The sequence below is a fragment of the Advenella faeciporci genome (assembly GCF_014652395.1).
Taxonomy (GTDB): Bacteria; Pseudomonadota; Gammaproteobacteria; order Burkholderiales; family Burkholderiaceae_B; genus Advenella; species Advenella faeciporci.
Genome location: NZ_BMYS01000003.1, coordinates 57,672 through 173,014, shown reverse-complemented (window position 1 = coordinate 173,014; position 115,343 = coordinate 57,672). Strand labels below are relative to the sequence as shown.

Annotated in this window: 104 protein-coding genes, 4 tRNA genes and 1 pseudogene (1 of these 109 only partly in view); 69 read left to right on the top strand and 40 right to left on the bottom strand. The window is 49.0% G+C overall.

Annotated features, from left to right (window positions below; genetic code table 11):
• Positions 1 to 8: 8 nt before the first annotated feature.
• Positions 9 to 1,283: an aspartate kinase gene (locus IE074_RS03945; RefSeq protein WP_189384151.1), complete on the bottom strand. Its 1,275-nt coding sequence runs from the start codon at positions 1,281 to 1,283 to the stop codon at positions 9 to 11.
• Between the two features lie 88 nt (positions 1,284 to 1,371).
• Here IE074_RS03945 and IE074_RS03940 point away from each other — a divergent pair, with 88 nt between their 5' ends.
• The 7 genes from IE074_RS03940 to IE074_RS03910 all read left to right on the top strand — a co-directional run bounded on the left by IE074_RS03940 (position 1,372) and on the right by IE074_RS03910 (position 8,192).
• Positions 1,372 to 1,986, top strand: a complete 615-nt coding sequence (locus IE074_RS03940; RefSeq protein ID WP_189384150.1) for a trimeric intracellular cation channel family protein — start codon at positions 1,372 to 1,374, stop codon at positions 1,984 to 1,986.
• A 24-nt stretch (positions 1,987 to 2,010) separates the two neighbouring features.
• Positions 2,011 to 2,952 carry a 2-hydroxyacid dehydrogenase gene (locus tag IE074_RS03935; protein WP_189384149.1) on the top strand — a complete coding sequence of 314 codons (942 nt, stop codon included), beginning with the start codon at positions 2,011 to 2,013 and terminating at the stop codon, positions 2,950 to 2,952.
• A gap of 154 nt (positions 2,953 to 3,106) precedes the next feature.
• Positions 3,107 to 3,994 carry a 3-hydroxyisobutyrate dehydrogenase gene (mmsB, locus tag IE074_RS03930; RefSeq protein WP_189384148.1) on the top strand — a complete coding sequence of 296 codons (888 nt, stop codon included), beginning with the start codon at positions 3,107 to 3,109 and terminating at the stop codon, positions 3,992 to 3,994.
• Between the two features lie 66 nt (positions 3,995 to 4,060).
• Positions 4,061 to 5,212: an acyl-CoA dehydrogenase family protein gene (locus IE074_RS03925; protein WP_189384147.1), complete on the top strand. Its 1,152-nt coding sequence runs from the start codon at positions 4,061 to 4,063 to the stop codon at positions 5,210 to 5,212.
• A gap of 49 nt (positions 5,213 to 5,261) precedes the next feature.
• The gene (locus IE074_RS03920; protein WP_189384146.1) at positions 5,262 to 6,353 is read left to right on the top strand and encodes a magnesium and cobalt transport protein CorA; all 1,092 of its coding nucleotides are present in this window, start codon (positions 5,262 to 5,264) and stop codon (positions 6,351 to 6,353) included.
• A gap of 118 nt (positions 6,354 to 6,471) precedes the next feature.
• The gene (locus IE074_RS03915) at positions 6,472 to 6,951 is read left to right on the top strand and encodes a DUF1178 family protein (RefSeq protein ID WP_189384145.1); all 480 of its coding nucleotides are present in this window, start codon (positions 6,472 to 6,474) and stop codon (positions 6,949 to 6,951) included.
• 101 nt (positions 6,952 to 7,052) lie between these two features.
• Positions 7,053 to 8,192, top strand: coding sequence for an NAD(P)/FAD-dependent oxidoreductase (locus IE074_RS03910; RefSeq protein ID WP_189384144.1), 1,140 nt, complete (start codon positions 7,053 to 7,055; stop codon positions 8,190 to 8,192).
• Between the two features lie 8 nt (positions 8,193 to 8,200).
• Here the strand turns inward: IE074_RS03910 and IE074_RS03905 are convergent, their stop codons facing one another.
• Entirely contained in the window at positions 8,201 to 8,890 is a 690-nt protein-coding gene (locus IE074_RS03905; RefSeq protein WP_189384143.1) for a tellurite resistance TerB family protein, read from the bottom strand.
• A gap of 302 nt (positions 8,891 to 9,192) precedes the next feature.
• On the opposite strand from IE074_RS03905, the gene IE074_RS03900 reads away from it, so the two are divergent.
• Both IE074_RS03900 and IE074_RS03895 read left to right on the top strand, forming a co-directional pair.
• A complete protein-coding gene (locus IE074_RS03900; protein WP_189384142.1) occupies positions 9,193 to 9,678 on the top strand; it encodes a YajQ family cyclic di-GMP-binding protein in 486 nt (161 codons plus the stop codon).
• 3 nt (positions 9,679 to 9,681) lie between these two features.
• Complete coding sequence (locus IE074_RS03895; protein ID WP_229793872.1) at positions 9,682 to 10,092, top strand: PaaI family thioesterase; 411 nt, start codon at positions 9,682 to 9,684, stop codon at positions 10,090 to 10,092.
• A gap of 125 nt (positions 10,093 to 10,217) precedes the next feature.
• Here IE074_RS03895 and efp read toward each other — a convergent pair whose 3' ends face one another.
• From efp to acnB, 5 genes are all read right to left on the bottom strand, one after another.
• Positions 10,218 to 10,775 (bottom strand): elongation factor P, encoded by a 558-nt coding sequence (gene efp, locus IE074_RS03890; protein ID WP_189384141.1) that lies wholly within the window; start codon positions 10,773 to 10,775, stop codon positions 10,218 to 10,220.
• Between the two features lie 76 nt (positions 10,776 to 10,851).
• Positions 10,852 to 12,018: an elongation factor P maturation arginine rhamnosyltransferase EarP gene (gene earP, locus IE074_RS03885; protein ID WP_189384140.1), complete on the bottom strand. Its 1,167-nt coding sequence runs from the start codon at positions 12,016 to 12,018 to the stop codon at positions 10,852 to 10,854.
• Positions 12,002 to 13,213: a DUF2863 family protein gene (locus IE074_RS03880; protein WP_189384139.1), complete on the bottom strand. Its 1,212-nt coding sequence runs from the start codon at positions 13,211 to 13,213 to the stop codon at positions 12,002 to 12,004. The genes earP and IE074_RS03880 overlap by 17 nt, the downstream gene beginning before the upstream one ends.
• Before the next feature lie 49 nt (positions 13,214 to 13,262).
• The gene (gene acnA, locus IE074_RS03875; protein ID WP_189384138.1) at positions 13,263 to 15,956 is read right to left on the bottom strand and encodes an aconitate hydratase AcnA; all 2,694 of its coding nucleotides are present in this window, start codon (positions 15,954 to 15,956) and stop codon (positions 13,263 to 13,265) included.
• 249 nt (positions 15,957 to 16,205) lie between these two features.
• On the bottom strand, positions 16,206 to 18,797 hold the full coding sequence (acnB, locus tag IE074_RS03870) for a bifunctional aconitate hydratase 2/2-methylisocitrate dehydratase (protein WP_189384137.1): 2,592 nt from the start codon (positions 18,795 to 18,797) through the stop codon (positions 16,206 to 16,208).
• Positions 18,798 to 19,216: 419 nt separating this feature from the next.
• On the opposite strand from acnB, the gene IE074_RS03865 reads away from it, so the two are divergent.
• Positions 19,217 to 20,185, top strand: a complete 969-nt coding sequence (locus tag IE074_RS03865; protein WP_189384136.1) for an aq_1923 C-terminal domain — start codon at positions 19,217 to 19,219, stop codon at positions 20,183 to 20,185.
• 93 nt (positions 20,186 to 20,278) lie between these two features.
• Here IE074_RS03865 and IE074_RS03860 read toward each other — a convergent pair whose 3' ends face one another.
• Both IE074_RS03860 and IE074_RS03855 read right to left on the bottom strand, forming a co-directional pair.
• On the bottom strand, positions 20,279 to 20,551 hold the full coding sequence (locus IE074_RS03860; protein WP_189384135.1) for a GNAT family N-acetyltransferase: 273 nt from the start codon (positions 20,549 to 20,551) through the stop codon (positions 20,279 to 20,281).
• Positions 20,552 to 20,648: 97 nt separating this feature from the next.
• Positions 20,649 to 21,026, bottom strand: a complete 378-nt coding sequence (locus IE074_RS03855; RefSeq protein WP_189384134.1) for a hypothetical protein — start codon at positions 21,024 to 21,026, stop codon at positions 20,649 to 20,651.
• A 263-nt stretch (positions 21,027 to 21,289) separates the two neighbouring features.
• Between IE074_RS03855 and IE074_RS03850 the strand changes: the two genes are divergently transcribed.
• From IE074_RS03850 to IE074_RS03830, 5 genes are all read left to right on the top strand, one after another.
• Complete coding sequence (locus IE074_RS03850; protein ID WP_189384133.1) at positions 21,290 to 21,748, top strand: MaoC family dehydratase; 459 nt, start codon at positions 21,290 to 21,292, stop codon at positions 21,746 to 21,748.
• Positions 21,749 to 21,800: 52 nt separating this feature from the next.
• Positions 21,801 to 22,952 (top strand): acyl-CoA dehydrogenase family protein, encoded by a 1,152-nt coding sequence (locus tag IE074_RS03845; protein WP_189384132.1) that lies wholly within the window; start codon positions 21,801 to 21,803, stop codon positions 22,950 to 22,952.
• A gap of 12 nt (positions 22,953 to 22,964) precedes the next feature.
• Positions 22,965 to 23,996 carry an acyl-CoA dehydrogenase family protein gene (locus IE074_RS03840; protein ID WP_189384131.1) on the top strand — a complete coding sequence of 344 codons (1,032 nt, stop codon included), beginning with the start codon at positions 22,965 to 22,967 and terminating at the stop codon, positions 23,994 to 23,996.
• Positions 23,997 to 24,112: 116 nt separating this feature from the next.
• A complete protein-coding gene (locus IE074_RS03835; protein WP_189384130.1) occupies positions 24,113 to 25,003 on the top strand; it encodes a LysR family transcriptional regulator in 891 nt (296 codons plus the stop codon).
• A gap of 44 nt (positions 25,004 to 25,047) precedes the next feature.
• Complete coding sequence (locus IE074_RS03830) at positions 25,048 to 25,425, top strand: tripartite tricarboxylate transporter substrate-binding protein (protein ID WP_189384129.1); 378 nt, start codon at positions 25,048 to 25,050, stop codon at positions 25,423 to 25,425.
• A 92-nt stretch (positions 25,426 to 25,517) separates the two neighbouring features.
• Here the strand turns inward: IE074_RS03830 and IE074_RS03825 are convergent, their stop codons facing one another.
• The 3 genes from IE074_RS03825 to IE074_RS03815 form a co-directional block, all read right to left on the bottom strand.
• Positions 25,518 to 26,969, bottom strand: a complete 1,452-nt coding sequence (locus IE074_RS03825; RefSeq protein WP_189384128.1) for a bifunctional 2-methylcitrate dehydratase/aconitate hydratase — start codon at positions 26,967 to 26,969, stop codon at positions 25,518 to 25,520.
• Between the two features lie 5 nt (positions 26,970 to 26,974).
• Complete coding sequence (locus tag IE074_RS03820) at positions 26,975 to 27,241, bottom strand: hypothetical protein (RefSeq protein ID WP_189384196.1); 267 nt, start codon at positions 27,239 to 27,241, stop codon at positions 26,975 to 26,977.
• Between the two features lie 112 nt (positions 27,242 to 27,353).
• Positions 27,354 to 28,343 (bottom strand): malate dehydrogenase, encoded by a 990-nt coding sequence (locus IE074_RS03815; protein WP_189384127.1) that lies wholly within the window; start codon positions 28,341 to 28,343, stop codon positions 27,354 to 27,356.
• 242 nt (positions 28,344 to 28,585) lie between these two features.
• Between IE074_RS03815 and IE074_RS03810 the strand changes: the two genes are divergently transcribed.
• From IE074_RS03810 to IE074_RS03780, 7 genes are all read left to right on the top strand, one after another.
• Positions 28,586 to 29,350, top strand: coding sequence for a GntR family transcriptional regulator (locus IE074_RS03810; RefSeq protein ID WP_189384126.1), 765 nt, complete (start codon positions 28,586 to 28,588; stop codon positions 29,348 to 29,350).
• 91 nt (positions 29,351 to 29,441) lie between these two features.
• Positions 29,442 to 29,858 (top strand): succinate dehydrogenase, cytochrome b556 subunit, encoded by a 417-nt coding sequence (gene sdhC, locus IE074_RS03805; protein ID WP_189384125.1) that lies wholly within the window; start codon positions 29,442 to 29,444, stop codon positions 29,856 to 29,858.
• On the top strand, positions 29,858 to 30,238 hold the full coding sequence (sdhD, locus tag IE074_RS03800; protein WP_189384124.1) for a succinate dehydrogenase, hydrophobic membrane anchor protein: 381 nt from the start codon (positions 29,858 to 29,860) through the stop codon (positions 30,236 to 30,238). Before sdhC ends, sdhD begins: the two co-directional genes overlap by 1 nt.
• A 3-nt stretch (positions 30,239 to 30,241) precedes the next feature.
• A complete protein-coding gene (sdhA, locus tag IE074_RS03795; protein ID WP_189384123.1) occupies positions 30,242 to 32,020 on the top strand; it encodes a succinate dehydrogenase flavoprotein subunit in 1,779 nt (592 codons plus the stop codon).
• 10 nt (positions 32,021 to 32,030) lie between these two features.
• Positions 32,031 to 32,747, top strand: a complete 717-nt coding sequence (locus IE074_RS03790; RefSeq protein WP_189384122.1) for a succinate dehydrogenase iron-sulfur subunit — start codon at positions 32,031 to 32,033, stop codon at positions 32,745 to 32,747.
• An 11-nt stretch (positions 32,748 to 32,758) separates the two neighbouring features.
• The gene (locus IE074_RS03785) at positions 32,759 to 33,019 is read left to right on the top strand and encodes a succinate dehydrogenase assembly factor 2 (RefSeq protein ID WP_169295144.1); all 261 of its coding nucleotides are present in this window, start codon (positions 32,759 to 32,761) and stop codon (positions 33,017 to 33,019) included.
• Between the two features lie 48 nt (positions 33,020 to 33,067).
• Positions 33,068 to 34,378, top strand: a complete 1,311-nt coding sequence (locus IE074_RS03780) for a citrate synthase (RefSeq protein ID WP_189384121.1) — start codon at positions 33,068 to 33,070, stop codon at positions 34,376 to 34,378.
• A 90-nt stretch (positions 34,379 to 34,468) separates the two neighbouring features.
• Here the strand turns inward: IE074_RS03780 and IE074_RS03775 are convergent, their stop codons facing one another.
• Complete coding sequence (locus tag IE074_RS03775; RefSeq protein ID WP_189384120.1) at positions 34,469 to 34,867, bottom strand: DoxX family protein; 399 nt, start codon at positions 34,865 to 34,867, stop codon at positions 34,469 to 34,471.
• Positions 34,868 to 34,870: 3 nt separating this feature from the next.
• Positions 34,871 to 37,153, bottom strand: coding sequence for an NADP-dependent malic enzyme (locus IE074_RS03770; protein WP_189384119.1), 2,283 nt, complete (start codon positions 37,151 to 37,153; stop codon positions 34,871 to 34,873).
• Positions 37,154 to 37,441: 288 nt separating this feature from the next.
• Here IE074_RS03770 and IE074_RS03765 point away from each other — a divergent pair, with 288 nt between their 5' ends.
• The 12 genes from IE074_RS03765 (at position 37,442) to IE074_RS03710 (ending at position 53,636) form a co-directional block, all read left to right on the top strand.
• On the top strand, positions 37,442 to 40,312 hold the full coding sequence (locus IE074_RS03765; protein WP_189384118.1) for a 2-oxoglutarate dehydrogenase E1 component: 2,871 nt from the start codon (positions 37,442 to 37,444) through the stop codon (positions 40,310 to 40,312).
• Between the two features lie 30 nt (positions 40,313 to 40,342).
• On the top strand, positions 40,343 to 41,551 hold the full coding sequence (odhB, locus tag IE074_RS03760; protein WP_189384117.1) for a 2-oxoglutarate dehydrogenase complex dihydrolipoyllysine-residue succinyltransferase: 1,209 nt from the start codon (positions 40,343 to 40,345) through the stop codon (positions 41,549 to 41,551).
• A 91-nt stretch (positions 41,552 to 41,642) separates the two neighbouring features.
• Positions 41,643 to 43,073, top strand: coding sequence for a dihydrolipoyl dehydrogenase (gene lpdA / locus IE074_RS03755; RefSeq protein WP_189384116.1), 1,431 nt, complete (start codon positions 41,643 to 41,645; stop codon positions 43,071 to 43,073).
• Between the two features lie 129 nt (positions 43,074 to 43,202).
• A complete protein-coding gene (gene zapE / locus IE074_RS03750) occupies positions 43,203 to 44,294 on the top strand; it encodes a cell division protein ZapE (protein WP_189384115.1) in 1,092 nt (363 codons plus the stop codon).
• Between the two features lie 17 nt (positions 44,295 to 44,311).
• Complete coding sequence (locus IE074_RS03745) at positions 44,312 to 45,676, top strand: tryptophan--tRNA ligase (RefSeq protein WP_189384114.1); 1,365 nt, start codon at positions 44,312 to 44,314, stop codon at positions 45,674 to 45,676.
• A 25-nt stretch (positions 45,677 to 45,701) separates the two neighbouring features.
• Complete coding sequence (ddpX, locus tag IE074_RS03740; RefSeq protein ID WP_229793871.1) at positions 45,702 to 46,238, top strand: D-alanyl-D-alanine dipeptidase; 537 nt, start codon at positions 45,702 to 45,704, stop codon at positions 46,236 to 46,238.
• A 130-nt stretch (positions 46,239 to 46,368) separates the two neighbouring features.
• Positions 46,369 to 47,916 (top strand): ABC transporter substrate-binding protein, encoded by a 1,548-nt coding sequence (locus tag IE074_RS03735; protein ID WP_189384112.1) that lies wholly within the window; start codon positions 46,369 to 46,371, stop codon positions 47,914 to 47,916.
• Between the two features lie 74 nt (positions 47,917 to 47,990).
• Entirely contained in the window at positions 47,991 to 49,007 is a 1,017-nt protein-coding gene (locus IE074_RS03730) for an ABC transporter permease (protein ID WP_189384111.1), read from the top strand.
• Positions 49,007 to 49,873, top strand: a complete 867-nt coding sequence (gene ddpC / locus IE074_RS03725; RefSeq protein ID WP_189384110.1) for a D,D-dipeptide ABC transporter permease — start codon at positions 49,007 to 49,009, stop codon at positions 49,871 to 49,873. Before IE074_RS03730 ends, ddpC begins: the two co-directional genes overlap by 1 nt.
• The gene (locus IE074_RS03720; RefSeq protein ID WP_189384109.1) at positions 49,873 to 50,892 is read left to right on the top strand and encodes an ABC transporter ATP-binding protein; all 1,020 of its coding nucleotides are present in this window, start codon (positions 49,873 to 49,875) and stop codon (positions 50,890 to 50,892) included. The genes ddpC and IE074_RS03720 overlap by 1 nt, the downstream gene beginning before the upstream one ends.
• Complete coding sequence (locus tag IE074_RS03715; protein WP_189384108.1) at positions 50,882 to 51,871, top strand: oligopeptide/dipeptide ABC transporter ATP-binding protein; 990 nt, start codon at positions 50,882 to 50,884, stop codon at positions 51,869 to 51,871. The genes IE074_RS03720 and IE074_RS03715 overlap by 11 nt, the downstream gene beginning before the upstream one ends.
• Positions 51,828 to 53,636: an ABCB family ABC transporter ATP-binding protein/permease gene (locus IE074_RS03710; RefSeq protein ID WP_189384107.1), complete on the top strand. Its 1,809-nt coding sequence runs from the start codon at positions 51,828 to 51,830 to the stop codon at positions 53,634 to 53,636. The genes IE074_RS03715 and IE074_RS03710 overlap by 44 nt, the downstream gene beginning before the upstream one ends.
• A gap of 193 nt (positions 53,637 to 53,829) precedes the next feature.
• Here the strand turns inward: IE074_RS03710 and IE074_RS03705 are convergent, their stop codons facing one another.
• Positions 53,830 to 56,190 (bottom strand): Tex family protein, encoded by a 2,361-nt coding sequence (locus tag IE074_RS03705; protein ID WP_189384106.1) that lies wholly within the window; start codon positions 56,188 to 56,190, stop codon positions 53,830 to 53,832.
• A 217-nt stretch (positions 56,191 to 56,407) separates the two neighbouring features.
• On the opposite strand from IE074_RS03705, the gene yoaA reads away from it, so the two are divergent.
• The gene (gene yoaA / locus IE074_RS03700) at positions 56,408 to 58,450 is read left to right on the top strand and encodes a DNA repair helicase YoaA (RefSeq protein WP_189384105.1); all 2,043 of its coding nucleotides are present in this window, start codon (positions 56,408 to 56,410) and stop codon (positions 58,448 to 58,450) included.
• 96 nt (positions 58,451 to 58,546) lie between these two features.
• Here the strand turns inward: yoaA and IE074_RS03695 are convergent, their stop codons facing one another.
• Positions 58,547 to 59,374: an outer membrane protein assembly factor BamD gene (locus IE074_RS03695; protein ID WP_189384104.1), complete on the bottom strand. Its 828-nt coding sequence runs from the start codon at positions 59,372 to 59,374 to the stop codon at positions 58,547 to 58,549.
• Between the two features lie 85 nt (positions 59,375 to 59,459).
• Between IE074_RS03695 and IE074_RS03690 the strand changes: the two genes are divergently transcribed.
• The 5 genes from IE074_RS03690 to phaR all read left to right on the top strand — a co-directional run bounded on the left by IE074_RS03690 (position 59,460) and on the right by phaR (position 64,376).
• The gene (locus IE074_RS03690; protein WP_189384103.1) at positions 59,460 to 60,431 is read left to right on the top strand and encodes an RluA family pseudouridine synthase; all 972 of its coding nucleotides are present in this window, start codon (positions 59,460 to 59,462) and stop codon (positions 60,429 to 60,431) included.
• Positions 60,428 to 61,222 (top strand): peptidoglycan editing factor PgeF, encoded by a 795-nt coding sequence (pgeF, locus tag IE074_RS03685; protein ID WP_189384102.1) that lies wholly within the window; start codon positions 60,428 to 60,430, stop codon positions 61,220 to 61,222. Before IE074_RS03690 ends, pgeF begins: the two co-directional genes overlap by 4 nt.
• Before the next feature lie 169 nt (positions 61,223 to 61,391).
• Complete coding sequence (locus tag IE074_RS03680; protein WP_229793870.1) at positions 61,392 to 62,981, top strand: PHA/PHB synthase family protein; 1,590 nt, start codon at positions 61,392 to 61,394, stop codon at positions 62,979 to 62,981.
• Positions 62,982 to 63,024: 43 nt separating this feature from the next.
• Entirely contained in the window at positions 63,025 to 63,762 is a 738-nt protein-coding gene (gene phbB, locus IE074_RS03675; protein WP_189384101.1) for an acetoacetyl-CoA reductase, read from the top strand.
• 53 nt (positions 63,763 to 63,815) lie between these two features.
• The gene (phaR, locus tag IE074_RS03670) at positions 63,816 to 64,376 is read left to right on the top strand and encodes a polyhydroxyalkanoate synthesis repressor PhaR (RefSeq protein ID WP_189384100.1); all 561 of its coding nucleotides are present in this window, start codon (positions 63,816 to 63,818) and stop codon (positions 64,374 to 64,376) included.
• 23 nt (positions 64,377 to 64,399) lie between these two features.
• Here the strand turns inward: phaR and IE074_RS03665 are convergent, their stop codons facing one another.
• Entirely contained in the window at positions 64,400 to 65,536 is a 1,137-nt protein-coding gene (locus IE074_RS03665; RefSeq protein ID WP_189384099.1) for a GNAT family N-acetyltransferase, read from the bottom strand.
• Position 65,537: 1 nt separating this feature from the next.
• Here IE074_RS03665 and IE074_RS03660 point away from each other — a divergent pair, with 1 nt between their 5' ends.
• Both IE074_RS03660 and IE074_RS14955 read left to right on the top strand, forming a co-directional pair.
• Positions 65,538 to 66,554, top strand: a complete 1,017-nt coding sequence (locus IE074_RS03660) for a CobW family GTP-binding protein (protein ID WP_189384098.1) — start codon at positions 65,538 to 65,540, stop codon at positions 66,552 to 66,554.
• 92 nt (positions 66,555 to 66,646) lie between these two features.
• On the top strand, positions 66,647 to 66,769 hold the full coding sequence (locus tag IE074_RS14955; RefSeq protein ID WP_268247303.1) for a hypothetical protein: 123 nt from the start codon (positions 66,647 to 66,649) through the stop codon (positions 66,767 to 66,769).
• A 181-nt stretch (positions 66,770 to 66,950) separates the two neighbouring features.
• On the opposite strand, the gene IE074_RS03655 is transcribed toward IE074_RS14955, so the two are convergent.
• Positions 66,951 to 67,027, bottom strand: a tRNA-Met gene (locus tag IE074_RS03655).
• A 252-nt stretch (positions 67,028 to 67,279) separates the two neighbouring features.
• A tRNA-Met gene (locus IE074_RS03650) sits at positions 67,280 to 67,356 on the bottom strand.
• An 82-nt stretch (positions 67,357 to 67,438) separates the two neighbouring features.
• On the opposite strand from IE074_RS03650, the pseudogene scpB reads away from it, so the two are divergent.
• The 13 genes and pseudogenes from scpB to IE074_RS03585 form a co-directional block, all read left to right on the top strand.
• Positions 67,439 to 68,095: pseudogene (gene scpB, locus IE074_RS03645) on the top strand (SMC-Scp complex subunit ScpB); the annotation flags it as partial.
• Between the two features lie 148 nt (positions 68,096 to 68,243).
• Entirely contained in the window at positions 68,244 to 69,782 is a 1,539-nt protein-coding gene (gene rluB / locus IE074_RS03640) for a 23S rRNA pseudouridine(2605) synthase RluB (RefSeq protein ID WP_189384096.1), read from the top strand.
• A gap of 207 nt (positions 69,783 to 69,989) precedes the next feature.
• On the top strand, positions 69,990 to 70,472 hold the full coding sequence (rimP, locus tag IE074_RS03635) for a ribosome maturation factor RimP (RefSeq protein ID WP_189384095.1): 483 nt from the start codon (positions 69,990 to 69,992) through the stop codon (positions 70,470 to 70,472).
• Positions 70,469 to 71,953, top strand: a complete 1,485-nt coding sequence (gene nusA, locus IE074_RS03630) for a transcription termination factor NusA (protein ID WP_189384094.1) — start codon at positions 70,469 to 70,471, stop codon at positions 71,951 to 71,953. Before rimP ends, nusA begins: the two co-directional genes overlap by 4 nt.
• Before the next feature lie 75 nt (positions 71,954 to 72,028).
• Positions 72,029 to 75,127: a translation initiation factor IF-2 gene (gene infB, locus IE074_RS03625; protein WP_189384093.1), complete on the top strand. Its 3,099-nt coding sequence runs from the start codon at positions 72,029 to 72,031 to the stop codon at positions 75,125 to 75,127.
• An 8-nt stretch (positions 75,128 to 75,135) separates the two neighbouring features.
• Positions 75,136 to 75,549 carry a 30S ribosome-binding factor RbfA gene (gene rbfA / locus IE074_RS03620; protein ID WP_189384092.1) on the top strand — a complete coding sequence of 138 codons (414 nt, stop codon included), beginning with the start codon at positions 75,136 to 75,138 and terminating at the stop codon, positions 75,547 to 75,549.
• Between the two features lie 23 nt (positions 75,550 to 75,572).
• On the top strand, positions 75,573 to 76,325 hold the full coding sequence (gene truB, locus IE074_RS03615; protein WP_189384091.1) for a tRNA pseudouridine(55) synthase TruB: 753 nt from the start codon (positions 75,573 to 75,575) through the stop codon (positions 76,323 to 76,325).
• The gene (gene typA, locus IE074_RS03610; protein ID WP_189384090.1) at positions 76,322 to 78,148 is read left to right on the top strand and encodes a translational GTPase TypA; all 1,827 of its coding nucleotides are present in this window, start codon (positions 76,322 to 76,324) and stop codon (positions 78,146 to 78,148) included. The genes truB and typA overlap by 4 nt, the downstream gene beginning before the upstream one ends.
• A 330-nt stretch (positions 78,149 to 78,478) precedes the next feature.
• Entirely contained in the window at positions 78,479 to 78,793 is a 315-nt protein-coding gene (locus tag IE074_RS03605) for a hypothetical protein (RefSeq protein ID WP_189384089.1), read from the top strand.
• A 234-nt stretch (positions 78,794 to 79,027) separates the two neighbouring features.
• Positions 79,028 to 79,621: an SCO family protein gene (locus IE074_RS03600; RefSeq protein WP_189384088.1), complete on the top strand. Its 594-nt coding sequence runs from the start codon at positions 79,028 to 79,030 to the stop codon at positions 79,619 to 79,621.
• A 34-nt stretch (positions 79,622 to 79,655) separates the two neighbouring features.
• Positions 79,656 to 80,162, top strand: coding sequence for a copper chaperone PCu(A)C (locus IE074_RS03595; protein ID WP_189384087.1), 507 nt, complete (start codon positions 79,656 to 79,658; stop codon positions 80,160 to 80,162).
• A gap of 42 nt (positions 80,163 to 80,204) precedes the next feature.
• Positions 80,205 to 80,849 carry a copper chaperone PCu(A)C gene (locus tag IE074_RS03590; protein ID WP_189384086.1) on the top strand — a complete coding sequence of 215 codons (645 nt, stop codon included), beginning with the start codon at positions 80,205 to 80,207 and terminating at the stop codon, positions 80,847 to 80,849.
• Between the two features lie 215 nt (positions 80,850 to 81,064).
• Positions 81,065 to 81,277: a hypothetical protein gene (locus IE074_RS03585; protein ID WP_189384085.1), complete on the top strand. Its 213-nt coding sequence runs from the start codon at positions 81,065 to 81,067 to the stop codon at positions 81,275 to 81,277.
• Positions 81,278 to 81,434: 157 nt separating this feature from the next.
• On the opposite strand, the gene IE074_RS03580 is transcribed toward IE074_RS03585, so the two are convergent.
• Entirely contained in the window at positions 81,435 to 81,641 is a 207-nt protein-coding gene (locus IE074_RS03580; protein ID WP_189384084.1) for a hypothetical protein, read from the bottom strand.
• A gap of 169 nt (positions 81,642 to 81,810) precedes the next feature.
• Between IE074_RS03580 and IE074_RS03575 the strand changes: the two genes are divergently transcribed.
• The 4 genes from IE074_RS03575 (at position 81,811) to IE074_RS03560 (ending at position 86,238) form a co-directional block, all read left to right on the top strand.
• Positions 81,811 to 82,719, top strand: coding sequence for a polyphosphate kinase 2 family protein (locus tag IE074_RS03575; protein WP_189384083.1), 909 nt, complete (start codon positions 81,811 to 81,813; stop codon positions 82,717 to 82,719).
• A 160-nt stretch (positions 82,720 to 82,879) separates the two neighbouring features.
• Positions 82,880 to 82,955 (top strand) — tRNA-Asn (locus IE074_RS03570).
• A gap of 124 nt (positions 82,956 to 83,079) precedes the next feature.
• Positions 83,080 to 83,155: transfer RNA gene (locus IE074_RS03565), tRNA-Asn, on the top strand.
• A 782-nt stretch (positions 83,156 to 83,937) separates the two neighbouring features.
• Positions 83,938 to 86,238: a nitric-oxide reductase large subunit gene (locus IE074_RS03560; protein WP_189384082.1), complete on the top strand. Its 2,301-nt coding sequence runs from the start codon at positions 83,938 to 83,940 to the stop codon at positions 86,236 to 86,238.
• Positions 86,239 to 86,372: 134 nt separating this feature from the next.
• On the opposite strand, the gene IE074_RS03555 is transcribed toward IE074_RS03560, so the two are convergent.
• On the bottom strand, positions 86,373 to 86,732 hold the full coding sequence (locus IE074_RS03555; protein WP_189384081.1) for a DUF4870 family protein: 360 nt from the start codon (positions 86,730 to 86,732) through the stop codon (positions 86,373 to 86,375).
• A gap of 291 nt (positions 86,733 to 87,023) precedes the next feature.
• Here IE074_RS03555 and IE074_RS03550 point away from each other — a divergent pair, with 291 nt between their 5' ends.
• Positions 87,024 to 87,515, top strand: a complete 492-nt coding sequence (locus tag IE074_RS03550; protein ID WP_189384080.1) for a YciI family protein — start codon at positions 87,024 to 87,026, stop codon at positions 87,513 to 87,515.
• Here the strand turns inward: IE074_RS03550 and IE074_RS03545 are convergent.
• Both IE074_RS03545 and IE074_RS03540 read right to left on the bottom strand, forming a co-directional pair.
• Positions 87,512 to 87,703, bottom strand: a complete 192-nt coding sequence (locus IE074_RS03545; protein ID WP_229793869.1) for an oxidoreductase-like domain-containing protein — start codon at positions 87,701 to 87,703, stop codon at positions 87,512 to 87,514. The genes IE074_RS03550 and IE074_RS03545 overlap by 4 nt on opposite strands.
• Before the next feature lie 72 nt (positions 87,704 to 87,775).
• On the bottom strand, positions 87,776 to 88,189 hold the full coding sequence (locus tag IE074_RS03540) for an Hsp20/alpha crystallin family protein (protein WP_189384078.1): 414 nt from the start codon (positions 88,187 to 88,189) through the stop codon (positions 87,776 to 87,778).
• A gap of 235 nt (positions 88,190 to 88,424) precedes the next feature.
• Here IE074_RS03540 and IE074_RS03535 point away from each other — a divergent pair, with 235 nt between their 5' ends.
• The 7 genes from IE074_RS03535 (at position 88,425) to ftsB (ending at position 95,664) form a co-directional block, all read left to right on the top strand.
• Positions 88,425 to 88,814, top strand: a complete 390-nt coding sequence (locus IE074_RS03535) for a cupin domain-containing protein (RefSeq protein WP_189384077.1) — start codon at positions 88,425 to 88,427, stop codon at positions 88,812 to 88,814.
• A 456-nt stretch (positions 88,815 to 89,270) separates the two neighbouring features.
• Complete coding sequence (pyrG, locus tag IE074_RS03530) at positions 89,271 to 90,929, top strand: CTP synthase (RefSeq protein WP_189384076.1); 1,659 nt, start codon at positions 89,271 to 89,273, stop codon at positions 90,927 to 90,929.
• Complete coding sequence (gene kdsA, locus IE074_RS03525) at positions 90,926 to 91,777, top strand: 3-deoxy-8-phosphooctulonate synthase (RefSeq protein WP_189384075.1); 852 nt, start codon at positions 90,926 to 90,928, stop codon at positions 91,775 to 91,777. Before pyrG ends, kdsA begins: the two co-directional genes overlap by 4 nt.
• Positions 91,778 to 91,925: 148 nt before the next feature.
• The gene (locus IE074_RS03520; RefSeq protein ID WP_189384074.1) at positions 91,926 to 93,533 is read left to right on the top strand and encodes an MFS transporter; all 1,608 of its coding nucleotides are present in this window, start codon (positions 91,926 to 91,928) and stop codon (positions 93,531 to 93,533) included.
• Positions 93,534 to 93,959: a MarR family winged helix-turn-helix transcriptional regulator gene (locus tag IE074_RS03515; protein WP_189384073.1), complete on the top strand. Its 426-nt coding sequence runs from the start codon at positions 93,534 to 93,536 to the stop codon at positions 93,957 to 93,959. It abuts the gene before it with no gap.
• Between the two features lie 43 nt (positions 93,960 to 94,002).
• Positions 94,003 to 95,295, top strand: coding sequence for a phosphopyruvate hydratase (eno, locus tag IE074_RS03510; protein ID WP_189384072.1), 1,293 nt, complete (start codon positions 94,003 to 94,005; stop codon positions 95,293 to 95,295).
• 15 nt (positions 95,296 to 95,310) lie between these two features.
• On the top strand, positions 95,311 to 95,664 hold the full coding sequence (ftsB, locus tag IE074_RS03505) for a cell division protein FtsB (protein ID WP_189384071.1): 354 nt from the start codon (positions 95,311 to 95,313) through the stop codon (positions 95,662 to 95,664).
• A gap of 22 nt (positions 95,665 to 95,686) precedes the next feature.
• Here the strand turns inward: ftsB and IE074_RS03500 are convergent, their stop codons facing one another.
• From IE074_RS03500 to IE074_RS03425, 16 genes are all read right to left on the bottom strand, one after another.
• Positions 95,687 to 96,718, bottom strand: a complete 1,032-nt coding sequence (locus IE074_RS03500; RefSeq protein ID WP_189384070.1) for a TadE family protein — start codon at positions 96,716 to 96,718, stop codon at positions 95,687 to 95,689.
• 83 nt (positions 96,719 to 96,801) lie between these two features.
• Complete coding sequence (gene hslO, locus IE074_RS03495) at positions 96,802 to 97,722, bottom strand: Hsp33 family molecular chaperone HslO (protein ID WP_189384069.1); 921 nt, start codon at positions 97,720 to 97,722, stop codon at positions 96,802 to 96,804.
• A 29-nt stretch (positions 97,723 to 97,751) separates the two neighbouring features.
• A complete protein-coding gene (locus tag IE074_RS03490; protein ID WP_189384068.1) occupies positions 97,752 to 98,273 on the bottom strand; it encodes a gamma carbonic anhydrase family protein in 522 nt (173 codons plus the stop codon).
• Between the two features lie 11 nt (positions 98,274 to 98,284).
• Positions 98,285 to 99,646, bottom strand: coding sequence for an AMP-binding protein (locus tag IE074_RS03485; protein ID WP_189384067.1), 1,362 nt, complete (start codon positions 99,644 to 99,646; stop codon positions 98,285 to 98,287).
• 207 nt (positions 99,647 to 99,853) lie between these two features.
• On the bottom strand, positions 99,854 to 101,383 hold the full coding sequence (locus IE074_RS03480; RefSeq protein WP_189384066.1) for a hypothetical protein: 1,530 nt from the start codon (positions 101,381 to 101,383) through the stop codon (positions 99,854 to 99,856).
• On the bottom strand, positions 101,380 to 102,363 hold the full coding sequence (locus IE074_RS03475; RefSeq protein WP_189384065.1) for a hypothetical protein: 984 nt from the start codon (positions 102,361 to 102,363) through the stop codon (positions 101,380 to 101,382). The genes IE074_RS03480 and IE074_RS03475 overlap by 4 nt, the downstream gene beginning before the upstream one ends.
• A gap of 75 nt (positions 102,364 to 102,438) precedes the next feature.
• Complete coding sequence (locus IE074_RS03470; protein WP_189384064.1) at positions 102,439 to 103,881, bottom strand: hypothetical protein; 1,443 nt, start codon at positions 103,879 to 103,881, stop codon at positions 102,439 to 102,441.
• A complete protein-coding gene (locus tag IE074_RS03465; protein ID WP_189384063.1) occupies positions 103,878 to 104,870 on the bottom strand; it encodes a hypothetical protein in 993 nt (330 codons plus the stop codon). The genes IE074_RS03470 and IE074_RS03465 overlap by 4 nt, the downstream gene beginning before the upstream one ends.
• A 145-nt stretch (positions 104,871 to 105,015) precedes the next feature.
• On the bottom strand, positions 105,016 to 105,507 hold the full coding sequence (locus IE074_RS03460) for an RDD family protein (RefSeq protein WP_169295075.1): 492 nt from the start codon (positions 105,505 to 105,507) through the stop codon (positions 105,016 to 105,018).
• 2 nt (positions 105,508 to 105,509) lie between these two features.
• A complete protein-coding gene (locus IE074_RS03455) occupies positions 105,510 to 107,054 on the bottom strand; it encodes a THUMP domain-containing class I SAM-dependent RNA methyltransferase (protein WP_189384062.1) in 1,545 nt (514 codons plus the stop codon).
• A gap of 12 nt (positions 107,055 to 107,066) precedes the next feature.
• Positions 107,067 to 107,489 carry a CopD family protein gene (locus tag IE074_RS03450; RefSeq protein WP_189384061.1) on the bottom strand — a complete coding sequence of 141 codons (423 nt, stop codon included), beginning with the start codon at positions 107,487 to 107,489 and terminating at the stop codon, positions 107,067 to 107,069.
• A gap of 9 nt (positions 107,490 to 107,498) precedes the next feature.
• Positions 107,499 to 108,761 (bottom strand): glutamate-5-semialdehyde dehydrogenase, encoded by a 1,263-nt coding sequence (locus IE074_RS03445; protein WP_189384060.1) that lies wholly within the window; start codon positions 108,759 to 108,761, stop codon positions 107,499 to 107,501.
• 22 nt (positions 108,762 to 108,783) lie between these two features.
• Positions 108,784 to 109,836 (bottom strand): DNA polymerase III subunit delta, encoded by a 1,053-nt coding sequence (holA, locus tag IE074_RS03440; RefSeq protein WP_189384059.1) that lies wholly within the window; start codon positions 109,834 to 109,836, stop codon positions 108,784 to 108,786.
• Position 109,837: 1 nt separating this feature from the next.
• Complete coding sequence (locus IE074_RS03435) at positions 109,838 to 110,419, bottom strand: LPS-assembly lipoprotein LptE (protein ID WP_189384058.1); 582 nt, start codon at positions 110,417 to 110,419, stop codon at positions 109,838 to 109,840.
• Positions 110,420 to 110,426: 7 nt separating this feature from the next.
• Positions 110,427 to 113,084: a leucine--tRNA ligase gene (leuS, locus tag IE074_RS03430; RefSeq protein WP_189384057.1), complete on the bottom strand. Its 2,658-nt coding sequence runs from the start codon at positions 113,082 to 113,084 to the stop codon at positions 110,427 to 110,429.
• A gap of 158 nt (positions 113,085 to 113,242) precedes the next feature.
• Positions 113,243 to 113,968 carry a helix-turn-helix transcriptional regulator gene (locus tag IE074_RS03425; protein WP_189384056.1) on the bottom strand — a complete coding sequence of 242 codons (726 nt, stop codon included), beginning with the start codon at positions 113,966 to 113,968 and terminating at the stop codon, positions 113,243 to 113,245.
• Between the two features lie 190 nt (positions 113,969 to 114,158).
• Here IE074_RS03425 and IE074_RS03420 point away from each other — a divergent pair, with 190 nt between their 5' ends.
• A complete protein-coding gene (locus IE074_RS03420) occupies positions 114,159 to 114,437 on the top strand; it encodes a hypothetical protein (protein WP_189384055.1) in 279 nt (92 codons plus the stop codon).
• Positions 114,438 to 114,488: 51 nt separating this feature from the next.
• On the opposite strand, the gene IE074_RS03415 is transcribed toward IE074_RS03420, so the two are convergent.
• Complete coding sequence (locus IE074_RS03415) at positions 114,489 to 115,157, bottom strand: LOG family protein (protein WP_189384054.1); 669 nt, start codon at positions 115,155 to 115,157, stop codon at positions 114,489 to 114,491.
• On the opposite strand from IE074_RS03415, the gene polA reads away from it, so the two are divergent.
• A protein-coding gene (gene polA / locus IE074_RS03410) for a DNA polymerase I (protein ID WP_189384053.1) crosses the window boundary here: on the top strand, positions 115,156 to 115,343 show its 5' portion. The gene runs 2,533 nt beyond the window's last position; only the first 188 of its 2,721 coding nucleotides appear in the window; it begins with the start codon at positions 115,156 to 115,158; its stop codon lies beyond the right edge, outside the window. The two genes, IE074_RS03415 and polA, sit on opposite strands and share 2 nt — an antisense overlap.

Here is a 115,343-nt window from a genome sequence, read left to right as displayed (position 1 = left end):
TTTCTCACTTACTCTTCAATAGCGGTTTCAGCTGGGTTGCCATCCAGGCCAAACGCCTTGTGCAGGGCACGAACGGCCAGTTCCATGTATTTGTCTTCAATCAGGACGGAAGTCTTGATTTCACTGGTGCTGATCATCTGGATGTTAACGCCTTCATCAGCCAGGGTGCGGAACATCAGGCTGGCAACACCTGCATGTGAACGCATGCCAATACCTACGATGGATACTTTGCAGACTTTTTCGTCGGTAATGACTTCGCGGGCACCGGTGGCGGGAACGATGGTTTTCTTGATGATATCAAGTGTACGTTTGTAATCGTTGCGGTTAACCGTAAAAGAGAAGTCTGTGGTGCCATCAACAGACTGGTTCTGGATGATCATGTCGATGTCGATGTTGGCATCGGCTACAGGGCCCAGAATGGCAAAGGCAACACCGGGTTTGTCGGGTACGCCCAAGAGCGTGATTTTTGCTTCATCGCGGCTGAAGGCAATACCAGAAACTAAAGCGGCTTCCATTTTTGAGTCTTCCTCGAAAGTAATAAGGGTTCCCGAATTTTTTTCTTCTTCGAGCGAAATTAAGGGGTCGGTTAACGATGACAGGACACGTACTGGAACTTTATATTTGCCAGCAAACTCGACAGAGCGGATCTGGAGTACTTTTGAGCCCAGTGATGCCATTTCAAGCATTTCTTCGAATGACACCACATTCATGCGGCGCGCTTCGGGAACAACACGCGGGTCTGTTGTATAAACACCATCCACGTCTGTGAAAATCAGACATTCATCAGCTTTAAGGGCAGCAGCCATGGCGACAGCAGAAGTATCTGAACCACCACGTCCCAGCGTTGTAATATGGCCTTCAGGGTCTATACCCTGAAAACCGGTCACGATAACCACTTTGCCGGCGTCCAGGTCTGCGCGAACGCGCTGGTCATCGATAGAGGTAATACGGGCCTTGCCGAAGGCGCTGTCTGTTTTTACGGCAACCTGCCAGCCGGTATAGCTGCGTGCGGGTACTCCCTGTGCCTGCAGTGCCATGGCCAGCAAGGCGCTGCTGGCCTGCTCGCCTGTAGAGGCAAGCATATCCACTTCACGAGGATCGGGGGTTTCTGACAGTTCCTTGGCCAGGCCAAGCAAACGGTTGGTTTCGCCCGACATGGCTGAAGGAACCACAACTACCTGATGGCCTTCTGCATGCCATTTGGCGACACGTTTCGCAACATTTTGAATGCGTTCGATGGAACCCATAGAGGTGCCACCGTATTTATGGACGAATAGAGACATCTTGATGATTGAAGTAAGTTTGCCCTGAATTGGGCCTAAAACCTGATATTCTACAACGAGTTACCTGAATTGTTATATTTTTTTTAAAATGAATGATTTATTATTGCCCACACTGGATGTTTTAGGTACGTTTGCTTTCGCTGTAAGCGGAGTGATTGCGGCCCGTCATCGAAACCTGGATTTGTTCGGGGTTATTTTTATTGCTTTTATTACGGCATGCGGTGGGGGTATTATCAGGGATCTTTGCTTGGGGATAACGCCACCGGCCAGTCTTTCCAGCTGGCGTTATTTATTCATTGCACTGCTGGCTGTGTTTTTTACCCTGGTGTTTAAAAACTGGATTAAAAAACTGGAATATCCTATTTTCCTGTTTGATGCCATCGGTCTGGGTATTTTTGCGGTAACCGGTGCGAGCAAGGCCCTGCATTATACCGGAGCATACGAGACCGCGATTATTATGGGGGTTACTACAGCCGTTGGCGGCGGCTTGCTGCGCGATGTGTTTTTAAACCGCGCTCCCATTGTGCTTGAAAAAGAAATTTATGCTTCGGCAGCCATTGTGGGTACCTGTATTGTGGTAGCAGGCAATTATTTGGGTCTACAGGAATTTTTTGTGATGCTGGCGGGTGCTACAGTGACATTCCTGATCCGGTATTTTTCATATAGAAATAATTGGAATTTGCCCCGTTTTATGGGGGATTAGCAAGATAAACAGGAGACAGGAAAAATGACAAAACATCGCGTGTTACAGGTTGGACCAGCGCCAGAGCTGGTTAGCCGGCATCTTGAGAATAATTATGATGTCTTCAGGTTGTGGGAGCAGGAAAGCGCCCTTGAAGCCCTGAAAGCGCACGGGCTGGGCTGCGTGGCTGCCGTAACCTCTGCCAAGTATGGGTTCAGGAATGAGTGGCTGGATTACTTGCCGCAATTAAAAGTGCTTAGCAGTTTTGGGGTGGGTTACGACTCGATTGATGCCGCCGAGCTGCAACGCCGTGGCATTCAATTGGGCAATACCCCTGATGTCCTGAATGATTGTGTGGCCGACACCGCCATGACCCTGTTACTGGGAGCTGCACGCGGGCTGGTTCGGGCCGATCGTTTTGTGCGTGAGGGGCAATGGCCACGAGCCGAATTTCCTTTAATGCGCAGTATTACAGGGAAAAAAGCAGGCATTCTCGGGTTGGGTAATATCGGGCAAGCGATAGCCAAAAGACTAACCGGATTTGATTGCGAAATACGCTACCACAATCGTTCAGAGAAGAAAGGCGTACCTTATCGTTATGTGTCTACTTTAAAGGAGCTGGCACAATGGAGCGATTTTCTGTTTGTTATGTGCGTTGGCGGGCCTGCCACTTATCATTTAATCAATGATGAAATTATGACGGCACTTGGACCTGATGGTTTGCTGATTAACGTATCGCGTGGCACGGTTGTTGATGAAGAGGCCATGATTAAGGCGCTGCGGGAAGGACGACTGGGCGGTGCTGCACTTGATGTGTTTGAGCGTGAACCTTATGTGCCTGAAGCGCTAATGGAAATGGATAATGTTGTCCTGATGCCGCACTTAGGCAGTGCGACCGTAGAAACCCGCCAGCGCATGTCGCAACGGGTGATTGATAACCTGGACGCCTTTTTCCGCGAAGGCAGTGTGCTGAGCAGGGTGGTGTGAGTGGGTCTGGGCAAGCCTGACCAGGCGCTGGCTGTCGGGTTTTTCGAAATGATTGAAAAACGTCTTTAAAATGACAGTCTGTAAAGCATATTCTCAGTATGGTTGACATACTTCATTTTATTCAAAAATAAAACAGTAATACACGGAGACTTACATGAATATCGGATTTATTGGTCTGGGCAATATGGGTGCCCCCATGGCGCTTAATTTGCTGAAAGCGGGTCATCATGTTTATGTCTATGACCTGGTCGAATCGACAGTGCAAATGCTGGAAGCGTCCGGGGCGGTTCGGGCAGCTTCACCTGCAAAAGTGGCCAGTGCTGACATTGACATGTTAATAACCATGTTGCCGGCTTCGGTTCATGTAAAACAGGTTTATCTGGGTGATGACGGGGTGCTGGCTGCCGTTGGCAAACAGGTGTTGCTCATAGACTCTTCCACCATAGATCCTCAAACCGCCCGTGAAGTGGCTGCCCAGGCGGCAGCCCAAGGCAATGACATGCTGGATGCCCCGGTGTCCGGTGGCACTGGAGGTGCGCAGGCTGGCACCTTGACTTTCATGGTCGGCGGTGATGAAGCTGTGTTTGAAAGGGCGCTGCCGGTGTTGCAGGCCATGGGGAAAAATATTGTCTATTGCGGTGGTGCAGGCAATGGCCAGGTTGCCAAGGTGGCCAATAACATGTTGTTGGGTATTTCCATGATTGGTGCGGCCGAAGCCATGAATCTGGGGGTTTCTTTGGGGATGGATCCTAAAGTGCTGGCTGGCATTATCAATACTTCTTCGGGCCGTTGCTGGAGCACCGAGGTTTACAACCCTTATCCGGGCGTAGTGGAAACAGCTCCGGCCTCAAGGGGATATGCGGGCGGGTTTGGTGCTGATTTAATGCTGAAGGACCTGGGGCTTGCCACCGAGGCGGCCCGGGCGGCCAAAGTGCCCGTGGTTATGGGGGCTGCTGCCCAGCAGTTGTATCAAACATTCAGCTCCCAGGGTCATGGGAAACTGGATTTTTCAGGCATTATCAAACTTTTTTCCGATAAGTAAACAGAACAGGTGTCAGGATTTGATCAGAAATGGTGACGGCAATATAACAGTAAGGAATAAGTGGCAATGTTTAATACTGCATTAAGCGAAGAACAAAGAATGATTCGTGACATGGCTCGCGATTTTGCACAAAATGAAATTGCACCCAGGGCAGAACAATGGGAAAAAGAGGGCTGGATAGACGATGCCATGATTGAGAAAATGGGTGAGTTGGGCCTGATGGGGATGGTGGTACCCGAAGAGTGGGGTGGTTCATTTTCCGATTACGTTTCTTATGCTCTGGCGATTGAGGAAATTTCTGCGGCAGATGCGGCAACCGGTACCATGATGAGCGTGCATAATTCGGTGGGTTGTGGCACCTTGTTGAATGCGGGTAATAATGAGCAGAAAAAGCAATGGCTGCCAGAAATGGCATCGGGACGTGCAATCGGCAGTTTTTGCCTTACCGAACCACAGGCCGGTTCCGAAGCCCATAACCTGAAAACCCGTGCCATACTGCAAGATGGAAAATGGGTCCTGAATGGTGCCAAGCAATTTGTTACCAACGGAAAGCGCGCCAAGATAGCCATTATTTTTGCCGTGACTGATCCTGATCTGGGCAAGAAAGGGCTTTCCGCCTTTCTGGTGCCCACCCATACCCCCGGCTTCATCGTCAGCCGGGTGGAACATAAAATGGGTATCCGGGCTTCAGACACCTGTGCCATTACCCTTGAAAATTGCACCATTCCAGAAAGTCATTTGTTGGGCGAAAGGGGCAAAGGTCTGTCTATTGCCCTGTCCAATCTTGAAAATGGCCGGATTGGGATAGGGGCTCAGGCCGTGGGCATTGCCCGTGCCGCTTTTGAGGCTGCCCTTAAATATGCGCAGGAACGGGAGCAGTTTGGCAAAAACCTGCTGGCACACCAAAGTATTGCCAATATGCTGGCAGATATGCATACCCAAATCAATGCTGCCCGCTTAATGGTTCTTAATGCGGCCTCTCTTAAAGATCACGGTATTCCCTGCCTTAATGAGGCGGCCCAGGCCAAATTGATGGCTTCTGAAATGGCAGAGAAAGTCTGTTCAATGGCCATTCAGGTGCATGGTGGCTATGGCTATCTGGAAGATTACCCGGTGCAGCGTTATTACCGTGATGCACGTATCACGCAAATTTATGAAGGCACCAGTGAGATCCAGCGTATGCTGATTGCCCGCAGCCTGGTCAATTACCAGGGGTAAGGGGCTGGGCTAATGGTATGATCCCTTCTGAATGTCACGGGAGGGAATCATGACGGTTGAAGAAAAAGTGAAGGGGTCGGCAAAACTTGTTTCAGGCGTTGAAGGCGATAAAACTGATTCGAAATCTGCTGCAAAAGCTGATTCAACGCCTGCCGGGAAATCAGCGTCTGCTTCTGTAATTGCCTCGGTTGAGTATGTGCATGGCAGGCGACGTGGGGAAATGACGATAGATCAGATTTCGGGTTATAAGAAAGAGTCCACCCGCCTGTTGTGGGTTGGCCTTAAAGACCCCACCAAGGCCGAATTGCAGCATATTTGCAGCCAGCTGTCGCTTAGTACAGATGCTACTGAAGAGATTGTAAAAAAACATGGCCGCCCCAAAGTGATTGATTACGGGGAATATATCCAGATTGTGGCCATGACTGTTAGTAAAGAAAACAGTAAAAAACCGGTTTTTGGGGAAATCCAGATTATTTTCGGGATTGGTTTTCTGTTAACCGTCAGGCGTGGAGACGCCTTGTCCAACAGTTCCCTTCGGGAAAGACTGGAAGGATGGCCCGACCTGATTGCCCGGGGAAGTGATTATGTGGCGGCCGAAATTCTGGATGTGCTGGCCGATAGCTATACTAATTTAACTGCCAGGCTGGAATATGAAGTTGACCAGTCAGAGCACCAAATGTTGCTGCAAGGGCTTAAGGAAAGCGATATTCGCAAGCTCTATAAACAGCGGCGTGATTTGCTAAGGGTACATACAGCTATTGCGCCCATGATAGAAATTTGCCGCAAACTGTCGCTGGTACGGATAGATGTGGTGGAAATGGATTCCCGTTCAAATTTCAGTATCGTGTCAGATCGGGTGGCCCGTTTGGTGGAGCAGATCAACTCCTTGCGCGAGGCCCTGGCGTTTGCCTTTGAAGCTGGCATGATGATTGGACAAAATCACCAAACTGACATTGCCAAAAGGTTGGCTGCCTGGGCAGCGATTCTGGCGGTGCCCACGGCGATTGCAGGTATTTATGGTATGAACTTCAAGGACATGCCAGAGCTGGACTGGGCTTTTGGTTATCCTTTTGTGCTGGTGCTGATGTTTGGTGTCTGCGCTTACCTGTACTGGCGCTTTAAAAAAGCCGGCTGGCTATAGGAAAAACGGGTTTGGCCTAATGGCAGTGCATGGCTTCAGGCCCCGGATAGATACGTGTTTTCAGAATAAGCGTTATCATGTCAGGTATGCAGGCAAGACTATTTTTAATCGGGTAATTATGGCTTTGAAAGTTTTTGACCTTCAATGTGAGGCACATCATATATTCGAGGGCTGGTTCTCATCCCACGAGGATTATGATTCACAACAGGAAAGAGGGCTTTTAACCTGCCCCATCTGCGGTAACAACAAGATCAGTAAAATGCTTTCGGCTCCACATCTGAATGTTTCCCATCTTAAAAAACAAAAGCAACCGCAGCCGATATCACCGGTTCCTGTGGCAGAAGCGATGGCAAGCCTCAACGATAAAGAACTGGCTAAAATACAGGCGGCGGTCATGCAACAGTTGCGCGCTTATGTCAAACAAACCGAAGATATGGGCGATCAATTCACCTCAGAGGCAAGACGCATTCATTATGGCGAGGCAGAGGAAAGAGCGATTCGTGGCAATGCCACTCCTGCGCAACGACAAGCCTTGCAGGAAGAAGGAATTGAAGTACTGCCCATTCCCGACTTTCTGGATGAAAATCAGCTTCAATAAGTGTTTTTCCTATACGGTATAAAATTTCGTATAGGTATAATGAAAAACAGAATCAATAAACCAACATTAAAAATAACCCTTCCTGTTCTGGAGCTCAAAGCATGAGTAGTGCAAATGAATTTGATGTAATCGTTATCGGTGCCGGTATAGCCGGTGCTTCAGTTGCGTATCGTCTGTCCACACAAGTGCGCGTACTGGTGCTTGAGCGGGAATCGCAGCCGGGTTACCATTCAACAGGCCGTTCTGCCGCGATGTTTATGGAAACCTATGGGACGCCCCAAATACAGGCCCTGACCCGTGCCGGACGAGGGTTTTTTGAGCAGGCCCAGTCAAGCGGGTTTACCGATCAGCCGGTTTTGCATCCTCGTGGTTGTATTTACGTGGCACGGCCTGATCAAAAAGAAGAGCTGGAGAGTATGTATACCCAAGCGCTGGCCCTGTCTCCCAATGTCGAGTTTATTGATCCGGACAAAATTGTTGAAATGGCGCCCTGCATGAAAAAAGAGCTGCTGTATGGTGGGGTCCTTGAACGTAATGCAGAAGATATTGATGTTGATGTCTTGCACCAGGGTTATCTTAAGGGTATGAGAAAAAACGGTGCAGTACTGAAAAACAATGCCGAAGTGGTTCAATGCCAACGCATTGAAGACAAATGGCAGGTGAGTTTGGCTAATGGTGAAAGCTTTCGGTGCACAACATTGGTTAACGCAGCCGGTGCCTGGGCTGATCACATTGCCCGTTTAAGTCAGGTTGCACCGGTAGGGTTGCAACCATGCCGTCGTACCGCTTTCACTTTTGATGCACCTGAAGGGCTGGATCTGCTTACCTTACCTATGGTTGTGGATATTGGCGAACAATATTATTTCAAACCCGATGCCGGACAGGTGCTGGGTTCACCCGCCAATGCCGATCCTGTAGATGCACAGGATGTGGTGGCCGAAGAACTGGACGTGGCCACCGGGATTTACTATATTGAAGAGGCCACTACCTTCAAGATTCGCCGTCCCAATCATGTTTGGGCAGGTTTGCGTTCATTCGTCAAGGATGGGGATTTGGTGGTGGGTTTTGACCGGACCGCGGAAGGATTTTTCTGGTTGGCCGGGCAGGGCGGTTACGGTATTCAATCATCTGCCGGTGTTTCCGAGTTGGCCAGCGCATTAATCCTGAACCAGCCCCTGTCAGAGACTTTGCTTAAAGAAAAAGTCGATCCGACGCTGGTTTCCCCCAACCGGTTCAGGTAAAACAACAGTTATACCCGTTGCTTGACCTGGGTTTCCAGTTCGTGTTTCAGACTGTGGTCCAGGTTTAGTTGTTTTGCCAGCTCATCCAGATATGAGCGTTCCATGAAATTGGCGTCATCAACCATGGCCACGCTAAGTGCATAAATTTGCGATGCCAGGTGAGGGTCATACACAGCCAGACTTGCCACGGCAGCCGGGTCTACGGGTTTGTTCATTTCCGCTTGTAGCCAGGCCCTTTCCTGGGGGGTGGAAATTTTGGCAAAATGGGCATCCAGTTGGGCTTTTTCTTCTTCATGGATATGCCCGTCCGCTTTGGCAGCGGTCATCATGGCCACCAGCAGTGCCCGGCTGGTGGCCTCTGTTTTTTCTGCGGACATTTGGTTGATGGGTTGTGGCATGGGAATGTCCGCAGCGATATTGGCGCCTTGGGCAGCCAATTCTGCCTGGCTTTCCTGCCAGCGCTTGAAGGCTTTGTAGGCAACCGTGCCTAAAGCGGCCAGTCCACCGTAAGTAGCCAGACTGGAGTCGGTTTTTTTGCCCAGTAACACAGCCAATGCCCCTGCCCCAAGGGTGGTTTTGTCTTTATCGGTAATGAGTGGATGACTGCCTGTTGTTGCATTTCTTGCCGTATTGCCGGCTTGTGTGATCAGGTCTTTGCCAGCGCCCAGCAATGTTTCAAGAATATTGAGTGCACTCATGGTGTTCTCCAGATTGAATGAGTTGTCCGTTACCTGTAAAGCGGCCACCTATCTTGTTTGTTTTTCTGTACGGTTACCATTTGGCGCAATACCCAACGATTTTAATGAAATCAATGGTGGGTTGCATGAATGAATTGCTAACAATTGTGAATGGCCGGAGATGGCTTGTGTTTGCCTTAAATTTGCCTTAAGTTTGTCTTGACAAAAGACAGGCCCGATGACACTTAGCCTACCAGCCAGAGCGGTTAAAATATGCTAATCTTTATGCAGATTATTAATGTGATAAGTAAAAGGAAAGAAAAATGCCATCATTTGATGTCGTGAGTGAAGCGGACATGATTGAAGTCAGGAACGCGGTTGAGCAGGCCAACAAAGAAATTTCAACCCGTTTTGACTTTAAGGGTTCGGACGCCCGGATCGAACAAAAAGAACAGGAACTGACTATCTTTGCCGATGATGAGTTCAAGGTGGGGCAGGTTCAGGATGTGCTGATTAATAAACTGGCCAAGCGCGGAGTGGATTTGCGTTTCCTTGAATACGGTAAAAAAGAAAAGATGTCTGGCGACAAACTTAAGCAATATGCCACTATTCGAAAAGGGATTACCGGTGACCTGGCCAAAAAAATCGTTAAAACCATTAAAGACAGCAAGCTTAAGGTGCAGGCCAGCATACAGGGCGACACTGTGCGGGTTAGTGGGGCAAAACGGGATACATTGCAGGATGTCATTGCCTTGCTGAAAAAAGAGGTGGCAGACGCACCGCTGGCTTTTAATAATTTCAGGGACTGAATTGTGGATGCTTGTGTATCGGTTCATCCCATCAATAATCCGTTCCTGGAATGGATGGGCATTACGTTAAGTGACTGGTCAGAAGGGTATGCACAAATGCATTTGCCCATGGGACCCAACCTGGGCAACCGTACGGGCCGTGTGCAAGGAGGTGTGTTGTGTACCTTGCTTGATTCGGTTGCCGGTTACAGCGGCATTTATTCCGCACCCGGCGATCCTGAATTAAAGGCGCTTACCCTGTCATTAACCACCAATTTCATTGGCGCGGGTGATGGCACCATGTTAAAGGCCAGGGGTTTTGTGGAAAAAAAAGGACGCAGCATATTTTTTGCCCGTTCAGAGGTATGGCTTGATGATGATTTGCTGCTGGCAACAGCGGTAGGGACGTTTAAATATTCCCTGGTTAACAAGTAAGGTCTTGATACCCTCTGAAGGGCGAGATTTGCCTCGCATCTGATCATACAAAACCAGCGCCCTAAAAAAAACCTGACGCGATAGCATCAGGTTTTTTTGTTTTCTATGGTTGGATTCCATTGGAATTACATGACACGGCTACGGTATTCGTTAGTGCGTGTGTCAATTTCAATGTTGTCGCCAATGTTGCAGAACAGGGGAACTGAAATTTCAAAACCGGTGTTGATTTTAGCTGGTTTCAGCACTTTACCGGAGGTATCGCCTTTAACAGCGGGTTCGGTATAGGTAATTTCACGAACAATGATGGTTGGCAGTTCGACGGAAATGGCGCGGCCTTCGTAGAAAACCACTTCAACCGTCATGCCTTCTTCCAGGTAGTTCAGTGAGTCACCCATGCTGTCGGCTTCAACTTCATGCTGGTTGTATTCTTCGTCCATGAACACATACATGGGGTCGGCAAAGTAAGAGTAGGTGCATTCTTTTTTGTCGAGCATGACCACTTCAAATTTTTCGTCGGCTTTGTAAACCAATTCACTGCCGGAGCCTGTTAACAGGTTTTTGAATTTCAGTTTGACAACAGCAGAGTTTCGGCCAGATTTATTGTAATCAGCTTTTTGTACAACCAAAGGTTCTGAGCCAACCATGACTACATTGCCTACGCGCAGTTCTTGTGCGGTCTTCATTAATAATAACTCCAGGAATAAATAGGTAGTGTATTTCTACAGTAATATAAACCGATAAAATCGGAAAACGCTTATTTTATACTTTTTGCGCCATTTTATGATGAATATCTAAAATAGATAAGGATAAAGTCTTGTTTTTAGATAGATTTTGGCAGTATTGGTTCGCCTCTTGTATCCATTGCTTACGATTGGCCGGCTGGAAGAAAAGATCCTGAAAAAGCGTGGTAAACGAGCCCGGCACGGCCGCATTGTTCCAGGCTCGCATTATGTTGGCTACGGGTGGGCTGGTTTTGCTGCTGGCAAGCCATGCATCCAGTTTAACCAAGTGTGCATTTTCCTGTTGCTCATAAATTTGCCAGATAAATGGCCTGGCGGCCCAGATCGCCCTGACAAAGCTGTCTTCACCACGAACAAAATTAAGTGAGCCCAGCCAAAGCAAGCGGTCATAGTCGCGCTGGTCTATAAAAGGCAAACGGATAATGTGCAGCCAGGACGGGCTGGAAGCGAAAGCACCAAGCCTGGCCACGCCTGCCTCTAGTGAAGGTGCCACACCTTCGGGAACCAGTAACAGAACTGCCTGATTGGCCTTGACAAGGGCTTGGGCCAGTTCATGTACTGGGGCGCTGGCATAGCAAAATAAATTAATGATGGGCGCACCCTGTTGCCAAAGCGCCAGTTGCCGGGTGTTTAAAAACGGGGCCAGGAATTTTTCTTGTGCCTGCCGGTCATTTTGCCACTGGTCACGGTCTTGCAGCAGGTTTTTTTCACGCAGCAAACCGCCTGTTTTGTCGGTAAAGCCAGGAAAGAAGAAATGCTTGACCAAACCGTTAGGCTGCGGTGACGGTTGGGCATGAAAACTTTCCACCCAGGGTTCGGCAGACAGGTATTCCAGGTTCAGCCACAAGCGCGTATGGCCTTTCATTGTCTTTACGCAGGAGGCCGGTGGATCACAGGCAAAGGCTTCAATCACAATTTCTGCCGGTGGTTCGGTGAAAGCGTTATCGCTGGTCCAATGATGCACATGAATGCCCTGAACGATTTGCCTGTCAAGGGTAGGGTCCAGCTCAGGGGCGATTTTTCCAAAGCTGCGCAGTTCATCAACCCACAGGCGAATGGTAGCCTGGCTTTGTGTTTTTAAATCACGTGCCAGGCGCCAGCACACGCCAATATCCCCGTAATTGTCAATCACCTTGCAGAAAATATCTATGCTTTTTGGGTAGTCACTTTTAATGGAACTGTTCACTGGAAATGTCTACATCATCAAAATCATCTGGAGCGCTAATATAAGTCAGTTCTCCGGCAGGGTTGGGGAAAAGTGGCTCATCGGTTTCTTCGTGCAGGCCAGGCTTGAGCATTTCATTGATACAAATGATGTGTTTGATGCCATTGGCCTGCAGCTGCTCAATCATGTTAAGAACCTGTACCGATTCGGTAATGGTTTCAGGGATTGTTTCTTCCTGTTCCTCACTGAAGAGTGGCCACATGCAGCCATAAATAACCTGATGGGAATCCAGGAAGGTAAAGCCAATACGGTATTCCTTGATTTGGTCTTCTCCGATGCCGGCAATGGTGGCGCGGAAGGATTCGGCAGGGATGTTAAGGGTGTTTTGCAACCATTGTACGGAAGCGCTCAGGGCGGCGAAACGGATTCGTTTGTCAGCTTCGCGATTGCCGATATAAAAAGCATCGGGCAGGGGCAGTTCCAGGCCACAGGCGGGTAACAGTTCCCTGAACAAGGGAAGGGCTTCCTCTTGCCAGTGTTGCAGACAGCGTTGCCGTTGTTCGGCAAAGTGCTCACTGGCCTGTTGCCATTTGAAAATAGGCTGGTTTTGTGCCACACAAAAAGCGGCCATGACGTAGCGGGTATCGGCCAGCATGTGGACATCTTCAGCAGGCGGTTTGGGACTGGAAAGCGGGTTAACGGGCAGATTCAGTGCCTGCCTGGCCAGCGCATCGCACCACAGATGGGTTTGATCAAAGGATTTTGGCATTTGTTCTACCGAACACAGTTGCGGATGGATGGCTATTTCCACCGAAGTGGCACTGATATGTTTTTTTAGCAGAGTGACAAGCGTGGTTTGTGTTTTCAGGTTGAGGGCGGGTGATGGGATTTGGAACCGGGTCCAGGCTACCACAGGAATCACGATGAACAGGCAGTCAAAATACACACCGTCTTTTTCAAGCGTACAGGATTCGGACATGGTTTCCGCATGTTCCAGCAAGATATCATGGGTTTCGGTGTCGGTGGAAGCCAGGAAATCAAGCGCATGGTCCACCTGGTTTTTTTTATTGCTGTTAAAGATATCGACGACTTTGTGATCAATCAGGTTTTCCCAGTAACGGTCTTCAATAATGCAGCCGGACTGTTTTAAGGCTTTGCAAGCGTCCACAAGGACTTGGCTTGCCTTGCTTAATTTTGTGAATGCGGTTTTGCTCATATTTCGTTTGGCTCCTTTCATGGACGATAATGAAAGGAGCCGGGTTTAATTAAGATAAAAGTTGTCGAAGAACGAAGGGAAGAATACCACCGTGCTGGTAGTATTCCACTTCGACCGGTGTATCAATGCGCAGCAGAACAGGAATGTCCTGTTTACTGCCATCAGGGCGATGCACGGTGAGCACTACATCCTGTTGTGGCTTGATGCCTTCTTCCAGTCCGCTGATGTCATAGGTTTCATCTCCGGTAATACCCAGGGACTGGGCTGAGTCATTGCCCTTGAATTGCAGGGGCAAGACACCCATGCCCACCAGATTGCTTCGGTGAATGCGCTCAAAGCTGCGGGCAATAACCGCTTTTACCCCTAACAGCTGGGTGCCTTTGGCTGCCCAGTCACGGGAAGAGCCTGTGCCATATTCCTCACCTCCAAAGACGACCGTTGGTGTACCACTGGCAATATATTGCATGGCTGCATCGTAAATAGGCAGTTGCTCTTGACTGGGTTTGTGAATGGTTTCACCCCCTTCAAAGCGGCTGCCATTAGGCAGGGCAGGAATCATGAGGTTCTTGATGCGAACGTTGGCAAAGGTACCACGCATCATGATCTCATGATTGCCACGGCGTGAACCATAGCTGTTGAAATCGGGTTTCATGACATCATGGGCCAGCAGCCATTTGCCTGCCGGTGAGGTTTCCTTGATGGAGCCGGCCGGTGAAATATGGTCAGTGGTGACCGAGTCACCAAAAATACCCAGCGCGCGAGCCTGTTTGATGGGCTGGATGGCGGCCGGTGTCATGCTGAAGTCTTCAAAGAAAGGCGGCTCGGCAATATAGGTGGAGGTTGGCCAGTTGTAAACGTCACCTGATACACCCTTGATTTTTTTCCACAAATCGCCAGGATTGGATTTGACCTGGGCATAGTTGTTGCGGTAAGCCTTCGGGTTCATGGCTTTGCCCAGCAGTTTTTGAACCTCTTCATCGCTTGGCCAGATATCGCCCAGCCAGACGTCTCCTTTTTTGCCTTTGCCAACCGGTTGGGTCATTAAATCAATATTCAAGGTGCCCGCCAGGGCATAGGCCACCACCAAGGGTGGCGAGGCCAGGTAGTTGGCTTTGATGTTGGGGTGAATGCGTGCTTCGAAGTTGCGGTTACCTGACAGGACAGCAGCGCAGATCAAATCGTTTTTGATAATCGCTTCATTGAACTCGGGCAGCAAGTCACCGGCATTGCCGATACAGGTGGTGCAGCCGTAGGCTGCCACATCAAAGCCCAGTTGCTCAAGGTAGGGCAGCAAGCCTGTTTTGGCCAGATACTCGGTTACGACCCTGGAGCCGGGTGCCAATGAGGTTTTGATATGCTTTTGCACGGTTAAACCTGCCTTGACCGCTTTTTTGGCTAACAAGCCGGCTGCCAGCAGGACACTTGGATTTGAGGTGTTGGTGCAAGAGGTGATCGCGGCGATCAGGATGTCTCCGTTTTTAAGTGTGACGCCACTGGGTGTTTCGTAAGCAGTATTGAATTTTTCTGCCGGCTGATTGAAGCCGTTTTTCTCGGGGGGTGCGGTAAACAGATTGGCAAAAGTTCTTTTGACATTACCCAGCTCAACCCGGTCCTGGGGACGTTTGGGGCCAGCCAGGGAGGGGGAAACGGTTTTCAGATCCAGCTTCAGGACTTTGGTGTAGTTGATGTCTTTGGCTTTGGGAATGCCAAACATTTTCTGGGCCTTGAAATAGGTTTCCAGGGCCTCAATTTCTTCTTCGGTACGGCCGGTGCCCCTGAAGTAATCAAGGGTGTGTTCATCAACCGGGAAAAAGCCCATGGTGGCTCCGTATTCGGGCGCCATGTTGGAAATGGTGGCACGGTCGGTCACGCTCAAGCTTGACGTGCCCGGACCGCAAAATTCCACAAATTTGCCGACCACTTTTTCCTTGCGCAGCATTTCGGTAATGGTCAGTACCAGATCGGTGGCGGTGACGCCACCGCGCAATTGGCCGGTCAGCTCAACTCCGATCACATCAGGGGTAAGCATGTAATAGGGCTGGCCCAGCATGGCCGCTTCGGCTTCAATGCCGCCCACACCCCAGCCAACCACGCCAATACCGTTAATCATGGTGGTGTGACTGTCGGTGCCTACCAAGGTGTCGGGGTAGTAAACATCATTGGCGTCTTTGTGAACACCACGTGCCAGATATTCAAGGTTAACCTGGTGAACAATACCAAATCCGGGAGGAACCACACCAAAGGTGTCAAAAGCCTGCATGCCCCATTTCATGAACTGGTAGCGTTCTTTGTTGCGTTGGAATTCAACCTTCATGTTCAGGTCAAGCGCATCCTCAGTACCAAAGTAGTCAATCATGACAGAGTGGTCAACCACCAGGTCAACGGGTACCAGCGGCTCGATGGCTTTGGGGTTTTTACCCATTTTATTTGCTACTGAGCGCATGGCCGCCAGGTCGGCCAATAAAGGAACGCCGGTAAAGTCTTGCAAGACCACGCGAGCCACCACAAAAGGGATTTCCTCTTCTCGTTTGGCGTTGGGTTGCCAGTTGGCCAGCTGACGCACATGCGCTTCGGTAACTTTATTGCCATCACAGTTACGCAAGACCGATTCAAGTACGATTCGGATGGAAACGGGCAATTTGTTAATTTTGACATCCAGTTTTTTACCCAGGGCAGGCAGGGAATAGTATTTCCTGGTTTTATTATTGACCGTGAGTGTTTTTACAGTGCTGGAAAAAGGCATGGCAACCTCGCTGTTTGAATTGATCGGCAAAAGAATATTGGGGTTGATGGGGTGGATTTTGATTGTTTGTTTCCAATGATAGCATTAGGTGGAAGGTGTTTGCTTGCCGGATTTAAGCAAATTTGTAATACATTGACGGTTTTTGCATTGGCAGCAACGACAAATTAAAAAAAAACAGGCCTTTTTCAAGACCTGTTTTAACATTGAACCAAGCCGTTCCGTTTGGAACGGCATTGACCTCATTTGTTTTTAGATACCAACGGTATCTGCAATTTCCTTGAAGTCTTCGATTTGGTCAAAGTTCATGTAGCGATAGATCTGGTCGCTGTTTTGGTCGATGATACCGATGTCAGCCATGTACTCTTCGCGTGTTGGGATGCGACCCAGGCGAGAGCAGATGGCAGCCAGTTCTGCAGAACCCAGGTAAACATTGGTGTTTTTACCCAAACGGTTCGGGAAGTTGCGGGTGCTGGTTGACATGACGGTAGCGCCTTCGCGAACCTGTGCCTGGTTACCCATGCACAATGAACAGCCAGGCATTTCCATACGGGCACCGGCTACGCCCAGAACGCCATAGTGGCCTTCTTCGGTGAGTTGCTTTTGATCCATTTTGGTTGGAGGAGCAACCCACAGTTTGACCGGGATGTCGCGTTTGCCTTCCAGCAGCTTGGAGGCGGCGCGGAAGTGGCCAATGTTGGTCATGCAGCTACCGATAAACACTTCATCAATTTTTTCACCGGCAACATCAGACAGGGTTTTGACATCGTCAGGGTCGTTCGGGCATGCCACGATAGGTTCGTGGATGTCGGCCAGGTCAATTTCGATGATGCTTGCATATTCGGCATCGGCATCGGGCTCAAGCAGCTGTGGATTGGCCAGCCAGGCTTCCATGGCTTTGATGCGGCGGGCCAGTGAGCGTTCGTCTTCGTAGCCGTTGGCAATCATCCATTTCAACAGGGTGATGTTGCTGTTGAGGTATTCGATGATGGGCTCTTTGTTCAGGCGGACGGTACAACCGGCAGCAGAACGTTCGGCAGAAGCGTCAGACAGTTCGAATGCCTGTTCCACTTTCAGGTCTGGCAAGCCTTCAATTTCAAGGATGCGACCTGAGAACACGTTTTTCTTGCCTTGTTTGGCAACGGTCAGTTCACCGCTCTTGATGGCGTATAGCGGAATGGCATTGACCAGGTCACGCAAGGTAACGCCTGGCTGCATTTTGCCTTTGAAACGAACCAGAACGGATTCTGGCATGTCAAGGGGCATTACACCGGTTGCAGCTGCAAAAGCAACCAGGCCGGAGCCGGCAGGGAAGCTGATGCCGATTGGGAAACGGGTGTGCGAGTCACCACCGGTGCCAACGGTATCGGGCAGCAACATACGGTTTAACCATGAGTGAATAACACCGTCACCAGGACGCAGGGCAATACCGCCACGAGTGCTGATGAAGTCTGGCAGCTCGTGGTGTGTTTTGACATCTACGGGTTTTGGATAGGCGGCAGTGTGGCAGAAAGACTGCATGACCAGATCTGCAGAGAAGCCCAGGCAGGCAAGGTCTTTCAGTTCGTCGCGGGTCATTGGGCCAGTGGTATCCTGGCTGCCAACAGAGGTCATTTTGGGTTCGCAGTAAGTACCTGGGCGAACGCCTTTGCCTTCGGGCAATCCACAGGCACGACCAACCATTTTTTGTGCCAGTGTGTAGCCTTTGCCTGAGTCGACAGGCTCACTGGGCAGACGGAACAGGGTGGATGCAGGCAGACCCAGTGCTTCACGGGCTTTGGCGGTAAGGCCACGACCAATAATCAGGGGGATACGGCCACCGGCACGGACTTCGTCAAACAGGACATCTGATTTGACCTGGAATTCGGCAATGACTTCACCGTTTTTAAGGGCTTTGCCTTCATAGGGGCGCAGTTCAACCACATCGCCCATGTCCATTTGGGAAACGTCCAGCTCAATCGGCAATGCGCCGGCGTCTTCCATGGTGTTATAGAAAATGGGCGCAATTTTGCCACCCAGGCAAACACCACCGAAGCGTTTGTTGGGTACGAAAGGAATGTCTTCACCCGTGAACCACAATACGGAGTTGGTGGCGGATTTGCGTGAAGAGCCGGTACCGACAACGTCACCCACGTAGGCAACCAGATTGCCTTTTTCTTTCAGGGATTCAATGAATTTAACCGGACCGCGCTTGCCATCTTCTTCAGGTTCGAAGGCGGCGCCTTCACGTTTGTTTTTCAGCATTGCCAACGCGTGCAGGGGAATATCCGGACGTGTTGTGGCGTCGGGGGCGGGCGACAGGTCGTCGGTATTGGTTTCGCCACTGACCTTGAAAACCGTGACAGTGAGGCTTTCCGGTACTTCAGGGCGGCTGGTGAACCATTCGGCGTCGGCCCAGCTTTGAATAACGGCTTTGGCGTTTTCATTGCCTTTGTCTGCTTTTTCCTTCACATCATGGAAGGCGTCAAACATGAGCAGGGTTTTTTTCAGGGCATCGGCAGCGATGGAACCCAGTGTCGGGTTGTCGAGCAAGTCGATGAGCGGGCTGATGTTGAAACCGCCCAGCATGGTGCCCAGCAACTCGGTGGCTTTTTCAGGGGTGATCAGGGGGCATTTTTCGGTGCCGAAAGCAACGGCGGCCAGGTAAGAAGCCTTGACTTTGGCGGCATCATCCACACCTGCGGGTACACGGTGGGTAATCAGATCTACCAGATAGTTTTCTTCTCCGGCGGGAGGTGCTTTGAGCAATTCGATTAATTCAGCCGTTTGTTTGGCTGATAAAGGCAGAGGAGGGATGCCCAGCGCAGCGCGCTCGGCAACGTGTTGACGATATGATTCCAACATGACGTGACCTTAAAAAATATTAGAGACAACATGACCATTATAAGGCTTTTTCGCAAAAAAGTCTTATGTCTTATATAAGAGTTGACTGTTTGCAGCAACATATTTTCCAAAAACAGGAGTAACATTTTGTATCTTCAGGGGTTAAGGTTCATTTTTGGAAAATGAAGGCAATGCAGGCTCAGGCTGAATTTTACACGCCTGCGTGTTTTTTTGTTTCTTTCCGGTACATGAAAGTTCCAATAGCAGCAGGGACAGGAACTTTGTTACAGCGCTCATCGGGTTATAATTGGTCCTTCTGTTTTATTGTTTTTTTACGGCTTTATTTATGACTTTTATAGTCAATTATATTTGCACTGTCGCGAACGTCATGTATAGTGTTGCCGTTACATTTTCAATTAATTACAAGCAAAAGGAAACGTATGTCTTCTAAGAAGAAGCTTGCCATTGCGACGGCAGGGGTTCTGGTTGTTGCTGCGGGTGCAGCCTGGTATGGTGGTAATAAACTGGCTCAAGGCAAGGTAGAGGAAGAGCTGAAGGCTTTTTTGGTAAAAAACAATTTGCAGGATAATGTGTTTTGGGAAAGTCTTGATGCCAATGTGAGTGGCACAGGTTCCATGAGCAATGTCAAAATTGTCGATAAACAAAACCCCGCGCATTATTTCACTTTTCGCAAAGTGATTCTGAATGACCTTGAGAACACTGAAAAAATCCAGAAAATAGATATTTCTTTTCAGGGTTTTGCTGATGAAACCGGTAAAAGCCCCATAGGCAAAGTTACAGATAGCCGATTGGCTGATCTGGGCTATACAGAGTTGCCCGAAGTCAATGGCAGCCTGAAGGTCAGTATTGACAGCAGCACAGACCGTTCTTCCTATGAAATCAGTATCGATCAACCCGAAGTGGCCAATTTTGGCGTCAAACTTGATGCCAATAAAATTGCCGGTTTACTTGAACAAGTGCGTACCAATGCTGAAACGGTACAGCAAAACCCCATGGCTGTGCTGCCGTTTCTGGCGCCAGTCAGCATTAATTCCCTGTCATTTAATATTGATGACAAAGGTCTTGTAAAAAGGGTTATTGCCAAAGAGAAAGGAGTAGCTTTCGGCGAGCAGCCTACGCCAGCACAAGACGCTACCTATGAAGCAAAAATGCTTCAGCAAAAAGAGGCCTGCCTGAAACAGGGGGCGGTTGTTTTTGGTGAAAACAAGACAGAGGCTTCTTGTGATGCGGTTTATAAGTACGTGACCAACCAGAAAAACAGTCTTTCATTTGCGATGAATCCAACTCCTCCTTTTGAGATCATGTCGGTTGTTCAGTTGTTGTCTGGCAGGGGGAGCGCTAATCTCAATCAGCTTTTTCAAAACCTGAATATTGAATTGAAGAATTAAGAAATAGTACGATCAAATAGTACGATCTTAAGCCCGCATGAAAAAAGCGTTCAACCCTGAACGCTTTTTTCTTTGCTGCCACAGGAACAGTGTTTAAAGGACATGAGTGTATTCAGGATGCCGTTTAAGATAGGCAACGGTATACGAGCAGACAGGGTGAACTTTCCAGTTATTGTTACTGGCGGTTTCCAGGGCAAAACGGGTCATTTCCGCAGCAATACCGCGTCCGCCCACCTCTTGGGGGACCAAGGTGTGCAAAACATGCATGACTTTGTCATCAAGCCGGTAATCAATCAGGCAGATATGGCCATCAATAACCGCCTGGAAACGGGACAGTTCGGGAAGGTGCTGGATAGATAAACTCATTGGCTTGCCTTGGGTGAAGATAAGAATATCATTATGATAATACTTTACGCAGTGGCAAGCCAAGAAGTGCTTAGTGCCGCAAGGGTTTATACAGTTTTTAGCGGGTAAGCAAAATACCCCACACCACGCACATGCAAAGAATGCCAATAAAACAACAGCCCCACAGCCCAAGCAAGGGCCATTTAATTTTAACGGGGACTTGTGATGGAATGACATGAGGCAAAATGCGGTTGGCGTGACCAATCAGCCAGAACTGTACATTGGGGAAAAACAGCCTGAAAAAATAGTCCAGTAAGATCGAGCAGCGAATGGACAGGGAAAACCGATTGAACGGCTGCATGCTTAAATAAGGATGCTTAAGCATGTCATTGGTGGGTTTCAGGGAAAAGAAAATCAGGTAGAGGCCCGAAAATGAAGCAATCAGAAAACAGGCCATTAGTACTGCAATGGCGTAGGTCAGTATTAATTCAATCATAAGGAAAAGAGTAAGTCTCGGGTTGGCTTGTAAGTAATAAATCAACGAGGGATTTTAACCGAAGTTGAGCAACATGTTTTTTGGTGATATCAATTCAGTATCATTTGATTTTTAATTAATATTAGACGGGTATCGCAATTGATATTACCCTTTATTTTTTATTTGATACAGGCAAAGCTAGGATAGGCACAGTAGCTATAAATATTATCAAGAACGCATCAGTACAATTACTGGTGAAAAATACTTAAAACAGGAGAGAGACAATGACACAGGAAGCAAAATTATTGGGCGAAGGTTTTTACTGGCAAGACTTGGTAGTGGGACAAAAATTCAAAACTTTCAAACGTACCATTACAGAAACCGATATCGTCAATTTTATTAGTGTCACTGGGATGCTTGAAACCATTTTCATTGATAAAACGTTTAATGCGGGTGCCATCAAGGGGCGTCCGGTGCCTGGGGCACTAACTTACAGCATTATTGAAGGTTTGTTGATGCAAACCATGGTGCAGGGCACTGGTTTGGCTTTGCTGGAGGTTCATAAAAAAATGCTGGCGCCGGTAGTGGCCGGCGATACCGTTTGGGCCGAAGTGGAAGTAACCCAGGTGCGTCCAACGTCCAAACTGAACCGTGCAGTGGTATCAACGCGGGTGGATATTAAAAATCAGGATGATGTGATTGTGATTACTTATGACGTCACCCGCATGCTGTCGGGACGTTAATTGATAACAGTGTAAGTAATAATTTTGGATTGAATCAAACAGGTTGTTAATTATGCTTGATGTTCTTGACCTGGCTTATCTGCCCGAAGAAGAAAACCAATTCCGAAACGAACTGCGGGCTTTTGTTAAAGAGGCCACGCAAGGTATGGATGCCTATGCCCGGGCCCGCTCATGGATGGGTTTTGATGCCGGTTTCAGTAAGAAGCTGGCATCAAAAGGTTGGCTTGGGCTAACCTTGCCTAAAAAGTATGGGGGTGCCGAGCGTGGTTACTTTTCACGATTCGTGTTGTCTGAAGAACTGTTGGGGGCGGGGGCACCGGTATCCGCTCACTGGATTGCCGACCGTCAAAGTGGGCCATTAATCTTGCGCTATGGGACTGAGGCACATAAGCAGTTTTATCTGCCTAAAATTTGCAAGGGTGACGCATTTTTCTGTATTGGCATGAGCGAGCCCAATTCGGGTTCTGATTTGGCCAGTATCAAATCAAGGGCGGACAGGAATGATAAAGGCTGGCTGCTGAATGGCAGCAAAATCTGGACGACCAATGCGCATAAATCACACTATATGATTGCTTTGGTGCGCACCTCCGGAGAATCTTCAGACCGGCATAAAGGATTGTCTCAGGTAATAATTGATTTGAGCTTGCCTGGCGTAACCGTTCGTCCTATTGTTGATGTAGCTGGTGATGCGCACTTTTCAGAGGTGTTTTTTACGGATGTTCAGCTGGACGATGAAGCCCTGATTGGCAATGAAGGCGATGGCTGGGAACAGGTCAATGCCGAATTGGCCTTTGAGCGCAGTGGTCCAGAGCGTATTTATTCCAGTATGGCCCTGGTGGAGTGTTTCCTGAAAGAATGCCGGCAGCAAGGCTGGGAGTCCGAGCATGTGCAGGTAACTCTGGGTGGTATTGTTGCCCGGCTTGCTGTATTGAGAACCATGTCTTTGGCGATTACCAGCAAACTGGCCAAGGGTGAAAATCCTTCGGTAGAGGCATCGCTGGTTAAGGATTATGGTACTGGACTTGAACAGGAAATTCCCAAGTTGATCGCTGATTGCATGGGTCAACATCCCGAATGGACTCCTTCGGTGGAGCTGATCAAGACCCTGGCCTTGGTGGATCAGGTATGTCCTTCCTATTCCTTGCGTGGTGGTACTCGCGAGATATTGCGTGGCATTATTGCCCGGGGTTTGGGCTTACGGTAAGAAGAGACAATAATGGACAATTCAAGTATGGATAATCTTTTTGATGAGGCTGTGGGCCGGTTGTTTGCCGATATTTCTGAAAAGTATGGCAACAGCCTGGATTTGTCGAGCGCTGATTATGAAGCGATCTGGTCAGAAATAGCGGCTTCCGGTTTTCTGGATGTGATGCTGACTGAAGAAAAAGGAGGGGCAGGGCTGAGTCTGAAAGAAGCGGGAAATCTGTTTAAGCTGGAAGGATATTTTAACCTGCCTGTTCCTTTTGCCAGTACTCTGCTAGCCAGGGGATGGCTGGATAACAATCGGCTGACTGTGCCCGATGGATCTATTGCAATTGCCACAATGGGGGTGAAAGTCTCCGAAGGGCAAGGGCGGATAGTGATTAATAAATTGCCTTTTGGTCACCAGGCAGCCAGTTTTTTGGTGTTGGCCAACCAGAGATGCTATTTGCTGACCCAGGAAAAGGCAGTGGTTAATGAGGTTTATCACGCAGGGTTGTTTGCCAGTGTAAGCTGGCGTCTGGAAGAGACGATTGAGCTGGATGTGTCTGCGCGGGCTTTGGATGAATTGCTTAACCTGGCTTCCTTGGCGACACTGCTGCCCAGTGTGGGTGCCATGGAAAAAATATTTGAAATGACGCTGGAATATGCCAATCAACGGCAGCAATTTGGCAGGCCTTTAAGCAAGTTCCAGGCTATTCAACATCAAATCAGTGTGCTGGCAGAGCACGTATGGGCAGCGCGCATGGCAGCTCAAATTGCATGTAATAGTAACAATAATCGGTCAGATCCCAATTTGTTGGCCATAGCCAAATATCAGGTCAGTTTTGTGTCCGATCAGGTGGCCGATATTGCCCATGCGGTTCATGGGGCAATTGGTATTACCGAAGAGTACGCCTTGCATTTTTATACCCGACGTGTACGGGAGTTCAGGAGTGAGGCAGGAACCCAATCCTGCTGGGCTAAAAAGTTGGGCCATCACGTATTGGGGCAAGAGGGTGAAACGGTTTTTTCAATGTTAACTGGAGAGCTGTGCCCGGGATGGTGATTTTTTTCAGGAGGCAAAATGTCAGATGATTCAGCGGCGCTGGCAGTATTACTTATTTAGGTTCTTTTTTAATATTCTTTAGATATCATTAAAAATATTACATTACAGGAATTAATATGGACCTGCGTCGGATCCGTCATTTTTTGGTGCTGGCTGAAACCTTGAATTTTCATAAGGCCGCTGAAAAATTGCATATTGCCCAGCCCCCTTTATCGGTATCCATTCAAAAACTGGAGGCCGAGTTGGGATTGCGTTTGTTTGAGCGAACGCCCAAAGGAGTTTCCTTGACGCAGGAAGGAAAACAAATCCATGCGGATGCCATGCGCTTGCTTCATTTTGCAGAACAATTGCAGCACACGGCAGATGAAATCAAGGAAGGAACTAGAGGGGTTTTGCATATTGGTTTTGTGGGGTCAGTCACCCAAGGATTGCTGCAAAACCTGGTTCAGGCCTTCAGGCAGAAATATGAAAATGTCGAACTGAATTTTACTGAGGGGATTTCCAGCCGGATTGTTCAGGATGTGGAAGCTGGCAAGCTCGATGTAGGCCTGATTCGTACGCCTGTGCTGGATGACACGGCCGTGGATATGATTCAGCTGGAAAAAGACAATTTCGTTTTGGCTGTACCCAAGAGGCATGAACTGGAGGGCCGCTCTGTTTGTTTGAAGGAACTGGCCGATTACCCATTTATCGTGTATTCCCCGGATTATGCCCGAGGTCTGCATCATGCTGTTATGTCTGCTTGTCAGGGGGCTGGCTTTATTCCACGGGTAGTCCAAATAGCTATTCAGGTAGATACCGTACTGGCCTTGGTTGAAAGTGGAGTAGGCATCGCATTGGTACCATCTGTAGTTATGCAAACAAAGCTTAAAAAGAACTTGGCTTATCTTAAGTTGCTGGATGAGTCTGACATTAGGCGAATTGGTTTTGCTCTGATACACAAAAAAAACACCGCCACTATTGCCACAATAAAATTTCTGGATTTGGCAATAAGCTTGTATTCGTAGTTTGAATGTGGAATTTGTCGAATGAGTGATAATGTGTCCAATGAGTGATACTCAATATTAGCCGTTCTATTGCTCATGGTTTGGAAAAGCAAATAAAGCAGGTTGTAGTAGTTGAAAATAAACCTGGTGCAAAGACTGCCTTGAGGGCGAAACAGGTTACCACTTCTAAGCCTGATGGATACACCATTTTGATGGCAACGGGTTCAACATTATTATTGAACCCAATGCTTTATAAAAAATTGTCTTATGATGCTTCTGATTTGGTGCCCATCGCATTGGTAGCTGAAACACCGCTTATTTTTACCGTAAACAACAAGATCCAGGTTGATAGCATAGAGTCATTCATAAAACTGGCTTCTTCAAAAAAAGCCAATATGTTCACCTATGCCTCTACGGGAACGGGAACATCAACATTTGAATAAATTCCAGTTTTGGGAGGCCAGCCAAAAGAGGTTTTTTTGTGTCCTGTAAGCCCGCTAATAAAACAATTTTATCAGCGGGTTAAAACAGGCTGTTAGATGACGTACAAATCAATGTATTCGTGGACAGGCATTGCTTCCAGTGCTTTTTGATCCAGAGAAACCTCAAGGATGCGGTTTTGCTGCCTGCCTGGGAATACACGAGCCAGATTCGTGCGGAATTTGTCCTCTAGCAGCGGGATGCCATCGGTCCGACGACGTTTGTGACCGATTGGGTACTCGCAAACAATCTCTTCCAGTTTGCTGCCATCGTTGAATTCAACAGTTAGGGCGTTAGCGATGGAGCGTTTTTCCGGATCGTGGTAGTCGGCCGTGAAGGCGGGGTCTTCTACGCAGACAATCTTGTCGCGAAGGGCGTCAATGCGTGGGTCTGCAGCAATGCCGTCTTCGTAGTCTGCGGCGGTCAGGCGACCAAACAAAACAGGTACGGCAACCATGTACTGGATGCAGTGGTCGCGGTCGGCCGGGTTGTTAAGCGGACCTTTTTTGTCGATGATGCGAATGCACGCCTCGTGGGTACGAATGGTGATTTGCTTGATGTCTTCTGCGGTTTTGCCAGCTGCGTTTAACTTCTGATGAATATCCATGGCACACTCAACGGCAGTTTGTGAGTGAAATTCTGCAGGGAAAGAAATCTTGAATAAGACGTTTTCCATGACGTAGCTGCCGTAAGGACGCTGGAATTTAAAAGGCTGACCGTTAAACAGCACATCGTAAAAGCCCCATGTTTTGGTGGTTAACACGGATGGATAGCCCATTTCACCGGTTTTTGCGATTAATGCAAGGCGAACGGCACGGCTGGTGGCATCACCGGCTGCCCATGATTTGCGGCTACCTGTGTTGGGGGCATGACGATAGGTGCGCAGGCTTTGGCCATCAACCCATGCCAGTGACACGGCATTGATGACTTCTTCGCGATCAAGGCCCAGCATTTTTGCGACTACAGCGGTGGATGCCACTTTTACCAGTACAACGTGGTCAAGACCCACTTTGTTGAAAGAGTTTTCAAGGGCAATACAACCCTGGATTTCGTGTGCCTTGATCATGCCGGTCAGCACGTCATGCATGGTGAGCGGCGCTTTACCAACGGCGACAGCGTTACGTGACAGCCAGTCGGCGGTAGCCAGAATGCCACCCAGATTGTCGGATGGGTGACCCCATTCAGCAGCCAGCCAGGTGTCGTTGAAATCTAGCCAGCGGATCATGGTGCCAATATTGAAGGCGGCCTGGACAGGGTCAAGCTGGAATTGTGTGCCGGGAATCTTGGCGCCATTGGGTACAACAGTGCCAGGAATGATAGGGCCCAGCAGTTTGCGGCAGGCGGGGTATTCCAGGGCTTCAAGACCACAACCCAGGGTATCGATCAGACAGTTACGTGCGGTTTCATAGGCAACGGTACTTTCGATGTTGTAATTCAGGACGTAATCGACAATATCAACCAGAACCTGATCTGGCTCGGGATGTACATTTGAAATATGACTGGACATATAGCTTACTCTTTAAAAATGGGTGGGTTCATAAAAGGACCCGCCCGTGATAAGGATATGAGCAATGAGCGTATATTGATGACAACGGATTGTTGATCATCGGGGCCAATATAATTGGCGGTTGGACAAATGATCTTGTTGTCGATGTGTTGCTCGATAATACGGGCATTGTCCGAGCCCTGGATGACAGTCTGAAACGCTGGGTGGCCCTGACCTGAACGGCTACGATCCGTATGCCTGTTTGAAAGATGGCTTGATGCGTCTGCCGACATCGGTGAGAACGTCCTCAAGGATATTGATGCAAAAGAAGCTAACTGTTGTATTTAATCAATAAGGTAAAGCCTAAAAAAATAGCCACTTGATAGTGGCTATTTTTTCACTGCATTATTTAAGCAGGTCGGCTACCCCGTCACGCTCTTCAAGCAATTCATTGAGGGTGAAATCCATGCGCTCACGAGAGAATGCATCAATTTCCAGGCCTTCAACACGTTTGTACTCGCCGTTTTCGGTAGTGACTGGCACACCATAGATGATGCCTTCAGGGATGCCATAAGAACCATCTGATGGAATACCCATGGTGACCCATTTGCCGTTTGAACCCAGCATCCAGTCGCGGATGTGGTCAATGGCGGCATTGGCTGCCGATGCGGCTGAAGACAGGCCACGTGCTTCGATAATCGCTGCGCCACGTTTACCCACTGTAGGAATGAAGGTTTCACGGTTCCAGGTTTCGTCGTTGATGAGCTTATCCAGAGACTCGCCATTGACCGTGGCAAAACGGGTGTCAGGGTACATGGTGGGAGAGTGGTTGCCCCATACGATGAGGTTTTCGATGTCTTTAACCGCTTTGCCAGATTTCTGGGCCAGCTGGGTAAGCGCACGGTTGTGATCCAGACGCAACATGGCGGTGAAGTTTTTGGCAGGCAGGTCTGGGGCAGACTTCATGGCAATATAGGCGTTGGTGTTGGCGGGGTTACCAACAACCAGCACTTTTACATCGCGGCTTGCCACGGCGTTAAGGGCTTTACCTTGAGCGGTAAAGATTTGCGCATTGACTTGCAACAGGTCTTTACGCTCCATGCCTGGGCCGCGGGGGCGTGCACCCACCAGCAAGGCAACGTCAGCATCTTTGAATGCAGTCATGGGGTCGCTGTGAGCGGTCATTTCCTGCAATAGAGGGAATGCACAATCGTCCAGTTCCATCATAACGCCTTTAAGTGCTTTTTGTGCTTTTTCGTCTGGGATTTCAAGCAGTTGCAAAATGACCGGCTGGTCTTTTCCTAACATTTCGCCTGAGGCAATACGAAATAGCAATGCGTAACCGATTTGACCGGCAGCACCAGTAACAGCAACGCGCAGGGCTGGCTTGGACATAAATGTTTCTCCAAAATAGGTATGAACGTAAAGAGATAAGAGCCTTAAGAGCGTATGCGGCAAACCAATAGCGGTACCGGATTATTCATGAAAACTCTTATTGATAATTGCCAATAATCTTAGAATAAAATCCGCTTTTCGTCAAATTGTCTTATAACTTATATCTTATATAAGAATAGACATAAACCCTTAGGTGTGAAATAATGTTGCACGTTAATTCAGGTTTTCATTATTCTGTAAATATGTCAGTTTCATCATCCTCCACCGGCAAGGGGGCAGCCATTAGTGGCGCCGCTTTCAGTCCTTTGTACAAGCAAATCAAAGCATTGCTTGTACAAAGTTTGCATGCCGGTGAATGGAAGCCCGGTGAAAGCATTCCCAGTGAACTTGACCTTGCCTCACGGTTTCAGGTCAGTCAGGGAACCGTGCGCAAGGCTATTGATGAGCTGGCTGCCGAGAATCTGTTGATCAGGCGTCAAGGCAAAGGTACTTTTGTTGCCACCCACCATGAAGCCCAGGTTCGTTACCGTTTTTTGCGGCTTACTCCAGACAATCCCGAAAATACCCAACGTGCGCAAAGTACAATACTTGAATGCAGCCGGCAAAAGGCAACGCAGGAAATGGCCCGCATGCTTGAGATTCGCTCTGGAGATGCGCTTATATATATAAAGCGCCTTATGAATCTGGGTAACCGGCCAAGTGTTATTGATGAGATCTGGCTCCCCGCTGATGTTTTCAAAGGGCTTACCAGCGAGATATTGACTCATAACAAGGGGCCGCTTTATGGATTGTTTGAAACAAAATTTGGTGTCAGCATGATTCGGGCGGAAGAGAAAATCAGGGCTATTGCAGCAAGTTCGCAAATGGCTGATTTTCTTAATGTTTCTGAGGGTTTTCCTTTGTTGCAGGTGGATCGGGTCTCATACACTTATGGAGATCGCCCCATGGAAATTCGCAGGGGAATTTACCTGACTGATCAATATCATTACAGAAATAGTTTAAACTAGAGGCCGTTTTGGTTAGTGCCGGTTCAAATGAAGTAATATTGGCCGGGTTTGTTTTTTTTGTTATATATCGTTTCATTATTTTGAGGCCGTTATGTCAGACTCTACGTCAAAGCCACGTCGGGAATTTCGCAATCTCGATTTAGAGCTTATTGCAGTTAAATACCGCCTGCCCACTGCCGGGAAAGTGTCAATTTTGCATCGTATCAGTGGCGCAATCCTGTTTTTAAGCCTACCTATCATTCTGATTCCTCTTTTTGCTGCCAGTGTGGCATCACCTGAAAGCTTTGAGGCTTTGGGAAGCGGGTTTGGTGGCTTTTTGCTGAAACTTGTTTTGCTGGTGATTTTGTGGGGCTTCATGCATCACCTGTGTGCGGGTATCAGGTACCTGACCCTTGATTTGCATATCGGAATGGATAAAGTATCTGCCCAGAAAAGTGCAGCGATTGTTTTGGGCACAAGCATTGCCCTTACCCTGATTTTTGCAATTAAACTGTTTGGAGTTATGTAATGGCAACTCATGAACAAATCGGTAGGAAACGCCTGGTTGTGGGTGCACACTATGGCTCATTCGATTTTCTCGTCCAGCGTATGACCGCGATCATACTGGCCGTTTATTCTGTTTTATTCCTGATCTGTGCCCTGTTCACTTCCATCAACTATGAGTCATGGAAAGGTTTCTTTACCTTTACCTGTTTTGGCTTGCCGTTGGGTCAAATTTCAGCCACGCTGGCTTTTTTCTCTCTGGCCTGGCATGCCTGGATCGGTGTGCGTGACATCTGGATGGATTATGTGAAACCGGCAGGCCTTCGTGTGGGCTTGCATGTATTAACCGTATTGTGGTTAATTGGTTCAGTCTTGTTTTTCGCGAATATTGTTTGGAGTCTATAAGCCGTGGTCGCAATTAATTCTTCATTGCCACGCCGCCAGTTTGATGCGGTGGTCGTAGGCGCCGGCGGTGCCGGTATGCGTTGTTCCTTGCAGCTTGCGCAGGCTGGTCTTAAAGTCGCTGTTTTGTCCAAAGTGTTTCCAACCCGTTCGCATACTGTAGCGGCTCAGGGTGGTATTGGTGCATCACTGGGTAACATGAGCGAAGATAACTGGTACTGGCACATGTACGATACCATCAAAGGTTCCGACTGGCTCGGTGACCAGGATGCCATCGAATTCATGTGTCGTCAGGCTCCCGAAGCGGTTTATGAGCTTGAGCACTTTGGTATGCCATTCGACCGTAATCCTGATGGCACTATTTACCAACGACCATTTGGTGGCCACACCGCCAACTTCGGTGAAAAACCCGTACAGCGTGCCTGTGCCGCCGCTGACCGTACCGGTCATGCTTTGCTGCATACACTGTATCAGCGTAACGTTGCTGCCAAAACCCACTTCTTTGTCGAGTGGATGGCGCTTGACCTGATTCGCAACGATGCGGGGGATGTCCTGGGTGTAACTGCCCTGGAAATGGAAACGGGTGATATTTATATCCTTGAGGCCAAGAAAACCGTTCTGGCAACAGGTGGCGCAGGCCGTATCTGGGCTGCTTCAACCAATGCATTCATTAATACGGGTGACGGTCTTGGCATGGCAGCACGCGCTGGTATATGCCTGCAAGATATGGAATTCTGGCAATTCCACCCAACCGGTGTTGCCGGTGCGGGCGTGCTCATTACCGAAGGTGTTCGAGGCGAGGGCGGTATCCTTCTTAATAAAGACGGCGAGCGTTTCATGGAACGTTATGCGCCAACCCTGAAAGACCTGGCTCCTCGTGACTTTGTTTCCCGTTCAATGGACCAGGAAATCAAAGAGGGCCGGGGTTGTGGACCTGATGGCAACTATGTTGTCCTGAAGCTGGATCACCTGGGCGCAGATGTCATTAACAAGCGTTTGCCATCCATTCGTGAGATTGCGATCAAGTTCGGTAACGTTGATCCAATTAAAGAACCTATTCCTGTCGTGCCAACCATTCACTATCAAATGGGTGGTATTCCTGCCAACTATCATGGGCAGGTTGTTACCTGGGATAATGGCGAAGAAAAAGTGGTTAACGGCCTGTACGCCATTGGTGAATGTGCGGCTGTGTCCGTACACGGTGCCAACCGCCTGGGTACCAACTCCTTGCTTGACCTGGTTATTTTCGGCCGTGCGGCAGGTAACCATATTGTTGACTCTCATCCTGAGAAACAGCGTGAACACCAGCCTCTGGCGAAAGAATCGGTTGAGGCTTCCCTTGCTCGAGTTAATGCCATTGAATCCCGCACTTCCGGCGAGAAAGTGCAAGATGTTGCCAACAGCATTCGTGTTTCAATGCAGCAGCATTGTGGCGTATTCCGTACACTGAAATTGCTGAACGAAGGTGTTGGTCAAATCGACGAACTGGCAGAACAGGTCAAACACATCAACTTCAAAGATAAATCAAAAGTGTTCAATACAGCACGTGTTGAGGCGCTGGAAGTTGAGAACATGATTGAAGTAGCGCGTGCAACCATCAAATCAGCTGCCAATCGCACTGAAAGCCGTGGCGCCCATGCATTGGATGATCACCCTGAGCGTGATGATGAAAACTGGTTGAAACACACCTTGTGGCATTCTTCAGATGGCCGCCTGGAATACAAGCCGGTTCATATGAAGCCACTGACTGTTGAATCATTCCCACCTAAAGCACGCACTTTCTAAGCAGGATATTATGAGTACTAAACGTATCGTCAAATTTGAGATTTACCGCTACGATCCTGATAAGGACGAGCGTCCATACATGCAGAAGCTTGAAGTTGAGCTTCAGCCAACTGACAAAATGTTGCTTGATGCAATTGTCCGCATCAAGAATGACGTTGATGACAGCCTTGCAATACGTCGTTCTTGCCGTGAAGGCGTTTGTGGTTCAGATGCCATGAATATCAACGGTAAAAACGGTCTGGCTTGCACCACCAATCTGCGTGACCTGAAAGAGCCTATCGTTCTTCGTCCGCTGCCAGGTTTGCCGGTTATTCGTGACCTGATTGTAGACATGACTCATTTCTTCAATCAGTATCACTCAATTCGTCCCTATCTGATCAACGATACACCGCCACCTGAAAAAGAGCGTCTGCAAACACCCGAGGCCCGTGAAGAGCTTGATGGTTTGTATGAGTGTATTCTTTGTGCATGTTGCTCTACGTCCTGTCCGTCTTTCTGGTGGAATCCAGATAAATACGTTGGGCCTGCTGGTTTGCTGAACGCCTATCGCTTTATTGCCGACAGTCGTGACCAGGCTACCGCAGAACGTCTGGATGATCTTGAGGATCCGTACCGTTTATTCCGTTGTCACACAATCATGAACTGTGTAGACGTTTGTCCTAAAGGATTGAATCCAGCAAAAGCAATCGGCAAGATCAAGGAAATGCTGGTTCGCCGTTCAATCTAAGTAGTTCGTTTATGGACAAACTAACGGAATTGGAACGTGCCCGTCTTCGCTGGCGGGCTCGTCGGGGGCTTTTGGAAAACGATTTGATTATTACCAAATTTTTGGATCGTTATGAATCCTCGTTAACCAACGAGGATGTAAAGTCCCTGACTCAACTTTTTGAGCTGGATGATAACAATTTACTTGACCTTTTGCTGGCGCGTTCAGAGCCGGAAGGTGACTATGATACGCCTAATATAAACCGTCTGATCGGTCTGATGCGTGCAGGGTAAGGTGAGTAAAAAGTTATTGTGTTGTATAAAACTAAGTAAGGAATATAGATGAAATTGTCTGAAAAAAAAGCTACGCTCAGCTTTTCCGATGGTAGTAATCCCGTTGAATTTCCAGTGTACCAAGGTACAGTGGGTCCAGATGTTGTAGATATTCGCAAGTTGTACGGTCAGACAGGCATGTTTACCTATGACCCGGGATTCATGTCTACCGCTTCATGTGAGTCTGCAATTACCTATATCGATGGCGATAAAGGTCAATTGTTGTATCGTGGTTATCCTATCGAGCAGCTGGCTGTTAATTGTGACTTCATGGAAACCAGCTACCTGCTGTTGAATGGCGAATTGCCAAACGCAGCACAAAAAGCGGATTTCAACCATCAGGTTACCTACCACACGATGGTTAACGAGCAAATGCAGTTTTTCCTGCGCGGCTTCCGTCGTGATGCGCACCCCATGGCGATCATGACGGGCCTGGTGGGTGCAATGGCTGCCTTCTACCACGACTCTACTGATATCACCAATCCAGAGCATCGTCACATTTCAGCCATCAGGCTGATTGCCAAAATGCCTACACTGGTGGCAATGACCTATAAGTATTCTCAAGGCCAGCCTTTCATCTATCCTCAGAATGATTTGTCATATACAGGCAACTTCCTGCGCATGATGTTTGCAACCCCTTGCGAAGATTACAAAGTCAATGACGTTGTAGAGCGTGCGCTTGATCGCATCTTTATCTTGCATGCCGATCACGAACAAAATGCATCCACCTCTACCGTGCGTCTGTGTGGTTCTTCAGGTACCAACCCGTTTGCAGCGATTGCCGCTGGTGTTGCTTGCCTGTGGGGGCCTGCTCACGGTGGCGCCAATGAAGCTTGCCTGAATATGCTTGAGCAAATTCAAGCCAATGGTGGCATCGCCAAAGTAGGCGAATTCATGGAGCAGGTCAAAGACAAAGAATCAGGTGTTCGCCTGATGGGCTTTGGTCACCGTGTGTACAAAAACTATGATCCACGTGCCAAACTAATGCAGGAAACATGTAAAGAAGTCCTGACTGCATTAGGTCTCGAGAATGATCCTTTGTTCAAGCTTGCCATGGAACTGGAGCGTATCGCCCTTGAAGATCCATACTTCGTAGAACGTAAACTGTATCCTAACGTTGACTTCTACTCCGGTATTGTTCAGCGCGCGATTGGTATACCAACTTCTCTGTTCACGGCAATTTTTGCGCTTGCCCGTACAGTAGGCTGGGTTGCACAGTGGAACGAAATGATCTCTGATCCTGCGTACAAGATCGGTCGTCCCCGTCAGTTGTTTACGGGTGATACTGCCCGTGACGTAGTGGAAATTGCCAAGCGTTAATTTTCTGCCGGATCTTTATCGGTAGTTCAAAAAAGCCCTTCAGGATAATCCCTGAAGGGCTTTTTTTAGGAAAGCTGAAGTAAAAGAAGATTAGTTGTTATAAGGCGTGCCAAGACAGTATTTACCTGCGCCACCCAGGAAAATAGCCAGTGCGCCCACAAGAAAAAGGGCAGGCAGTTCTGGAACCCAGCCACCCGAGCGGCTGAATGAAGACAGTTGCCCCATGTGTACAAGGAAAAAGGCAAACAGCATATTCACCGCAATAACAAGGGCGGCAGGGCGGGTATAAAGGCCAATAATGACCATGATTGGCGCAATGACCTCGCCTGCATAAACGCCGTAGGCGACAAATGCGGGCAAGCCTTTGGCGGTTAACATGCCCATCACCGGATCTATCCCGTTTGTGATTTTGGTCAAACCATGAAACAGGATCAGGAAGCCCACGCCAAGCCTTAGCAACAGTTTGGCCAGATCATCGCTTTTCAACAAAATTTAGTTTCCTTGTGATTGCTGCGCATCAACAACAGCCAGTGCGGTCATGTTGACAATACGGCGTGTTGTTGCGCTGGTGGTAAGAATATGCACCGGTCTTGCTGCGCCCAGCAGGACAGGACCCATCGCAATGCCATTGCTGCCTGTCATTTTCAACATGTTGTAGGTAATATTGCCAGTGTCCAGGTTTGGCATGATTAACAGATTGGCGCGTCCTTTGAGGGTTGAATCCGGGAAAGCATTAAGCCGGATTTTTTCTGACAGGGCCGAGTCGGCATGCATTTCACCGTCAACTTCCAGTAGTGGCGCGCGTTCGGCAATAATTTCGCGGGCACGGGCCATTTTTCGGGATGATTCGGTTGGGCGGCTGCCAAAGTTCGAATGGGACAACAGGGCGATTTTAGGGGTGATGCCAAAGCGAATCATTTCCTCGGCCGCCTGTATGGTAATGTCAGCGATTTGCTCGGCATTCGGGTTTTCATTAACGTGTGTATCACAAATGAACAGGGTTTCATCGGGCAGCATAAGTACGTTCATGGCGGCAAAAGTCTGGGCACCGGGTTTCAGGCCAATCACTTCCTCGACATATTTAAGCTGGTTGTCAAACTTGCTTGAAACGCCACAAATCATGGCATCGGCATCACCGCGTTCCATAAGCATGACGCCGATAAGCGTATTGTGTTTGCGAACCATGGCCTTGGCAATGTTCGGGGTAACGCCATCGCGTGCTTTCAGTTTATAGTAGGCCTGCCAGGTTTCATTGAAACGGTCGTCATCCTCTGGGTTGACAATCTCGATGTTTTTACCGTTAATCAGGCGCAGCCCCAGTTTTTCAACGCGCATGTTGATAACAGCAGGGCGGCCGACCAGTATAGGGTTGGCCAATTTTTCATCGATAACGGTTTGGGCTGCGTGCAGGACACGTTCGTCTTCACCATCGGCAAATATAACCCGTTTGGGGTCTGATTTTGCCTGTTTGTACAACGGCCGCATTAACTGCCCGGAGCGGTAAATAAAGCTCATCAGCTGGCTGCGGTAGGCATCCAGGTCTTCAATGGGACGCGTGGCCACGCCAGAGTCCATGGCGGCCTGTGCAATCGCGGGAGCGATTTGTACAATAAGACGGGGATCAAATGGTTTTGGAATGATGTATTCAGGGCCGAAATTCAGATCCTGGTCCTGGTAAACCGAGGCGACCTCATCATTTTGCTCGGCTTGCGCCAGTTCTGCAATGGCTGTAACGCAAGCCAGTTTCATTTCCTCGGTAATCCGGGTGGCGCCAACATCAAGGGCACCGCGGAAAATGAACGGGAAGCACAGTACGTTGTTGACTTGGTTGGGGTAGTCGGAGCGGCCGGTGGCAATAATGCAATCGGGGCGGGCCGCTTTGGCATCTTCAGGAAGAATTTCGGGGTCAGGGTTGGCAAGGGCTAAAATCAGCGGTTGATTAGCCATGGACTTGACCATTTCTTTGGTAAGAACGCCTGCTGTGGAGCAACCCAGGAAAACATCGGCATCCTTAATGACGTCGGCCAAGGTGCGTGCGTCGGTGTCCTGGGCATAGCGAGCCTTGTTTTCTTCCATGCTTTCATCGCGGCCTTTCCAGATTACGCCACGGGAGTCGCATACATAAATGTTTTCCCGGCTGATACCAACTTTAGTGAGCAAATCAAGGCAGGCAATGGCGGCGGCGCCAGCGCCTGAGCAGACCAGTTTGACCTCTGCGGGATTCTTGTGAACGATTTTAAGTCCGTTCAGGACGGCAGCTGAAGAAATAATGGCCGTACCGTGCTGATCATCATGAAACACGGGAATGCGCATGCGTTCACGCAGTTTTTTTTCAATGTAGAAGCACTCGGGGGCTTTGATGTCTTCCAGGTTAACACCGCCCAAGGTGGGTTCGAGCGCGGCAATAATATCTACCAGTTTGTCAGGATCCCGTTCGGCAAGTTCTATGTCAAAAACGTCTACACCGGCAAATTTCTTGAACAGGCATCCTTTCCCTTCCATGACCGGTTTGGCGGCAAGCGGTCCGATATTGCCAAGGCCAAGTACGGCGGTCCCGTTGGTAATCACGCCAACCAGATTGGAGCGGGAGGTATATTTGGCGGCCGCTTCGTCCCCATCATTAAAGATGGCCATACAGGCTGCTGCCACGCCGGGAGAGTAAGCCAGGGAAAGATCGTCCTGGTTGGCCAGCGGCTTGGTGGGTGTCACTGATATCTTACCGGGGGTAGGATGGGCGTGGTAGTCTAGCGCCAGTTTAGTGAAATCGTGATTCATAGTAGAGAGGACCCTATTGTATTTTTAGTTTGATAAATTAAAACTAATCGTGTTTATAAAGCAACGAATTATACAAATATACCAATTTGCCAGTGAGTAAGCATTAATAATCTTTTGTTTTTGAAAACTTTATAGCGAAAAGCTTGTTAAATGGGGGTATACTTTTATGCTATTGGCTTTTAAGGCTAGTACGTGCCTTCTGCCCCGCTATCCGCAATTCGGTCTAGCCGTAACGCGGAAGGTATTCCTGCATCCAAAGGGTGAAACACTCATACCGGTGAAGCGTTTATGACTACGGAAATTGAAAAGAAATCCACATCTTATTTATTCGGCAGCAATGCCCCATATGTCGAAGAGCTCTATGAAGCTTACTTAGACAATCCTGATTCAGCACCAGAAGAATGGCGTGCTTATTTTGATCAGTTACAGCATTTGCCTGCGACCGATGGCTCCACAGGAACCCGTGATCAAAACCACAGCTCAGTCATTACTTCATTTGCCCAGCGTGCCAAAGCCAACGCTTTTGTCGTCCAGCAAATTGCGCCACCCAACCTTGAAGTAGCCGGCAAGCAACTGCATGTGCAGTCTCTTATTGCCGCCTATCGTTCGCTAGGTGTGCGTCTGGCAACCCTGGATCCCCTGAAACGTCGTGAACGCCCCGAAATTCCCGAGCTCGATCCAGCCTTTTACGGCCTGACCGAAGCCGATCTTGATGATGTGTATTCTGCTACGAATACTTACTTCACCAAAAAAACAACCATGACCCTGCGTGAAATTCTCAATGCCTTGCGCGATACTTATTGCCGCAGCATTGGTGCCGAGTTCATGCATATGTCCGATCCCGCCGCCAAGCGCTGGGTTCAAGAGCGCCTGGAGTCCATCCAAAGCAATCCCAATTTTGATGCCGAGCAGAAAAAACGCATTCTGCAGCAGCTGACCGAAGCCGAAGGCCTTGAGCGTTTCCTGCATACCAAGTATGTTGGACAGAAACGTTTCTCTCTTGAAGGCGGAGAAAGCTTTATTGCCTCCATGGATGAAATCGTTAATCATTCAGCCGACCGTGGCGTGCATGAAATTGTAGTTGGTATGGCTCACCGTGGCCGTCTGAACATGTTGGTTAACATCATGGGCAAAATGCCTGGCGACCTGTTTGCCGAATTTGAAGGCAAGCATGCTGAAGGCCTGACCGATGGTGACGTGAAATACCACAACGGTTTCTCCAGCGATCTGTCCACACGCAGTGGCCCGGTTCACCTGTCTTTGGCCTTTAACCCGTCCCACCTTGAAATCGTTAACCCTGTTGTAGAGGGTAGTGCACGTGCTCGCCAGGAACGTCGTGAAAATGGCAAGCAGCAGGTTCTGCCCGTACTGGTACACGGTGATTCGGCTTTTGCCGGTCAGGGTGTGGTTATGGAAACCCTTAACCTTGCGCAAACCCGTGGTTATGGTACTGGTGGTACGGTTCATATCGTTATCAATAACCAAATCGGTTTCACCACTTCTGATCCACGCGACGTACGTTCAACCCTGTATTGTACTGACGTTGTCAAAATGATCGAGGCGCCCGTTTTCCACGTAAACGGTGATGATCCCGAAGCGGTTGCTTTTGTTTCCCAACTTGCGGTTGACTATCGTATGGAGTTTGGTCACGATGTCGTGATCGATATCATCTGCTTCCGCAAACTGGGTCACAACGAACAGGATACACCTGCATTAACACAGCCATTAATGTACAAAAGCATCAGTGTTCATCCGGGTACACGTAAACTGTATGCAGACAAACTGGTTGCGCAGGGCGTACTTGACGCAGACGGCCCAGACCAAATGGTCAGGGAGTACCGTCAGTTAATGGAAGATGGCCAGAAAACCGTTGAGCCTGTATTGACAGACTACAAAAACAAATACGCGATTGACTGGACACCGTTCCTGGGTGCCAAGTGGACAGATCAGGCTGACACTGCCGTTCCATTGGCAGAGCTTAAGCGTATCGGTGAAAAAATCACGACGGTACCGGAAAACTTTACGCCGCATAATCTGGTTAAAAAGTTGCTGAATGACCGTCGCAACATGGCGGCAGGCGAGCAAAACCTGGACTGGGGTATGGGTGAGCACCTGGCATTTGCAACCCTGGTTGCCTCTGGTTATGCCGTGCGCATTACCGGTCAGGATTCCGGTCGTGGCACGTTTACACACCGTCACGCCGTATTGCACGATCAAAAACGTGAGCGCTGGGACGACGGTACATATATTCCCTTGCAGAACGTTGCCGAGAATCAGGCACCTTTTACGGTGATCGACTCCGTGCTTTCTGAGGAAGCGGTGCTGGGCTTTGAATATGGCTATGCATGTTCAGAACCCAATACACTAACGATCTGGGAAGCCCAGTTTGGCGACTTCGTCAACGGTGCCCAGGTTGTGATTGACCAGTTCATTTCCTCCGGTGAGGCAAAATGGGGTCGCCAGTGCGGTCTGACCATGATGCTGCCACACGGTTACGAAGGCCAGGGTCCCGAGCACTCATCTGCCCGTATCGAGCGCTTCCTGCAATTGTGTGCCGACAACAACATGCAAGTGGTTCAGCCAACTAATGCTGCCCAGATTTTCCACCTGCTGCGTCGTCAGATGATCCGTCAGTTCCGCAAGCCTTTGGTAATCTTTACGCCAAAATCACTGCTGCGTAACAAAGATGCAACTTCTCCGTTAACCGATCTGGCTACGGGTGAATTCCAGCCGGTCATCCCTGAAGTCAACACAGACATCGAGGCTGATAAAGTCAAGCGCATTCTGGCTTGTTCCGGTAAGGTTTATTACGATTTGGTGAATGCCCGTACCGAACGCGAAGCCAATGATGTGGCCATTATTCGTGTTGAACAGTTGTATCCGTTTGCCCATAAGGCATTCGATGCGGAAATCAAGAAATATCCTAACGCCACAGAAGTTATCTGGGTTCAGGATGAGCCTCAGAACCAAGGACCTTGGTTCTATATTCAGCACCATCTGTATGAGAACATGACTGCAGGTCAGAAACTGTCTTATGCGGGTCGCAATGCTTCTTCCTCTCCGGCTGTTGGCTATCTGGCTAAACACGTTGAACAGCAAAAGGCACTTATTGAACAGGCATTTGCGCCGAAATTAAAAGGTTTTATCCTAACCAAGTAATTGGACTAACATATTTTACGGATTAAAAAAATGGCTATTATTGACGTTATCGTTCCCCAATTATCAGAATCAATTTCTGAAGCGACCCTGCTTGAATGGAAAAAGAAAGTAGGTGAAGCGGTTACCCAAGACGAAACCCTGATCGAAGTTGAAACAGATAAAGTGGTTCTTGAGGTTCCTGCGCCCGCATCAGGCGTGATTGTTGAAATTGTTGAAGGCGACGGCAGCACCGTGACTGCAGAACAGTTACTGGCTAAAATCGACACCGAAGCAACGGTAGGCGCAACAGCCGCTCCCGCTCCGGCAGCCGAGGCTGCTCCGGCTGCCGCTGCAGCACCTGTTGCGGCAGAAAGCAAAGTGGTTAGTGGTGTGGCTTCTCCTGCCGCCAGCAAAATCCTGTCTGAAAAAGGTATCAGTGCTGGCGATGTGGCCGGTTCAGGCCGTGACGGTCGTGTCACAAAAGCAGACGCTGTTGCCGCTTCTGCACCTGCCAAATCAGTCGCTGCGCCTGCCGCTCCCCTGTCTGTGTCCCTGGATGGCCGTCCAGAGCAGCGTGTTCCCATGACACGTCTGCGTGCACGCGTTGCCGAACGACTGTTGCAATCGCAGTCTGAAAATGCAATCCTGACCACTTTCAACGAAGTCAACATGAAAGCGGTTATCGATCTGCGTAACAAATACAAAGAGAAATTCGAGAAAGAGCACGGCATCAAGCTGGGCTTCATGTCTTTCTTTGTCAAGGCAGCAGTTGCCGCCCTGAAAAAATACCCTGTTCTTAACGCTTCTGTTGATGGCAAGGATATTATTTACCACGGTTACTTTGATATCGGTATCGCGGTTGGCAGCCCACGTGGTCTGGTTGTGCCTATCTTGCGTAATGCCGATCAAATGTCTATTGCCGACATCGAGAAAAAAATCGCTGAATTCGGTGCCAAGGCACGTGATGGCAAGCTGACCCTCGACGAACTGACTGGTGGTACCTTCTCCATTTCCAACGGTGGTACTTTTGGTTCCATGCTGTCCACACCTATTATCAACCCGCCTCAGTCAGCCATTCTGGGTATTCACGCCACTAAAGACCGTGCTGTGGTAGAGAACGGTCAAGTTGTTATCCGCCCAATCAACTTCTTTGCCATGTCTTACGATCACCGTATTATCGATGGTCGTGAAGCCGTGCTTGGCCTGGTTGCCATGAAAGAAGCGCTGGAAGATCCACAACGCCTGTTGCTTGATCTGTAATTAACACATGGTATGCACGCCCCCTTACGGGGCGTGGTTCTTTATATGCACCCGGTGTGCATGCTAATGAATTAAATAAAAGAGAATTGTTATGTCTACTCAATTTGATGTAGTTGTTATTGGTGCCGGACCTGGTGGATATATTGCCGCTATCCGTGCTGCGCAGTTGGGCAAAAAAGTGGCATGTATCGATGCCTGGACTGACGAAGCCGGCAATCCAAAACCCGGTGGTACATGTACCAACGTGGGTTGTATTCCTTCCAAAGCCCTGTTGCAGTCATCCGAGCATTTCGAGCAGGCTAATCATCACTTTGCCGAGCACGGTATTGAAGTGGGTAATGTCAAGCTCAAGCTTGATACCCTGATCGGTCGTAAAGACACCGTTGTCAAGCAAAACAACGACGGGATCCAGTTCCTGTTCAAAAAGAACAAAGTCACCTTCTTTTCTGGCAAAGGCGAATTTTCCGGTAAAGCCGCAGATGGCAGCTACAGCATTAAAGTGAGCGGCAAAAAAGAAGAAACCATTACCGCGTCACATGTTATTGTGGCAACTGGTTCACAGCCCCGTGCATTGCCGGGCCTTGCCTTCGACGAAAAACAGGTTCTGTCTAACGATGGCGCCTTAAGCATTCCAGCCGTCCCTAAAAAACTGGGTGTGATTGGCGCAGGTGTTATTGGTCTTGAGCTGGGCAGCGTATGGCGTCGTCTGGGTGCTGAAGTCGTCGTGCTTGAAGCCGCTCCCGATTTCCTGGCCGTGTGTGATACCCAGGTTGCCAAAGAGGCACAAAAAGCCTTTACCAAACAAGGCCTGGTTGTTGAAACAGGCGTGAAAATTGGTGAAATCAAACAAACTGCCAAGGCAATCACTATTCCTTACACCACCGCCAAGGGTGAAGAACAGTCACTGGTGGTAGACAAGCTGATTGTTTCCATTGGCCGTGTTCCTTACACTACCGGTTTGAATACTGAAGCGGTTGGCCTGCAACTCGATGACCGCGGTTTCATCGTGGTTGATGATAATTGCAAAACCAATTTGCCAAACGTATGGGCAGTGGGTGATGTGGTACGTGGCCCCATGCTTGCACACAAGGCTGAAGAAGAAGGTGTGGCGGTTGCCGAGCGTATTGCCGGTCAGCACGGTCATGTCAATTTTGACACGATTCCTTCCGTTATTTACACCTCTCCTGAAATTGCCTGGGTTGGCAAAACAGAGCAGGCACTTAAAGCTGAAAAACGTGAAATCAAAGTGGGTAGTTTCCCATTCCTGGCCAATGGCCGTGCACGTGCGCTGGGTGATACAACCGGTTTTGTGAAAATCATTGCCGATGCCAAGAGTGATGAAGTCCTGGGCGTTCATATTATCGGCCCATCGGCCTCAGAGCTTATTGCAGAAGCAGTCACGATCATGGAATTTAAAGGTGCGGCCGAAGATATTGCCCGTATCTGCCACGCGCACCCAACCTTGTCTGAAGCAATGAAAGAAGCAGCCCTTGCGGTTGATAAGCGTGCATTGAACTTTTAATCAAGTTGGTACTGTTTTAAGTTTTGCTTGAAATAGCAGGCCTGCGGCTCGTGGTTGGTGTTCCCTGAACAGCCAGCCAGGCTGCAGGCCTTTTTAATATAATGAATTTTTAAACTTGAATTTATCGTCATGAATGTTTTGCAGTATTATGAAAAAGCGCTGGGTGAACGTGGTTACAAGGCAGATGCGGCACAACAGCAGGCAATCCGTCGCTTGCAGAAGTATTATGATGATTGGATTGCCTTCAAGGAGCAGCGCTCAAACAAGCTGAAAAAACTGTTCAGCCGGCCAGCTATCCCCAAGGGTGTATACATGTGGGGTGGGGTAGGGCGAGGTAAAAGTTTTTTAATGGACTCTTTTTACCTGACTGTACCGGTAAAGCGTAAAACCCGGATTCATTTTCATGAGTTCATGCGCGGTGTGCACCTGCAGCTGCAACAAATCAAGGGTACACAGGATCCGCTCGATGAAGTGGCGCGCCGCATTGCCAAAAAATACCGCCTGATCTGCTTCGATGAATTCCATGTTTCGGATATTGCCGATGCAATGATTTTGTATCGTTTGCTGCTTAAACTGTTTGAATATGGCACATCATTTGTGATGACCTCCAATTACGAGCCATCTATGCTGTACCCGGATGGCCTGCACCGTGACCGTATCTTGCCGGCCATCAAGCTTATCCAGGAACGGATGGATGTGCTGAACGTGGATACCGGGGTGGATTACCGCCTGCGTACGCTGGAACAGGTAAAAATGTATCATACGCCCCTGAGCGAACAAACCCGTCATGAATTGCAGCAGGCGTTTGATCAGCTCTCGGATACGGCCGTTCAGGATCCGGTCTTGCATATCGAGAACCGTGCAATCCGTGCCGAAGCCGTGGGTGGGTCTGTGGTGTGGTTTTCATTTGCCACCTTGTGTGGCGGGCCACGTTCGCAAAATGATTACCTTGAGCTGGCCAGCCGTTTTCACACGATTATTTTATCTGACGTACCCAGAATGCGTCCCAAACATGCCTCCGAGGCCCGTCGTTTTACCTGGCTGATTGATGTTTTATATGACCATAAAGTCAAACTCATCATGTCTGCCGAATGTGAACCGGATGAGTTATATACCGAAGGCACGTTGTCCAATGAGTTCCATCGAACGGTTTCCCGTATCATGGAAATGCAATCAAAAGAATATATTGAGTCTGAACGAAGGGAATCGGTCAGTCTGTAAATTGGGAATTGAAATTCATGAGTAAAAACACAAGAGTGCTAACCGGAATCACGACTTCCGGTACACCGCATCTGGGCAATTATGCCGGGGCCATCCGGCCTGCCATTAATGCGAGTCGTGAAGATAATGTTGATGCCTTCTTTTTTCTGGCCGACTATCACGCCCTGATCAAATGTGATGATCCCATGCGTGTGGCCCGTTCACGTCTGGAAATTGCCGCCACCTGGCTGGCTGCAGGTCTTGATACCAGCAGAGTTACTTTTTACCGCCAGTCGGATATTCCTGAAATACCCGAGCTCAGCTGGATCCTCACTTGTCTTACCCCCAAAGGCTTAATGAACCGGGCGCATGCTTACAAAGCCTCGGTAGACCAGAATGTGGCCAAGAACGTGGAGCCTGATGATGGCGTCAATATGGGCTTGTTTTCATATCCGATCCTGATGGCGGCAGATATTCTCATGTTCAATGCCAATAAGGTACCGGTTGGCCGTGACCAGATCCAGCACCTTGAAATGGCCCGTGATATTGCCCAGCGCTTTAACCATCAATACGGGGCAGGGCGAGATTATTTCACATTGCCCGAGGTTCATATTGAAGAGGAAGTGGCTACCTTGCCGGGGCTTGATGGCCGCAAAATGTCCAAAAGCTACAACAACACCATTCCCCTGTTTGAAGGCTGCAGCAAGCTGCTGAAAGCGGCCATTGCCCGTATCCAGACCGACTCTCGCCTGCCCGGCGAACCCAAAGATCCCGATGAGTCCCACTTGTTCACGATTTACCGGGCTTTTGCGGGCCAGGAAGAGGTGGCGGCGTTCAGGCAGCAGCTTCTTGATGGCATGGGCTGGGGCGATGCCAAGCAGGCGCTGGGTGAGTTGCTGGAAAACACCCTGGCGCCCATGCGTGAACGTTACAACGAGCTAATGTCCAAGCCTGACCGGATTGAAGAAATCCTGCAGGAAGGTGCCAAAAAAGCGCGCCGTGAAGCCACTCCGTTTATTAACGAAATTCGCCAGGCGGTTGGCTTGCGCAATGCGGTGGCGGTAAAAGCCGCAGCCAAAGAGCAAAAGAAACAGGCCAAGACTGCCCGTTTTGTCAGCTTCCGCGATGAAGAGGGTCGATTCCGTTTTCGCCTGATTGCGGCAGGTGGGCAAGAATTGTTGTTATCCGTTCCATTTGATAACCCGAAAGATGCCGGCTTGGTGACCAGGCGTCTTCAAACTGAACATATCATTGAGCTGATTACTAAAAACGAACAGGATGGCTGTCTTGAGGTCAACCTTGACGGACAACGGGTGGCCAAGGGTTTTCCCGTGTCCAGCCCGGTGGAACTTGATGCTAACATCACGCTTTTGAATGAAGCCATTGAATCAATGAAAGCCTAAAGAGGAAAACGTGGGACAAACAGCATTGACAATAATTACGGAAGAAGATCATGGCGTGGTGATTGACCTGGTATATGCAACGCCCGATAATCTGGCCGGAAAAGTGGTGTACCAGGAAGCTGTTTGTGCCCTGCATCCCGACGCGGAAGCCTGTTTGCGCAAGGCGGCCGGTTATGCCTTGCAGGCAGGCTTTACGCTTAAGGTTTTTGATGCTTATCGTCCTGGAAAAGCTCAGGAAATTTTCTGGTCGGTTCTGTCCGATGCGCAGTATGTCTCTGATCCGTCACAGGGCTCCAACCATTCCCGAGGGGTGGCGGTTGATGTAACGTTGTTAAATGAAAGTGGCCAGGCCCTGGATATGGGTACCGGCTTTGATGATATGCGGGAACTGTCTCATCATGACCGCAAAGACTTGCCATCCGAAGTGCAAAAAAACCGTCTGTTGCTACTTGGAATCATGCTGCATGCCGGGTTTATCTCTATTCCTTCGGAATGGTGGCACTATGAGCTGCCCAATAGCTGTGCTTACCCCATGATAGAAAGCGATCTTGTAAAAGTATGACGAACTCCTTGACCGGCTTTCCGAAAGGAAATTATTTTTACAATAATCGGGTAAATAACTATTTCTGGTTTTAATTTGTTTTGCTAAGATAGCCTGTGTTCCGGTCGATATTCATTGGGAGAAATCGCATATGTCAGGACATCGCATTTACAGAAAATTACTGCTCACGGTCTTTGCTTCGGCGCTTGGATTTTCCATTGCCATGCCTGGTGCAATGGCGGCAACACCCAAAGACACGCTGGTGATTGCCAAATCATCCGATCCGCAAACCCTTGATCCGGCCGTTACCATCGATAATAACGACTGGACAGTGACTTACCCCAGTTACCAGCATCTGGTTAAATACAAAAAAGGTTCTACCGAGGTGGAAGGTGATCTTGCCGAAAGCTGGACCGCTTCCGATGATAACCTGACATGGACATTCAAGCTTAAACCGGGGCACAAGTTTGCTGATGGCAGCGATGTCAATGCCGATGCGGTCAAATATACCTTTGACCGTCTTTTACGTATCAAGCAGGGGCCTTCCGAGCCTTTTCCGGCCATGCAAGCCAGTGTGAAAGATCCGCTAACGGTTGAGTTCAAGCTTGAAACGCCGTTTGCACCTTTCCTTTATATTCTGGCCAATAACGGGGCAGGCATTATTAACCCGGCCGTTGAAAAGGCCGAGGGCGGGGCAGACAATTTCCTGGCAGGCAATACAGCCGGTTCAGGTCCTTACCAAATGACAAAGTGGGATAAAGGCCAATCCATCCAGCTCGAACGCAATCCGCATTATGGGGGTGAAAAGCCGGCACTGGATAAGGTCCTGTTGAAAATCATTCCCGATGCCTCAGCCCAGCGCCTGCAATTGCAGAATGGTGACCTGGATATCGTGGCCAAATTGCCCGTTGACCAGATTGAGTCTTTGAAAAGCAAACCCGGTGTCCATTTTGAGAAAGTGCCTTCCTTGCTGGTTACCTACCTGTACTTGAACAATAAAACCGGACCGCTTGCCAACCTGGATGCCCGCAAGGGAGTTTCTGCAGCGATTGATTACCAGGGGATTGTTGAAGGTGTATTGAACAATCAGGGTAAACAGCTTAAAGGTCCCATTCCTGATGGCATGTGGGCTTATGACGACTCCAACCCTGATTTCAAACAGGACCTTGATGCTGCCAAGGCCAGTTTTGCCAAGGCCAAGTTGGGCAAACAAGACCTGACGCTGCTTTACTCAAACCGTGATGCCAATTGGGAGCCCATTGCCCTGACGGTACAGGCAAACCTGGCCGCCCTTGGGGTGAATGTCAAACTCGAAAAGCTGGCTAACGCCACCATGCGTGATCGCCTGGGAAAAGGGGAGTTTGATATTGCCATTGGTAACTGGAGCCCCGATTTTGCCGACCCGTACATGTTCATGAACTATTGGTTCGACTCTGAAAAAGCAGGTTTGCCGGGTAACCGTTCTTTCTACTCAAACCCCGAAGTCGACAAGCTGGTTCGCAAGGCGGCTGAAATCAGTGACCAGGAAGAACGCACCAAGCTGTACCAGCAGGCCCAGAAAATGGTGCTGGATGATTTCGCCTATGTCTATCTGTTCCAGAAAAGTGAGGAAATCGGTTTGCGTGATAATGTGAAAGGTTTTGCGTATAATCCCATGCTTGATGACGTTTATAACGTGCAAGATATCAGCAAGGAATAATCGGATTGTCAAGGAACACTAACTAACAGGCAAAACGCTCGTTTAACGGGCGTTTTTGCTAATGGACAGCGGGTATGCCGGTTTTTCAAATTATTGCCAAACGTCTCATGGGTCTTGTTTTTGTCGTACTGGGCGTTTCGGTCATTACATTTATTGTCTCCCATCTGATCCCGGGTGATCCGGCACGTCTCATTGCGGGCGACCGGGCCAGCGAAGCCATGGTTGACGCAATCCGTGAAAAACTGGGCCTGAACCTTCCGCTGTATGAACAGTACTGGTTATACCTGAAGGGCTTGCTGCAGGGTGATCTGGGTACTTCCATCCGTACGGGTCGTCCTGTGTTACAGGATTTACTGGCATTTTTTCCGGCCACCATGGAACTGGCCCTGGTCTCCCTGATACTGGCCATTTTGATTGGAGTACCACTTGGGGTGTTATCTGCGGTTTATAAAAACAAGTGGATTGACCAAATGGCCAGAACCATTTCGGTCATGGGTATTTCCATGCCGGCCTTTTGGCTTGGCCTGGGGCTGATTATTATTTTTTATGGCCATCTTTCCTGGTTCCCCGCCGGGGGCCGGCTAAGCCAGGGGGTACCCATTCCTCCGTTTGTCACCGGTTTTTATCTGGTTGATTCGCTGCTGGCCGGGGAAATGCAGACTTTTTACAGTGCGTTCAAGCATATTGTGCTGCCTGCCGTTACCTTAAGTTTTGTGCATCTTGGGGTGGTTTCACGGCAGATCCGTTCTTCCATGCTGGAACAGTTAAGCGAAGACTATATCCGTACCGCCAAGGCTTATGGCTTGCCTAAATGGCAGGTCATACTCCGCCATGCCTTGCCCAATGCCCTGATTCCTTCGATAACCGTGTTGGGCCTGGCGCTGGGCGATCTGTTATACGGCGCCGTGCTCACGGAAACCGTGTTCAGCTGGCCTGGCATGGGGCTGTATGTGGTCAATTCCATTCAGGCACTGGACTTTCCGGCAGTCATGGGCTTTGCCGTGATGGTTTCTTTTGTATATGTGTTGTTGAACCTGTTGGTGGATTTGCTGTATTTGCTGATTGATCCACGTATCAAAGAGGTGGGTTAATGATGGTGATGGTTGCTGGCCTTAAACACAGGGGTTCCTATTTCTGGTATCAATTGCGGCGCAGCCCCATGACCATGGTGGGACTGGGCATTATTGTTTTCATGTGCCTGGCGGCTTTGCTGGCGCCTGTATTGGCCCCTTATAACCCCGACGTCATTAATTTGCGTGCCCGTTTGCAGGCACCATCAATGACCCATTTTTTTGGCACCGATGAAGTCGGACGGGATATTTTCAGCCGGGTTCTGTATGGTGGTCAACAATCCATTGGTGTGGGATTGTTTGTGGCCTTTGTGGCCAGTTTCATCGGGACCATTATTGGCTGTTTTTCGGGTATTTTTGGCAAATGGGTTGACACCGTCATTATGCGCATCATGGATGTGATGTTGTCGGTGCCGTCTTTGGTGTTAACCATGGCGCTGGCCGCAGCATTGGGACCCAGCCTGTTCAATGCCATGCTGGCTATTACCCTGGTGCGAATTCCCTATTACGTGCGGCTTGCCCGGGGGCAAACACTGGGTATTCGCGAAATGGTGTACGTGAAAGCCGCGCAAACTTTTGGTGCCAGTCGTCGCCATATTGTGCAATGGCACGTAATCAGAAACGCCTTGCCCCCCATTATTGTCCAAACCACCCTGGATATTGGCAATGCCATTTTAATGGCCGCGGCCCTGGGCTTTATTGGTTTGGGGGCCCAGCAACCCACGGCCGAATGGGGCGCCATGGTTTCTGCCGGTCGTAATTTTCTGATAGACCAGTGGTGGTATTCCACTTTTCCCGGCCTGGCCATTTTAATCACGGCGATTGGTTTTAACTTGTTGGGTGACGGGGTGCGCGATATGCTGGATCCCAAACAGAAGGTGAAGTAATGCAAGACAATCATGCTGGCCAGACAGATGAATGGGTTCTTAGTGTGGAAAACCTGCATGTCGAGTTTCCCATTTACAAAGGGGCGGTCAAAGCCCTGAACGGGGTTAACCTGCAGGTGGCTGCCGGCGAGATTGTTGGCCTGGTGGGTGAGTCAGGCTCGGGGAAATCGGTGTGTGCCATGATGGGGATGCGATTGATTCCTTCCGGGAGCTACCGGGTAACGCGGGGCACCATACGCCAGTCCGGCAAAGATGTCCTGGCGCTAAGTGAAAAAGCAATGCGCGCCATCCGGGGCAGCGAAGTCTCCATGATTTTTCAGGAGCCCATGACGGCCCTGAACCCGGTCATGAAAGTGGGCAAGCAAATCATTAATGTGATTTTGCAGCATCAATCCATCAGCCGGGCCAGGGCGAAAGAAAAAACTTTGGCTTTGCTACGGGACATGTATATTGCCGACCCCGGGCGGGTTTTTGACAGTTATCCGTTTGAACTGTCGGGCGGCATGCGCCAACGCATCATGATTGCCCTGGCGTTTTCCTGTGAACCCAAACTGTTGATTGCCGATGAGCCGACCACGGCGCTGGATGTGACCGTGCAAAAGCAGGTTTTGCTTTTGCTCAGGGAGCGGGCCCGTAAAACCGGCACCGCCATTTTGCTGATTACCCACGATATGGCGGTGGTCTCCCAGTTTTGTGAGCGGGTATATGTCATGTATGCCGGGGCGGTGGTTGAAGACGGCCTGACCCGTGATGTCATGAAACAGCCCAGACACCCTTACACGCAAGGTTTGCTGGCCGGTTTACCTGAAAATGTAAAGCCGGGTACGCCTTTGAAAACAATTGGCGGACAGGTGCCTGACCTGGCACAATTGCCGGCCTGCTGTGCATTCATGAACCGTTGCGAGCGCAAGGAATATATTTGTCGCAATGCGCCCGATTTATTGCCTTTAATGTCAGATCCGTCTCACAAAGTTGCCTGTTGGATTGTGCAGGAAGAGGATGAACGAAATGCCCGATAAGCACCTTGTTTCCCTGAACGATATTCATGTTCATTTTCCCGTACAAAAAAACTGGTTGGGACAGGTCAAGTCAACCGCGCATGTCCTGAATGGCATAGACCTGCATGCCAGCGCAGGTGAAACCCTGGGTATCGTGGGTGAGTCGGGTTGTGGCAAAAGCACGCTTGCCCAGGTGTTGATGGGGTTGCTGCAGCCTACCCGTGGCAAGGTAAGCTGGCATACTGCCAGCGCTAAACCCAATATCCAGATTGTGTTCCAGGACCCGCAGTCTTCACTGGACCCGCGTTTGCCTGTCTGGAAAGTGATTACCGAGCCCATTCATATCCAGGGTGGGCATTCACGGGTGCAGTTGCGTCAAATAGCCGCTGACCTGGCGGTTCAGGTGGGATTGCGTGAAGAATATCTGGATCGTTACCCGCACGAGTTTTCTGGTGGACAGCGTCAGCGCATTGCGATTGCACGCGCGCTTGCCCCAAATCCTGATATTATTGTGCTGGATGAGCCCACCTCGGCGCTGGATATTTCGGTACAGGCGCAAATTCTGAATTTGCTTAATGATTTGCAAAAAGCCAGAAATTTAAGTTATATCCTGATTTCCCATAATGTTTCGGTTATAAAACATATGAGCAAAAGGATTGCAGTCATGTATTTGGGGCAAATTGTCGAGTTGGGCCCCACATCTGAAGTATTGCAAAAACCGGCACATCCCTATACCGAACTTTTGCTGGATGCTGTTCCCGACATGACAGGTGCCCAAACCATGACAGGGCCCATTGATTTACCCGAATTGCCGGGTAACCGTCACTTGCCCAGTGGTTGTTTTTTTTATGACCGTTGTCGTTACCGGGATGAAAAGGGTTGTCATCTTGCCCAGCCTTTGCGTAGCCTTGGTGCGGCGCAGGCAATAAGATGGGTCCGTTGTTACAAGAATATATATGAGAATCCAATCAGAGCAGAATCCACAGAAACCAGCCTCTAAAAAAGTCAGTTTTGGCGTTATATTATCCCTGTTGCCTTATGTGTGGCAATTCAAATGGCGTGTTGGCCTTGCATTGTTGTGCCTGGTGTTGGCCAAAGTGGCCAGCGTGGTTTTACCCATTTTCCTGAAAGATATTGTTGATCAGCTGAGTATGCCAGGTAATGCGCTGGTTTTGCCCGTGGCCGCGTTGCTGGCCTATGGTTTTGCCCGTATTTCCAGCAGTCTTTTCGGTGAACTCAGGGATGCCCTGTTTGCCAAGGTAACGCAGGGTTCTATCCGTAAAATTGCCAAACGCATCTTCGAACACCTTTTTGGCCTGTCCATGCGGTTTCACCTGCAGCGTCAAACGGGCGGCCTTAGCAGGGATATAGAACGGGGTACCAAGGGCATTGGCTTTGTATTGAATTTCACCCTGTTCAATATTTTGCCTACCCTGCTTGAATTGTTGATGGTAATGGGCATCTTGTTATGGCGCTATGACTTTTGGTTTGCAGCGGTAACCATGCTAACCATTATTGCCTATATCCTGTTCACCTTTACCGTGACCGAAAAACGCATGGTCATGCGCCGACGGATGAACAGTCTGGACAGCATGGCCAATACGCAGGCGATTGATGCCCTCATCAACTATGAAACCGTTAAATATTTTAATAATGAAGCCTATGAAATCAACCGTTATGACGAGAACCTGGGCAAGTGGGTGGACTCGTCCGTCAAGAACCAGGTCTCACTGAATTTTCTGAATGCGGGCCAGGGTGTCATTATTACCACCGGGATTACTGTTTTGCTGTGGATGGCGGCAGACCGGGTTGTACAAGGCAGTATGACGGTGGGTGATGTGGTGCTGGTCTCGGCTTACCTGACGCAACTGTATGCACCCCTGAATTTTTTGGGTTTTATCTATCGTGAAATCAAGAACTCCTTGTCTGATATGGAACGAATGTTCGGGCTCATGGATGAGCAGCAGGAGGTCAAGGATAACAAAGAGGCCGTCGTTTTAAATACCCGTCAGGCCGATATCGAGTTTCGCGATGTCTGTTTTTCTTATGAAAGCGAACGGCAGATTTTGCACCATGTGTCTTTCAAGGTAGGGGCAGGAGAAACGGTGGCCGTGGTAGGCACATCAGGGGCTGGCAAGTCTACCCTGTCGCGGCTGTTGTTCCGTTTTTATGATGTCAGTTCGGGAAGCATCCTGATTAATGGCAGGGATATCCGTTCTTACACCCAGTTAAGCCTGCGCCAGCATATTGGCATCGTGCCTCAGGATACGGTGCTGTTCAACAATTCCATTTACTACAATATTGCTTACGGCCGTCCTTCGGCCACGCACGAAGAGGTGATGGAAGCCGCTAAGTCAGCCAGTATTCACCAGTTCGTGACCAGCTTGCCCGAGGGGTATGAGTCACAGGTAGGTGAGCGGGGCCTGAAGTTGTCCGGGGGTGAAAAGCAAAGGGTGGCCATTGCCCGCACCATTCTGAAAGATCCGCCCATTCTGGTGCTGGATGAAGCCACCAGTGCGCTGGACACCCGAACCGAGCGCAAGATTCAGGATGAACTGTTCCAGATTGCCAAAAACCGTACCACACTGATTATTGCCCACCGGCTTTCCACCATTGTGGATGCCGACCGGATTATCGTGATGGATCAGGGCAGAATCATGGAGCAGGGCACCCATAGCGAATTGCTGGAGAAAAATGCCATTTATGCCCGCATGTGGACCATGCAGTTTCAGGCTTCCAAAGCTTTGGAAGCATCCGAAGCCTGATTTTTGCTTTTTGGTTTTGTATGGTCATATGAAAATGCCCCGAATCGCTTCGGGGCATTTTTGTGCTGCGTTCAGTTTGCCGATAATGACCGGAACATGACTCGTTCCCACGCTCCTGCGTGGGAATGCCTGGCTCCAGTCTTGTTTCCCACGCAGTCGAATGGGAACCAGGCTTTGTTCTTGTTATACCCGCCTATTTCTTAAGCTTGGCAAAGGCAGCGGCCATGGCGTTGTTGGCAGGCGGTTTGTTATCGGCCTGTTGCTGGCGGCCCTGTCCGCGGGGACGGTTGCCCGCCGGGGCGCTGGCGTTGCCACGGCTAACCGGCAGGCTCTCGTCATTCAGCCGCATGGTCAAGGCAATCCGTTTGCGTTGCGCGTCTACTTCCTGAACCTTGACCTGAACCGTTTGCCCAACCCGGACCACATCGCGCGGGTCTTTGACAAACTTGTCCGCAAGGGCGGAAATATGCACCAGCCCATCCTGGTGCACACCAATATCCACAAAGGCCCCAAAGTTGGCCACGTTGGTGACTACACCTTCCAGGATCATGCCGGGCAGCAAGTCGTTAATGGTTTCAATGCCTTCCTTGAAAGTGGCGGTTTTGAATTCGGGACGCGGGTCACGGCCCGGTTTTTCAAGTTCACTGAAAATATCCCTGACCGTTGGCAAGCCGAAACGCTCATCAATGAAATCGGCAGGCGAAACCCCCTTGAGGGCATCTTTTTTGCCAATGATGGTTTTGACATTTGCCTGTATTTTATCCAGGATACGCGCTACCACCGGGTAGGCTTCAGGGTGAACTGAAGAGGCGTCCAGTGGATTGTCTCCGTTGGGGATACGCAGGAAACCGGCTGCCTGTTCAAAGGCTTTGGCACCAAAACGGGAGACGTTCATGAGGGCGGCGCGGTTGGGGAAGGCGCCATTCTGGTCACGCCACTCTACAATATTTTTGGCTAATGTGGTGTTCAGGCCTGAAACGCGGGTTAGCAGGGGGGCAGAGGCGGTATTCACATCAACGCCTACCGCGTTCACGCAATCCTCGATGACCGCATCCAGTGAGCGGGCCAGTTCACGCTGGTTGACATCGTGCTGGTACTGGCCAACGCCAATTGCCTTGGGTTCAATTTTGACCAGTTCGGCCAGCGGGTCTTGCAGGCGACGGGCAATGGAAACGGCACCACGCAGGCTGACATCCAGGTCGGGAAACTCTTTGGCCGCCAGTTCAGAGGCCGAGTAAACCGATGCGCCAGCTTCGGAAACCACGATTTTCTTGACATCGGGGTTGGGGAAAGCCTGCAGCATGTCAGCCACCAGTTTTTCGGTTTCGCGCGAAGCGGTTCCGTTGCCAATGGCAATTAACTGGATCTTGTGGCGGGCAATCAAAGCGGCCAGGCTACGGATGGAACCTTCGCGGTCACGGCGTGGCTCAAACGGATAGATGGTGGCGGTCTCCAGCAGCTTTCCGGTTGGGTCAATGGCGGCAACCTTCACACCGGTACGAATGCCCGGGTCCAGTCCCAGCACCGATTTTGGTCCGGCTGGGGCGGCCAGCAACAGGTCTTTCAGGTTGGCGGCAAACACCTTGATCGCCTCTTCTTCGGCCTGTTCGCGCAGTTTGCCAATCATTTCAGATTCAAAGGCGGTTAACAGTTTAACCCGCCATGTCCAGCGGGAAACCTCGGCCAGCCATTTGCCACGCGTATCGGCATCAAGGGTATAATCGGCATCCAGCTGCAGGAAATCGCTAATGCGAACCACACAGGGGTGGGGCACCAGGGCATCCTGTTCTTCATTCAGGCCGATGCGCAAATCAAGCATTCCCTGCTGGCGTCCACGCAGTAACGCCAGAATGCGATGCGAAGGCAGGGTTTTGACCGGCTCCTTGAAATCAAACCAGTCACGGAAATTGTCGCCTTCGGTTTCCTTGCCTTCCACAACCTTGGAATATAGCCAACCCTGGTTCCATAAGTGCTCGCGCATGTCGGCCAGCAAGTCGGCGTTTTCGGCAAAACGTTCAGCCAGAATGTCGCGGGCACCGTCAAGGGCAGCTTTGGCATCCTTGATGTTCAATTCAGGGTTGATGTATTGTTCGGCCAGCTCGGCTGGCACCGCATTTTTATTAGTCAGGATTTCATCGGCCAGGGGCTCGAGGCCTGCCTCTTTGGCAATTTGGGCCCGGGTGCGGCGCTTGGGCTTGAATGGGGCGTACAGGTCTTCAAGGCGCTGCTTGGTATCGGCCGTGCCGATGGCGGCTTCCAGTTCGGGAGTCAGTTTGCCCTGCTGGCTGATGGATTCAATAATGGCCAGACGACGGGTTTCAAGCTCCCGCACATATGAAAGGCGGACTTCAAGATTACGCAATACGGTGTCGTCAAGGCCACCGGTTACTTCTTTGCGGTAACGGGCGATAAAGGGAACGGTTGCACCTTCATCAAGCAGGGAAACCGTAGCGGCAATTTGTGCCGGACGTACGTTCAGCTCCTGGGCCAGTAGCGTAATAATGCGTTGTTCATCAATGCCTGTGGCAGTTTCGGTACTTGGTGTTTCGGACATGTTTGCTTAAGAATAATTAAAAACGAACTGTAAATTGTGCCATAAGCGACGTGCTTGTAGTGAGGGGGTTACCGATATTCGTTAATTTGTAGGCATGGTTGTCGCCTGAGGCCGGATTATTTCGTCCTCTTTGCGTGGATAAGTGCTGCAGCTTCGTTACTATCATTAAAATGGAGTCTGGGCAGGTTGCCTTTATTTTTTGTTGTTTGGAAAGCGTGTGCGAGTTCTTGATTTTGATATATCCGATTGGTTCCTGCAAGAGGGGCCTTTTTCCGGTGCCATTCCGGGTTACAAGGTGCGGGATGCGCAAATCCAGCTTGCACAGGCCATTGATGAAACCATTCAGGCCAAATCGGTCCTGGTTGCTGAAGCCGGTACCGGTACCGGTAAAACCTGGGCCTATCTGGTGCCCGCTTTTTTGTCGGGTGGCAAGGTTATTGTGTCAACCGGTACCCGTACCTTGCAAGACCAACTGTATACCAAAGATGTGCCACGCCTGAAAAAAGTCATGGCGGTACCGGTTCATGTTGCCCTGCTTAAGGGGCGAAGCAATTATGTCTGCCATTATCACTTAAGCCGGATGGAGCAGGACGACCGTTCCCTGCGTTCAAAAGAAGAGGTCGTGCAGCTTCGGTATATCCGGCAATTTGCCGACCGCAGCCATACGGGTGACAAAACCGATTGCGCCCAGGTGCCCGAAGATGCCGATATCTGGGGCAGGGCCACTTCCACCCGTGAGAACTGCCTGAATCAGGATTGTCCCTTTGTTAAAGACTGCTTTTTGCTTAAAGCACGGCGCAATGCTCAGGAAGCCGATGTCGTGGTGATTAACCATGCCCTGTTTTTTGCCGACCTGGTATTAAAAGAAGAGGGCATTGCCGATTTGCTGCCGGCCGCTGATACCGTCATTTTTGATGAGGCGCACCAGTTGCCCGATACGGCCACCCGCTTCATGGGTGATACGGTTTCCACCTCGCAAATCATGGATTTCCTGAAAACCACCGAGGTGGCCTGTCTGGCCCAGGCACGTGATTCGGCACGCTGGAGCGAGGCCTGCAAAAAAGTGGAATACTATGTGAAGGATTTGCGTCTGGTGGCTGCCGGCATAGACAAAATGCCGGGTAAAAGGGCCACCTACGAACAAATACCCGAAGCGGAAAAATTCAACGAGGCACTGGCCAATATGGAAGACGAGCTGGATAAGCTGGTTCGCATGCTGGTGGCGGTGCAAGAGCGGCACCCGGACTTGATGACAGCCGCCAAAAGTGGTGCAGAGCTAAGGGCAAAAATTTATCGCTGGACCCACAGTGCCTTGCCCGAGGTAGAGCCTGACTCTGATGAAAAAAATGAAAAAACAGCGGTTGTCAATAAGAAACCCCGTCAGCAGGAAGTGCTGGTAAGGTGGGTGGAATTTGGCTTGCATCATTTGCGACTGAATTCGGCTCCCTTGTCGGTGCATACATTTGCCCGATATAAAAAACCGGACCAGGCCTGGGTTTTTACCTCGGCCACGCTTTCCGTTTATAAAGATTTTTCCCATTTCACCAGGCAGCTGGGTTTGTACAATGCCCGCACCGAACGCTGGGAATCGCCTTTCAATTACAAAGACAAGGCCTTGCTATATGTGCCCAACCATCTGCCTGAAACCCAATCCCCCGAGTTTGCCCAGGCCTTTGTGGATACATTGCTGCCCCTGATCAAGGCAACGGCTGGTGGCGTCCTGGTGTTGTGCACCACGCTCAGGGCGGTTGATTATTTTGCTCATCTGCTGATCAAGGCGTTTGACAAGGAAGATATTGACCGTCCTGTGATGAGGCAAGGGGAAAGCACCCGCGGGCAACTTATCCAGCGATTCAGGCAACATGCCAATGCCGTGCTGGTTGGCAGTGCCAGTTTTTGGGAAGGTGTGGATTTTCCGGGGGATATCCTTACCCTTGTGGCTATCGACAAACTTCCTTTTGCCCCACCCGATGATCCCGTGCTGGAAGCGCGTATCAAGGCGTGTCGTGAGGAAGGGGGGAACCCGTTTTTTGAATACCAGATACCTGGCGCGGCGATTGCCCTGAAGCAGGGAGCTGGACGTCTTATTCGTACTGAAAGTGACTGGGGGGTATTAATGGTGGGTGACCGCAGGCTGGTAGAGAAGCCTTATGGAAAATTGCTCTGGCGCGGGTTGCCTTCCTTTAGCCGGACCCGCTATTTGGAAGAGGCCGTTGACTTTTTTGCCAAACCCAAACCACCGGCCGATGAGGCCAGTTAAATTTAAAAACCCCGGCAAACTGGCCATAAAAGCCAATTTGCCGGGGTTTTGCCAATCTGGTTGGAAAGCTTGTATTGAATTTACCCGTTTCCCTGATTAGTTATCAAACCATGACGCAGGCTTGAACATGTCGGTCCAGTGTTTGTCGCCGTCAAGACCTTGCGCATAAAATTTGCTTTCGGGAAAGTTTTGATCAAGCACGCGTTTGGCGTCATTGGCCTGTTCGTTCATACCCAGCTTTTCATACGACTTCATCATGATGTACAGGGCACGCTCGGCTGCCTGAACGCCCGAGAAATCACGAATGACCGCCTGGCTGCGATTAATGGCCGCTACGTAGGCATCCCGTTTGTAATAGTACTCGGCAACGTTAACTTCATTTTCGGCAATGGTGCTAACCAGCCAGGTAAGGCGGGAACGCGCGTCATGGGCGTAACGACTGTCGGGATAGCGGCTGATCAGCTCATTGAATGCCTGGTAGGACTGGCGCAGGCCTTTGGGGTCCCGTTCGCTGGGATCCTGACCGGTATAGCTGCTTAAGAATGCACTGGGCGGTGTAAAGGTAACCAGGCCTTTAAGGTACAGCATGTAATCGGTGCCGGGATGGTTGGGGTACAATGCAAGGAAACGGTTAATGGCCGCCGTTGCCTGTTCGGGTTCGTCATCTTTCCAGTATACATACGCCTGGTCAATAAGTGCCTGTTGGGCCTGGCTGCTATAAGGGAAGCGGGTTTCCACGGCTTTCAGGTGCTGGCTGGCACTTTTCCACTCAGACGCCCGTACGTTTTCCCGGGCTTCCTGGTAAAGCTGATCTGCTGTCCAACCTTGTGTTTTGTCTTCCTGGCTCTTGAACACACCACTGCACCCGGCCAAGGCCAGGGAACACAGCACCAATAATGAGTGACGAAGAATACTTTTTTGCATAATTAGATGGGTTACAGTAAGTTAAAGGCCAAAACGGTTCACACAATGTTAGCATTGCGACACAACATTATATGATTATTAATCCATGTCTGATACCACAATTTCCCAACAAGATGAATTTATTGACACAGAACCACGCATTTTCAGGGTGCCGGTTTCGGTAAAGGGTGATCGCCTTGACAAGATACTGGCACAATTGATTCCCGAGCATTCAAGAAGCCGGCTGCAATCCTGGATAGAATCGGGATATGTAACTGTAAACGAAAAACAGGGTAAAGTCAGGCAGATTGTAGGAGCCAGTGACATTATCACTGTCTGGGAGCCCATTGCCGAAGAAAGCCTGGCGTTCACGCCAGAACCGGTTGAATTCACGGTTTTGGGGCAAAACAGTCAGTGGATAGTGGTTGAAAAGCCCGCTGGGCTGGTGACCCATCCGGGGGCCGGCAATTGGCATGGTACCCTGCTAAATGGCCTGCTTTACCGCTTTCCCGAGTTGTCGCAGGTGCCACGTGCAGGTATTGTTCACCGGCTCGACAAGGATACGTCAGGTCTTCTGGTGGTTGCCCGTACCGAACAGGCACAAACCCACCTGGTGAGGCAATTGCAGGCCCGAACAGTGGGTCGCGAATACGTTGCCCTGGTGATGGGCAGGGTTATGCCACAGGGAATAATAGACGCTCCGATAGGGCGCGACCGTAAAGTACCGGTGCGGATGTCAACCGACCGGCCCATTGCGCCCAAAGAAGCCCGGACTCACTATGCCCTGCTTGCATCGGGTATGGTGGAAGATAAATCCGTGTCATGGGTACGCTGCAAACTTGAAACCGGACGCACGCATCAAATCAGGGTGCACTTATCCAGTATCGGGCATCCGCTTCTTGGCGATGAGTTATACGGTGGCAAACCATGGGCAGGGGCGCAGCGGCAAATGCTACATGCAAGACGGCTGCAATTCATCGACCCCGAAACCGAAACGGTTTGTGAATTTGAGTCCGCGCTGGCGCAAGACATGCAGCAGGTTATTGCCAATATTCAATGGGAAGAGGCACCACAATGACAGGTGTGAAAGCGGGGTATGGGAATGCAAATCCGGCATTGGACAAGACGGTTACGGGGCAGCAATGGCCCGGTGTGCGGTATTTTTGCACCACCCGTCAGGGGGGAGTCAGCCAGTCGCCTTATGACTCTCTGAATATGGGCATGCATACGGGGGACGATCCGCTTGCCGTTGAGCAAAACAGGAAACGGCTGCAGCGTCTGTTGCCAGGACCCGTGGTGTGGCTTGAACAGGTGCATGGCACCGACGTGTATGATGCTGACCTGGTTGATGCAACTGATATGCCCATAACGGCTGATGCCGCGGTCACGACAGAAAACAACCGGGTGCTTGCCATCATGACGGCTGATTGCCTGCCGGTTGTCATGGCTTCGGAAAATGGCGAGGTGATTGGTGTCGCCCATGCCGGCTGGCGGGGTTTGCTTAATGGTGTGCTCGAGAACACCCTGGAAATAATGAGAAGCAAGGCCCCCCGTAAAAGTTTACGGGCATGGATTGGTCCGGCTATCGGGGTTGAGGCTTTTGAAGTTGGTCAAGAGGTTTATGACGCTTTTATGAAGAGTGATGAAAGTCAGGCGTTGTTTTTTCGATCACATCCACGTAATGCGGGAAAATGGCTGGCCGATTTGTCGGGGCTTGCTGTTTACCGTTTGAATAAAAATGGTGCAAGTGCTGTTGAAGAAAGCAAATTTTGTACTTTCACGGATCAGGAACATTTTTTTTCATATCGAAGGCAGGGTCAGACGGGGCGTATGGTGACTGTTGTGTGGAAGGTAAAACCACCGGCATAAGTGTTACCCCAAACAACGTTCTTTCTCACAAGGTTGAATAACTTTGATTATTCCTTTATCTTAAAGAAATAAGTGTGAGTAAACGTTGTCACGTGTTTCGGGACTAAAAAGGGGGGCGAAAACGATGAAGTATGATTCATTTACAAAAAACATGCCTTGGATGATGCCAATGGTAAATCCAGCGCAAATCCAGCAATTGCAAACAGAGTTTACCGAAAGTTTCAGGCAGCTTATGTTGCAGGCCACCCAGGGAAGCCTGCCTCCTGTCAAAGACCGTCGTTTCAGCAGTGAGGCATGGCAACAGAATCCACAGTTTTCTGCACTGGCCCATCTTTATCTGCTTTCAGCCGGCACGATGCATAAATGGGTTGATCAACTGGAAATTCCAGATGCCAGTCGCGAACGTTTGAAGTTTTCGGTAACGCAATGGCTGGATGCCTTTGCCCCATCCAATTTTTTTGCGCTAAATCCTGATGCTTTGAAAGCCTTTCAGGAAACCCAGGGGGAATCGTTGCAAAAAGGCATGGCAAACTTAATGCATGACATGCAAAAAGGGCGTATTAGCCAAACCGATGAAACGGTTTTTGAAGTGGGCCGCAACCTGGCGATTACCGAGGGTTCAGTCGTATTTGAAAACCCGTATTTCCAGCTCATTCAATACAAACCGCAAACCCCTTCCGTATACGAAACGCCTCTGTTAATGGTGCCGCCCTGTATCAATAAATACTACATTCTTGATCTGCAACCCGACAATTCACTGGTGGCCTATACCGTTGCCCAAGGTCATACCGTATTCCTGATATCCTGGCGCAACCCTCTTCCGGAAGACAAAGATGACATTCAAAATGCCAGTTGGGAAGATTACATTGAAAATGGCGTATTAAAGGCTATTTCAGTCGTGTCTGAAATTTCCGGGCAAAACAAAATCAATGCGCTTGGGTTTTGTGTTGGCGGAACCATGCTGGCATGTGCTTTGGCCGTTGCCCGTAAACGTGGTCAGGATCCGGTGGCAGCATTAACCCTGTTAACCACCTTCCTTGATTTTGAAAATACCGGTGTCATGGATGTATTTGTGGACGAGGCGCATGCCTCGGTGCGCGAGCAGCAATTGGGGCAGGGTGGTTTGCTGACGGCCGCTGAATTGGGCACGACCTTTTCTTTTTTGCGCCCCAATGAGCTGGTCTGGAATTATGTGGTTAACAATTACCTGAAAGGGCAATCACCCGCCGCATTCGACCTGCTTTACTGGAATGCCGACGGTACCAATTTGCCAGGACCTTTCTTTACCTGGTATTTCCGTAATACTTACCTTGAAAATAACCTCAAAAAGCCTAATTACATCAACATTACAGGTACGCCCGTTGATCTTGGGCTGCTGGATATGCCTGTGTATATATATGCGTCTAAAGAAGATCATATTGTGCCCTGGGATTCTGCTTATGCATCCACACATATCCTGCAAGGACCCAAACGGTTTGTCTTGGGCGCATCGGGTCATATTGCGGGGGTCATCAACCCGCCTGTTAAAAACAAGCGTAATTACTGGGTTTCCAATGCAGAGGCAGAGCAGGGCTTTCCGGTTAGCAGTGAATGGTTTGGTAACACTACCCAGGTTCAGGGCAGCTGGTGGCCAGACTGGTCTGAATGGCTGGCTTCTCATGCCGGCAAGAAAGTACGGGCAAAGAAAACCGCGGGTAATGGGAGTTACCCTGAGTTAGAGGCGGCACCCGGAAAATATGTAAAAGTTAAGGCAGTATAGTATTAATATTTGTAAATGAGTCAATAAAAAATCCGGAGATCTTATGAGTCAGAAAATTGCATATGTAACAGGTGGAATGGGTGGTATCGGAACCTCTATTTGCCAGCGTTTACACAAAGAAGGTTTTAAGGTTATAGCAGGCTGCGGGCCTAACCGAAATGCCCAGAAATGGATCGACGAGCAGGCGGCGTTGGGGTACAAGTTTTTTGCTTCTTCCGGTAACGTTGCCGACTGGGATTCAACCGTTGCCGCTTTTGAAAAAGTAAAAAAAGAGCACGGTCCTGTTGACGTTCTGGTTAATAATGCCGGTATTACCCGTGATGGCGTTTTCCGTAAAATGAGCCTTGAAGACTGGAAAATGGTTATGGATACCAACTTGAACAGCCTGTTCAATGTCACCAAGCAGGTGATTGAGCACATGTACGAAAAACGTTGGGGCCGTATTATCAATATCAGTTCGGTTAACGGACAAAAAGGCCAGTTTGGCCAAACCAATTACTCAACGGCCAAAGCGGGTATTCATGGCTTTACCATGGCGCTTGCCCAGGAAGTGGCCAGTCGCGGTGTAACGGTCAATACCGTTTCTCCGGGTTATATCGGTACTGAAATGGTTCGTGCCATTCGTCCCGAAATACTGGAACAGATTGTGGGCACCATTCCCGTTCGCCGTTTGGGTACACCCGAAGAAATCGCATCAATGGTGGCGTGGCTGGCTTCGGAAGATGCCGGCTTCAGTACCGGCGCCGACTTCTCGGTAAACGGTGGCTTGCATATGGGGTAATTCCTTGCCCCACCCTTGCGGGTGGGGTTGTACACTTCTTTATATAAATTATTATGATAAATTCACCAGAAACCGGTCAAACACGCATTATTAAAAAATACCCCAATCGCCGGCTTTACGACACCGAATCCAGCACTTACATTACCCTGGCCGATGTCAGAAAACTGGTGCTTGATAACGTCAAGTTTCAAGTTCTGGATGCCAAAACCAGCGAAGATATCACCCGAAGCATTTTGCTGCAAATCATTCTTGAGCTTGAAGGCGGCGGGGTGCCTATGTTCAGTTCCACCATGCTAGAGCACATTATTCGGTTTTATGGCAATGCCATGCAGGGGGTAATGGGTACATACCTTGAAAAAAACATGCAGGCTTTTGTTGATATCCAGGAACGGCTGGCTGATCAATCAAAGAGTATGTATGGGTCGCAGTTCAGTCCCGATGCCTGGGCACAATTCATGAATATTCAGGCCCCTGTACTGAATAATGCCATGAGTAATTACGTGGAACAGTCCAAGAACCTGTTTGTGCAAATGCAAGAGCAAATGCAAAACCAGACCCAAAATATGTTTGGGGCTTTTCCTTTTGTCACACCACAAGATAAAGAGAAGAAATAAGGGTGGTCAGCCCTTTGGTTCATTCAACCGGTTTGCCTGAATGGGGAATGTGTTGCCAGCATGTCAACATATTTTCCAACCTGGCGACTTTCAACATCCAAAAACGCTTCAATTGCCGCTGCAAAATCTTGTCTGGCAATCCAGTGTGCTGAATAGGTGGTAACTGGCAGTAAACCACGTGCCAGCTTATGCTCCCCTTGGGCACCACCCTCAAAATAACGGAATTCATGTTCAATGCAAAACTCGATGCTTTGCATATAACAGGTCTCAAAATGCAGGCCGGGAATAAATTCATGCGCTCCCCAATAGCGGCCATAAACGGTTTCATCGCCAATAATATTCAGGGCGCAGGCAACGGATTGGCCGTTTTTAATGGCAAGTATCAATAGGATATTGTCCGGACATTTTTGCAGGTATGAATGGAAAAATTCCCGATTCAGGTAAGGGGCGCGGCCACGTTCGTAGTAGGTGTTTTGGTAGCAGGAAATAAAAAAATCCAGCGTTTCCGGGCTTATATCACTGCCACGCAAATGTCTGAAGCTGACGCCGGCGGCCAGTACTTTCTTGCGATCCTGGCGTATTTTTTTGCGTTTGTCATAATTCAGCTGCTTCAGGAAATCCTCAAAACTTTCATAACCCCGGTTTTCCCAATGGAATTGCACGTCTTCCCTGATCATATAGCCGCATTCACGAAGAATGTTTAAATCTTCGTGGTTGGGAAACAGGACATGAAGAGAGGAAACGCCCATTTTTTTGGCTACTTCAATGGCCTGTTCAGCCAGAATCCGTTTGTGTTGCTGGTTGTTGGATAAGAGCCTGGGTCCCGTAACGGGGGTAAAAGGAATACTGCAAACCAGTTTGGGGTAATACGCCAAACCATGACGTTCAAAGGCATTGGCCCATGCCATATCAAAAACAAATTCACCACGTGAATGGGTTTTTACATAAAGCGGCATGAGTCCCAAAGGCGTTTGGTGTTCGTCTTGAAGGTATAAATACCGGGCATGCCACCCATATTCCGGTGCCACGCAGGTGCTGGAGTGCAGTGTTTGCAGGAAATCGGGACCGGTAAAGGGGTTTTTCTGGCAGAATGACTGCCATGTGTCCGCCTTCAGGTCTGAGGGTGAGTCTAGTATCGAAATCTGCAGTTTTTGGGACATAATGAGTCAGTACAGCACGGGTGAACAGGGAATAGGAGTCACGGTAATTACCGGATTCCTGGGGAGTGGTAAAAGTCATTTTATCAGGCAATTGTTAAAACGGCCTGATGCAGGGCGGGTTGCGGTTATCGTCAATGAAATAGGCAGGATTGGGCTCGATCATCTTATCTACAGGCACTTAAGTTCCCGGCTTGTGCTGCTTGAAGGTGGCTGCCTGTGTTGCCAGCTGCACGCAGACCTGAGCCAGACGCTGCGTGAACTGTTCATGCAGGCCATGCAAAAGAAAATTCCCGCATTCAGCCATGTCATTATTGAAACTTCTGGCCTGGCTGATCCGTCTTCCATTGTTTTTACTTTAAAGCATGATTTCTTTCTGAAAGAACGTTTTTACAATGCCGGTGTCTTATGTGTGGTGGACAGCTGTCATGCCGAACAGCAACGGCAGGATAACCCCGAATGGTTAAGCCAATTGCTGGCGGCTGATGTGGTGTTGTTGTCTAAAGAAGATATATGTCCTGAAAAGGTGCCCGCTTTAAAAAAACGGATTAAGGCGATTGCCATGGGTGTTCCGGTGTCAAGCAAGTCAGACCTCGAAGAGGCGGAAGATCTTTTTGGTGTTTTGGCTGCCTTGAAGCAGCAAGGCAAACAAAAACTGCCTGCTTTTGGAGTGCGTTGGCAAACCGCCGGCCGGCCGTCATTAAAGCCACAGGCAAGCCATACCGATGTGGATGTCATTACCCTTACTTTTGGGCAAGCGCTAAAAAGAGGGCGTTTTATTGCCGCACTGGACGCCATTGCGGAAAAATATGGTACTGCCCTGTTAAGAATGAAAGCAGTGGTGCAGTTTGCAGGTGATGATCGTTTTTACCATGTGCATGGCGTGCATCAGCAGCGTTCTTCGTTTGAGGTATTGGATATTGAACCGCAGGAGCCTGACAGTACCACGCCATGTGTGGTATTGATTATTAAAAAAGGATATTGGCAGGAAGAGGACAGGACGCTTTTCAATGTGTCTTAATATGCAATTCATTCCAAAGATAAGGTTTTCTCTGTTTTATGTAAAAAACAAATAAAATAGAGTTGTAAAAAACATTTTACAGGGGATCTGTCATGACTCTACATAAACAGTCAAAAGATGCCAATCTTATCCGGGTAGGGCAGCTTGAAATTCGTTATCTTCAAGAGGCGGATTATTGGCCCTCGGTATTTTCAGGAAATAGCCGACATTGTTAATGCAGGCGGACCTCGGGATAAAGGCAGATTGATGGAGGTAATGCAGCGCTATGGTCTGGTGCCTGTTAATGTATCGGCTTCCGGATAAAAGAAAGGGAAATCAGGAATAGATAAAATGCGGCAATAAATTGATTCAATAAAAAAAGGACTTGCCGAAAATACGGTAAGTCCTTGATTTATCTGGTTGCGGGGGCAGGATTTGAACCTACGACCTTCGGGTTATGAGCCCGACGAGCTGCCAGACTGCTCCACCCCGCGTCTGAAGAGTTAAATAATAACCCTAATTGACATAAACAAGCAAGTGTTTTCCATTAATTTTACATATTTGTTACAAATTAGTGGTTTTATAGTGGTTTTATTCTGGATTTTGGATTTATGTGCGGATAATGAAGTGTGCAGGTTGATTAAATAGGGAGGGGCGGACAATTACAAAAGATGGCTTATAATCGCTAAAAACAGGACAAATAGCAAAAACGCCTGTTTCAATAAAGAAACAGGCGTTTTTAAATCTGGTTGCGGGGGCAGGATTTGAACCTACGACCTTCGGGTTATGAGCCCGACGAGCTGCCAGACTGCTCCACCCCGCGTCTGAAGAATATAATAGTAGTCTACCTGCTATAATAATGCAAGCCGTTTACCTGATTTTAATAACAAACCACTTACTGAACCATGGATGAACATTTAATACGCAATGTATTGGAGGCCGCGCTATTGTGTGCTCAGCAACCAATGAGGGTATCTGATCTGGCAAAATTGTTTGCAGAGTCGGATGAGGTAAAAATTGATGTAATTAAGCAACAATTGTTAAATTTGCAAGACGCATGGTCAAATAAAGGTTTAGAATTAGCGCAATTGGCTAGTGGGTGGCGTTTTCAAAGTCGTCCACAAATGCAAAAGTATTTAGAACGCCTTAATCCAGAAAAACCACCTAAATATTCAAGGGCGGTTTTGGAAACATTGGCAATTATTGCCTGGCGTCAACCGGTTACACGGGGCGACATAGAAGATATTCGCGGTGTAACGGTTTCTTCCCAAATCATTAAAACTTTAGAAGAGCGTGGCTGGATAGAGGTGTTGGGTCATCGGGATGCACCTGGAAGACCGGCCTTGCTTGGGACCACAAAACAATTTTTAGATGATCTGGGATTAAAAGCGCTGGATGAATTGCCTGGTTTGGCCTCTGAGGGAGAGGTGCTTCTGGCTGCCGGAGATAAACTTGCCGGCCTGTTTCCTCTTGAGGAAAGTCAGGAAGAAAATGGCAGTCATGAGCAGTCGCCAGTTGCGGAATCAAATCCTGACACGGCAGTTGTCCCCGAGTGTGGGCAAATTGTCAATAATGGTTAAAAAGCAATAAACATTTAAGTGAAAAACGCTGGCAAATGCAAGTTTTTACTTGTCAGTGTTTATTAATGGTAAATCACTAAGACCACTTTAATTCAAAGTGCTTTCGGAAGAAGGTCAAATAAGCAAATATATGAATACAGTAACGGAAACCGTCACGATTGTCGCGGGAGGTGAGGCGCAGCCCGACTCAACTCAAGTGAAAAGCAAGGGTCGTAAATTGCGTACGCCATTCAGGCGCAGGCGTGCTGATGCAGCAATCGAAACCAAAAAAGAAAAAACAGTTGCGGCAGAGCAAACGGAAAACGTTCCGGTGCCCGCAAAACGAACACGCAAGCCAGCCGTCAAGAGCGGGGCTGCCACAGGCAAACGCAAACCGGTGGCTCGCAAGTCTGCGGCAAACCGGCCGGCACAGGATGTGTCTTTGCCAGAGTTGGTGAATGATGATCAGGTGTTTGATGAAAATGAATCAAATAATGCCCTGGCGTTTCTGGATAAATCGGCAAAACTTGAGCAGCGTTTGGGTAAGTATCTGACCAGTGATGCGGTCATGCCCAAGTTGCACAAGGTTTTGGCGGATGCGGGTGTGGGTTCGCGTCGTGAAATGGAAGAGTTGATTATTGCCGGGCGCGTTTCCGTTAATGGTGAGCCTGCGCATATTGGCCAGCGGGTTGGTATGAATGATGCGGTTCGTGTTAATGGACGCCTGGTTGCCCGTCCCAATGCCAAACGCCCGCCCCGTGTGATTTTATATCATAAACCCGCCGGAGAAATTGTCAGTCATGATGATCCTGAGGGACGTGCCACCGTGTTCTCGCGACTGCCCAAGATGCGGACGGGGAAATGGGTGTCAGTCGGGCGTCTTGATTTGAATACCGAAGGCTTGCTGATATTTACCACCTCTGGTGATTTGGCCAATCGGTTCATGCATCCGCGTTATGGTAACGAGCGTGAGTATGCGGTTCGTGTTTTGGGTGAATTGGGTGCCGGGCAGATAGAGTCCTTGACCAAGGGTATTCAGTTGGATGACGGCATGGCAGCGTTTGGGGTTATGGAACATATTGGCGGTGAAGGCAGTAATCGCTGGTATCGCGTCACGATTCAGGAAGGCCGTAATCGTGAGGTTCGTCGCATGTTCGAGGCTGTAGGTGTGACGGTCAGTCGTCTGATTCGTACACGTTTTGGGGAAGTTGTCCTGCCAAGGAGCCTGCGTCGTGGGCGCTGGGAAGAATTGGATTCTTCATTGGTAGTGGCCTTGATGGTTCGTCTGGGTCTCATGAAGGCTGATGATGACTCGGTGTCTGGTAAAGGGCGTGAGCGTCAGCCGATATCGCATGATAATGCCATGCCACCGGGGTTTGAATCTGCTGTTCCTGATTTGGGTTTTGGTCCCTCCTCGTATGGAAGGGCGGCGGGTAATGGGCAGCGTAAACCCGCTCGTCCTGGTGGTTTGTATAATCGCAAAACCAATCAACCGCGTAATGAAGGGGGGGGTTATTCTAAAGACTCCCCCAGAAAAAACACGCGTGCCAAGCAGGAGGCTGTTGCCCGTCCTGAAGGGGGGCACAAGGCCCGGGGAACGGCTCGTAATAAAGATGATTGGCAGCCCAAAGGTGTGGCGGCCCATGAGTCCAGGTTGGGTTTTGTAGGTCGTGGCAGAGGCGGTCGATAGGCTGTAACGATGTTGTTTTGTTGGTAAAATATCAAATACTTAGCAAAGTGTCGGGTTTTTTGATATAATCACAGGTTGTCTAGTTGTAATTTTCTTTTTTAAAAAGAATGCAATTGGTTTATGGAACGAATATATAAAAACAAGGGTTGTTGGATCAAACCGGTGTTTTTGTAAACAATGGGCTGTAAAAGCCCATTTTTTTATTGTATGGCTGATTTATATACTCTTACTGAACAAGCGATAGCTGGCCTTGGGGTCGAGCTGGTTGATGTCGAGCGTGCCGCGTTCGGGTTGCTGCGCGTAACCATAGATCGTGAAGATGGCGTGCGAATTGAGGACTGTGAGCAGGTTTCTCGCCAATTGTCGCGGGTGTTTGAAGTTGAAAATATTGACTATAAACGTCTTGAGGTCGGTTCGCCAGGTGTAGATCGTCCATTGCGTACGCTAGCCGACTTCAAACGGTTTGCCGGTGAACGGGTGGAAATTAAATTACGTGAAGCTGTAGATAATCGCAAAGCCTTTACCGGTATTTTGTCACAGGAAACAGCTTCTGATGGAACGCAGACAGGTCAATTCTGTCTGGAATTTGATGTTAAAAAGAACGAAACTCAAGTCATTGTTTTTGCATTTGAAGATGTTGAAAAGGCAAAACTTGATCCGGTTCTTGATTTCAAGGGTAAAAAGCGATGAGTCGCGAAATTCTTCTATTGGTTGATGCGTTAGCACGTGAAAAAAATGTGACACGTGAAGTGGTTTTTAGTGCGCTTGAGAGTGCGTTGGCCTCAGCCATGAAAAAACGTTTTAAAGAAGATGCTGATATTCGTGTAACGATAGATCGGGCTACGGGTACGCATGAAGGCTACCGTCGCTGGCTCGTCGTGCCCGATGAGGCTGGTTTGCAGGAACCTGATCGTCAGGAACTGTTTAGCGAAGCCCAAGAGATCAAGCCTGGGGTTCAGGAGGGCGAATACATTGAAGAGCCCCTTGAACCCGTTGAGTTTGGTCGTATTGGTGCGCAGGCTGCCAAACAGGCTATCCTGCAAAAAATCCGTGATGCCGAACGCGAACAGGTTCTTAATGACTTTCTTGATCGTGGGGAAAGCATTATTGCCGGTACGGTCAAGCGCCTTGATAAAGGCGATGCCATTATTGAAACCGGAAAAATAGAGGCCCGGCTTCCTCGCAGCGAAATGATTCCCAAGGAAAATCTGCGGGTTGGTGATCGTGTTCGTGCATGGGTGGCCAAGGTAGACCGTACTGCCCGTAACCAGCAAATCATTCTGTCCCGCACGGCACCCGAGTTTATTCGTGAACTGTTTGAAAATGAAGTTCCCGAGATCGAGCAGGGATTGCTTGAAATCAAGGCGGCAGCCCGTGATCCTGGTATGCGTGCCAAAATTGCCGTGGTAGCCTATGACAAAAGAATTGATCCAATTGGAACTTGTGTAGGTATGCGTGGTTCGCGTGTTACTGCGGTTCGTAATGAACTGGGTGGCGAGCAAGTGGATATTGTGCTGTGGGCAGATGATCCGGCCGAGTTCGTGATTGGTGCCCTGGCGCCTGCCAATGTAGAATCCATTCTTGTCGATGAAGAAAAACACGCCATGGATGTCGTGGTTGATGCTGAGAACTTGCCTAAGGCCATTGGTTCCAAAGGTCAGAACGTAAGGCTGGCCTCTGATCTGACCGGCTGGCAAATCAATATCATGACGCCCGAAGAAAATCGCAACCGGCAGGATGAAGAGCGTGCGGAAATGCGTGCCACATTCATCGAGAAACTGGATGTTGATGAAGAAATGGCAGATATCCTTATTGATGAAGGCTTTACCGGTCTGGAAGAAGTGGCTTATGTGCCTATTCAGGAGTTGCTTGAAATTGAAGGTTTCGATGAGGATACCGTCAACGAATTGCGTAACCGTGCCCGTACTGCTTTGTTGACCGAAGCCATCGTGCAGGAAGAACGGGTTGAAACCGCCCAGGATCTGTTGGATCTTGAGGGGCTGACACCGGCGCTTATTGCAAAGCTGGCCGAAGGTGGTGTTCAGACACGCGATGACCTGGCCGAGTTGTCTACCGATGAATTGTCGGAAATTACCGGCTTGTCAGAAGAAGAGGCTGGTGAATTGATTATCAAGGCACGGGCCCACTGGTTTGATGAAGATGAAAACTGATCTTCATATCTACAGTTTTAATCAGATTGCCTATTGAATGTTATTGAATTGTTGTGAAAGGGAAGAGAGAGCCTAATGCCCAGTATTACTGTTGCCCAGTTTGCCGTCGAACTGAAATTGCCTGCGAATATGTTGCTTGAACAGCTTCGTGCTGCAGGTGTAAATGTGAATTCTGTAGAGGATAATGTCACCGAGAGCGATAAAGCCAAGCTACTGGATTCCCTTCGCCGTGCGCATGGTGCAAAAGAGGGTAAGAAAATTACGGTAACACGTCGTGAAACGTCAGAAATCCGTCAGGCGGATAGTTCCGGGCGCTCTCGTACCATTCCGGTAGAAGTTCGTAAAAAACGGGTTTTTGTCAAGCGTGATATTGCCGAAGGTAAAGAAGCTGTCGCAGAGGCAGTCACGTCTGTGGCTCAGGTAACAGCGCCTGATCAGGCAGTAAAAACACAGCCTGAAGTCGTTGCAGGCCAAAAAGAAATTGTGCAAAAAGAAGAAAATGTATCGGTTGCACAAACTTCTGCTGCGAAAGTCGCTACTGAAGCGGTACAATTGCAAAACGCGCCGCAAGATAGTGCCCAATCAACCGCCAACGCATCTCCTGAAACGGTGCCTGGCGCTGTTCAGGCAACACTGCAGCAGCCAGAACCCGTTGCTGACAGTGTGGCAAAAGAAGTGAAATCCACAGAGCCTGACGGTATACCTCAGCCGCAAGTTCAACAATCCTCCGTCTTAACGGAAGAATCATCAATCACATCTCAACAGGTTGAGAAAAAAGAAGTGCATACTGAATCCAAAAATGTGCCGTCTGCTTCAGTAAAGGCTGATCAGAAACCAGCCCAGGCGTCGACGGTTAAAAACAAATCTCCAGAATCAGGCCGTGTCAATGAACAGCGTGATGGAAAGACATCACGACCGGCTGATCAAAAGTCATCCCAGGCTAAGCAGGGCGGCAGAAACGAAGTGGTCAGGGGCAAGGCGCCCATAGCCGCACCGGCTGTCAATAAAGATATGAATATCCGAAATAAAAAGCCTGTAGCAGAGCCAAGACGTGAGCCGGTGGAAACTGCCGCGCGTGAAGAAGCGCGTCGTCAGGCCGAAGCGGAGGCGGCTGCATTGCGTGATATGCTTAACCGTCCTCGCAAAGTATTGCGTGCGGCACCTGCCGCTGCTGAAGGAACTGAAGCGGCCAAGAAAACGGTCAAGAAAGAAGTCAAACCTGTTGCTGGCGCCAAAAAAACTGATCGTGACAGCAATTGGACTGATGGATCCCGTGGTAAAAAGCCCGTCGAGAAGCGGGCTGCAGCACCTGCCAAGGCTCAGGAAGAGGGATGGCGTGCCGGCGGCGGTCGTGGCAGCTCCAAAAACAATCGCAGGAATCAGCCACAGCAAGTCAAAGAGCCGGCAGCACCAGAATTTATTGCCCGTGATGTACATGTGCCTGAAACCATTTCAGTTGCAGATCTGGCCCATAAAATGTCAGTCAAGGCAGCAGAAGTTATCAAGCTGTTAATGAAAATGGGTCAAATGGTTACCATTAACCAGATTCTTGACCAGGAAACGGCCATGATCGTGGTTGAAGAATTGGGTCATCATGCCATTGCAGCCAAACTCGACGATCCCGAGGCATTCCTTGATGAAAGCGCCGAAAGCATCGATGTTGAATTGCTTCCGCGTGCCCCGGTTGTTACCGTGATGGGACACGTTGACCATGGTAAAACCTCCCTGCTTGACTATATCCGCCGTGCCAAAGTGGCCGTGGGTGAAGCAGGTGGCATTACCCAACATATTGGTGCTTACCGCGTTAAAACCGAAGCTGGTGTAGCCACCTTCCTTGATACACCCGGACACGAGGCGTTTACTGCCATGCGTGCACGTGGCGCCCAGGCAACTGATATTGTTATTCTGGTGGTGGCCGCAGATGACGGCGTTATGCCGCAAACGCGTGAAGCCATTCACCATGCCAAGGCGGCCGGTGTGCCTATGGTTGTGGCCATTAACAAGGTGGATAAACCCGAAGCCAACCCCGAGCGCGTGAAACAGGAGTTGGTTGCCGAGGAAGTGGTGCCTGAAGAGTACGGTGGTGATGTGCCATTTGTGCCCGTATCCGCCAAAACCGGTTTCGGTATTGATGACCTCATTGAAAACGTACTGTTGCAAGCCGAAGTGCTTGAGTTGAAAGCCCCGGTTGATGCCCCTGCCAAAGGTGTTGTGATTGAATCCAGTCTTGACAAGGGACGTGGTCCTGTTGCCACTATTCTGGTGCAAAGTGGTACGTTAAAACGTGGTGATGCCATTCTGGTTGGGGCAAGTTATGGTCGTGTACGTGCCATGCTTGATGAAACAGGTAAAAACATTCCAAAAGCGGGCCCATCCGTACCTGTCGAAATCCAGGGTTTGTCTGATGTGCCGGCCGCGGGTGACGAAGTCCAGGTGGTTATTGATGAGCGCAAGGCACGTGAAATTGCCTTGTTCCGTCAGGGTAAATTCCGTGACGTGAAACTGGCGCGCCAGCAGGCCGCCAAGCTCGAGTCCATGTTTGATAACATTGGCGAAGGCATGCAAACGCTTGAACTCATCATTAAAACCGATGTTCAGGGTTCTCAGGAAGCGCTGGTTCAATCACTGGTCAAGCTGTCTACCGATGAAATCCGGGTACGGGTTGTACATGCCGCAGTGGGTGGGATCTCTGAAAGCGACGTGAACCTGGCGATTGCATCCAATGCAGTTATTATTGGCTTCAACGTACGTGCAGACCAAAGTGCGAAAAAGCTGGCCGAATCCAATGGCATTGATATTCGCTACTACAACATTATTTATGATGCGGTAGATGAAGTGAAAAGTGCCATGTCAGGTATGCTGGCACCCGAAAAACGCGAAGAAGTTATTGGTATGGTTGAAATTCGCGAGGTTTACAGTATTTCCCGTATTGGTAAAGTGGCCGGATGTATGGTTACTGATGGAATGGTACGCCGGGATTCGCAAGTGCGCCTGCTGCGCAATCATGTGGTTATCTGGGCCGGTTATATCGACTCCCTCAAACGCTTCAAGGATGATGCCAAAGAAGTCAAAGCCGGTTTCGATTGCGGCATCACCTTAAAGGGCAACAATGATATTGAAGTGGGCGATCAGCTTGAGATCTTCGAAATCAAAGAAATTGCCCGTACGCTGTAAATTTTATTATGAATCGACACAAGTCAAAATCACCTGCCAGCCGCAATGTGCGACTGGCAGATCAGATACAGAAAGATCTGGCAGTCCTTGTCCAGCGTGAGTTGGATATGTCCCGTGTAGGCCTTATTACCCTGACCGGGGTTGATCTAAGTGCTGATTATGCGCATGCCAAAGTGTATTTCACTGTTCTGGGTGCAGAGCCTGATGTGGCCTCTGCCGCCCTGAATGAAAAGGCGGGCTGGTTGCATTCATTGCTGTTTAAAATGCTGCATATTCATACGGTGCCCACTTTGCGTTTCATTCATGATGAGCAGATGGCGCGTGGCATTGAGATGACACAGCTTATAGATCGCGCAAACCGTCCGGAAGATTTTCCTGTGCAAACAGATAATCTTGATGATATTGAAACAGGCAAAAAATAATTGCCTGGTATTTGGGTAAACAAATGGGACGAAGGAAAGGTCTGGACATTACCGGGGTGCTGCTGCTTGATAAACCAGTAGATTTATCAAGCAACCATGCCCTGCAAAGAGCCAGACGTGCTATGGATGCAAAAAAAGCCGGTCATACAGGAACCTTGGATCCCTTTGCGACCGGCTTGTTAGTCTGCTGTTTTGGAAAAGCGACTAAAATATGTGGTCCCATGCTGAATGTGGATAAAAAATATATTGCCACGCTTCAGTTGGGTTCGGAAACCGATTCGGGCGACCTGACAGGTGCTGTCGTTCAGGAAGCAGCGGGTTTTACCGGTATTACAGCAGAACAGTTAAACAAGGTATTACCCGATTTTTTGGGTGAAATACAGCAAATTCCGCCGATGTATTCGGCCTTGAAGCGGGATGGGCGTCCGCTTTATGAATATGCACGCCAGGGAATAGAGCTTGAGCGTGAACCTCGTACAATTACCATCTACGAAATAAATGTGTTGCGTGTTCAACCTGAGATGGTTGAGTTGGAAGTGTTCTGCAGTAAAGGAACTTATATACGCACACTTGCCCAGGATATTGGAAGGGCATTGGGTTGCTTTGCGCACCTTATTGCCTTGCGGCGAACGGCTGTTGGCCCGTTTACCATAGATGATGCAATTGACCTGGCCTCATTGCAGAGTATGGAATCACCGGTTGACACGCTGAGAGCCCTGGATGAACTACCAGACGGCCTGGTGCCGTTAAAACTACTTCAAAAGGAAATACTATGAGCCAAGCGCTCCGTAACGTTGCGATTATTGCTCACGTTGACCATGGTAAAACAACCATGGTTGACCAGTTATTACATCAGGCGGGTACGTTCCGTGATAACCAGCATATTGCTGAACGTGTCATGGACTCCGGTGATATCGAAAAAGAACGCGGCATTACCATTCTTTCAAAGAACTGTGCCGTTGAATACGAAGGTACCCACATCAACATTATTGATACTCCCGGACACGCCGACTTTGGTGGTGAGGTGGAACGTGTATTGTCGATGGTTGATGGTGTCTTGCTGCTGGTTGATGCGGTGGAAGGTCCTATGCCACAAACCCGTTTTGTGACCAAAAAAGCGCTTGCCCTTGGTTTGAAACCCATTGTTGTGGTTAATAAAATTGACCGTCCCGGCGCACGTCCCGATTTTGTTATCAATACTACTTTCGACTTGTTTGACAAGCTTGGCGCGACAGAAGAACAGCTTGACTTTCCGGTCATTTACGCCTCAGGCCTGTCTGGTTTTGCGGGTCTGACTGATGATGTGCGTGAAGGCGATATGCGTCCCTTGTTTGACGCTATTTTGAAACACGTTCCACAGCGCAATGATGACAAAGATGCTCCTTTGCAAATGCAAATCATCTCACTTGACTACAACAGCTATGTGGGCAAGATTGGTGTTGGTCGTGTCAACCGTGGCCGCATTCGTGCCGGTCAAGAGGTTGTGGTCAAATTTGGTGAGGATGGTGCAAGCTCCAAAGGGCGTGTAAACCAGGTTCTCAAGTTCCAGGGCCTGGAGCGTGTTCAGGTGGATTCCGCTGAAGCCGGCGACATTGTCCTGATTAACGGTATTGATGAAATTGGTATTGGCTGCACCTTGTGTGATCCGTCCAGGCCTGAAGCCCTTCCAATGCTGAAAATTGATGAACCCACTTTAACCATGAACTTTATGGTTAATACATCACCGTTGGCAGGCCGTGAGGGTAAGTTCGTGACCAGTCGCCAGATTCGTGATCGCCTGAATCTTGAGCTGAAATCCAATGTGGCCCTGCGTGTAAAAGATACCGATGATGATACCGTCTTTGAAGTATCTGGCCGTGGTGAGCTGCACCTGACCATTTTGCTTGAAAACATGCGTCGCGAAGGCTATGAGCTGGCTGTATCCCGTCCCCGCGTGGTTTACAAGGAAATTGATGGTGTACGTTGCGAACCGCTGGAGCTGTTAACCATTGACCTTGAAGATGAACATCAGGGCGGGGTGATGGAAGAGTTGGGGCGTCGTAAAGGCGAGTTGCTTGATATGCAATCTGACGGCCGTGGCCGTACCCGTCTGGAGTACCGTATTCCTGCCCGTGGCCTTATTGGTTTCTCAACCGAGTTTATGTCAATGACACGCGGAACGGGTCTGATGAGCCATATTTTTGATGAGTATGCTCCTGTACGTGAAGGTAGCATAGGTGAGCGTCGCAATGGTGTTCTGATCAGTCAGGATAACGGTGATGCCGTGGCTTATGCCTTGTGGAAATTGCAAGACCGTGGCCGTATGTTTGTGTCACCCGGTGAGCCTTTGTATGAAGGCATGATTATCGGTATTCACAGTCGCGATAATGACTTGGTGGTTAACCCCATCAAGGGCAAGCAATTAACCAATATCCGTGCATCAGGCACCGATGAAGCAGTGCGTCTGGTACCACCCATCAAGCTGAATCTGGAATACGCGGTCGAGTTCATTGATGATGATGAGCTGGTTGAAGTTACGCCTAAAAGCATACGTTTGCGCAAGCGTTACCTGCTTGAGCATGAGCGTAAGCGTGCTTCCCGTGAGAATGCCGGTTTGTAATTTTAAGATCCGGTAAAAAACAGCTGGCAAATAAACGGCACCTTCAGGTAAGGCTATCGGCCTCATCTGAAGGTGCCGTTTTTATGTGTGATAAAAATTGATTTTAATCATAAGCCATGTATTTACAGTGGTTTTATGGTTTACGTCATAAGATTTCAATGTTAGTATCAGACGGTATCCTCTGTTTGTAATTTAAAGTGTGATCAATTTAACTTTCCTTATATGAATGTGAACCGGATTTCTCCGCCTAAAGGTATTTCATACAGGTATGTATTCCTATACTTGTGTCTGGCCTTGTTTGCGTTGCGTTCGCTCATACCGGTTGGTTATATGCCCAATATGCAGGCTCTTGGTCAGGGCAAGATAGAGATCATTATTTGTACACCTGCGGGAACCCAGTCCACTTTTGTTTCAATCGAAACTCCCCACCATCAGCCCGACCCGGACAATGCCTATGATGGCATGTTAAGTTGCCCTTTCAGCGTTGTTAATGCGCAAGGCATGCTAGCGGGTTCCCCTGGTTTAGGCGTTGAAGTTTTCAATTTGCCCGAGTTGGTTGTTCCCTCTCTCAACCAGTCCCAGGTAATCAACGTCCGCCTGTCAGGGCCGCCGCTAGGTTCAAGAGCGCCTCCTTTGGTATTCTAATAAGTAAAATCAACCCGTCAATCGGGAGGTTGTTAAGTGCTCATTCAATGTTGAGCTTCTAGACCAGGCTTGCCATGATTGCAGTATTTAACGATACGCTTCCACCTTGAACAGTTTTGACTGGCATAAACCACGCTTTTATATTTTCTCCTGATAAAAACACGGTTTTAACCTATCATTTCCCATTCTGTTCAAGGGGGATTTTGAATGCTTTATTTAACTTGAATGCATGCAATGTCAACGAATCAAAAACGCAGGTTGTTGCTAACAGGCTTGGGTGTATTGCCCCTTATGCTTGTTGCTTGTAGTAAAGAAAAGCCGCTTGTTGTCCATGGCAAAGACCTTACTGGTGCAAGCTTTGGGCGTGATTTCAATTTACAGGGACCTGACGGCAAACGCTATACGGTCAAAGATTTCAAGGGCAAAGCGCTCATGATTTTTTTTGGGTTTACCCAGTGTCCCGATGTCTGTCCTACAGCCCTGGCGCGTGCTGTTGAAATTAAAAACCTGTTGGGTGAAGATGCGGATAAATTACAGGTGATTTTCATCACTATAGATCCGGAACGTGATACCCCGGAAATGCTGGCAGCTTATACCGATGCCTTTGATCCTTCTTTTCTTGGGCTTTACGGTACGCTGGATGAAACGCAAACTGTCGCGAAAGAATTCAAAATTTATTATAAAAAAGTGCCAACAGGTTCTTCCTACACAATGGATCACAGCGCGCTAAGTTACGTTTTTGATACCAATGGCAAATTAAGAATATCTTTGCCACATGCGCAAAGTGCAGAACAGTGCGCAGAAGATATTCGTCAATTACTGGCATAATTTTAGAAAATCAATCCCTATACAGAGGAATACCATGAAGTTCTTGATTAAACCGATTAATTCAGTCCTGATTATTTCAGCTGCTTTGTTTTCAGCGTCAGCAAGTGCTGCTGTCACCGTTGAAGATGCCTGGGTTCGCGCTACTGTGCAAGGGCAGCAGGCAACGGGTGCTTTCATGAAATTGACATCCGATACAGATGGAAAACTGATTGAAGCCAAATCCAATATTTCCAAAGCAGTGGAAATACATGAAATGGCCATGCAGGACGATGTCATGAAAATGCGCCAGATCCCCAGTCTTGATTTACCCAATGGGAAGCAGGTTGAATTGAAACCCGGTGGCTATCACATCATGTTTATCGACTTGCATCACCAGGTCAAGGAAAATGACGAGATTGATCTTCAGCTTGTTGTTGAAAATAAAGATGGAAGCAAAGAAACCATCAATATTAAAGCACCGGCCAGACCTTTGGCAAAGTCTGCTGAAAGCTCAATGCATGGTCATGGGCAGCCTGTGCAAATGAACAAGCACGGCCATTAATTTTTGTGATCCGGCTTCAGGCCGGATCTTATTTTCTTGTTTATGAAATTCTCTGTAAAAACACTTAAATTCTTTATTCCGGTTCTGCTGATGGCCGGTATTTCATGGTTGGCTGTTGATTATTTCAAAGAGCCCGACTATGAATGGATTGAAATCTGCACTGCCGAAGGTGTAAAAAGAGTCAAGTACGATGATCAGGGCAATTTGCTGGCGGAAGAATGGATTAGTCAAATTCCTGCTCATTTGCTTTTGGTGGAGGAAAACCCAAATGCAGTGCAAAGCCAGGTAACTGAAGCAAAATTGATTGAGTTGGATAATGTAGAGGTTGATCGATGCTGGGTAAGATTATTGCCTGGAAATTTACCTGCTGCCACTTACTTCGAATTAAAGAATAACTCTGGCAAGGAGCTTGTTTTAAACGCTATTAAAACCCGGTCTTATGCTTCGGCCATTATGCATGAAAACGTCAGCAAGAAGGGTATGACTACCATGGAAAGTCTTGATGAGATAAGTATCGCCGCTAACGGATCACTGTCTTTTTCAGTGAATACGTATCACATTATGCTAGAGAATAAACAGGCAGACATCAAGCCGGGAGATTTCATCTCATTGCAATTCTATTTTCAGGACACAGGCATGAAAACAGTGCAATGCAAAGTCAACCCACCGAATTCTTTGAGCTATTAAGCGTTGAATTTCGCTTTTGCTTAATAAATAAGCAGATATTTAAATATTATTAAAATTCAATAACATACGATTCTTTTACAGAATTGTTAAAGTGCTATTCACATTTTTGTTCTCTTTTTTTGTTAATAACTTATTAATTTCCAAAAATGTTAACAACACTGTTAGTAAATTGTGTGTAAGCTGTGAATGTCCTGTGAATAGATATTTTGAACCAAATGGCCATCTTTTTTAAATTCCTGATTATATTTTTAGTGCTGTTTTGGCTTGCGCGTTTTTTTAGTCGTAAAATTAACCGGCTTTGGTCAGGTACCATCGGTGTAGCCATCCAATGGCTTAATGACAATGGTGCACGCATGATGAAGTTTATGTTTATCCTGGCGGGGGTGTTGTTTTTAGTTTTTTTATTTCAATGGAGCAGAACAGGCTAAGCCAAGCCAGTGTCCCTGTCTAAGGTGCTGTTTTTCACAAGCTCGATATTTTCGCGGGATTATAAGATACAAATTCTCCGGAACCGGCTGGTTTACCCGTTCCGGATTTTTGTTTTCCTGCACAAAAAAGTTTATGCCATGAATACAATTAATCGCTTTAGCGATTCTGATTGCCGGTAGACCCCCGGCGTGATTGTGTTTGATTGCTTCCACCAATGTGTGCTTCACGATCGCTACGGCTTTCAGGGGTTCGTTGGCCTTGATTTAACTGTGTGGGATGCTTTTTGCCTTGTTGGTTGGTGTCATTGCTGACTTTACCGGTGTGTGGTTCTTTTTTATCATTGGCATTTGAGTGAGACGTCATAGCTTGCTCCTGGTGGTTAGAAACACTAATAATTTCATCTACGTTTTAACGTTACAGTAAGCCTTGAGCGACCGCAAGCATATACACTAATTGATGCAATTTCAGATTTGGCCTTTTGCCATATATCGTCATCTTATGTTAAAAAGTGTTATTCACATGGAGCTGTTCAATGGCAAAAAACAATATTGGTAAAAATAATTTTTCAAAAAAATATAGGGTGGATGATGGTGGTAAATTTCAGCTGAAAGACTGTAAAACCGCTCCTGATGAGAAAATTAACGAAAACGAGGCAGAAGCTGAACTCAAGGAGATGGTTGAAGAGATTTCCGATCTCCAGAATGTTTTGTACGCTGACAATAAATGGTCATTATTGCTTATTTTTCAGGCCATGGATGCCGCGGGAAAAGATTCCACCATCAAAAACATATTGTCGGGCGTTAATCCTCAGGGATGTGAGGTTTATGCTTTTGGCCGCCCATCAGTAGAAGAACTGGGACATGATTTTTTATGGCGCACCAGTAAATGTTTGCCACAGCGTGGAAACATTGGTGTTTTTAACCGTTCCTACTATGAAGAAACCCTGGTTGCGCGGGTGCATCCCGAACTGTTAAAAGCGCAGAACCTGCCCAATAATCTGGTGACGGAAAATATTTGGGAAGAGCGGTTGGATGATATTTGCGCTTTTGAAAAACATATGGCACGCAATGGCACCAGGATTTTAAAGTTTTTTCTTTATCTGTCTCCTGAAGAGCAAAAAGCAAGATTCATAGAGCGGATTGATAATCCCAAGAAAAACTGGAAATTTGATAAAAATGATCTTTATGAGCGTACTTTTTGGAAAAAGTACATGTATGCCTATGAAGAAACCATTAGACATACCGCTTGTGAGCATGCCCCCTGGTATGTGATTCCGGCAGATAATAAAGCGTACGCCAGGCTGGCCGTGGCAGATGCAGTACTGTCCACCCTGAAGGATCTTGACTTGCAATACCCAAGTTTAAGCAATGAAATTATTGTATCCCTTAAGTCTTACAAGGATATTCTTGATAAAGAAGAGCGTGATATATACAAAATATAAATGCTGGCACTTTTTTTGGCCTGATATGGGGGGGCATCGCGCTATTGCAATATTTTAATAACTGACACTTTAAAACCACAAAAAAATAAAAAAATTGCATAAAAATCCTGAAGCACTTGTCACATTGGCTGGTTTGTTGCATAATTTCATTCTTATTTGATCCCCGATAGCTCAGACGGTAGAGCGACGGACTGTTAATCCGCAGGTCACTGGTTCGATCCCAGTTCGGGGAGCCAAATTTTAAAATCTGTTTTTATGGATTTTAAATCTGGAAAATTAAAATCCAGAAATTCAAAAATTATATTTTGCTGTCATGTTCTTGCAATTTTATGATTTTTGTTGCTATAATAGCTTTCTTATTCCCCGATAGCTCAGACGGTAGAGCGACGGACTGTTAATCCGCAGGTCACTGGTTCGATCCCAGTTCGGGGAGCCAAAATTCTAAAAAAGCCGGTCATCATGGATTTGATGGCCGGCTTTTTTCTTGTCTGTCTCTGTATAAATCACTGGTTATTTATTGGGTCTCGACGGAATACCTTTCAGACAAAATTATACGTTTCCCTTATATGGATTACTTTTTAACACCATAAAAAATAAATAATTGTTTTAAGGTTTAAGTGTAAGTGTTAAAAGCTTGAAAATAACTACCTAAAATAAATCCGTTGTTAAAATGAACATTCTTATACTTGGGTGTTTGCCAAAAACCATAGTCTTTAATCGACTGGATGACCGACCATGGCTGCGGTACGCGGATGTTCATCTTCCGGGATGGTTGGTGGCATGTAAATTAAGTGCTTTGGCAGATATTGCGGGCAATGATAAAACCAGGCTGCTGAATTTTAAGGACAAAAAGAAGCGTGACATGTAGCAGCTATATGTTAAACGTAGTTTGATTTATTCACATCAGAGCGAATAAGTATATTAATTAGCCTGCATCAAGACAAATCACTTTTCCGCTTATGAATATTACCTGTTGTTTTTTTTAGAATATGATGGCTTGAATAACTTTTGCTTGACTCGTTACGGTCTCTGGCGTTCAATGCGGATATGTCATACTTGACAGGGATATAAATATTAAGCCATTGGTCTTATTCAAATAAATATTAAAACAATGGCTGGTTCTACCGCTTGATTGCTGTTTCATCAGTTGAATTTCGCAATCAATTTGTTTGTGAGTGAAGTCACGGTTTCACAAGTAGGCATGAGGGAGGAAGTGTCATGAGAGAGTACAAGAAGCTATGGTGGACGTTAATCGCCGTTCTGGCGATCACCTTTACAATCCTTGGGGTGGCCGGAGTAGAGGTCTACAAGCATGTGCCCCCCATTCCCAATCAGGTGGTCACACCTTCTGGCAAGGTCTTGATGACCAAAGACGATATTTTGAATGGCCAAACGGCCTGGCAAAGTACCGGTGGAATGCAGATCGGTTCCATTTGGGGGCATGGTGCCTACCAGGCCCCTGACTGGACGGCAGACTGGTTGCATCGGGAACTGATGGCCTGGCTGGATCTGGCTGCGCTGGACAAATATGGCAAGTCATATGATGAGTTGGATTTTGATAGTCAGGCAAGCCTGAATTATGCGGCCAAAAAAGAGTTCAGGACCAATACCCTGAATGAAGAAACAGGTGTGGTGACGGTGTCCGAACGCCGCGCAAAGGCCATTGAGCAAACGGCGGACCATTATTTCAGGCTGTATGGTGATGATCCTGCGCTGCAGCAAATGCGAGACAACTATGCCATGAAAGAAAATACCCTGCCTAATGATGCACGCAGGCAGGCGTTAGGCAAATTCTTTTTCTGGACTTCCTGGGCGGCCTCTACCGAAAGACCGGGCAGCGTGGCAACGTATACCAATAACTGGCCACCCGAGCCTTTGATTGATAACCAGCCGACAACCGAAAACGTACTGTGGTCTTTGGCCTGCGTGATTATCCTGATTGCCGGAACCGGTTTTCTGGTAATGGGTTGGGCATTTTTACGCCGCCATGAGCCAGAGCCCCAGGCACCTGCCAATGACCCGCTTTCGCTGGTGGGGCTAACCCCGTCACAAAAAGCCTTGGGCAAGTATTTGTTTGTCGTGGTTGCCTTGTTTGCCGCGCAGGTTCTGTTGGGTGGATTTACCGCGCACTATACTATCGAGGGGCAGCATTTTTATGGGATTGATGTTTCACAGTGGTTTCCTTACTCATTAACCCGCACCTGGCACTTGCAACTGGCCATTTTCTGGATTGCCACAGCATTTTTAAGTGTTGGCCTGTTTCTGGGGCCATTGGTTAACGGCGGGAAAGATCCTCCGTATCAAAAGCTGGGGGTGAATATATTGTTTGTGGCCTTGGTGGTGGTTGTGGTGGGAACATTGACCGGTAATTTCCTGGCCATCAAGCAGGTTATGCCAGAACACCTGAATTTCTGGTTGGGTCACCAGGGGTATGAATATCTGGATCTTGGCCGGGTTTGGCAGCTGGCTTTGTTTATTGGTATTGTTTTCTGGCTGGGACTGATGCTTCGGGCCTTTATACCTGCACTGAAGCAGGGCGGTGATAAAAACCTGCTGGCCCTGCTGTGTACGTCAACCATTGCGATAGGTTTGTTTTATGGTACCGGCCTGTTTTATGGTGAACGCACCAATATCACGATTATGGAATACTGGCGCTGGTGGGTGGTGCACTTGTGGGTAGAGGGGATCTTTGAGGTTTTTGCCACAACCGCTTTGGCTTTTGTTTTTTCCAGTATGGGCCTGGTTTCCCGGCGGATGGCAACCACGGCCAGTCTGGCGGCTGCCTCACTGTTTATGGTGGGTGGCGTACCCGGCACTTTTCATCACCTCTATTTCTCGGGCACCACAACGCCTATTATGGCGATTGGTGCCGCGTTTAGCGCGCTGGAGGTTGTGCCTTTGATTCTGCTGGGCTATGAGGCATGGGAGCACTGGAGCCTGAGAACACGCGCACCATGGATGGAAAAAGTGAAGTGGCCATTGATGTGTTTTGTGGCCGTTGCATTCTGGAATATGGTGGGCGCCGGTATTTTTGGTTTCATGATTAATACACCGATTGCCTTGTTCTACCTGCAAGGCTTGAACACGACGGCTGTGCATGCACATGCTGCCCTGTTTGGCGTATATGGGTTCCTGGCCATTGGTTTTGTGCTGCTGGTACTGCGTTATATCAAGCCAGGTTTTGTGTTTAGCGATAAATTGATGGGTACCGGTTTCTGGTGGCTGAATGCAGGCCTGGTGTTAATGATTTTAACCAGCCTGTTGCCGGTTGGGCTGTTTCAGTTTGAAGCCAGTGTGGGGGTGGGAATGTGGTATGCGCGTAGTGATACCTTCCTGCAGCAGGGATTTTTGGAAACCTTGCGCTGGATTCGCACTTTTGGTGATGTCGTGTTTATTGTGGGTGCTTTTTCGGTTGGCTGGCAGGTTGTGCTTGGCCTGCTTCATTCGGGGGATTACGATGCCAGTGTTACGGCTGGTGGTGTTGCGCATGCCAGGGCTTCGTCCAGAAAAGAGTTGTAATTTTTAGCGTAATGCTACAGAATCAAGGAAATCGTGGTTTGGGTGTGAATCGCTTAATTGCATGGTAATGCCCAAACTCTTACCGGGACTGAATCCTGTCATTGGCAGGACTCAGTCCTCTTTTTTTTATGGGCTTAAAACCATGAGGTGGTTGAAACCGGTTTGCTGTCAAGCAGATTGATAAAGCCCACGGTAATACGGTAGATGAACCAGATGTAGGCAGCAATGAAAATAATCCAGCCAATAAGAATGATCATGAGGATAAAACCAACAATGGCCGCAACAAGACCTGCCCAGAAGGTTCTTATCAGGTAAATCATGTGGTCATAATAAACCGTACCCTTGAAATCCTCTTTTTTGATATAGGCCATGATGATGGCCACCAAACCAAAAACCCCCGTAAACAAGCCTAGAGTCATTAAAATATAAATGATGGTGGTATAGGTTTTTGGATCGGTTGCTGGCGACGGGGTAGGGGTAACTTCATGGTTCATGGCGCTTCCTTCAATTTGATTCTTGTCCTGGGAATAACAATCATGCAAAGACAATCAGGTTATTGTAACAGCGTTTATGGGTTTGACTTTGACATGCGCGACCCTGTTTTTTCAGTATTGCTCAAAATGAGTGCGTTAATAAAAAATTGCTTGTTTTTCAATTGACTGGAATAGCTGTACAATCTTATCTGAAAGTTGTTCACAAGGATTTCAACAATAAAAGTGGATAACATTTAAAACTGAAGCAAGCCTGTGAAATATAAATGCCCCTTTTTGCAAGGAGGTTTTCTGATGAGAGTACTGCTTTTGATGATTCCAAAGGGTTATGACTTGGCCACCAGGTCAACCATGGCAGATAACGTGGCCTTGGAGTCCATGATGAAATATAACGATCTGCTGTACAAGGCCGGGGTTTTGCTGTCATTCAATGCGCTTCATCCCCCAATTTCAGGGGTCAGGATTAAATACCAAGGAGGCAAGCAAATTATTCAGCACGCACCTTACGAAGGGGTGAATGAAACATTGGGCATTTATTGGATGCTTAAGGTGAAGTCTATGGATAAGGCAGTAGAGTGGGCGTTGCTTTGTCCCTTGCAGGAAGGAGATGTTATTGAAGTAAGGCGAATTCACCAAACTGATGAATTCTCTGAAGAAGCACGGGCCATTTTTGAAAAATATCCGGATGTTCATGCCCGGATTAAAAAATACGCGCGTAAAAAACCACTTAATCAAAGTGAACAGAACTGGGAAGGCGAGGGAGGAGCCATTCTGGAAAACAGCTAGCGTTGACCTTTGGGAAGTTGGCGTTTGTTCCATTCTTTCAGCGCTTCCCGGTAACGCGCCATGTCATCTTCGTAAAGGTCAAACACACAGGGGTTACACCCGCTATGACAACACTCGTCATTATTCGGGCGAGTAGGTGGAACCGGTTTAGGATCCGGTTTGTCGGGTTTGTCCGTTTTTTTTCTCAATGTTTTCTTCCCGATAAAAAAGGCTGCGTTCATGGCAGCCTTTACTGTTGCAGGGTATAAATCTGCCCGGTTTCATTCAACCATTAGATGTGAGGAGGGTTTGCTACTGAGTTTTTTAAGTTCAAGGTTCAGGATCCCGTCTTCGTATTTCGCTGTAGAGGCGGATTGGTCAATTTCACTGCCCAAACGGAAGCTACGGCTGATTGAGCCATAATAGCGTTCACTGTGAAGCACACGTTCGCCTTCCTTTTGCTCGGATTCCTGCTTGACTTCTGCGCTAATGCTTAGGGTGTCGCCTTCTATTTTGACTTTAATGTCTTCTTTTTTGACACCAGGCAGTTCTGCTTTCACCAGATAGGCATCTTCTTTTTCTGAAATATCGGTTTTGATGCTAAGGTTGGGGGCATTTTTGGGGAAGCCAACCGGTTTTAGGAAGAAGCCATTAAACAGATCATCCAGGTTTTCATAACGTGTCAGGTTGTTCATGATATCTATTTACTCCAGGCAAGGCCTCTTTATGATATAAAGAAGCAGATTAGTTAAGGAAATCATAAATTCGAACAGTACTGCAACTACTTGACTAGTATATGGGTATTGTGTTTTTAATTTCAAGCCCCGTAGATTTAATTTATATGCTGGCCTGTTCGATTAAAGAAATTCACAACAACCATGCTTATAATCGTTTAAAAACAGTTCTAAAAACTCTTGACTGGAGATCTGAATGAAAGGCTTTGTAGATAATATTGAAAAACTGACTGTCGACAATGAGCATTACCGCAAGGTTTTATATACCGGTAAAAATCTGCAACTGGTTCTGATGACTTTGCAGCCCGGAGAGGAAATTGGGGAGGAAGTGCATGAAACCCACGACCAGTTCTTGCGGATTGAAGAGGGTAAAGGTACTTTGTACCTGGATGGCGCCACGCACCAGGTGGAAGATGATTTCGCCATTATTGTTCCGGCCGGTGCCGTGCATAATGTGGTTAATACGGGTACGGTACCTTTAAAGCTTTATACGATTTATGGTCCACCAGAACATCGTGATGGTGTGTTGCAGCCTACCAAGGCCGACGAGGTTGAAGAACACTTTGATGGTAAAACAACTGAATAATACCCTTTGTTCCTGATTGGTATGCTTGTGACATTCAGATGCAGCAAACCAAAGCGCATTTTGGGTAAAATATCAAAAACCCTGCAATAACAGGATATGCTTCTTGTTATGCGGGGTTTTTTCATGGAAGCTGTATTGCTTAATACAGGGAACTGGCCCAAAGTGAAAGAAGGCCTATTGCGGTAAAAAAAGCAATAATAAAACCGATTGTCAGGGTGATGATTTTTCTTTTTGTCTGCATGGATCCATTTGCCGTTAAAAGGTGAACAGGGTAAAGCCAAATTATGCAACGGGCTTGAAACGCCATTGATATTGGTAATATATAAGAGTTAGTCAAAATTTGCAGGGTTTGGTTGTGCCGGTTTTGCACAAAGTCAATTTAGGAGAAGAAAAAAAAATGCACCTCAGTTATAATTTCCATTTCATGCTACAGCCCGGTCCAAGGGCTTTTTTACGATGACTAAGTATGTGTTCGTTACAGGTGGTGTGGTCTCTTCGTTAGGTAAGGGTATCGCTGCTGCTTCTTTAGCCGCCATTCTGGAGTCACGCGGCCTGCGCGTGACAATGTTAAAACTGGATCCTTACATTAACGTAGATCCAGGCACCATGAGCCCGCTTCAGCACGGAGAGGTTTTTGTGACTGAAGACGGCGCCGAAACCGACCTTGACCTTGGCCACTACGAGCGTTTCATTTCCGCTCGCATGCATAAATCCAACAACTTCACCACCGGGCAAATCTACGAATCGGTATTGCGTAAAGAACGTCGTGGTGATTATCTGGGTAAAACGGTTCAGGTCATTCCTCACATTACCAATGAAATCCAGGATTTCATTATTCGTGGTGCCAAGAAAGCCTACGACGGTAACGCCGATGTCGCCATTGTTGAAATTGGCGGCACCGTGGGCGATATCGAATCCCTGCCATTCCTTGAGGCGGCCCGTCAAATGAGCCATCGCCTGGGTCGTCAGGGGGCGGCTTTTGTGCATTTAACACTGGTTCCGTATATTGCCTCGGCGGGCGAGCTTAAAACCAAGCCTACCCAGCATTCGGTGCAAAAGCTGCGTGAAATCGGGATTTATCCAAACGCCTTGCTGTGTCGTGCCGATCGCCCCATCCCCGATGATGAACGGGCCAAAATTTCCCTGTTTTCCAATGTGCCCCTGGATGCTGTCATTTCTGTATGGGATGAAGATTCAATTTATAAAATCCCCGCGATGCTGCATAAGCAAAAACTGGATTCAATTGTTTGTGATGCGCTGGGTATTACCGCACCGGCAGCCAATTTGTCAAAATGGAATAGCCTGGTCAATTTGCTGGAAAATCCTGAACATGAAGTCCAGATTGGCATGGTGGGCAAATATGTTGATCTTACCGAGTCCTATAAATCCCTGACCGAAGCCTTGGTTCACGCCGGCATTTATACCAAGTCCAAGGTGGTCATCAACTATATTGATTCTGAAGACATTGAGGAAAACGGCACGGCCTGCCTTGAAGGGATGGATGCAATCCTGGTGCCGGGCGGTTTTGGCAAACGGGGTACCGAAGGCAAGATACAGGCTATTAAATATGCCCGTGAAAACGGTATTCCTTACTTGGGAATTTGCCTGGGCATGCAGCTGGCGGTTATTGAGTTTGCCCGCAATGTGGCGCAGCTGGGTGGCGCTAACAGTACTGAGCTGGATCCTTCCACTGCCCATCCGGTGGTGGCGCTTATTACCGAATGGCAAGACCGGGAAGGCAAGCTGGAAACGCGCAGCGAAAATTCCGATCTGGGGGGTACCATGCGCAAGGGTGCGCAACGTTGCCCCGTTAAGGAAGGTACCCGTGCTTATGAAATTTACGGCCCTGAAGTTAATGAACGTCACCGTCACCGCTATGAAGTTAATAATGTGTATGTTCCCCGTCTTGAAGAGGCCGGTATGGTGATCAGTGCCCGTACACCTACCGAGAACCTGCCTGAAATCATGGAAATTCCCTCTCATCCCTGGTTCATGGGCGTGCAGTTTCACCCCGAGTTCACCTCAACACCCCGCGCGGAACATCCTTTGTTTGTCAGTTATATCAAGGCGGCCCTGGATATCCAGCGCCAGCGCGCCCAAAAGGATAAAGCATGAATTTATGCGGATTTGAAGTCGGTTTGGATAAACCGTTTTTCCTGATTGCGGGGCCTTGCGTTATCGAGTCCCGGCAAATGGCATTTGATACGGCAGGCGCGCTTCAGGAAATCACCAACCGTCTGCAGATACCCTTTATTTATAAAAGTTCTTTTGACAAGGCCAATCGCAGTTCGGGCAAGTCATATCGCGGTCCGGGCATGGAAGAGGGGCTGCAAATCCTGGCGGATGTCCGTGATGCCCTGAAAGTGCCGGTGTTAACCGATGTTCATGACGAAAGCCAGGTCAGGGACGTGGCGGCAGTCGTTGATGTGTTGCAAACGCCTGCTTTTCTGTGTCGTCAAACCGATTTCATCCAGGCCTGTGCGGCAACCCTGAAGCCGGTTAATATCAAAAAGGGTCAATTTCTGGCCCCGGTCGATATGATTCAGGTCGTCAACAAGGCGCGTGAAGCCGCCATTGCGGCGGGGGGTGACGGTTCCAATATCATGGTTTGTGAGCGTGGAGCCTCGTTTGGTTACAACAATCTGGTGTCTGACATGCGTTCACTGGCCATTATGCGCCAAACCGCTTGCCCCGTTGTTTTTGATGCCACCCACTCGGTACAGCTGCCAGGTGGGCAGGGCACTTCTTCGGGCGGTCAGCGTGAGTTTGTTCCCGTGCTGGCGCGGGCGGCAGTGGCAGTGGGTATTTCCGGGCTTTTTATGGAAACACACCCCGATCCTGCGCAAGCCCTGTCTGATGGCCCTAATGCGGTTCCCTTGGAGCACATGGAAGCTTTGTTGAATTCTTTGGTTGATATTGACCGTGTCGTGAAGCACCAGGGCTTCATGGAAGACCGGTTTTAAGCACAGCTAAACAGGCGTATTTGAATCATTCCGTTGCGTTAATGAGAATCTCATGGATGCAACGGTTTTTTTTGCCAGTTTATTTGACAGCAAAATAATTTCATATAAAATGTTTTCATAATCAATTAATTTTCAAGTGTTTGCCATTATGTCTGCACAGCCCATTAATGTTGACGATGAAGACTCAGGAACCGGAAGAAGGCTTCCCTTTCGGCAGTCACTGCTGGCCATTCTGGGGCTGTGTTTTGTGACTATCCTGGTTGGGTTGGACCAATCCATTGTTGGCACGGCCATGCCCACCATTGCAGCAGAATTGAACAGTTTTGATTTGTATGCATGGGTGGGAACCTCTTATTTGCTGGCTTCGGTTATTACGGTTCCCATTTTTGGACGTTTGGGTGATTTTTACGGCCGCAAACCCTTTGTGATCGCATCGATTATTATTTTTACAACGGCTTCCATTCTGAGTGGCATGGCAGATAGCATGCTGCACCTGATCCTTTCCCGGGCCTTGCAGGGAGTGGGGGGGGGCATGCTGGTGGGCACGGCATTTGCCTGTATTCCCGATTTGTTCCCGGTGGCTGCTGTCAGGCTGAAATGGCAGGTTTTTTTAAGTTCTTCCTATGGTATTGCCAGTGTCGTGGGCCCTTCTCTGGGTGGTTTTCTTACCGAGTATTATGGTTGGCGGTCCATTTTTTTTGTGAACGTGCCCATCAGCCTGTTGGGACTTTGGTTTGTTTGGCAATATTTGCCGCTTATCCGTTACCAGCATAAGCAGGTTATCAGGCTGGACTGGGTCGGGGCAGTATTAATTACCTTGGCGCTTTGTAGCCTGCAATTGTTTGTTGAGTTTCTGGGAAGGCATGGCATGGGCTGGAACGTGGCCGTGCTGGGACTGGTGTTCGTGTTGTTTACGCTTATCTTGTTCAAATGGGAATCCCATTGTCCCTACGCACTGATACCGCTTGAACTTTTTCGCATAAAAAGCCTGAATGTGCTGTTTTTGTTATCGCTTTTACTGGGTTTTACCTTGTTCAGTCTGTTGTTCTATATTCCGCTTTTCCTGCAGGGCGGGTTTGGGTTGTCTCCTAACGAGGCAGGTATTTTAATTACACCATTGGTGGTTTGTGTAACGGTGGGCAGTATCTTAAGCGGCAGGGTGGTTACCCGCCTTAAACGTCCCAATCATATTTTGTATGTGGGGTTTGTATTAGTACTGGTTTGTATTCTGGGTACGATTTTTTCCAGTCGTGGCGGTTCATCGTATGTGTTTATGGCCTATATGGTGGCCGGCGGCGTGGGCTTGGGCATGATTATGCCTAATTTAACCATTTTTTCCCAGGAGGTGGCGGGCAAGTCAAACCTGGGTATCGCAACCGCCCTGGTTCAATCCATCAGGATGATAGGGGGTATGCTGGGGATTGCTATTGTGGGGTCGCTGGTTAATTATTTGTATGCGGCAGGCATGACGCGACAAACAAGCGGCAAAATACCCCCCAATTCACTTCAGGACCTGTTTGATGCGCAAGTCCTGGTGAATCCCGTCCAGCAAGCTGCCTTGCAGGCACAGGCGCAACAAATCGGGATAGGTGATATTCAATTCTGGATAGATACCGGTCGTGAAACCCTGATCGCTTCCATTCATTCGGGATTCTGGATTGTGTTTGCCCTGACTTTGTTGGCAACTGTTTGGGTATATCGGCTGCCTTTGATAGACCTGAAAGGTAAAAAAACAGACAAACAGAAAGGAGTATAAATGGCGTTGGAACTTGAGATGATGCAGCGCGTGGGCCGTATTTACCGGACCTGGGCAAGGCTGTTTGAAGCCGAAGTGGGCATTCCGGGGGTAAGGTGGAGAATCCTGCTGGCTTTAGGCGACGAGCCTGTTTCACAAAAGCAACTGGTGAATTCGCTGGATGTGGATGCCGCCACCCTGACCCGGCATGTAAAAGCCATGGAAAAAGAAGGCTGGGTAAAACGCTCCATGGATCCAGACGATAACCGGATCACCAACGTGTTGCTGACTGTGGAAGGAAAGGGTTTCAGGGCCAAAACCTGGCACAGGCGTGATGCCTTTCTGGCAAAAATAACCATAGACCTTCCTGAGGATGAAATTCATGTGCTTATTGCCACGCTTGATAAAATACAAGCACGTCTTTGTCATGTACAATTTAGCCTATGACAAAAACCTTTGTAATACTTGAACAGGCAGGAAATTCATAACCATGAGTGCTATTGTAGATATTATCGGCCGTGAAATTTTGGATTCTCGCGGAAACCCGACTGTTGAATGTGATGTTTTATTGGAGTCCGGCGCCATGGGGCGTGCGGCCGTTCCCTCTGGGGCATCAACCGGTGAGCGTGAGGCCATTGAATTGCGTGACGGTGATAAATCACGTTATTTGGGCAAGGGCGTTTTAAAAGCTGTTGAAAATGTCAATACGGAAATTTCCGAAGCCTTGATTGGCCTTGATGCACAGGAACAAACCTTTATCGACCGTACTCTGATTGACCTTGACGGAACCGAAACCAAAGAACGTCTGGGTGCCAATGCCATGCTGGCTGTCAGTATGGCGGTTGCCCGTGCCGCGGCCGATGAGTCCGGTCTTTCTTTGTACCGTTACTTCGGTGGCAGTGGTCCAATGAGCATGCCCGTGCCCATGATGAACGTGATCAATGGTGGTGCTCATGCCAATAATACGCTTGATATGCAGGAATTCATGATTCTGCCGGTAGGTGCCAGCAGCTTCCGTGAGGCCTTGCGCATGGGTGCAGAAGTTTTTCATGCACTGAAAAAAATCATTCACGACCAGGGCATGTCAACCGCTGTCGGTGACGAAGGTGGTTTTGCACCTAATGTGGCCAACCACGAAGCCGCCATCCAGCTTATCCTGAAAGCCATTGAAAACGCGGGCTACGAGGCAGGTACACAAATCGCCTTGGCCCTTGACTGCGCCAGCTCTGAATTCTACAAGGACGGTAAATATCATTTGGCTGGTGAGGGTGGTATCTCATTGACCTCAACCGAATTTGCCAATTTGCTGGCTTCCTGGTGCGATAAGTATCCCATCGTCTCCATTGAAGATGGCATGTCTGAAAATGACTGGGAAGGCTGGAAAATCCTGACTGATCTGCTGGGCAAGAAAGTACAGCTGGTGGGTGATGACCTGTTTGTTACCAATACCAAAATCCTGAAGCAGGGTATCGACCAGGGTGTAGGTAATTCTATCCTGATCAAGATCAACCAGATTGGTACGCTTACCGAAACATTTGCCGCTATTGAAATGGCCAAACGTGCCGGTTATACCGCCGTCATTTCACACCGTTCCGGTGAAACCGAAGACTCAACCATTGCCGATATTGCCGTGGCCACCAGTGCCATGCAAATTAAAACCGGTTCACTGTCCCGTTCAGATCGTATGGCCAAATACAACCAGTTGCTCCGTATTGAAGAAGAATTGGCTGAAGTGGCTCATTACCCCGGGGTAGACGCATTCTATAATTTGCGTAACCGTTAACCGGCAGTTTATATTATGCGTTTGCTTTTTTTGTTGCTTCTGCTGGCGTGTATTGCAATCCAGTATCCCTTATGGAAGGGAGAATCGGGCTGGTTGCGGGTGGCGGAATTAAAAGAGCAGCTTAAAGAGCAGCATGAAAAAAACAAGGCATTGTTGGCCCGAAACAATGCCATGAAAGCTGAAGTCCAGGATTTGGAGTCTGGAACCCAGGCTCTTGAGGATCGTGCACGCATCGAAATGGGCATGATTAATGAGGGTGAGACCCTGGTGCAAATCCTGGTTCCCAACGAGGCGGTACCCACCGTTACTCTGCCTATCGGTAAAAGAGCCGAAGCAGCCAAACCGGCTATCACTTCTTCTGCACAATAAAAGCTGGCTTTCGTTGTTTTTGCTATGTACAGCAAAGACTGACACCACAAGCCGGGTCTTGCACATCTACTGAAATTTCGTCTTCCGGTAACGGTTCTTCGGGGCTTGCTGGCGGGCTGCTGCCTGTATCTTGGCCTGACGGCACCTGCGGGTTATTGGGGGCAGGTGCTGGTTGGTCCGCAGGCGTTGTGTTTCCAGGTGCTGTTGGTGAAGGTTGTACCTTGCCGTTGACGGGCCCGCACCATAAGCCAGCACAGGTCTGCATGTTGTTGGGTTGAGGGCTGTAAATGCCGTTTCCGGGTAATAGGTCATGACTGTAAAGCACTTTTCCGCCAGGCTTCACCGGCCACAAAACAGGATGGGATTGCATACTGATAGACAAGGTTTGCTTGATGGGCAGGATACCCTGGGTCATGAGTCGGGTGTCGTAAGCGGGCCCGTTGCCTGCCAGCATCCTGAATAATTGACCTATGCCCGGAATAAGGGCCTGGTAAGGGTAGGTAAGTTCTATTTGCAGTGTGTTGGCCTGGAAAATGTGATGGCCTGAATACTTGCCCGTACCGGTACGCAGGTATTGTTCGTATTGATAATTGTTGTCAATGGCAGGCAGGCCGGTTTGTTGTGCAATGAGCAGGTCTTTACGCTGGAAATCGGTAAAATCGGCCTGGTCTGGGCTTTTTATCATAATACGCCATGGGGCCTGTCCGGTTTTTTGCCTGACGCTATTGAAATAAGCCTGCATGCGTGTGGCGGGGTCTGGATATTGGCCGGCAGGCGCAAAAAGGGGCTGCAGCGCTTTTTCAAAGGCCTGTTCTATTGTGTGCGGGTTGGCATGGTGGGTGGCAGCGGCACGGGCAGCCTCAAGCAGTGCAAGACTGCTTGCCTGACGGGTAATGTACCAATACGAGGCTTCTAATGAACCCATGCCCAGCATTAATAAGGGAGTGGCAACCAGCAAGAACTCTACCGAACCAAATCCCTTGTTTTTCTTTGCGTAACCATGCTTGGATATATGGCTTTTTGTCGTTGGGGAGAAAAAGAAAAGAGTAAACATGACGCTAGTCTGTGCTTACTCTTGAATGCTGTAAATTGTGAATTTCACAAATGGATGGATTGGTCCAATAGCCTTCCGTGTTTTCAATGGGTTGATTTATTGCCTTTGACAACAAAACTGTCCGGATTCACAAACAGTTTTGCACAGTCTACCGGATCAAAAATATAAGGTTTACCACAGAAATCACAGGAGATTTCGATATTTTCCCGTTCGCTAAGTATGCTGGCAATTTCTTCGCTGCCCAGCATTTTAAGCATATTGGCAACCCGTTCACGGGTACAGGGGCAAAACCAGGTGACAGCAATCGGCTCATAGGCAATTAAGGTTTCTTCCCAATATAGACGATGGATCAGGGTGTCTTCATCGGTGGACAGCAGTTCTTCGGTGCTAAGGGTTTCGGCAAACTGAACGGCGCGCTCCCAGGTGTCATCGGGGGTTTGTGTGGCTGCCGGTATGCCGCCTGTGGATGGCAGTTGCTGCAACAGGAGCCCGCAGGCTTTTTCATCATTGGCGGCAAGCCATAAACGGGTATCAAGTTGTTCGGAGTGCTTCATGTAGTGCTCTAGCACCTGTGCCACCGAGTGACCTTGCATGGGCACGATGCCTTGGTAGGGTTGCATGCCTTCAGACTTGTTTTTTGGGTCAAGGATGACCGCAAACCGGCCATTGCCGTTGGCATTGAGCAGGGTTTGCAAGGTGCCGTTTTCGGGACAAATGAACTCCTGCCGCATTTTGACGGTGGCACGTACGCGAAGCGAGGCGTCGCATTCAACCACAATCAGGCTAATGGGGCCGTCACCTTGCAACTGAAGAATTAAAGAGCCATCAAATTTGATGTTTGAAGTAAGCAGGACTGCGGCCGCACTTAACTCTCCCAGGAGCCTTCGGATAATGGGCGGGTAGTGCTGGTGACCCAGTGCTTCGGCCCAGGTTTGGGTAAGATTGACGGTTTGAACCCGCGTGGTGCGGTCTTCAAACAGGTATTTTTTTAAGGAATCGTTCATGACAGCGAGAAAATATATCCTGAGACGGACTAATCAAGGCGTTTCAGGTGTTGAGAGTAGCGTTTGCCTTGTTCTACGTAACGGCGGGTGCCTGCATGTACACCGGCAAGGTCTTCATCGGTCAGGGTACGGGCAATTTTTGCCACACCAATAACCAGGGAGTTGTCGGGGATAATCTTTCCTTCGGGAACGATGGCACCAGCGCCAATAATACAGTTTTTGCCAATAACGGCATTGTTAAGCACAATGGCCTGCATGCCAATTAATGAGCCTTCACCAATGGTGCAGCCGTGTAACATGGCCTGATGGCCTACGGTTACATTTTTGGCAATATATAATGGTACCCCTTCGTCAACGTGCAATACACTGCCTTCCTGCACGTTACTGTTTTCATCAATGATAATGCTGGCGTTATCGGCCCGAATGGAAACGTTGGCCCAGATACTGACGTTGGCGGCCAGCGTTACATTACCGATCAGGGTGGCATTTTCAAAGATAAATGCACTGGGATCAATAGTGGGCACCAGATTTTCAAGTTGGTAAATGGCCATTCGGTTTCCTTTCAAGAGAGTGATTCATTGGCAGCGTCTGTGGCATTGACAGGTTCAATGGGGGTGCGCCATATATAGCCATCATTATCGGCATAGCCTGTAACACCAGTGCTGATCCACTCGTCCGTTTTGGGTGTTTCATGAATTTGTGCGCCGGACCAGTATGACAGCGAAACGCTTGGGTCGGGATAGTCATATTGATCGGTGGTGTGGATGGCAATTTCACCTTGCTGGCCAGTTTCCACCTCTTCACCATCTTCGTTGATAATGGCAATGGTATGTCCTGGATAGGGTTTGCCGATGCTGCCGTGTCGGGATGGCCACTTTTCATGACTTTCACCAATAATGTACCCAAAACCCAGTGGCGCAAAAATACTGTTGATATTCACATTAAAGCGTTCACTAACCCAGTCGCGCAATGTCTGGGTAATTTCGGTATCGGGGCAGGTAATGCAACGGATGGCAATTTGGAACTCGAGCAACGGATCGGGGTGATTCCTGATGCGCTCCAGTTCGTAGCTCGAGACGAGCATATTGGTAATCTGATAGTGCTCCAGGAGGGTGAACAGGCGCGGAATAGTGCGTCCGCTGGGGCATCCAACAATAGAGCGGCCAAAGTAAAGCGTAGGTAGCAGGGCATTGAGCAGGCCGTTGGGCGTGCTCCAGTCAAAAGAGGTCCAGAGGATATCCTTGCCTTTGGGGAACCAGTTTTGGGAGGCTACAAAACCGGGCAGCGTACCAATTAACGTACTATGGTGCAGCAAAGTTCCCCTGAGTGGTTTGTTTTCAGAGGGATGCGGGTAGATGAGCAGGGCGGGTGAGTTGGATGCCACAATAACTGGCGTGAAGGTCCCGGGTTGTCTTGCCAGCAAGGTACGCCATGAAATAATACGCTCATCTTCGGTATGAATGCCAATAATCTGTTTGACCGGAGAATGATTGTCGATGGCCGACATCATGGGGGCAATGGAATGCTTGTCAACAATGGCCACCCTGGCTTGTGAATCGTGAATGCGTTCGGCATATTCGGCCGCGGTCAGGGTTGCGGTTAGCGGTACGGCAATGGCACCCACGGTAAGTGCCGCCAACTGGGTCACCGCACTTTCTGCCGAGTGTTGCAGGGCAATGGCAATACGATCCTGGGGTTGTATGCCCATGCGGATGAAACCGTTGGCCAGTTTATTGACTTGTTCTGAAAGCTGGCCGTAAGTCAGCATGGTGAGCTGGCCCACCTGGTCTTCGAAATAAATGGCAACTTGACGGGCTTCGTGCGGACTGGAGGCCCAGCGATGACAGCAGGCATCCGCAATATTGAAATGTGATGGAACTAACCATTCAAATGATTGATACAGTGAATTATATTGATCTGTCATATGACTGTTTGAGAGGCCTGTTTTTTGATGCTGAAGGAAAATAAAAGGGCCATTTCTGACCCACTTTTCCACTATAAGGCTCATTCTAACATTTAATTGCCAGACCCGGCTATATACATTAAATATGAGAAGCCGGGTCAGGCAGCTTGGTCAGCGTATGTAATACTGGATATTATGCTCCGCTGGCGGATCTGCTCTAAAAAAGGTTTACTTCAGCGCTTTGGGCCAGTCGTCAAAAGCCGAGGGATTTGACAGCGGGAGTGTTAAGGTAATGCTTTCAACGTCGGCGCCGTCATTGACAAGCCGTTCCATTTCGGCAATCACGTGGGTGCCGTTACTTACCTGGAACGTCTGGGTGTCGCCGTCCCCCGAAAAGCTGAGGGTACCGTTCGGGCCACCCGAGAACGTACCCACCAGCACGTTCGGCTCATCATGGCTTGAACTGATCTTGAGGACCGCTTTGCCATGTTTGGGAGAATAGGCGCCCAGGTTCCAGAACGCAAACTCGAACGTTGTCACAATCTTTGCAGTGGGAAAGGTTTCGGTGATTGAACCTGAAGCCGTTAATTGAACCGGTGCGATGCCCGCGATCAGCTCATCGGCCGTCGGGGGGGCATTAGTTGTCTGAGGCTCATTGGCGGGGGGGTGGATGGAAACAAAGCTGAAGCCAGGCGGCTCCCAGGGTTCGGCCAGACTGCGGCCGGCGTAGCTGACCTGAAGTTCGGTCATTTGCTCATCATCAATCTTGCCTTCGGCATGTTCCTGGTTGATTTTTTCCCAGGTTTTCTGGTTGCGCCACTTGGTATACTCGGCACGCTCAAACCCGGCCTGTTCTTCGGGAGTGCGCCGGCGCACCAGTCCGCTCCCCCGTTCTACGTATTGGTCTTCTTCCAGATTTCTTACGTGTCCTTTGCTGTCTATAAATTCCTTGGGAGTCAGCCATGGCTTGTTCAGGATTTCGCGACGAAACTCCGCTTCCCGCAGGGCCTGTTCGCGTTTCTCAATTTCGGGCTTCACGTAGCGTTCCCAGGCTGCATTGCCCAAGGCAGCTCCGCCCACCGATCCCACAAACGGAATGATAGCGCCTCCGCCAAGCGCCCCGATTCCTTCGGCAGTTTTCTTGCTGATCTCACTGGCCATGACACCTGCTGCGCCGGTGGTATCACCGACTGAAAGGTAGCCCGCTCCCTGTGCGGCCACTGAAACAAAATCAAGGATGTTAAGGACTTTACCCAGATTGGCCAGAAAACTTGCCTTTTTGGCGGCAGCGTCGGCTTGCTTGCCAGCCTCGGCTACTTTTTTGCCCATTTCGCGGTCAGCTACTTTTTTGTCAATGAGCCTTCTATTGGAGGGGTTTTGTTTGTAACGTGCAGCAGCCTTGTCAACACTCTTTTGCCCTTCTGCGGCGGTCCCTGCAGCGATATCGTTCATTTGCCGGGCGTGGTCCTGGGCAACGCCTTCTAATTCGTCAATGGCACTGCCGATGGGGGCATAAGTCACGGCATCGCCCGTTTTTATCAGGCCTTTCTCGACGGAGCTCAGGGAGCTGCTGTTGCTGGACGCTGTGGTTTTTTTCGAAACCCAGCGCGGCCCTGTTGCGCTCACGCTACCCTGAAGAGACGAGGCAGGAAAGATGCTGGTTGGCGGCGGCATAATGCTGCGTTGCATGCCTTGTGCCGCAACGGTACCGGTAATGCACAGTGACAGGCTGAAAGTGGCAAGTAAGCGAGTGTTCATTTTGCTTCCTTTTTGATAAAGCCTGAAAACCGGTAAAGGTCAAAATCAGTGATTTTTGCCAGTTGATCATCGCCACTAATCGCCAACACCGCGTAAATATCGGGATTGCGCCAAGAGGCGTGAAGCGAGACGGCGCCTTCTTCGGTTTCCACGTAGGCAACCGGCTCCAAAGTTCCCCACAGCGCAGGGTCAATTCCCTCAAACGCGTCAATCAGGGCATTGGGTGGCAGCACCTCGGCCAGCCGTCCTTGCTGGGCTGCCGCCATGACTTCATTCCAGGCAAAACGCATGGCGCGTGACTTGCCAGGCTCATCAACAAGCAGGGGCAAAAGGTCGGCCTGGTGTTCCATCCATTGCAGTCCGGCACCCGCAATCATTGCCCAGACTTCATCTTCGCTTAGTTTGGCCAGCGGGTTTTGGGTTTTGCCTGCCTCAAAACGGCTAATGGCGTTGGTGGTTTTTGCATTGATGGCGCCTACCGCTTTGGGAACGTAACTTTTTTCGTTCATCCAGCCACGACCGACCGGCAGCGGTGCTTTGTTGGCCCCACGCGCCACGCTGTTCATGATGATACCAACATCGACAATGCGAAAGCGTTTGTCTTTGGGATTGCGTGCCCAGCTGGTGAGCAAGGAAATATCAGCCCAGGGGTGCTGAAAGATGACCGTCTCGACTTCATAACCCCCCGCAACGAAATTGATGAGGGCGTGCCGAAAAAAGGTCGACCAGTTATCGGCATTGGCGTCTTCAGACCATAACAGCTCACCCAGTTCTGCAAATTTAAGATTGGCCTCGGGGGTGGAAGCCATGTCAAGCGCCGTAATGAAGTTGCCTGATGCAAAGAACCGGAATGTCTCGGCCTCGGTCCAGAGTTCGGTGGATAATTTAATATTTTGTGCCTGTCCAATGCGCGGGACGGCGCATAGTAAAAAAGCCAAAACAAGAATCATGGACCGCAGCATAATAGTCAGGGTTCGCATGGTAGGTTTCCGGTTGTGTGGGTCATATAGGCCACATGGCACCTTGCGTTATGCTGTGCCATGAGTTGCTCTTATTCAATTCAGATCTTTGGGCCAGTTTGCAAAAGCGGCGGGGTTTGAAATAGGGATGCTCATGTCCTCACCTGTTAAATGCGTGCCGTTGTTTAACTGGAACGTTATGATGCCATCATCGGAGTGAATGCTTAGTGTGCCATTCGGACCACCCGAGAAAGTTCCATTCCAGACGAAGTTCTCCATGGATGGATGCGAGGAATACGCGGAGAGGCTGGCTTTGCTGTGTGGAGGTGAATAGGCACCCACATTCCAGAAAGAAAAGGTTAGTGTGGTGCTGACTTCTATTTCGCCTATGGTTTCAGTGATTGTCGTGAAGGCTGTCACTTGGACCGGTGTGATCTGGGCGATGAGGTTACCGGTATTGTCCTGTTGTTCTGTATCGGCTTCGGGGTTCCAGATGGTATCGCCATCGTGGCGATCGTAGTTCTCGAAAAGATCGAGCAATTCCTTATCACTGATTTTTCCATCCTTATAATCTTCTATCAGTTTTTGCAAGGTATTTTGGTTATTCCAGTTAACGCGTTGTTGATGCTCGTATTCTTTCTGCTCTTCTGGGCTGCGCGTGTAGATAGTGCCGGTTTTCTTGTCCATATATTCGTTTTCAGCAAAGTATTTGATATTGCCATTGCTGTCCATATACGGTTGAGGCGTGTACCAGGGCTTGTTTATGTATTTTTGACGGGTTTGTTCATCACGGACGGCATCTTCGATTTCATTGATCCTGGGTTCGACATATTCTGTATAGGCTTGGCCGCCAGCCCAGGCGCCAGCGATTGAACCACCGGGTATGAAAGAGCCGGCCAGTGCACCGCCTGCTTCAGCCCCTTTCTTGACGCCTCCTCTCACTAAGGCACCGGCAGCGCCTGTGGTGTCACCGGTTGAAAGGTAGCCGGTAGTTTCGGCCGCAACTGAAACGACGTCAAGGGCGTTAAGTACTTTACCCAGTTTTGACAGGAAGTTTGTTTTTGCCGCGGCCTGGCTTTGTTGTTTGCCGGACAGTTCGGTTTTCTTTTTGAAATTATCCAGTTTGGTTTGTGTTTTTTTTGGGGTCACGTAACCTGGTGCCTTACTGCTTTTCGTATTTATACTTTTGGTTAGCTTGTTAAGTTCCTTGGTGTTATCTTTATGAATTTTATCCAGCTTCATTTGATTATTTAGTGCGTAATTTTCAGCTATTTTAATGCTTTGCTGTACAGGTTCATCGCTGGCCGTTTCACCTGTTACGTACAGGACCTCTTCCAGGGTACTTAATTTGTCATTTGCAGGCGCTTCATCTTGCGCGACAACCCAGAGGGGGGAAGGCTGTTCATTCTGGCTTTGAGCAGTGGGAATTGCATTGAAATGAGTGGGGGGAGGTATGATAACGGTAGCCTTTTTTTGTGCCATGGCTATATCAGAGATGCAAAGCGAGAGTCCCAACGCAGTTAAAACCGAATAATTCATTTCGCGTCCTTGTCCAGAAAATCGGAAAACCGGTAAAAATCAAAATGGGTGATTTTTACTTTATTATTATCATCACTAATTGCCAGGGTCGCATAAATGTTGGGGTTGTGCGAGGAGGCAAAGATTGATACTGCATTTTTCCCGTCTTCAACATAGGCAACCGGTTCCAAAGAAGCCCACAGTGCAGAATCCACGGCATTAAGTTCTTTGATTGGGGTATTGGGCGGCAATACATCGGCCAACTGCCCTTTTCGGGCGGCAAGCAACAGCCTGTTCCAGGCAATGCGCATGGCATGGGCCACACCGGTTTCATCGACGAATAATGGCAACAGGCTAGTCTGGTGCTCCATCCATTGCAGGGCAGCGCCGGCAACCATGGCTTCTGCCTGTTCAACATTTAAGGAGGCCAGCGGGTTTGGGATTTGGCCCATTCCGGCAGCAACGATCTGGCTGGTGGTTTTTGCGTTTACTTGTCCAATGGCTACGGGTGCCGAAGCTTTTTCTTGCATCCATCCCCGGCCTATCTGGAACGGAACTTTGGCGCCACGGATGACACTGTTCAGGAGAATGCCGGTATCCACAATGCGCAGGCGATTATCCTTGGGTGTTCGTGACCAGAGGGTCAATAAGGTAATATCGGCCCAGGGGTGCTGAAAGTAAACAAACTCAACCTCACTGCCAGTCGCGACAAAGTTGACCAGTGAGTGGCGGAAAAAAATCGACCAGTCATCGGCATTGTCCTGATCAAGCCAAAGCAGTTCACCCAATTCGGCAAAGGTAAGATTGGCCTCAGGGGTAGATGAATTTTTCAGGGCTGCCAGGAAATTTTTTGATGCCAGGGACCGGAACGCTTCCGCTTCGGCCCAGAGCTCAAGGTAGAGTTTTTGATCTTGTGTTTGTGCTTGTGCTTGTGCAAGGCGGGGAATAACACATAGCATCAAGGCAACAGCGAGGATCAGGGGCCGAAATAAAAGGGTCAGTGATCGCATGGCAAATTTCCGGTTGTAGTGAATTAAGCGTATTGTTACAAGACGGCATTGCCGGATGCAAGCCAGAACCCTGACAGCCAGCGTTAAACGTTTGTTACGTATACCAGTACTATAAATAAATACTCTGATATACACATTTTAACATTTAAATACGCTTGCCGGTTATGTTAATTAAACGAGTACCGGCCAGACGATCATGCATCATTAAACCGTCACGGTCCAACCAGCTATACACAAAATTCAGGAAGGGCGTCACAATAATGAACATGGTTATCGAGGCCCAGCCCAGGGATTGGGAAAGAAAGTAAATGCCCGCGGCACCCAGCAGGGGAATGGGCCAGCACAGCAGGTACCTTAAAATTAACTGGCCTGTTCCGGGTTTGTTCCCGCTTTTATCGCAAAGCAGAATATTCCAGGTTTTCATGGGAAGCGTCTGCCCTTTGCGCTTCCATGAAGTAATGAAGTAAAGACCAATCACCAAAAACAGCAGGGCTTGCCGGGGGGCATGGTACATCAGGCCGTGACGGCTTTGGGTCAAGGTGTCAAAAATATAGGAAGCGAAAAAAACAAGACCAAACAAAAGTACGCCTTCGTACATCATGCAGGCAAAAATTCGCAGTCTGGCAGGGTAAGTCATTATTATTTGTTCCGATAGCTGTCGCTAACCATTTCAAAGGCAAACAGGCGGCAATCCAGGGCACCGTTAAAAAGCGGAATGCGCTGTTTGGGTTTGAGTCTGAGCTTTTTGGGCAGATCAAGGTCACTGGAAATAATATGCACGTTCCAGTTGGCAAACTCTTTTTTCAGGCAAGAAGACCATTCGCGCCACAGCGTGTCGTCTTCGGGGTCCATACGTTCGCCATAAGGCGGGTTGGTGATCAGCCAGCCACGTTCTGCCGGAGCCTGGGTGAAGCGGGCATCCTTGACATCAAAGAAAATAGAGGCGTCGGACAGACGGGCCCGGTGCAGGTTGTCTTTGGCCGCTGCAATGGCGTGCGGGTTGATATCAGACCCATATAATGGGGTTTCCAGTCTGGGGGCCATGCGGCTTAGCGCATCTGCTTTCAGGTCTTTCCAGCGACGGTAGTCAAAATTGCGCAGACGCTCAAAGCCAAACGGGCGTGAAATGCCGGGCGGTACACCCTGGGCAATCCAGGCTGCTTCGATAAGAATGGTGCCGCTGCCGCAGAAAGGGTCGTACAGGGGCATGGAAGGGTCCCAACCCGAAAGGGCCAGAATGCCTGCTGCCAGGTTTTCCCTGAGTGGGGCTTCGCCTTTGTCAAGGCGCCAGCCACGCTTGAACAGGGATTCTCCAGAGGTGTCCAGGTAAAGGGTGGCACTGTCGCTGGACAGGAACAGGTGAACCTTTGCATCGGGCCGGACGGTGTCGATACTGGGACGTTCGCCTTCACGGTCGCGCAGGCGGTCGCAAATGCCGTCTTTAGCCTTCAGGTTGCAGAACATGAGGCTTTTCATGGGACTTTTGATGGCAGAGGTGTCTACCCTGAGCGTGTGTTCGGCCCCAAACCATTGTTCCCAGGGCGTGTCGTAGGCCAGTTCATAAATATCATCCTCGGTCATGATGGGGGCGTGTGAGACCTGTACCAGAATCCGGGTGGCCAATCGTGAATACAGATTGGCCCGCATGATACCCATCCAGTCGCTGCTAAAGGCACAGCCGGCACGTCCTTTTTCCACGTTTTCAAAACCCAGTGCGCTGATTTCCTCGAACAGGACTTCTTCAAGACCCTGGGGGCATGGCGCGAATACCCGGAATATCTCGGTGTGCTGGAATTGGGTTCTTTGCCTGCGTGGTTCTTGACGGGGGTATTTTGAGGCCTCGTAGGATGAATCACCTTTGACTACGGCCGGTTTGCGCGTGTTTTTTTGTGTGCCGGAAAATTGCTCAATGGTTTGGGCACCACGACTTAGCCGGTCGGCAAGGCTGGGGCGATGTTTGGCATAGCCGGCCGTGCGGGGCAGGGGACGGGATTCAATCTTGTTTTTGATGGTTTGGTCTGCCGTTGTGCTGGACTCGGCAAAATTGGCCAGTGCCACGTTTCGGGCGCGCGCACCCGAGCGCAGGCGCGGTTTTTGGGGCTCGGTCCCGGTGTTTTGTTCAGTTTGGCTTGCCGGTTTTTTTAATACGAGTTTTTTGCGGGGTGGTGTGTTGTCTTCTGACATGTATATTGTTTTTTAAAAAGGTTTGATAATGACCAGAGCAACGATGAACAGCAGCAAAAAGACAGGTATCTCGTTAAACCAGCGGTAATAAACATGAGAACGTGTGTTTTTGTTTTGTTCGAATTGCCGGTAAATACGGGCGCAGGTGTAATGATAGCCAAGTACACCGGCGACCAAAAGCAGTTTGGCGTGCATCCAGCCGTCAGTAAGGCCGATTTTGAACTGTATCATCATCCACAGGCCGAAGATGATGGCGGGGATAGCCAGTTTGTTGGTAAAACGTAGCAGGCGCGCAGCCATGCCCAGCATAGCCTGATAAGCATCGGGGTTGGGAGTTTGCGCCATGTTGACATAAATGCGTGGCAAGTAAAACAGCCCGGCAAACCAGGAGGTGACAAAAACGATATGCAGGGTTTTAATCCATAAATACAGCATTTTTTACCCTTATTTGCGAAGTTGACCGTTACCGTTAAGTACCCACTTGTAGGTGGTCAGGCCCTCAAGGCCTACGGGACCACGGGCATGTAGCCGGTTGGTGGAAATGCCAATTTCCGCACCCAGACCATATTCAAAGCCATCGGCAAAGACGGTAGGCAGATTGACATAAACCGAGCTGGAATCAACCTGTCGTTGGAACAGGGTAGCTTCGTGAATGCGTTCAGTAATGATGGATTCGGTATGGCCCGAACTGTGCCGGGCGATGTGATCAATAGCCTGCTCAAGGCTGTCTACCACGCGGATGGCCAGAATCGGTCCCAGGTATTCGGTATCCCAGTCCTCTTCGGTAGCCGGTTTCGCATCAGGAATGAAGCTGCGGGTCTTTTCGCAGCCGCGCAGCTCTACCTGATGTTCGGCATAGGCTTGTGCCAGACGGGGCAATACATCCTGGGCAATGCTGGCATGCACCAGCAAGGTTTCCATGGTGCCACAAATGCCGTAGCGGAATGTTTTGGCATGCAGTGCAATCTGAAAGGCTTTTTCGGGATCCGCGTACTGGTCAATATAAATATGACAGTTTCCGTCCAGGTGTTTGATCAGGGGAACCCGGGCTTCTTCGCTAAGGCGCTTGATGAGGTTTTTGCCACCCCGGGGAATGATCACATCCACGTATTCGGTCATGGTAATCAGTTTGCCTACCGCCGCGCGGTCGGTGGTGCTGACAACCTGTACCACGGTTTCGGGCAGGCCGGCGTGAGCCAAGCCTTCACGAATGATATTGCCCAAGGCCAGGTTGGAGTGAAAGGCTTCGCTGCCGCCACGCAAGATGGTGGCATTGCCGGACTTCAGGCAAAGCGCGGCTGCATCAATCGTTACGTTGGGACGTGATTCGTAAATAATGCCAATGACCCCGAGCGGTACCCGCATTTGGGCGATGTTAATACCATTGGGCAGGACGCGTGTTGCACTTAAACTGCCTACCGGATCTGCCATCGCGGCAATTTGGTTCAGGCCAGTCGCCATTAAGTTGATGGCTTTGTCAGAAAGGGTCAGCCGGTCAAGCAGGGCCGGTTCAAGGTTGTTGTGACGGGCATTTTCAAGGTCCTTGGCGTTTTCAGCCTTCAGATAGTCGGCTTTGTCAAGCAGGCACTGCGCCATGAAGCGCAATGCCGTGGATTTTTGTTCATCACTGGCTTGCATGATGTATTTGGATGCTTTACGGGCTTGCGCACCGATTTGTTCCATGAGTTCATTTACAGATTGCGTCATTGTTAAATATCAACCTTGTTATTCATAAAATGGCCGGGTTCACGACCTTTAAGGCCAGACGGGTAATTTCTTCCCAGGCATCGTCCATGCGGCCATTTACCGGGTAGCCTTTGAAAAGGCGGTCTATGTCATGAGCATGCTGAATCATGCCCATTAACTGTTTTAGTGAAAGCCTTTCGAGAGCCTGGCGTATTAATTTATCGCGTGGCGGAAAAATATACAATTGCCTGAATAGCCCGGAAACATTTTCACCCTGCTGACGGGCGCTTGCCAACGTGTACAGGGTGCGTATTTCCCGGGTCATGACACCCAGTACCAGCGGTAGCGCCTCACCTTCGGCTTTCAGTCCCTGTATCATTCTGACCGTTCTTTGTCCATTGCCTTCAAGCATGGCATTGGACAGGGAAAAAACGTCGTAACGGGCAACATCCAGAATGGCCAGTTCGATATCTTCTGCCTGGATTTGACCTTCGGGATATAACAGGCCCAGCTTAAGGATTTCCTGATGGGCGGCAAACAGGTTGCCTTCCACTTTGTCAGTCATCCAGGCAAGTGTGGCCTCATCGACAGACTGGTTTTGCTTTTTCAGGCGTTGTTTGATCCAGGCGGGCAATTGCTGGCGATCGATGTTGGCAATATTGACAACGCTGGCGGTGGCCAGCAACTGCTGGGCCCATTTGGATTTGGCTGTGGTCTTGTCAAGTTTGGGCAGGCTGATAATGATAATGGTGTCGGTGATTTCACCTTTTTGGACCTGTGTGGCAAGATTGATAAGTGCCGTGGCACCGGTTTTACCGGGTTTGCCGGTGGGGATGGTGATTTCCAGGATTTTCAGGTCGCCAAACAGGGAGATGCTTTGGGTGCATTCCTGAATGGCACTCCAGTTGCCATTGGCGTCAAGAATAAGGCTGGTTCGTTCGTTATAACCTTTATCCCGGCAGGCCTGCCGTATGCTGTCAACGGTTTCATTGCGTAGCAAGAGTTCATCGGAGCACACACAATAAAGCGTATCCAGCGCGGTGGCAGGCTGGATAATGTGACTGGCAAACGAATCATGATTAAAGGTTTGCCCCATACTACTGCGCAGGTACAAAACCCGGCGTCGGGTTATGTTGCAGATAGGTCGTGATGACATCCGGGGATGTAATGCGACGGATCAGGCGGTCTGCGATGCTTTTTTCCATGTCTTCATACAATTGCGCCATTTCTTCCTGTTTGGCCGCCGAGTCATCTTCATCATAAGGAAGCTGGCGGGTGGCCTCAATCCGTGAGGTTGGGATCAGTTCATTGCCATGACTGTCTGTCATGCTGAAGGTCAGAACCAGGTTGAGTTCGTATTCCTCGACCTTACCCTGGGCGTCCAGGGAAACCTCACGCCGTGAGCGGCTAAAATCCTCCTGAATCAGCTTTGCTTGTGCCAGGGCAGCATCTTCAGTCACAACCGTGCCAGGCGAATTGGCCTGGATTGCCCGCCAGACTCTTGAGCCAAAGGCCGAGTTTTGCGGGATATTGGTATACAGCGTGGTAAAGGGCAGCGGTGTGGGACCGCGCATTTTAAAGCCGCAGCCGGCAATGAGCAGACACAGCAGAACACCTGCTGCCAGTAACAGTTGTACACGTTTGGTATGTGGGAAGATGAAGCGTGCTTGTGTCTGCATTTTTTACTTATCCTACAATGTTGATCAGCTTGCCGGGAACAATGATGATCCTTTTGGGCGCACGGCCTTCAAGGAATTTCTCTACTGAATGATGTGCCATTGCCAGTTTTTCAATGTCTTCCTTGGGGGCTCCGTTAGGTACGTTAACCGAGCCGCGCAGTTTTCCATTGATTTGCAGCATCATTTCAATTTCATCGGCAATCAGGGCCTGTTCGTCAAGTTCCGGCCATGGTGCATCCAGCAGGTCTCCGTCATGTTGGGCATAACCCAGTTCATTCCAGAGATGCCAGGTAATATGAGGAACCACTGGATAAAGCATGCGCAGCAGAATGCTGATTACTTCCTTGATGGCGGCATCGGCTTCGGGACCGGCTTCGAGTTTGGCGTCTTCAATGGCGTTCAGCAGTTTCATGTTGGCGGAAACCACCGTGTTGTATTGAATACGCTCGTAATCGTAATTGGCCTGCTTCAGCAGCGAATAGGCGGTTCGACGTAATTCTTTGACGGCTTTGGGAGCGTTGCTCCAGTCGGGGACAGAGGCAGGGGCACGGGCAATAATTTCTTTGTGGTTATAAGCCATGGCCCACAGTCGCTTAAGGAACCGGTGCGAGCCTTCCACCCCTGAATCGGACCATTCCAGTGTTTGCTCGGGGGGGCTGGTGAACATGACAAACAGGCGGGCGGTATCGGCACCAAGGGTGTCGATAAGGGCTTGCGGGTCTACACCGTTGTTTTTGGATTTTGACATGGTGCCAATGCCGCCGTACTCTACCGCTGAATTGTCTTTGATCAGACGGGCGCCAATAATGCTGCCTTTGTCGTTGTAGACATTTTCAACCTCTTCGGGCCAGAAATATTCTATCCCGCCTTTTTCGTTTTTGCGAGAATAGATGTGGTTAAGCACCATACCCTGGCAAAGCAGTTTCTTGAAGGGTTCGTCAAAATTTAGCAGGCCGATGTCGCGCATGGCTTTGGTCCAGAAGCGCGCATACAGCAAATGCAGCACGGCGTGCTCGATGCCACCAATGTATTGGTCCATTGGCATCCAATAGTCATTGCGGGCATCAACCATGGCATTGTTGTTGCCCGGTGATGTGTACCGCATGAAGTACCAGGAAGAGTCGATGAAGGTATCCATGGTATCGGTTTCGCGACGGGCCGGCTTGCCGCATTTGGGGCAGGAGCAGGACAGGAATGCTTCGTGTTTGTTAAGCGGGTTGCCACTGCCATCGGGAATCAGTTCTTCGGGCAGTTTTACCGGAAGGTCTTTTTCGGGTACGGGAACCGGACCGCAGTCTGCGCAGTGGATGATGGGAATGGGTGTGCCCCAGTAACGCTGGCGGGAGATGCCCCAGTCGCGCAGGCGCCAGGTGGTTTGTTTTTCACCCAGACCTTTACCGGAAAGCTCGTTGGCGACGGCATCGACGGCCTGTTGGTAGTTAAGACCGTCGAACTGGCCTGAGTTGATGACAATGCCGTTTTGTTTGTCGGCATACCATTCCTGCCATTGTTCGGTAGAGTAGGATTTGTCTTGAACCGAGATGACCTGTTTGATAGGCAACCGGTATTTAAGCGCAAAAGCGAAGTCTCGTTCATCGTGGGCGGGTACGCCCATGACGGCGCCATCACCGTAGCTCATGAGGACATAGTTGCCCACCCAGATTTCAATCTGTTCATGGGTAATAGGGTGCGTTACAAACAGACCTGTCGGTAACCCTTCTTTTTCACGCGTTGCCATTTCGACTTCGGTCGTGCCACCCAGCTTGCATGCTTCGATAAAGGCCGCCAGGGCAGGATTGTTTTGCGCGGCATGGCTTGCCAGCGGGTGCTCGGGGGCAACCGCACAGAAGGTGACGCCCATGATGGTATCGGGGCGGGTGGTGAACACGTACATGCGGCCATCCTGAATAAGCTGGCCTTCATTGTTTTTGATGTCATGGGTAAAGGCAAAACGGATACCTTCGCTTTTGCCAATCCAGTTTTCCTGCATCAGGCGTACGCGCTCGGGCCAGCCGGGCAAGTTGTGCTTGACTTCGTGCAGCAGTTCTTCGGCGTAGTCGGTAATGCGCAGGTAGTAACCGGGAATTTCACGTTTTTCAACCAGTGCGCCCGAGCGCCAGCCGCGCCCGTCAATAACCTGCTCATTGGCCAGGACGGTATTGTCTACCGGGTCCCAGTTAACGGTTTGGGTTTTACGGTAAGCAATGCCTTTTTCAAGCATTTTCAGGAAGAACCATTGGTTCCACTTGTAGTAATCGGGGTCGCAGGCACACATTTCGCGTGACCAGTCAATGGCCAGCCCCATTGCCTGCATTTGTTTTTTCATGTAGGCAATGTTGTCGTAGGTCCATTTTGCGGGAGGGACTTTAGATTTGATGGCGGCATTTTCGGCCGGCATGCCAAAAGCGTCCCAGCCCATGGGCATTAGTACGTTGAATCCGCGCATGCGCAGCTGGCGTGCCATCATGTCGTTGATGGTGTAGTTGCGGACATGACCCATATGCAACTTGCCGCTAGGGTAGGGTAGCATTGAGCAGGCATAAAACTTGGGTTTGTCGTTTCCATTGCTGTCTTTGGCATGCTCGGTTACCAGATAGGCATCGGTGTCTTGCCAGTTGCGTTGAGCGTTTTGTTCTACTTCCAGTGGGTTATATTGTTCCAACATGACTTTTTGCGGTAAAAAATGGGCCAGGGATAAATCCCGTTAAACGTACTATTATAAGTCTTTACAGATTGAAGTAGGTTGTTTTGTTACTCGGGATCGAATAGAAATAAACGGGCATTGGAGTGGTTGCGGGCAGCGCTTCCAAAGGCGGAGGGAATCTAGGTGATCAGTTCCGGTAACAGGGCCTTGAAAGCGCCAGAAGTCCGGCGATTGGATTTTGTATTCCTGAGAATTTGTCTAACGTGATAGGTGACGGTTCCGTTTTTGATCTGAAGGAGGTTGGCGATATCGTTATTGGTCATGTCTGCGACGATGCATCGGCTTATTTCCATTTGCCGTGGTGGCAGGGTTGGATGCATTGTGTTCAAATAATGGCTGACCAGGTTTTGCCTGACCAAATAGCGGGCTGAAAAAACCAGATGCCTGAGGTGGAACAGATTTTGCTTTATTTCCTTCATGGAAACCTGATGGCGGGTCCTGAGCAGGGTCAGGGAATTATTTTTGCTGCCAGAAATATTCTGGTATGGAAAATGCAGGCCATGTAATTGTGTAAAGTCTTTAAACAGCCTGATCAGTTCAGGAGGATTGGAAAGGTCATGTTTGTTCCATTCAAATTTTTTGTAATGGGCCGGTGAGTTATTGTTGATGCAGGCCAGCGGATTGTTCTTTAACGTAATGCCATCCTGCAGGCTTTTCAGTCTTGAATGCGGCAGGTTGCTGGCGCACAGGAATTGCGATTCGCCATCGTTAAAGGGAAAAGGCAGGTTTTCAATATAAACATAATATTCAAAACCGGTACTTTGCAGTGATTGCTTTAAAAACGCGAGTTGCTCTGCTTTGCTAAGTGGATTAAAAGCAGCATCAAGGCTTTGATCGGCTATCATTTTTATTTCTCTTGCTGATAATATATGTTACGCGTGGTTAATTTTTGTTAATGGTAGCTTGCGAGCAGGGATATGAGCGCGATAATGTGCGTTTATTTGATTTATTTCAAAAAATAAATTGAATTGAAAACAATCAATGGTTTATATGAAAATGATTTTTCTGTTCAGGAAAATAAATGGGGGAGAGAAAGTGCAATTGATCAAAGCCCTGGTTGCCTGGGTGACGCTTGTTTTGTTAACGGCATGCGGCAGCGGTTCTGTTTTATATGAAAGAACCGACGTCCACCTGGTTCTTCCATGTCACCAGAATGAAAGTGTTTGCCTGAAAAAAATGACAGACAGTTGTGTCAATACATGGTCGGGGAGGATGATGGAGAGCGAAATAAGACAGGAAGACGTGCCGGTTGCTTATGTCGTCTGTCGTCCGCCACGAGCAGAAACCGGTGGTCAAACTGCTGCTGCAAATTAAAAAACGCCCGGCCAGGCGTCTTTTAACTCAGGGAATGCCCGGATTCCGTCATTAACAAAGACCAAGTTGAAATTCTTCTTCCTGGTTTTTTTGATGATGGGCCTGAATATGCTCAACGATGCGTCCAGGGTCGTCTTCAACCACGAACAGATTAATATCGTTGGATGAAATGTAGTGATTTTCCAGCAATTGTTTTTTTATCCATTGCAGCAGGCCGTCCCAGAATTCGGATCCGACAAAAATAATCGGCGCTTTATGGGCTTTCCGGGTTTGAATCAGGGTAAGTGCTTCGAAGAGTTCGTCAAGGGTGCCGAAACCGCCAGGCAAAATGATGTAGCCCGAGCTGTTCATGAAAAATGTGGTTTTCCTTGAAACGAAATATTTGAAGTAAATGCTTTGTGACTGGAAGGGATTGTCTGACTGTTCATGTGGCAGCTTGATATTGAGCCCAATGCTGGTGCCACCCGCTTCAAAACAGCCCTTGTTGGCGGCCTCCATAATGCCGGGACCACCCCCTGAAATAATGCTGAACCCGGCTTGTGCCAGTTTTTGGCTGATCTCAATCGTTTTATGATAGTAGGGAGAATCTGTTTTTGTGCGGGCACTTCCGAATATACTTACAGCTGCTGAAATATCTTTTAAATGATTGGCGGCATCTTGTAACTCAGCAGAAATTTCCCTGATTTGTTCCTGGATGGTCGTTGTTTTTGTTACTGACATGAAAAAAACCTTATTACTTGTTGATGGATCTAGCTATTTGTACCGGGCTTTCCATGCAATGCCTGATTTAAGAAATGCATTGGGTGAGCCTACCGGCGCAATTTATGGTGTCATCAATATGATGCGCAAAATAAACCAAGACTATCAGGCTGATTATGTTGCCTGCATTTTTGATGCGAAAGGCAA

What these genes read in the sequence shown, in the direction of transcription:
- IE074_RS03945 (WP_189384151.1), bottom strand. Translation starts at nt 1,283, where the DNA reads ATGTCTCTATTCGTCCATAAATACGGTGGCACCTCTATGGGTTCCATC.
- IE074_RS03940 (WP_189384150.1), top strand. Translation starts at nt 1,372, where the DNA reads ATGAATGATTTATTATTGCCCACACTGGATGTTTTAGGTACGTTTGCT.
- IE074_RS03935 (WP_189384149.1), top strand. Translation starts at nt 2,011, where the DNA reads ATGACAAAACATCGCGTGTTACAGGTTGGACCAGCGCCAGAGCTGGTT.
- mmsB (WP_189384148.1), top strand. Translation starts at nt 3,107, where the DNA reads ATGAATATCGGATTTATTGGTCTGGGCAATATGGGTGCCCCCATGGCG.
- IE074_RS03925 (WP_189384147.1), top strand. Translation starts at nt 4,061, where the DNA reads ATGTTTAATACTGCATTAAGCGAAGAACAAAGAATGATTCGTGACATG.
- IE074_RS03920 (WP_189384146.1), top strand. Translation starts at nt 5,262, where the DNA reads ATGACGGTTGAAGAAAAAGTGAAGGGGTCGGCAAAACTTGTTTCAGGC.
- IE074_RS03915 (WP_189384145.1), top strand. Translation starts at nt 6,472, where the DNA reads ATGGCTTTGAAAGTTTTTGACCTTCAATGTGAGGCACATCATATATTC.
- IE074_RS03910 (WP_189384144.1), top strand. Translation starts at nt 7,053, where the DNA reads ATGAGTAGTGCAAATGAATTTGATGTAATCGTTATCGGTGCCGGTATA.
- IE074_RS03905 (WP_189384143.1), bottom strand. Translation starts at nt 8,890, where the DNA reads ATGAGTGCACTCAATATTCTTGAAACATTGCTGGGCGCTGGCAAAGAC.
- IE074_RS03900 (WP_189384142.1), top strand. Translation starts at nt 9,193, where the DNA reads ATGCCATCATTTGATGTCGTGAGTGAAGCGGACATGATTGAAGTCAGG.
- efp (WP_189384141.1), bottom strand. Translation starts at nt 10,775, where the DNA reads ATGAAGACCGCACAAGAACTGCGCGTAGGCAATGTAGTCATGGTTGGC.
- IE074_RS03880 (WP_189384139.1), bottom strand. Translation starts at nt 13,213, where the DNA reads ATGAGCAAAACCGCATTCACAAAATTAAGCAAGGCAAGCCAAGTCCTT.
- acnA (WP_189384138.1), bottom strand. Translation starts at nt 15,956, where the DNA reads ATGCCTTTTTCCAGCACTGTAAAAACACTCACGGTCAATAATAAAACC.
- acnB (WP_189384137.1), bottom strand. Translation starts at nt 18,797, where the DNA reads ATGTTGGAATCATATCGTCAACACGTTGCCGAGCGCGCTGCGCTGGGC.
- IE074_RS03865 (WP_189384136.1), top strand. Translation starts at nt 19,217, where the DNA reads ATGTCTTCTAAGAAGAAGCTTGCCATTGCGACGGCAGGGGTTCTGGTT.
- IE074_RS03860 (WP_189384135.1), bottom strand. Translation starts at nt 20,551, where the DNA reads ATGAGTTTATCTATCCAGCACCTTCCCGAACTGTCCCGTTTCCAGGCG.
- IE074_RS03855 (WP_189384134.1), bottom strand. Translation starts at nt 21,026, where the DNA reads ATGATTGAATTAATACTGACCTACGCCATTGCAGTACTAATGGCCTGT.
- IE074_RS03850 (WP_189384133.1), top strand. Translation starts at nt 21,290, where the DNA reads ATGACACAGGAAGCAAAATTATTGGGCGAAGGTTTTTACTGGCAAGAC.
- IE074_RS03845 (WP_189384132.1), top strand. Translation starts at nt 21,801, where the DNA reads ATGCTTGATGTTCTTGACCTGGCTTATCTGCCCGAAGAAGAAAACCAA.
- IE074_RS03840 (WP_189384131.1), top strand. Translation starts at nt 22,965, where the DNA reads ATGGACAATTCAAGTATGGATAATCTTTTTGATGAGGCTGTGGGCCGG.
- IE074_RS03835 (WP_189384130.1), top strand. Translation starts at nt 24,113, where the DNA reads ATGGACCTGCGTCGGATCCGTCATTTTTTGGTGCTGGCTGAAACCTTG.
- IE074_RS03825 (WP_189384128.1), bottom strand. Translation starts at nt 26,969, where the DNA reads ATGTCCAGTCATATTTCAAATGTACATCCCGAGCCAGATCAGGTTCTG.
- IE074_RS03820 (WP_189384196.1), bottom strand. Translation starts at nt 27,241, where the DNA reads ATGTCGGCAGACGCATCAAGCCATCTTTCAAACAGGCATACGGATCGT.
- IE074_RS03815 (WP_189384127.1), bottom strand. Translation starts at nt 28,343, where the DNA reads ATGTCCAAGCCAGCCCTGCGCGTTGCTGTTACTGGTGCTGCCGGTCAA.
- IE074_RS03810 (WP_189384126.1), top strand. Translation starts at nt 28,586, where the DNA reads ATGTCAGTTTCATCATCCTCCACCGGCAAGGGGGCAGCCATTAGTGGC.
- sdhC (WP_189384125.1), top strand. Translation starts at nt 29,442, where the DNA reads ATGTCAGACTCTACGTCAAAGCCACGTCGGGAATTTCGCAATCTCGAT.
- sdhD (WP_189384124.1), top strand. Translation starts at nt 29,858, where the DNA reads ATGGCAACTCATGAACAAATCGGTAGGAAACGCCTGGTTGTGGGTGCA.
- IE074_RS03790 (WP_189384122.1), top strand. Translation starts at nt 32,031, where the DNA reads ATGAGTACTAAACGTATCGTCAAATTTGAGATTTACCGCTACGATCCT.
- IE074_RS03785 (WP_169295144.1), top strand. Translation starts at nt 32,759, where the DNA reads ATGGACAAACTAACGGAATTGGAACGTGCCCGTCTTCGCTGGCGGGCT.
- IE074_RS03780 (WP_189384121.1), top strand. Translation starts at nt 33,068, where the DNA reads ATGAAATTGTCTGAAAAAAAAGCTACGCTCAGCTTTTCCGATGGTAGT.
- IE074_RS03770 (WP_189384119.1), bottom strand. Translation starts at nt 37,153, where the DNA reads ATGAATCACGATTTCACTAAACTGGCGCTAGACTACCACGCCCATCCT.
- IE074_RS03765 (WP_189384118.1), top strand. Translation starts at nt 37,442, where the DNA reads ATGACTACGGAAATTGAAAAGAAATCCACATCTTATTTATTCGGCAGC.
- odhB (WP_189384117.1), top strand. Translation starts at nt 40,343, where the DNA reads ATGGCTATTATTGACGTTATCGTTCCCCAATTATCAGAATCAATTTCT.
- lpdA (WP_189384116.1), top strand. Translation starts at nt 41,643, where the DNA reads ATGTCTACTCAATTTGATGTAGTTGTTATTGGTGCCGGACCTGGTGGA.
- zapE (WP_189384115.1), top strand. Translation starts at nt 43,203, where the DNA reads ATGAATGTTTTGCAGTATTATGAAAAAGCGCTGGGTGAACGTGGTTAC.
- IE074_RS03745 (WP_189384114.1), top strand. Translation starts at nt 44,312, where the DNA reads ATGAGTAAAAACACAAGAGTGCTAACCGGAATCACGACTTCCGGTACA.
- IE074_RS03735 (WP_189384112.1), top strand. Translation starts at nt 46,369, where the DNA reads ATGTCAGGACATCGCATTTACAGAAAATTACTGCTCACGGTCTTTGCT.
- IE074_RS03730 (WP_189384111.1), top strand. Translation starts at nt 47,991, where the DNA reads ATGCCGGTTTTTCAAATTATTGCCAAACGTCTCATGGGTCTTGTTTTT.
- ddpC (WP_189384110.1), top strand. Translation starts at nt 49,007, where the DNA reads ATGATGGTGATGGTTGCTGGCCTTAAACACAGGGGTTCCTATTTCTGG.
- IE074_RS03720 (WP_189384109.1), top strand. Translation starts at nt 49,873, where the DNA reads ATGCAAGACAATCATGCTGGCCAGACAGATGAATGGGTTCTTAGTGTG.
- IE074_RS03715 (WP_189384108.1), top strand. Translation starts at nt 50,882, where the DNA reads ATGCCCGATAAGCACCTTGTTTCCCTGAACGATATTCATGTTCATTTT.
- IE074_RS03710 (WP_189384107.1), top strand. Translation starts at nt 51,828, where the DNA reads ATGAGAATCCAATCAGAGCAGAATCCACAGAAACCAGCCTCTAAAAAA.
- IE074_RS03705 (WP_189384106.1), bottom strand. Translation starts at nt 56,190, where the DNA reads ATGTCCGAAACACCAAGTACCGAAACTGCCACAGGCATTGATGAACAA.
- IE074_RS03695 (WP_189384104.1), bottom strand. Translation starts at nt 59,374, where the DNA reads ATGCAAAAAAGTATTCTTCGTCACTCATTATTGGTGCTGTGTTCCCTG.
- IE074_RS03690 (WP_189384103.1), top strand. Translation starts at nt 59,460, where the DNA reads ATGTCTGATACCACAATTTCCCAACAAGATGAATTTATTGACACAGAA.
- pgeF (WP_189384102.1), top strand. Translation starts at nt 60,428, where the DNA reads ATGACAGGTGTGAAAGCGGGGTATGGGAATGCAAATCCGGCATTGGAC.
- IE074_RS03680 (WP_229793870.1), top strand. Translation starts at nt 61,392, where the DNA reads ATGGTAAATCCAGCGCAAATCCAGCAATTGCAAACAGAGTTTACCGAA.
- phbB (WP_189384101.1), top strand. Translation starts at nt 63,025, where the DNA reads ATGAGTCAGAAAATTGCATATGTAACAGGTGGAATGGGTGGTATCGGA.
- phaR (WP_189384100.1), top strand. Translation starts at nt 63,816, where the DNA reads ATGATAAATTCACCAGAAACCGGTCAAACACGCATTATTAAAAAATAC.
- IE074_RS03665 (WP_189384099.1), bottom strand. Translation starts at nt 65,536, where the DNA reads ATGTCCCAAAAACTGCAGATTTCGATACTAGACTCACCCTCAGACCTG.
- IE074_RS03660 (WP_189384098.1), top strand. Translation starts at nt 65,538, where the DNA reads ATGAGTCAGTACAGCACGGGTGAACAGGGAATAGGAGTCACGGTAATT.
- IE074_RS14955 (WP_268247303.1), top strand. Translation starts at nt 66,647, where the DNA reads ATGACTCTACATAAACAGTCAAAAGATGCCAATCTTATCCGGGTAGGG.
- rluB (WP_189384096.1), top strand. Translation starts at nt 68,244, where the DNA reads ATGAATACAGTAACGGAAACCGTCACGATTGTCGCGGGAGGTGAGGCG.
- rimP (WP_189384095.1), top strand. Translation starts at nt 69,990, where the DNA reads ATGGCTGATTTATATACTCTTACTGAACAAGCGATAGCTGGCCTTGGG.
- nusA (WP_189384094.1), top strand. Translation starts at nt 70,469, where the DNA reads ATGAGTCGCGAAATTCTTCTATTGGTTGATGCGTTAGCACGTGAAAAA.
- infB (WP_189384093.1), top strand. Translation starts at nt 72,029, where the DNA reads ATGCCCAGTATTACTGTTGCCCAGTTTGCCGTCGAACTGAAATTGCCT.
- rbfA (WP_189384092.1), top strand. Translation starts at nt 75,136, where the DNA reads ATGAATCGACACAAGTCAAAATCACCTGCCAGCCGCAATGTGCGACTG.
- truB (WP_189384091.1), top strand. Translation starts at nt 75,573, where the DNA reads ATGGGACGAAGGAAAGGTCTGGACATTACCGGGGTGCTGCTGCTTGAT.
- typA (WP_189384090.1), top strand. Translation starts at nt 76,322, where the DNA reads ATGAGCCAAGCGCTCCGTAACGTTGCGATTATTGCTCACGTTGACCAT.
- IE074_RS03605 (WP_189384089.1), top strand. Translation starts at nt 78,479, where the DNA reads ATGCCCAATATGCAGGCTCTTGGTCAGGGCAAGATAGAGATCATTATT.
- IE074_RS03600 (WP_189384088.1), top strand. Translation starts at nt 79,028, where the DNA reads ATGTCAACGAATCAAAAACGCAGGTTGTTGCTAACAGGCTTGGGTGTA.
- IE074_RS03595 (WP_189384087.1), top strand. Translation starts at nt 79,656, where the DNA reads ATGAAGTTCTTGATTAAACCGATTAATTCAGTCCTGATTATTTCAGCT.
- IE074_RS03590 (WP_189384086.1), top strand. Translation starts at nt 80,205, where the DNA reads ATGAAATTCTCTGTAAAAACACTTAAATTCTTTATTCCGGTTCTGCTG.
- IE074_RS03585 (WP_189384085.1), top strand. Translation starts at nt 81,065, where the DNA reads ATGGCCATCTTTTTTAAATTCCTGATTATATTTTTAGTGCTGTTTTGG.
- IE074_RS03580 (WP_189384084.1), bottom strand. Translation starts at nt 81,641, where the DNA reads ATGACGTCTCACTCAAATGCCAATGATAAAAAAGAACCACACACCGGT.
- IE074_RS03575 (WP_189384083.1), top strand. Translation starts at nt 81,811, where the DNA reads ATGGCAAAAAACAATATTGGTAAAAATAATTTTTCAAAAAAATATAGG.
- IE074_RS03560 (WP_189384082.1), top strand. Translation starts at nt 83,938, where the DNA reads ATGAGAGAGTACAAGAAGCTATGGTGGACGTTAATCGCCGTTCTGGCG.
- IE074_RS03555 (WP_189384081.1), bottom strand. Translation starts at nt 86,732, where the DNA reads ATGAACCATGAAGTTACCCCTACCCCGTCGCCAGCAACCGATCCAAAA.
- IE074_RS03550 (WP_189384080.1), top strand. Translation starts at nt 87,024, where the DNA reads ATGAGAGTACTGCTTTTGATGATTCCAAAGGGTTATGACTTGGCCACC.
- IE074_RS03540 (WP_189384078.1), bottom strand. Translation starts at nt 88,189, where the DNA reads ATGAACAACCTGACACGTTATGAAAACCTGGATGATCTGTTTAATGGC.
- IE074_RS03535 (WP_189384077.1), top strand. Translation starts at nt 88,425, where the DNA reads ATGAAAGGCTTTGTAGATAATATTGAAAAACTGACTGTCGACAATGAG.
- pyrG (WP_189384076.1), top strand. Translation starts at nt 89,271, where the DNA reads ATGACTAAGTATGTGTTCGTTACAGGTGGTGTGGTCTCTTCGTTAGGT.
- kdsA (WP_189384075.1), top strand. Translation starts at nt 90,926, where the DNA reads ATGAATTTATGCGGATTTGAAGTCGGTTTGGATAAACCGTTTTTCCTG.
- IE074_RS03520 (WP_189384074.1), top strand. Translation starts at nt 91,926, where the DNA reads ATGTCTGCACAGCCCATTAATGTTGACGATGAAGACTCAGGAACCGGA.
- IE074_RS03515 (WP_189384073.1), top strand. Translation starts at nt 93,534, where the DNA reads ATGGCGTTGGAACTTGAGATGATGCAGCGCGTGGGCCGTATTTACCGG.
- eno (WP_189384072.1), top strand. Translation starts at nt 94,003, where the DNA reads ATGAGTGCTATTGTAGATATTATCGGCCGTGAAATTTTGGATTCTCGC.
- ftsB (WP_189384071.1), top strand. Translation starts at nt 95,311, where the DNA reads ATGCGTTTGCTTTTTTTGTTGCTTCTGCTGGCGTGTATTGCAATCCAG.
- IE074_RS03500 (WP_189384070.1), bottom strand. Translation starts at nt 96,718, where the DNA reads ATGTTTACTCTTTTCTTTTTCTCCCCAACGACAAAAAGCCATATATCC.
- hslO (WP_189384069.1), bottom strand. Translation starts at nt 97,722, where the DNA reads ATGAACGATTCCTTAAAAAAATACCTGTTTGAAGACCGCACCACGCGG.
- IE074_RS03490 (WP_189384068.1), bottom strand. Translation starts at nt 98,273, where the DNA reads ATGGCCATTTACCAACTTGAAAATCTGGTGCCCACTATTGATCCCAGT.
- IE074_RS03485 (WP_189384067.1), bottom strand. Translation starts at nt 99,646, where the DNA reads ATGACAGATCAATATAATTCACTGTATCAATCATTTGAATGGTTAGTT.
- IE074_RS03480 (WP_189384066.1), bottom strand. Translation starts at nt 101,383, where the DNA reads ATGAACACTCGCTTACTTGCCACTTTCAGCCTGTCACTGTGCATTACC.
- IE074_RS03475 (WP_189384065.1), bottom strand. Translation starts at nt 102,363, where the DNA reads ATGCGAACCCTGACTATTATGCTGCGGTCCATGATTCTTGTTTTGGCT.
- IE074_RS03470 (WP_189384064.1), bottom strand. Translation starts at nt 103,881, where the DNA reads ATGAATTATTCGGTTTTAACTGCGTTGGGACTCTCGCTTTGCATCTCT.
- IE074_RS03465 (WP_189384063.1), bottom strand. Translation starts at nt 104,870, where the DNA reads ATGCGATCACTGACCCTTTTATTTCGGCCCCTGATCCTCGCTGTTGCC.
- IE074_RS03460 (WP_169295075.1), bottom strand. Translation starts at nt 105,507, where the DNA reads ATGACTTACCCTGCCAGACTGCGAATTTTTGCCTGCATGATGTACGAA.
- IE074_RS03455 (WP_189384062.1), bottom strand. Translation starts at nt 107,054, where the DNA reads ATGTCAGAAGACAACACACCACCCCGCAAAAAACTCGTATTAAAAAAA.
- IE074_RS03450 (WP_189384061.1), bottom strand. Translation starts at nt 107,489, where the DNA reads ATGCTGTATTTATGGATTAAAACCCTGCATATCGTTTTTGTCACCTCC.
- IE074_RS03445 (WP_189384060.1), bottom strand. Translation starts at nt 108,761, where the DNA reads ATGACGCAATCTGTAAATGAACTCATGGAACAAATCGGTGCGCAAGCC.
- holA (WP_189384059.1), bottom strand. Translation starts at nt 109,836, where the DNA reads ATGGGGCAAACCTTTAATCATGATTCGTTTGCCAGTCACATTATCCAG.
- IE074_RS03435 (WP_189384058.1), bottom strand. Translation starts at nt 110,419, where the DNA reads ATGCAGACACAAGCACGCTTCATCTTCCCACATACCAAACGTGTACAA.
- leuS (WP_189384057.1), bottom strand. Translation starts at nt 113,084, where the DNA reads ATGTTGGAACAATATAACCCACTGGAAGTAGAACAAAACGCTCAACGC.
- IE074_RS03425 (WP_189384056.1), bottom strand. Translation starts at nt 113,968, where the DNA reads ATGATAGCCGATCAAAGCCTTGATGCTGCTTTTAATCCACTTAGCAAA.
- IE074_RS03415 (WP_189384054.1), bottom strand. Translation starts at nt 115,157, where the DNA reads ATGTCAGTAACAAAAACAACGACCATCCAGGAACAAATCAGGGAAATT.